The sequence below is a fragment of the Lacisediminihabitans profunda genome (assembly GCF_008040105.1).
In the GTDB taxonomy this organism is placed as follows: domain Bacteria; phylum Actinomycetota; class Actinomycetes; order Actinomycetales; family Microbacteriaceae; genus Lacisediminihabitans; species Lacisediminihabitans profunda.
The window spans coordinates 1-115343 of record NZ_VRMG01000006.1 but is presented as its reverse complement, the minus strand read 5'-3'; the positions used below and the strand labels follow the sequence as shown (position 1 = coordinate 115343).

The 115343-nt window shown below is 66.1% G+C and carries 105 protein-coding genes and 4 pseudogenes (1 of these 109 running past the window's edge); 34 read left to right on the top strand and 75 right to left on the bottom strand.

Annotated elements, in window-relative coordinates; translation table 11 throughout:
- Positions 1–750, top strand: partial view of a DUF1295 domain-containing protein gene (locus FVP33_RS09085; RefSeq protein WP_147783342.1) — the 3' portion only. 72 nt of this gene lie to the left of the window's left edge; only the last 750 of its 822 coding nucleotides appear in the window; the start codon falls outside the window, past its left edge; it ends in the stop codon at positions 748–750.
- A 3-nt stretch (positions 751–753) separates the two neighbouring features.
- Here FVP33_RS09085 and FVP33_RS09080 read toward each other — a convergent pair whose 3' ends face one another.
- Positions 754–1257 carry a hypothetical protein gene (locus FVP33_RS09080; RefSeq protein ID WP_147783341.1) on the bottom strand — a complete coding sequence of 168 codons (504 nt, stop codon included), beginning with the start codon at positions 1255–1257 and terminating at the stop codon, positions 754–756.
- A 61-nt stretch (positions 1258–1318) separates the two neighbouring features.
- Between FVP33_RS09080 and FVP33_RS09075 the strand changes: the two genes are divergently transcribed.
- Together FVP33_RS09075 and FVP33_RS09070 are read left to right on the top strand one after the other, a co-directional pair.
- The gene (locus FVP33_RS09075) at positions 1319–1762 is read left to right on the top strand and encodes a hypothetical protein (RefSeq protein WP_147783340.1); all 444 of its coding nucleotides are present in this window, start codon (positions 1319–1321) and stop codon (positions 1760–1762) included.
- A gap of 36 nt (positions 1763–1798) precedes the next feature.
- Entirely contained in the window at positions 1799–2170 is a 372-nt protein-coding gene (locus FVP33_RS09070; protein ID WP_147783339.1) for an RNA-binding S4 domain-containing protein, read from the top strand.
- A gap of 24 nt (positions 2171–2194) precedes the next feature.
- Here the strand turns inward: FVP33_RS09070 and FVP33_RS09065 are convergent, their stop codons facing one another.
- Complete coding sequence (locus FVP33_RS09065; RefSeq protein ID WP_147783338.1) at positions 2195–2743, bottom strand: MOSC domain-containing protein; 549 nt, start codon at positions 2741–2743, stop codon at positions 2195–2197.
- Between the two features lie 122 nt (positions 2744–2865).
- On the opposite strand from FVP33_RS09065, the gene FVP33_RS09060 reads away from it, so the two are divergent.
- The 3 genes from FVP33_RS09060 to FVP33_RS09050 all read left to right on the top strand — a co-directional run bounded on the left by FVP33_RS09060 (position 2866) and on the right by FVP33_RS09050 (position 5265).
- Positions 2866–4305: a purine-cytosine permease family protein gene (locus FVP33_RS09060; RefSeq protein ID WP_147783337.1), complete on the top strand. Its 1440-nt coding sequence runs from the start codon at positions 2866–2868 to the stop codon at positions 4303–4305.
- A complete protein-coding gene (locus FVP33_RS09055) occupies positions 4302–4766 on the top strand; it encodes a nucleoside deaminase (RefSeq protein WP_147783336.1) in 465 nt (154 codons plus the stop codon). The genes FVP33_RS09060 and FVP33_RS09055 overlap by 4 nt, the downstream gene beginning before the upstream one ends.
- Positions 4767–4944: 178 nt before the next feature.
- Complete coding sequence (locus FVP33_RS09050) at positions 4945–5265, top strand: hypothetical protein (RefSeq protein ID WP_147783335.1); 321 nt, start codon at positions 4945–4947, stop codon at positions 5263–5265.
- On the opposite strand, the gene FVP33_RS09045 is transcribed toward FVP33_RS09050, so the two are convergent.
- From FVP33_RS09045 to FVP33_RS09020, 7 genes are all read right to left on the bottom strand, one after another.
- Positions 5262–6587: a nucleotide disphospho-sugar-binding domain-containing protein gene (locus FVP33_RS09045; RefSeq protein ID WP_147783401.1), complete on the bottom strand. Its 1326-nt coding sequence runs from the start codon at positions 6585–6587 to the stop codon at positions 5262–5264. The genes FVP33_RS09050 and FVP33_RS09045 overlap by 4 nt on opposite strands.
- Complete coding sequence (locus FVP33_RS09040; RefSeq protein WP_147783334.1) at positions 6584–8797, bottom strand: glycosyltransferase; 2214 nt, start codon at positions 8795–8797, stop codon at positions 6584–6586. Before FVP33_RS09040 ends, FVP33_RS09045 begins: the two co-directional genes overlap by 4 nt.
- Before the next feature lie 242 nt (positions 8798–9039).
- A complete protein-coding gene (locus tag FVP33_RS09035; RefSeq protein WP_246142269.1) occupies positions 9040–9993 on the bottom strand; it encodes a hypothetical protein in 954 nt (317 codons plus the stop codon).
- On the bottom strand, positions 9990–10727 hold the full coding sequence (locus FVP33_RS09030) for a cytochrome b N-terminal domain-containing protein (protein WP_147783333.1): 738 nt from the start codon (positions 10725–10727) through the stop codon (positions 9990–9992). Before FVP33_RS09030 ends, FVP33_RS09035 begins: the two co-directional genes overlap by 4 nt.
- Positions 10724–10888, bottom strand: coding sequence for a hypothetical protein (locus FVP33_RS19480; RefSeq protein WP_187270647.1), 165 nt, complete (start codon positions 10886–10888; stop codon positions 10724–10726). Before FVP33_RS19480 ends, FVP33_RS09030 begins: the two co-directional genes overlap by 4 nt.
- A 769-nt stretch (positions 10889–11657) precedes the next feature.
- Positions 11658–12182: a mycothiol transferase gene (locus FVP33_RS09025; protein ID WP_147783332.1), complete on the bottom strand. Its 525-nt coding sequence runs from the start codon at positions 12180–12182 to the stop codon at positions 11658–11660.
- A gap of 72 nt (positions 12183–12254) precedes the next feature.
- Positions 12255–12767 carry a nitroreductase/quinone reductase family protein gene (locus tag FVP33_RS09020; protein ID WP_147783331.1) on the bottom strand — a complete coding sequence of 171 codons (513 nt, stop codon included), beginning with the start codon at positions 12765–12767 and terminating at the stop codon, positions 12255–12257.
- 78 nt (positions 12768–12845) lie between these two features.
- Between FVP33_RS09020 and FVP33_RS09015 the strand changes: the two genes are divergently transcribed.
- The 6 genes from FVP33_RS09015 to FVP33_RS08990 all read left to right on the top strand — a co-directional run bounded on the left by FVP33_RS09015 (position 12846) and on the right by FVP33_RS08990 (position 21184).
- Positions 12846–13874 (top strand): LLM class flavin-dependent oxidoreductase, encoded by a 1029-nt coding sequence (locus tag FVP33_RS09015; protein WP_147783330.1) that lies wholly within the window; start codon positions 12846–12848, stop codon positions 13872–13874.
- A 204-nt stretch (positions 13875–14078) separates the two neighbouring features.
- Positions 14079–15737, top strand: a complete 1659-nt coding sequence (locus FVP33_RS09010) for an ABC transporter substrate-binding protein (RefSeq protein WP_147783329.1) — start codon at positions 14079–14081, stop codon at positions 15735–15737.
- Positions 15734–17476 carry a dipeptide ABC transporter ATP-binding protein gene (locus FVP33_RS09005; protein WP_147783328.1) on the top strand — a complete coding sequence of 581 codons (1743 nt, stop codon included), beginning with the start codon at positions 15734–15736 and terminating at the stop codon, positions 17474–17476. Before FVP33_RS09010 ends, FVP33_RS09005 begins: the two co-directional genes overlap by 4 nt.
- On the top strand, positions 17473–18402 hold the full coding sequence (locus FVP33_RS09000; protein WP_246142268.1) for an ABC transporter permease: 930 nt from the start codon (positions 17473–17475) through the stop codon (positions 18400–18402). The genes FVP33_RS09005 and FVP33_RS09000 overlap by 4 nt, the downstream gene beginning before the upstream one ends.
- Positions 18399–19397, top strand: a complete 999-nt coding sequence (locus tag FVP33_RS08995; protein WP_147783327.1) for an ABC transporter permease — start codon at positions 18399–18401, stop codon at positions 19395–19397. Before FVP33_RS09000 ends, FVP33_RS08995 begins: the two co-directional genes overlap by 4 nt.
- A 62-nt stretch (positions 19398–19459) precedes the next feature.
- Positions 19460–21184 carry an NAD(P)/FAD-dependent oxidoreductase gene (locus tag FVP33_RS08990; RefSeq protein WP_147783326.1) on the top strand — a complete coding sequence of 575 codons (1725 nt, stop codon included), beginning with the start codon at positions 19460–19462 and terminating at the stop codon, positions 21182–21184.
- Here the strand turns inward: FVP33_RS08990 and FVP33_RS08985 are convergent.
- Complete coding sequence (locus tag FVP33_RS08985) at positions 21150–22055, bottom strand: S1C family serine protease (protein WP_187270650.1); 906 nt, start codon at positions 22053–22055, stop codon at positions 21150–21152. The genes FVP33_RS08990 and FVP33_RS08985 overlap by 35 nt on opposite strands.
- A 138-nt stretch (positions 22056–22193) precedes the next feature.
- On the opposite strand from FVP33_RS08985, the gene FVP33_RS08980 reads away from it, so the two are divergent.
- A complete protein-coding gene (locus FVP33_RS08980; protein WP_147783324.1) occupies positions 22194–23246 on the top strand; it encodes an ATP-dependent DNA ligase in 1053 nt (350 codons plus the stop codon).
- Here the strand turns inward: FVP33_RS08980 and ligD are convergent.
- Both ligD and FVP33_RS08970 read right to left on the bottom strand, forming a co-directional pair.
- Positions 23243–24265 carry a non-homologous end-joining DNA ligase gene (gene ligD, locus FVP33_RS08975; protein ID WP_147783323.1) on the bottom strand — a complete coding sequence of 341 codons (1023 nt, stop codon included), beginning with the start codon at positions 24263–24265 and terminating at the stop codon, positions 23243–23245. The two genes, FVP33_RS08980 and ligD, sit on opposite strands and share 4 nt — an antisense overlap.
- Positions 24266–24278: 13 nt before the next feature.
- The gene (locus FVP33_RS08970; RefSeq protein ID WP_147783322.1) at positions 24279–25055 is read right to left on the bottom strand and encodes a hypothetical protein; all 777 of its coding nucleotides are present in this window, start codon (positions 25053–25055) and stop codon (positions 24279–24281) included.
- Positions 25056–25257: 202 nt separating this feature from the next.
- On the opposite strand from FVP33_RS08970, the gene FVP33_RS08965 reads away from it, so the two are divergent.
- Both FVP33_RS08965 and FVP33_RS08960 read left to right on the top strand, forming a co-directional pair.
- On the top strand, positions 25258–25542 hold the full coding sequence (locus FVP33_RS08965; RefSeq protein ID WP_147783321.1) for a hypothetical protein: 285 nt from the start codon (positions 25258–25260) through the stop codon (positions 25540–25542).
- A gap of 127 nt (positions 25543–25669) precedes the next feature.
- On the top strand, positions 25670–25867 hold the full coding sequence (locus tag FVP33_RS08960) for a hypothetical protein (protein ID WP_147783320.1): 198 nt from the start codon (positions 25670–25672) through the stop codon (positions 25865–25867).
- Between the two features lie 1148 nt (positions 25868–27015).
- Here FVP33_RS08960 and FVP33_RS20220 read toward each other — a convergent pair.
- The 6 genes and pseudogenes from FVP33_RS20220 to FVP33_RS08930 all read right to left on the bottom strand — a co-directional run.
- Positions 27016–27174 (bottom strand): annotated as a pseudogene (locus FVP33_RS20220) (DapH/DapD/GlmU-related protein); the annotation flags it as partial.
- A 413-nt stretch (positions 27175–27587) separates the two neighbouring features.
- The gene (locus tag FVP33_RS08950; protein ID WP_147783318.1) at positions 27588–28451 is read right to left on the bottom strand and encodes a sugar phosphate isomerase/epimerase family protein; all 864 of its coding nucleotides are present in this window, start codon (positions 28449–28451) and stop codon (positions 27588–27590) included.
- A 63-nt stretch (positions 28452–28514) separates the two neighbouring features.
- Positions 28515–29498, bottom strand: a complete 984-nt coding sequence (locus FVP33_RS08945; protein WP_147783317.1) for a hydroxyacid dehydrogenase — start codon at positions 29496–29498, stop codon at positions 28515–28517.
- A gap of 42 nt (positions 29499–29540) precedes the next feature.
- Positions 29541–30467 carry a carbohydrate ABC transporter permease gene (locus FVP33_RS08940; RefSeq protein WP_147783316.1) on the bottom strand — a complete coding sequence of 309 codons (927 nt, stop codon included), beginning with the start codon at positions 30465–30467 and terminating at the stop codon, positions 29541–29543.
- Complete coding sequence (locus FVP33_RS08935; RefSeq protein ID WP_147783315.1) at positions 30460–31419, bottom strand: carbohydrate ABC transporter permease; 960 nt, start codon at positions 31417–31419, stop codon at positions 30460–30462. Before FVP33_RS08935 ends, FVP33_RS08940 begins: the two co-directional genes overlap by 8 nt.
- Positions 31416–32699: an extracellular solute-binding protein gene (locus FVP33_RS08930; protein ID WP_147783314.1), complete on the bottom strand. Its 1284-nt coding sequence runs from the start codon at positions 32697–32699 to the stop codon at positions 31416–31418. Before FVP33_RS08930 ends, FVP33_RS08935 begins: the two co-directional genes overlap by 4 nt.
- Before the next feature lie 195 nt (positions 32700–32894).
- Here FVP33_RS08930 and FVP33_RS08925 point away from each other — a divergent pair, with 195 nt between their 5' ends.
- Positions 32895–33527, top strand: coding sequence for a hypothetical protein (locus FVP33_RS08925; RefSeq protein ID WP_147783313.1), 633 nt, complete (start codon positions 32895–32897; stop codon positions 33525–33527).
- Positions 33528–33552: 25 nt separating this feature from the next.
- On the opposite strand, the gene FVP33_RS08920 is transcribed toward FVP33_RS08925, so the two are convergent.
- The 3 genes from FVP33_RS08920 to FVP33_RS08910 form a co-directional block, all read right to left on the bottom strand.
- Positions 33553–34044, bottom strand: coding sequence for an FBP domain-containing protein (locus FVP33_RS08920; RefSeq protein ID WP_147783312.1), 492 nt, complete (start codon positions 34042–34044; stop codon positions 33553–33555).
- Between the two features lie 338 nt (positions 34045–34382).
- Positions 34383–36929: an ATP-dependent Clp protease ATP-binding subunit gene (locus FVP33_RS08915; protein WP_147783311.1), complete on the bottom strand. Its 2547-nt coding sequence runs from the start codon at positions 36927–36929 to the stop codon at positions 34383–34385.
- 91 nt (positions 36930–37020) lie between these two features.
- Positions 37021–39282, bottom strand: coding sequence for an MMPL family transporter (locus tag FVP33_RS08910; RefSeq protein WP_147783310.1), 2262 nt, complete (start codon positions 39280–39282; stop codon positions 37021–37023).
- Between the two features lie 170 nt (positions 39283–39452).
- On the opposite strand from FVP33_RS08910, the gene FVP33_RS08905 reads away from it, so the two are divergent.
- Entirely contained in the window at positions 39453–39806 is a 354-nt protein-coding gene (locus FVP33_RS08905) for a hypothetical protein (protein ID WP_147783309.1), read from the top strand.
- Positions 39807–40036: 230 nt separating this feature from the next.
- Here the strand turns inward: FVP33_RS08905 and FVP33_RS08900 are convergent, their stop codons facing one another.
- The 4 genes from FVP33_RS08900 to FVP33_RS08885 form a co-directional block, all read right to left on the bottom strand.
- A complete protein-coding gene (locus FVP33_RS08900) occupies positions 40037–41458 on the bottom strand; it encodes an MFS transporter (RefSeq protein WP_147783308.1) in 1422 nt (473 codons plus the stop codon).
- A gap of 41 nt (positions 41459–41499) precedes the next feature.
- A complete protein-coding gene (locus FVP33_RS08895) occupies positions 41500–42522 on the bottom strand; it encodes an alpha/beta fold hydrolase (protein ID WP_246142267.1) in 1023 nt (340 codons plus the stop codon).
- 130 nt (positions 42523–42652) lie between these two features.
- Positions 42653–43237: a TetR/AcrR family transcriptional regulator gene (locus FVP33_RS08890; RefSeq protein WP_147783307.1), complete on the bottom strand. Its 585-nt coding sequence runs from the start codon at positions 43235–43237 to the stop codon at positions 42653–42655.
- Positions 43238–43349: 112 nt separating this feature from the next.
- Entirely contained in the window at positions 43350–44330 is a 981-nt protein-coding gene (locus tag FVP33_RS08885) for a squalene cyclase (protein WP_147783306.1), read from the bottom strand.
- A gap of 117 nt (positions 44331–44447) precedes the next feature.
- Here FVP33_RS08885 and FVP33_RS08880 point away from each other — a divergent pair, with 117 nt between their 5' ends.
- Both FVP33_RS08880 and FVP33_RS08875 read left to right on the top strand, forming a co-directional pair.
- A complete protein-coding gene (locus FVP33_RS08880; RefSeq protein ID WP_147783305.1) occupies positions 44448–45869 on the top strand; it encodes an MFS transporter in 1422 nt (473 codons plus the stop codon).
- A gap of 77 nt (positions 45870–45946) precedes the next feature.
- On the top strand, positions 45947–46570 hold the full coding sequence (locus tag FVP33_RS08875; RefSeq protein ID WP_246142266.1) for a cyclase family protein: 624 nt from the start codon (positions 45947–45949) through the stop codon (positions 46568–46570).
- A gap of 127 nt (positions 46571–46697) precedes the next feature.
- On the opposite strand, the gene FVP33_RS08870 is transcribed toward FVP33_RS08875, so the two are convergent.
- Positions 46698–47471: a hypothetical protein gene (locus tag FVP33_RS08870; protein ID WP_147783304.1), complete on the bottom strand. Its 774-nt coding sequence runs from the start codon at positions 47469–47471 to the stop codon at positions 46698–46700.
- Positions 47472–47595: 124 nt separating this feature from the next.
- On the opposite strand from FVP33_RS08870, the gene FVP33_RS08865 reads away from it, so the two are divergent.
- On the top strand, positions 47596–49635 hold the full coding sequence (locus FVP33_RS08865) for a DUF262 domain-containing protein (protein ID WP_147783303.1): 2040 nt from the start codon (positions 47596–47598) through the stop codon (positions 49633–49635).
- Between the two features lie 30 nt (positions 49636–49665).
- On the opposite strand, the gene FVP33_RS08860 is transcribed toward FVP33_RS08865, so the two are convergent.
- The 3 genes from FVP33_RS08860 to FVP33_RS08850 are packed head-to-tail and all read right to left on the bottom strand — an operon-like array spanning position 49666 to position 52959.
- A complete protein-coding gene (locus FVP33_RS08860; protein ID WP_147783302.1) occupies positions 49666–51021 on the bottom strand; it encodes an ABC transporter substrate-binding protein in 1356 nt (451 codons plus the stop codon).
- Entirely contained in the window at positions 51021–51950 is a 930-nt protein-coding gene (locus tag FVP33_RS08855) for a carbohydrate ABC transporter permease (RefSeq protein ID WP_246142265.1), read from the bottom strand. The genes FVP33_RS08860 and FVP33_RS08855 overlap by 1 nt, the downstream gene beginning before the upstream one ends.
- A gap of 16 nt (positions 51951–51966) precedes the next feature.
- The gene (locus FVP33_RS08850; protein ID WP_147783300.1) at positions 51967–52959 is read right to left on the bottom strand and encodes a carbohydrate ABC transporter permease; all 993 of its coding nucleotides are present in this window, start codon (positions 52957–52959) and stop codon (positions 51967–51969) included.
- Between the two features lie 193 nt (positions 52960–53152).
- Here FVP33_RS08850 and FVP33_RS08845 point away from each other — a divergent pair, with 193 nt between their 5' ends.
- Entirely contained in the window at positions 53153–54139 is a 987-nt protein-coding gene (locus tag FVP33_RS08845; RefSeq protein ID WP_147783299.1) for a Gfo/Idh/MocA family protein, read from the top strand.
- Positions 54140–54183: 44 nt separating this feature from the next.
- The gene (locus FVP33_RS08840; RefSeq protein WP_147783298.1) at positions 54184–55188 is read left to right on the top strand and encodes a Gfo/Idh/MocA family protein; all 1005 of its coding nucleotides are present in this window, start codon (positions 54184–54186) and stop codon (positions 55186–55188) included.
- 271 nt (positions 55189–55459) lie between these two features.
- Here FVP33_RS08840 and FVP33_RS08835 read toward each other — a convergent pair whose 3' ends face one another.
- From FVP33_RS08835 to FVP33_RS08810, 6 genes are all read right to left on the bottom strand, one after another.
- Positions 55460–56749 carry an MFS transporter gene (locus FVP33_RS08835; protein ID WP_187270646.1) on the bottom strand — a complete coding sequence of 430 codons (1290 nt, stop codon included), beginning with the start codon at positions 56747–56749 and terminating at the stop codon, positions 55460–55462.
- Between the two features lie 214 nt (positions 56750–56963).
- A complete protein-coding gene (locus tag FVP33_RS08830; RefSeq protein ID WP_147783296.1) occupies positions 56964–57779 on the bottom strand; it encodes a ThuA domain-containing protein in 816 nt (271 codons plus the stop codon).
- Positions 57776–58939, bottom strand: a complete 1164-nt coding sequence (locus FVP33_RS08825; RefSeq protein WP_187270645.1) for a Gfo/Idh/MocA family protein — start codon at positions 58937–58939, stop codon at positions 57776–57778. Before FVP33_RS08825 ends, FVP33_RS08830 begins: the two co-directional genes overlap by 4 nt.
- An 8-nt stretch (positions 58940–58947) precedes the next feature.
- Positions 58948–59817: a carbohydrate ABC transporter permease gene (locus FVP33_RS08820; protein WP_222706671.1), complete on the bottom strand. Its 870-nt coding sequence runs from the start codon at positions 59815–59817 to the stop codon at positions 58948–58950.
- 13 nt (positions 59818–59830) lie between these two features.
- A complete protein-coding gene (locus tag FVP33_RS08815) occupies positions 59831–60775 on the bottom strand; it encodes a carbohydrate ABC transporter permease (RefSeq protein ID WP_222706670.1) in 945 nt (314 codons plus the stop codon).
- Positions 60775–62118: an ABC transporter substrate-binding protein gene (locus FVP33_RS08810; RefSeq protein WP_147783293.1), complete on the bottom strand. Its 1344-nt coding sequence runs from the start codon at positions 62116–62118 to the stop codon at positions 60775–60777. The genes FVP33_RS08815 and FVP33_RS08810 overlap by 1 nt, the downstream gene beginning before the upstream one ends.
- A 243-nt stretch (positions 62119–62361) precedes the next feature.
- Here FVP33_RS08810 and FVP33_RS08805 point away from each other — a divergent pair, with 243 nt between their 5' ends.
- A complete protein-coding gene (locus FVP33_RS08805; protein ID WP_147783292.1) occupies positions 62362–63573 on the top strand; it encodes an ROK family transcriptional regulator in 1212 nt (403 codons plus the stop codon).
- 54 nt (positions 63574–63627) lie between these two features.
- Here the strand turns inward: FVP33_RS08805 and FVP33_RS08800 are convergent, their stop codons facing one another.
- From FVP33_RS08800 to FVP33_RS08765, 8 genes are all read right to left on the bottom strand, one after another.
- Positions 63628–63972: a TfoX/Sxy family protein gene (locus FVP33_RS08800; RefSeq protein ID WP_246142264.1), complete on the bottom strand. Its 345-nt coding sequence runs from the start codon at positions 63970–63972 to the stop codon at positions 63628–63630.
- Positions 63969–64355, bottom strand: coding sequence for a nuclear transport factor 2-like protein (locus FVP33_RS08795; RefSeq protein ID WP_147783291.1), 387 nt, complete (start codon positions 64353–64355; stop codon positions 63969–63971). Before FVP33_RS08795 ends, FVP33_RS08800 begins: the two co-directional genes overlap by 4 nt.
- 82 nt (positions 64356–64437) lie before the next feature.
- Positions 64438–65079, bottom strand: coding sequence for a dihydrofolate reductase family protein (locus FVP33_RS08790; RefSeq protein WP_147783290.1), 642 nt, complete (start codon positions 65077–65079; stop codon positions 64438–64440).
- A gap of 149 nt (positions 65080–65228) precedes the next feature.
- A complete protein-coding gene (gene narI, locus FVP33_RS08785; protein ID WP_147783289.1) occupies positions 65229–65993 on the bottom strand; it encodes a respiratory nitrate reductase subunit gamma in 765 nt (254 codons plus the stop codon).
- Positions 65990–66601, bottom strand: a complete 612-nt coding sequence (gene narJ / locus FVP33_RS08780) for a nitrate reductase molybdenum cofactor assembly chaperone (RefSeq protein WP_246142263.1) — start codon at positions 66599–66601, stop codon at positions 65990–65992. Before narJ ends, narI begins: the two co-directional genes overlap by 4 nt.
- 71 nt (positions 66602–66672) lie before the next feature.
- Positions 66673–68331, bottom strand: coding sequence for a nitrate reductase subunit beta (gene narH, locus FVP33_RS08775; RefSeq protein ID WP_147783287.1), 1659 nt, complete (start codon positions 68329–68331; stop codon positions 66673–66675).
- Positions 68331–72092, bottom strand: coding sequence for a nitrate reductase subunit alpha (locus tag FVP33_RS08770; RefSeq protein WP_147783286.1), 3762 nt, complete (start codon positions 72090–72092; stop codon positions 68331–68333). The genes narH and FVP33_RS08770 overlap by 1 nt, the downstream gene beginning before the upstream one ends.
- 82 nt (positions 72093–72174) lie before the next feature.
- Complete coding sequence (locus FVP33_RS08765) at positions 72175–72846, bottom strand: helix-turn-helix transcriptional regulator (RefSeq protein ID WP_147783285.1); 672 nt, start codon at positions 72844–72846, stop codon at positions 72175–72177.
- Between the two features lie 227 nt (positions 72847–73073).
- Here FVP33_RS08765 and FVP33_RS08760 point away from each other — a divergent pair, with 227 nt between their 5' ends.
- Positions 73074–74399 (top strand): MFS transporter, encoded by a 1326-nt coding sequence (locus FVP33_RS08760; RefSeq protein ID WP_147783284.1) that lies wholly within the window; start codon positions 73074–73076, stop codon positions 74397–74399.
- Between the two features lie 56 nt (positions 74400–74455).
- Here FVP33_RS08760 and FVP33_RS08755 read toward each other — a convergent pair whose 3' ends face one another.
- From FVP33_RS08755 to FVP33_RS20085, 5 genes and pseudogenes are all read right to left on the bottom strand, one after another.
- Complete coding sequence (locus FVP33_RS08755) at positions 74456–75685, bottom strand: cytochrome P450 (RefSeq protein WP_147783283.1); 1230 nt, start codon at positions 75683–75685, stop codon at positions 74456–74458.
- 106 nt (positions 75686–75791) lie between these two features.
- Positions 75792–76724 (bottom strand): alpha/beta hydrolase, encoded by a 933-nt coding sequence (locus FVP33_RS08750; protein WP_147783282.1) that lies wholly within the window; start codon positions 76722–76724, stop codon positions 75792–75794.
- A gap of 311 nt (positions 76725–77035) precedes the next feature.
- The gene (locus tag FVP33_RS08745; RefSeq protein WP_147783281.1) at positions 77036–79663 is read right to left on the bottom strand and encodes an ATP-binding protein; all 2628 of its coding nucleotides are present in this window, start codon (positions 79661–79663) and stop codon (positions 77036–77038) included.
- Positions 79664–79890: 227 nt separating this feature from the next.
- A complete protein-coding gene (locus tag FVP33_RS08740; RefSeq protein WP_246142276.1) occupies positions 79891–80337 on the bottom strand; it encodes a hypothetical protein in 447 nt (148 codons plus the stop codon).
- Positions 80338–80529: pseudogene (locus tag FVP33_RS20085) on the bottom strand (helix-turn-helix domain-containing protein); the annotation flags it as partial.
- Between the two features lie 119 nt (positions 80530–80648).
- Here FVP33_RS20085 and FVP33_RS08735 point away from each other — a divergent pair.
- The 4 genes from FVP33_RS08735 to FVP33_RS08720 all read left to right on the top strand — a co-directional run bounded on the left by FVP33_RS08735 (position 80649) and on the right by FVP33_RS08720 (position 84862).
- Positions 80649–81215: an NAD(P)H-dependent oxidoreductase gene (locus FVP33_RS08735; protein ID WP_147783279.1), complete on the top strand. Its 567-nt coding sequence runs from the start codon at positions 80649–80651 to the stop codon at positions 81213–81215.
- A gap of 1110 nt (positions 81216–82325) precedes the next feature.
- On the top strand, positions 82326–82802 hold the full coding sequence (locus tag FVP33_RS08730; RefSeq protein WP_147783278.1) for a MarR family winged helix-turn-helix transcriptional regulator: 477 nt from the start codon (positions 82326–82328) through the stop codon (positions 82800–82802).
- A complete protein-coding gene (locus FVP33_RS08725; RefSeq protein ID WP_147783277.1) occupies positions 82799–83566 on the top strand; it encodes an SDR family oxidoreductase in 768 nt (255 codons plus the stop codon). Before FVP33_RS08730 ends, FVP33_RS08725 begins: the two co-directional genes overlap by 4 nt.
- 12 nt (positions 83567–83578) lie before the next feature.
- Positions 83579–84862: an FAD-binding oxidoreductase gene (locus FVP33_RS08720; protein WP_147783276.1), complete on the top strand. Its 1284-nt coding sequence runs from the start codon at positions 83579–83581 to the stop codon at positions 84860–84862.
- A 255-nt stretch (positions 84863–85117) separates the two neighbouring features.
- Here FVP33_RS08720 and FVP33_RS08715 read toward each other — a convergent pair whose 3' ends face one another.
- Genes FVP33_RS08715 through FVP33_RS08705 form a run of 3 tightly spaced genes read right to left on the bottom strand, consistent with a single transcriptional unit; the run spans position 85118 to position 87065 of the window.
- Positions 85118–85882 carry an ABC transporter permease gene (locus FVP33_RS08715; RefSeq protein ID WP_187270644.1) on the bottom strand — a complete coding sequence of 255 codons (765 nt, stop codon included), beginning with the start codon at positions 85880–85882 and terminating at the stop codon, positions 85118–85120.
- Positions 85879–86805, bottom strand: coding sequence for an ABC transporter ATP-binding protein (locus FVP33_RS08710; RefSeq protein WP_147783274.1), 927 nt, complete (start codon positions 86803–86805; stop codon positions 85879–85881). The genes FVP33_RS08715 and FVP33_RS08710 overlap by 4 nt, the downstream gene beginning before the upstream one ends.
- A complete protein-coding gene (locus FVP33_RS08705) occupies positions 86802–87065 on the bottom strand; it encodes a PLD nuclease N-terminal domain-containing protein (protein ID WP_222706669.1) in 264 nt (87 codons plus the stop codon). Before FVP33_RS08705 ends, FVP33_RS08710 begins: the two co-directional genes overlap by 4 nt.
- 104 nt (positions 87066–87169) lie before the next feature.
- Between FVP33_RS08705 and FVP33_RS08700 the strand changes: the two genes are divergently transcribed.
- Positions 87170–87712 (top strand): helix-turn-helix domain-containing protein, encoded by a 543-nt coding sequence (locus tag FVP33_RS08700; RefSeq protein WP_147783272.1) that lies wholly within the window; start codon positions 87170–87172, stop codon positions 87710–87712.
- Between the two features lie 139 nt (positions 87713–87851).
- Here the strand turns inward: FVP33_RS08700 and FVP33_RS08695 are convergent, their stop codons facing one another.
- A complete protein-coding gene (locus FVP33_RS08695) occupies positions 87852–88313 on the bottom strand; it encodes a winged helix-turn-helix transcriptional regulator (RefSeq protein WP_147783271.1) in 462 nt (153 codons plus the stop codon).
- Positions 88314–88366: 53 nt separating this feature from the next.
- Between FVP33_RS08695 and FVP33_RS08690 the strand changes: the two genes are divergently transcribed.
- The gene (locus FVP33_RS08690) at positions 88367–89206 is read left to right on the top strand and encodes an alpha/beta fold hydrolase (RefSeq protein ID WP_147783270.1); all 840 of its coding nucleotides are present in this window, start codon (positions 88367–88369) and stop codon (positions 89204–89206) included.
- A gap of 506 nt (positions 89207–89712) precedes the next feature.
- On the opposite strand, the pseudogene FVP33_RS08685 reads toward FVP33_RS08690, so the two are convergent.
- A pseudogene (locus FVP33_RS08685) lies at positions 89713–90320 on the bottom strand (SDR family NAD(P)-dependent oxidoreductase).
- A gap of 35 nt (positions 90321–90355) precedes the next feature.
- Positions 90356–91549 carry an MFS transporter gene (locus FVP33_RS08680; RefSeq protein ID WP_147783269.1) on the bottom strand — a complete coding sequence of 398 codons (1194 nt, stop codon included), beginning with the start codon at positions 91547–91549 and terminating at the stop codon, positions 90356–90358.
- Between the two features lie 102 nt (positions 91550–91651).
- On the opposite strand from FVP33_RS08680, the gene FVP33_RS08675 reads away from it, so the two are divergent.
- Entirely contained in the window at positions 91652–92125 is a 474-nt protein-coding gene (locus tag FVP33_RS08675) for a winged helix-turn-helix transcriptional regulator (RefSeq protein WP_147783268.1), read from the top strand.
- 121 nt (positions 92126–92246) lie between these two features.
- Here FVP33_RS08675 and FVP33_RS08670 read toward each other — a convergent pair whose 3' ends face one another.
- Positions 92247–93062 carry an alpha/beta fold hydrolase gene (locus tag FVP33_RS08670; RefSeq protein ID WP_147783267.1) on the bottom strand — a complete coding sequence of 272 codons (816 nt, stop codon included), beginning with the start codon at positions 93060–93062 and terminating at the stop codon, positions 92247–92249.
- A 48-nt stretch (positions 93063–93110) separates the two neighbouring features.
- On the opposite strand from FVP33_RS08670, the gene FVP33_RS08665 reads away from it, so the two are divergent.
- Entirely contained in the window at positions 93111–93563 is a 453-nt protein-coding gene (locus FVP33_RS08665; protein ID WP_147783266.1) for a MarR family winged helix-turn-helix transcriptional regulator, read from the top strand.
- On the opposite strand, the gene FVP33_RS08660 is transcribed toward FVP33_RS08665, so the two are convergent.
- From FVP33_RS08660 to FVP33_RS08565, 20 genes are all read right to left on the bottom strand, one after another.
- Entirely contained in the window at positions 93560–94531 is a 972-nt protein-coding gene (locus FVP33_RS08660) for an SLAC1 family transporter (protein WP_187270643.1), read from the bottom strand. The two genes, FVP33_RS08665 and FVP33_RS08660, sit on opposite strands and share 4 nt — an antisense overlap.
- A 230-nt stretch (positions 94532–94761) precedes the next feature.
- Complete coding sequence (locus tag FVP33_RS08655; protein ID WP_147783264.1) at positions 94762–95016, bottom strand: hypothetical protein; 255 nt, start codon at positions 95014–95016, stop codon at positions 94762–94764.
- Between the two features lie 21 nt (positions 95017–95037).
- Positions 95038–95580 (bottom strand): NADPH-dependent F420 reductase, encoded by a 543-nt coding sequence (locus FVP33_RS08650; RefSeq protein ID WP_147783263.1) that lies wholly within the window; start codon positions 95578–95580, stop codon positions 95038–95040.
- Between the two features lie 89 nt (positions 95581–95669).
- A complete protein-coding gene (locus FVP33_RS08645) occupies positions 95670–96140 on the bottom strand; it encodes a heme-binding protein (protein ID WP_147783262.1) in 471 nt (156 codons plus the stop codon).
- Between the two features lie 82 nt (positions 96141–96222).
- Positions 96223–97443 carry an MFS transporter gene (locus FVP33_RS08640; protein ID WP_147783261.1) on the bottom strand — a complete coding sequence of 407 codons (1221 nt, stop codon included), beginning with the start codon at positions 97441–97443 and terminating at the stop codon, positions 96223–96225.
- Positions 97444–97741: 298 nt separating this feature from the next.
- Complete coding sequence (locus FVP33_RS08635) at positions 97742–98674, bottom strand: NAD-dependent epimerase/dehydratase family protein (RefSeq protein ID WP_147783260.1); 933 nt, start codon at positions 98672–98674, stop codon at positions 97742–97744.
- A 132-nt stretch (positions 98675–98806) separates the two neighbouring features.
- On the bottom strand, positions 98807–99745 hold the full coding sequence (locus tag FVP33_RS08630) for an ABC transporter permease (protein WP_187270642.1): 939 nt from the start codon (positions 99743–99745) through the stop codon (positions 98807–98809).
- Between the two features lie 191 nt (positions 99746–99936).
- Positions 99937–101058 (bottom strand): sugar ABC transporter substrate-binding protein, encoded by a 1122-nt coding sequence (locus FVP33_RS08625; RefSeq protein WP_147783258.1) that lies wholly within the window; start codon positions 101056–101058, stop codon positions 99937–99939.
- Positions 101059–101131: 73 nt separating this feature from the next.
- Entirely contained in the window at positions 101132–102679 is a 1548-nt protein-coding gene (locus tag FVP33_RS08620; protein ID WP_147783257.1) for a sugar ABC transporter ATP-binding protein, read from the bottom strand.
- Positions 102680–102765: 86 nt separating this feature from the next.
- Positions 102766–103275: a VOC family protein gene (locus FVP33_RS08615; protein ID WP_187270641.1), complete on the bottom strand. Its 510-nt coding sequence runs from the start codon at positions 103273–103275 to the stop codon at positions 102766–102768.
- The gene (locus FVP33_RS08610) at positions 103272–104849 is read right to left on the bottom strand and encodes an FAD-dependent oxidoreductase (protein WP_147783255.1); all 1578 of its coding nucleotides are present in this window, start codon (positions 104847–104849) and stop codon (positions 103272–103274) included. Before FVP33_RS08610 ends, FVP33_RS08615 begins: the two co-directional genes overlap by 4 nt.
- An 89-nt stretch (positions 104850–104938) precedes the next feature.
- On the bottom strand, positions 104939–105502 hold the full coding sequence (locus FVP33_RS08605; RefSeq protein WP_147783254.1) for a VOC family protein: 564 nt from the start codon (positions 105500–105502) through the stop codon (positions 104939–104941).
- A gap of 580 nt (positions 105503–106082) precedes the next feature.
- The gene (locus FVP33_RS19475; RefSeq protein WP_187270653.1) at positions 106083–106400 is read right to left on the bottom strand and encodes a hypothetical protein; all 318 of its coding nucleotides are present in this window, start codon (positions 106398–106400) and stop codon (positions 106083–106085) included.
- A gap of 333 nt (positions 106401–106733) precedes the next feature.
- A complete protein-coding gene (locus tag FVP33_RS08595) occupies positions 106734–108248 on the bottom strand; it encodes an AMP-binding protein (protein WP_246142261.1) in 1515 nt (504 codons plus the stop codon).
- A 28-nt stretch (positions 108249–108276) separates the two neighbouring features.
- Positions 108277–109017 carry an RraA family protein gene (locus tag FVP33_RS08590; RefSeq protein ID WP_147783252.1) on the bottom strand — a complete coding sequence of 247 codons (741 nt, stop codon included), beginning with the start codon at positions 109015–109017 and terminating at the stop codon, positions 108277–108279.
- Between the two features lie 140 nt (positions 109018–109157).
- Positions 109158–110282, bottom strand: a complete 1125-nt coding sequence (locus FVP33_RS08585) for a DUF3500 domain-containing protein (protein ID WP_222706668.1) — start codon at positions 110280–110282, stop codon at positions 109158–109160.
- A gap of 44 nt (positions 110283–110326) precedes the next feature.
- The gene (locus tag FVP33_RS08580; protein ID WP_147783251.1) at positions 110327–111121 is read right to left on the bottom strand and encodes an SDR family NAD(P)-dependent oxidoreductase; all 795 of its coding nucleotides are present in this window, start codon (positions 111119–111121) and stop codon (positions 110327–110329) included.
- Positions 111122–111211: 90 nt separating this feature from the next.
- A complete protein-coding gene (locus FVP33_RS08575) occupies positions 111212–111610 on the bottom strand; it encodes a nuclear transport factor 2 family protein (RefSeq protein WP_147783250.1) in 399 nt (132 codons plus the stop codon).
- A gap of 70 nt (positions 111611–111680) precedes the next feature.
- Entirely contained in the window at positions 111681–112625 is a 945-nt protein-coding gene (locus FVP33_RS08570) for a fumarylacetoacetate hydrolase family protein (RefSeq protein WP_187270640.1), read from the bottom strand.
- A gap of 64 nt (positions 112626–112689) precedes the next feature.
- Positions 112690–113652 carry a LysR family transcriptional regulator gene (locus FVP33_RS08565; RefSeq protein ID WP_147783248.1) on the bottom strand — a complete coding sequence of 321 codons (963 nt, stop codon included), beginning with the start codon at positions 113650–113652 and terminating at the stop codon, positions 112690–112692.
- 802 nt (positions 113653–114454) lie between these two features.
- On the opposite strand from FVP33_RS08565, the gene FVP33_RS08560 reads away from it, so the two are divergent.
- On the top strand, positions 114455–115042 hold the full coding sequence (locus tag FVP33_RS08560) for a TetR/AcrR family transcriptional regulator (RefSeq protein WP_187270639.1): 588 nt from the start codon (positions 114455–114457) through the stop codon (positions 115040–115042).
- Between the two features lie 108 nt (positions 115043–115150).
- A pseudogene (locus FVP33_RS08555) lies at positions 115151–115343 on the top strand (IS3-like element ISMyma3 family transposase); the annotation flags it as partial.

The following is a 115343-nucleotide window of genomic DNA, read 5'->3' as shown; positions in this document are numbered from 1 at the left end:
ACGCGGGACACCTCCTGGGTGGACCGGATCTGGTCCATCGTGCCGGTCGGCTACCTCTGGGTGTTCGCGGGATTCGCGGGGCTCGCGGACGCCCGACTCACCGTGATGGCCGTGCTCGTGACCCTGTGGGGCGCGAGGCTCACCTTCAATTTCGCCCGCAAGGGCGGCTACAGCGGAGTGGAGGACTATCGCTGGGCCGTGTTGCGGCAGCGGATGCGCCCCTGGCAGTTCCAGGTCTTCAACCTCTTCTTCATCGTGCTCTACCAGAACGTGCTCCTCGCCCTCATCACACTGCCCGCCCTCACGGCCTTCGAGCACCGCGGAACCCCGTTCGGCATCCTCGACGGGCTCGTCGCCGCGGTGTTCCTGGCCCTTCTGGCCGGGGAGACCGTCGCCGACCAGCAGCAGTGGCGCTTTCAGGCCTGGAAGAAGGCGGAGCTCGCCGCCGGCCGGGTTCCGGACCCGCGGTTCCTGCAGTCCGGGCTGTTCCGCTACTCCCGCCACCCCAACTTCTTCTTCGAGCAGGCCCAGTGGTGGGCGCTCTTCCTCTTCGGCGCGATCGCCGCCGGCTCCCTCGCGCAGTGGACCGTGCTCGGCGCGCTGCTCCTCACCGTGCTGTTCATCGGATCGACCGCGTTCACCGAACGGATCACGCTCGGCCGCTATCCCGAATACGCGGACTACCAGGCGCGCACCTCGGCGGTCGTGCCGTGGCCGCCTCGACCGGCGCCGAAGGCGGCGCGGGCCTGAGCCCTAGCTCGGCTTGGGGAACGCCGCCCTCATGTGATCCGACGAGAGATAGTCGGAGACGCCGATCAGGATGAGGCTGAACACGATCTGCTCGGTGACCATCCACAGCGGGTAGAGCCCGGGGATCGCCGCGATCACGAGCGTGACCACGGGGAAGATCTTGCTGAACAGCTTGAGCCTGCTGTAGGCCCAGTAGTAGCCGCGCTGGGCCCGCCAGGCGAAGTAGAACAGGGTGACGGTGATCGCGAGCACGACCCCCGACCGCATCCAGACCGCCCACGGCACCGTGGAACCACGCGCGGTGAGCACGATCACTACGACCACAGCGCCGACGCCGAGCAGCACCTCCACGGCGAGCAGCCAGGCGATGGCCACGAAGGCGCGGCGGGTGGAGGGGTGCTCCCGCATCTCCTCGGGAATCGTGTACGCGGCTGTGCGACCGCCCGCGATGCGGTCGAGTCTGCGGAAGAGCGGTTCGAGCCGGTCGCCAAGGCCTCGTCGTGTCACCCTCCGAGCGTAGTCGGAGCGCCATCACCCCGCTGTCGGGGTGAGCGGGTAGCGTCGAGGCATGTCGTGCATCCGTTTCAACACCCCGGCCCAGCGTCAGGCCATGCGTGATCACCGCCCGGTGATGCTCACGAGTGACCAGGTCGCCTCCCTGCACCCGGCTCCCCCCGTGACCGAGAGCAAGATCTCCCGCCTGCGCACGCTCGCCGTGCACGCGAACCCCAAGATCCGGGAGAGCGTGGCGAGCAGTCCGCACGCCCCGGATGACCTGCTCGCGACCCTCGCGAAGGACGCGGACGAGGGCGTGCGCTCGTGCGTCGCCCGCAACGAGGGCACGCCCTGCGATGTGTTGCGCGGCCTCGCCGCGGACCCGTCCGAACGGGTCCGCGGCTTTCTGGCGCTCAACTTCTTCGTGCCCGCGGACGTGATGCACGCGCTCGCCGCTGACGACAGCGACGTGGTGCGCGGACTCGTCGACTGGAAGAGCAGCCTCGCCCGAGCCTGACGGGCGGAATGGGGCGCCGGTGGCTAGAGTCTGAGCATGGAACCGGGCGGCACGACGCGAGTCGACAGCTGGATCTGGGCCGTGCGGGTCGCAAAGACCCGGTCGGCCGCGACCGCCCTGTGCCGCGCCGGCCACGTGCAGGTCAATGGAGAACGAGCCAAGGCGGCCCAGCCGGTGAGGATCGGCGACGAAGTTCGAGTGCGCGGTCCGGAGACGGAGCGCACCCTGCGGGTGGCCAGACTCGTGGCCAAGCGCGTGGGCGCGGTGGTCGCCGCCGAGTGCTTCGAGGACCTCACCCCTCCCCCGCCGCCGCGCGAGGAGGTCGCCGCGACCGCCCACCGCGACCGCGGTGCCGGGCGTCCGACGAAGCGCGAGCGGCGCGACCTCGAGAAGCTCCGCGGCCGCTGACTGGCCGCGGCCGGCTGCGCGGGTTCAGCTGGCGAAGACCTCGGTGATGGTCGGTGCGCCGGCCGGCCCGGCCAGGACCTCGATGGCGTCGCCGGCCTCGATCACACCGGGCGTCACGACCCGGAGGTAGGCCCCCAGGCGTCTCTCGGCGGCGAAGCGCTTGACCCAGCCGGGCTCGTCCGGTCCGCCCACCCATCTCGCGAAGGTGGCGCAGGGAGAGCGGGGCATCGTCACCTCGACGACGACCGTCGAGCCGATGCGCCAGCGCTCGCCGATCCTCGCCGCCGAGACGTCGATTCCTTCGACCCGAAGGTTCTCGCCGAACCAGCCGGCCGGCAGTGGCCGTCCGAGCTCCTCCGCCCAGAAGTCCGCGTCATCCTGCGCGTAGGCATAGAGTGCCTTGTCCGCTCCCCCGTGATGCTTGCGGCTCGCCTGCACGTCGCCGTACAGGCCGAGGGTGCGTACCCGCACCGGACCGCCCACCGGACGCTTGTCGATCGCTGTGACGCCCACAGATCCGGCGTCCGCCAGCAGGGCGTGCACGACACAGGCGGCGATCAGACGAGGTGACATGCCTCATTCCTACCCGACTCTCGGCGCCATCGCCGCCGCGCCGGAGGTCGTATCGTGTAAACAGCATGTTTCCGATGCTATTTCGGCCCGTCTGGGCCGCCCAATCTCCCTAGGATGCCGGAATGACCGAAGCGACAGCGACCATCGCGCCCTCCAAGCCCACCATTGTCGAGCCAGGCGGAATCGAGGCGATTCCCGCCGACCGACGACACGGCTCGCCGTGGCAGTTGTTCGCCACCTGGACCGCTCCCAACCTCGAGTTCGCGACGATCTTCGTCGGTGTGATCGCCGTCGCGTTCTTCGGACTCGGCTTCTGGCAGGCCATCCTCGCCCTCGCCCTGGGCACGGCGGCCGGCGCGATCAGCCAGGGGCTTCTCTCCACCTGGGGTCCGCGCGAGGGCCTGGCCCAGATGGTGATCAGCCGAACCGCGTTCGGCTATCGGGGCAACATCCTGCCGGCCGCCCTGAACACGGCGATGGCCGGTCTGGGCTGGTTCGCGGTCAACTCGGTGAGCGGCGCGTTCGCCCTCACCACGCTCACCGGCATCCCGACAGTGCTGTCGCTGCTCATCGTCGTCGTGATCGAGGTGGCCGTCGCCTTCGTCGGCCACGACCTCGTGCAACTCTTCGAGCGCTACTCGAGCTACATCCTCGGCGCGATCTTCCTCGTCGCCACGATCACGATCTTCCTGCACGCGGACCTCGGCTTCGTGCAGAAGGGCGGCAGCAACTTCAGCGTGGCGGGGTTCACCCTCGCGGCCGGGGCCGCGTTCGGCTATGCGGCCGGCTGGAACCCCTACGCCTCCGACTACAGCCGTTATCTCAGGGCGGCCACGAGCAGGCGCACCATCGCCTGGGCCGCCGGGCTCGGCAACTTCGTCTCCTGCATCGTGCTGATGGCGGCGGGAGCCGCCGCCGCCACGATCGCCGGGTTCAACCCGGACGACCCGACCACCTCGTTCACCGCGACCATGCCGGTCATCCTGCGCGACCTCACCCTCGTCGCCATCACCGTCGGCGCCATCGCCGCCAACGCGCTCAACATCTACTCCGGGGCGATGTCATTCCTCGCTGCTGGCATCAAGATCCCGTTCGCCTGGCGCCGCGCGATCATCGCCCTCGGCTTCGGCGTGGTCGGCTTCTTCATCGCCTGGAGCGCCCTGCCCGACGCCGGCCACACCTACGAGAACTTCCTGCTGGTGATCGCCTACTGGATCGCCCCCTGGCTCGGCGTCGTGCTCGTCGACAGGTACCTGCGGCGCGGCACCGAGATCGGCACGATCGTGGCCGACAAGGCCAGGTATCGCAACGCCGCGGGGATCGTCGCGTTCCTGTTCGGACTCGTCGTGTCGGTCGTGCTCTTCTCCAACCAGCAGTTCTATGTGGGTGTCGTGCCCAAGGCGTGGGCCGCGGTCGGCGACCTCACCGCGATAGTCGGTCTCGTGCTCGCCGCCGCCGCCTATTACGTCCTCTTCCTCGCCATCCGGCCCCGCCTCGGCGGCCCGCTGGGCGATGCTCCCGACGTGCCCATCGGAATCGATGCAGCGGATGACGTCGCATGACCAGAGGTGAGATCTACGCGACCGACGCCGAGAAGCTCGCCGTCGCGGCGGCGGAGGCCAGGGCCGGGGCGGACGAGGGGGGAATCCCGATCGGCGCCGCGCTGTTCGCGTCCGATGGCACGCTGCTGGGCAGCGGTCACAACCGTCGAGTGCAGGATGGCGATGCGGCGATGCACGCCGAGACCAACGCGTTCCACAATGCCGGTCGCCAGCGCAGCTACCGGGACACGGTGATGGTGACCACGCTCTCGCCGTGCTGGTACTGCTCCGGCCTCGTGCGGCAGTTCGGCATCGGCCGGGTCGTGGTCGGCGACGACCGCAGCTTTCTCGGCGGCCAGGACTGGCTCGCCGAGAACGGGGTCGAGGTCACCGTCGTCAACGACCCGGTGCTCATCGCGATGATGGGTGAGTTCATCCACGAGCATCCCGCCCTCTGGAACGAGGACATCGGCGAGGACTGAATCGGCGGGTTCCGAGTCCCTGCGGTTCGTGCAGCTCAGCCCTCCCGGCTCGGCGTGAACCGCCCATACGGGGGTTACCGCGCCTGTCGGATTGGCTGAATGGGGAGTATCGTTAACGACGGTTGCCCCAGACCTCGGTCGCCGAGTCGCAGGTTGGATTTCTCTGGGAGGGCACCAAATGACCGAGGGTAATCGGTTTCGGGTTGGCAAAGCCCTCGACATGGCCGTCATCGATGTACTGAACCGCAGTGGGCTTGACCACGGCTTGGTCCCCCTTGTCTGGGTGATCGTGTCGTACCCCGAGGGAACCGTCATCGAGGGTCATCCACCCCTCGACTCGAGCGACCCAGACTTTCTCTGCGAGCTGTGGGCGAGTGCCCTCAACATGACGGAGTACGCCTACGACACCGGCGAGGGCGAGCGCGTCTGGTACCTCACCGACGGCCTGTGGCGGGTCGAGTTGTCGAGCCGCGCGAATTCGGTGCGCTCCGTCGCCTAGGGCTGCAACCGCTCCCCGGCGGTCGACAGCGCAAGGGCGTCGAACGCCCGACGCGCCCCCGGGTACCCGGTGAGCGACGTCCCCAGGCGATCGAGCGCATCCCGCCCGGCTTCCGCAAGTGCGAGCAGGCGGCCGGCCGCGTCGGCGAGTTCGTCCGCGGTGACGGTATTGGGGTCCAGCGCGATGCCGAACCCGGCGTCCTCCACCGCCGCGGCGCCGGCGAACTGATCGGTCGAGAACGGCAGGAGCAGCATCGGCACCCCCGCGGTCATCGACTCGGTGACGCTGTTGTTGCCGCCGTGGGAGACGGCGAGGGCCGAGTGCCCGAGCAGGGTGACCTGGGGCAGGAATCCGCGAACCAGCCAGTCGCGCGGAATCTCGCCGAGCTCGGCCGGATCGCTCGAGCCGGTCGCGATCGCCGCCCGCACCTCGAGACCGCGCAGCGCCTCGGCGACCCGGGCGAGCACGTCCCCGCGCACCGACAGGAAGCTCCCGAAACTCACGTAGACCACCGGGGTCTGCGATTCGGCGAGCCAGGTCTGCACCTCCGCGTCCGGCGCCTCCTCCCGCACCGCCGAGCCGATGAAGGCGTGCGGCGGGAGCAGGGCGGTGCGCGACCCGTCGTGGAGCTCGGCGGGGTAGTTGAGAAAAAGCAGGTCGCCGGTCTCGGCGAACGCGTCGGTGCTCGGCTCCGCCCGCGGATCGAGCTGAGCGAGCGCCGCGTTCCACTGCTCGGTGAACGAATCGCGAACCGTCTCGCAGAGGGTGCGCAACTCCTCCATCTGTCGCCGGTCCGGGTGGAAGGCGGTCGGCCACCGCGGCGGGAATCCATAGACCTCACCGGCCACCGGCAGGGCCGACGGATGCCCGAGCACGACATCCGCGTGCCGGTGCCGGCCGCTCACCAGGCCGAGTCGTGCGGAAAATGCGAGATGGTCGACGATGATCTGCTGCGGGTCGACCTCGCGCACGATCCGCTGCACCGCGCGGGCGGTCTCCACCGGGTTCCACAGCAGGTCGGCGCTGCGCGCCTGAGCCTGGAAAGACAGGGTCTCGATCATGCCGATTCGGGTGGCGTCGAAGAAGCCGCGAAGCGCGTCATCCTCTCCCGTCGGCTGGTCCTCGGCGCGTATCACCCCGGGGTTCGAGCCACGCCCGAGTTGCAGGTTCACGCGCTCGAAGCCGAACGAGGCGACGATGTCTGCGGTCGCCGGACCGCTCGCCACCACGACCCGCTCCCTCGCATCCCGCCACGCCGTGGCGAGGGTCGCGAGCGGGAAGAGGTGTGAGGCGTAGTCGGGGCTGATCACGAGCAGGGTCACGAGACGCTCAACTCCCACTCGAGCGTCTCGTTGGCCGCGGCGACGTCGCGATACACCCCGGACAGTGTGCTCGCCATCGCCTGGATGGTGAACAAGCGCTCCACCATGTCGGCGGCACGGGTGGCGAAGTCCATGCCGCTGGGGCCAGACGCCACATCGAGGGCATCCACCACCCCCTGGGCGAGCGCTGCGCCGTCCGTAGTATCGACGAGGAAGCCCGTCACTCGGTTCTCCACGTAGGTGGCCGGACCTCCGACGGCGGGGACCACGACCGGCAGACCGGCGGCCATCGCCTCGAGGATCGCCAGGCCGAACTCCTCCTTGAGGCTCGCGCAGACGTAGACGCCTCCCGCAGCGGCGAGCCCGGGCCGACCGTAACGCGCAGCGGCCAGCCAGCGGGCCACGGTGTCGTTGGAGCGGTGACCGGCCAGGATGAGCCCGCTCTCGAGCGCCTCGCCCCGGGGAATAGCCGCGTCCATGATGTCCAGCTCGCCCTGTTCATCACCGGACGGCCGGGCAAGATTGCCGCCGACCACGAGGAGATTGCACCGCTCCCGGAGCCGCGAGTCCGCCGCCCACGCCGAGACGAGCGTGCCCATGCCCTTCACCCGGTGGAGCCGTCCGACCGAAATGGCGAGCGGGAGACCGCGCCGGTGCTCGGGCAGAGACTGAAGCAGGGCATCCAGTTCCTCGAACGCCCTGGCACTCGACGCCTCGAGAAGAGTGGGTTCCTCCCTCGATTCCGACCACTGCGCCTCGGCGCAGGACTGTTGGATCACCGAGAGGTCGATGCCCTCAGGAATCACCGAATGGCGCTCCGGATGGGCCGTGATGTCGATGCCCACGAGCTCGCGCATGTCCCGGCCGAGCTCCGGCCGTGGGAACAGGACGGTGTGCGCGGCGTCCGCGGCGAGCCGCTGTACGAGACGCGCGCGGAACCAGAAGTGCTCCTTCTCGTCGACGGTGCCGAAGTTGGCCCTGGTCAGCGTGCCGGACTTCTGCAGCGACCGGATGACGCTGTGCGGGTCGGGCGCCACGGTGAAGACGACGGGGATGTCGAGTTCGCGGGCGACCGTCGAGGCCGCCAGAGTGCCGACGTCCGCCATCCGGAGGTGCACGGCATCGACGGTGCAGGCGGTGCGGAGGATGCGGCGGATGCCGCGCTGGGCGGCGATGCGCCGCGGCCACGCGTCGACGGAGGCCACGTCTCCACCGAGGAACGGCACCGCGGCGAAGGCGTGCCCGTCGAGCGTGGAGCCGACCTCGGGCAGGCTCGCGAGGGCGTCGTTGAAGTCGCCCCGCGACAGGGTGAGCACGCGCGCGACCGTCTCGGCGGACTCCGCGTGCGCCGCGCCTCGGCCGGAATGGCCATGGGCGACGAGCGAGTCGCCGAGTCGCACCAGGAGGGTGGCGATCCCGCCGTTGTCCCCGGCTCCCACCTGGGACAACTCGCGGTCGATGTCGGCGTGCAGAAACAGCTGGGCGACCGTGAGACCTCGGCTCCACGGCGCACGCGGCTCGGCGGTGGCGGTGAGGTCGAGCAGGGCGAGACGGGCCATGCCGGCGAGACCATCGTGCCCGCGGGACAGGTCGCTCACGATCGCGAGGACCGCCTCGTTCGGTTCGCGGTCGCCGAGCGCGGCGATCGCGGCGGCACGGACGTTGTCCCGCTCGTCGGTGTCGACGGCGACGGAGCGCAACACCCGTTCGGGGATGCGCCCGGAGACGAGGCCGATCGTCTCGACGAGACGCGCCCTGGCCTCGAAGTTCACCACGCCGAGCAGCGCCCCCTCGATGACGAGCGCCGCGTGCTCGGGGGCGGCCGAGGCCCACTGCTCGATCGTGCGCTGCGCGATCATCCCCGAGAAGCCGCCGGCGACGACCATCGAGACCAGACCGGACATCGCGTCGAACCGCGGCAGGCGCGACCCGAGCGCCCACGCCGCGTGCTCGCGCAGGAAGGTCGCCCCATGGCCGAGCAGCGACACGAGCGCGTCGTCGGCCGACTCGTCGAAGACCTGGCCGAGCGAGTGCACTGCGGCGATCGCCGTGACCTGGTCGAGCGGGTCGAGGGCGGCCTGGGTGAGCAGTCGAACCGCTCTCGTGCCGCCGTCCCGGCTGGCGGCGACCGTCAGGTCATCCGCGTAACGAATTCCCTCGACGATCGATGCGGCCTGCCGGATAAGGTCAAGGCTGGTTTGGGTTCCCACGTCGTTCCACCTCTCTCGGGCCCCCTGGGTCGTGCCTGTCGACCCGGGTGGGCATCGGTGTCGTGCGCTCGCACTGCACCGCACGGTACTCCCGTCAGGCGTTCGTAGCGGGAGCCCCAGCAGATTGTCAGCTAGCTGATCTTTACCGGCGAACCTGAGGAAACGCTGCTGATCGGCGGGCGTCGCGAAAACGCGAACGACCGCGACGTGGGCGTCGCGGTCGTTCGGTCGTGCGGAGGCGGTCAGCGCTTCTTGTAGTAGTCCTTCCAGACCAGCCGGTGGAGCGGAATCCACCGGGGGATGGTGCGCAGGCCCGGAATGAACGGCACGATCGCCAGCAGCAGGGTGAGCACCCCCATGATCACCACCACGAGGATGTCGGCGTTCGCCGCCGACTTCACCGGCTCGATCTGGTAGAAGAACGAGAAGAGCCACAGCCAGGACTGCCCGGGGTAGTTGCCGGTCTCGTTCATCATTCCCCACTGGTCCCCGGTGAGATGCTGGGAAGTGGCCAGGTCCGGGAAGTAGGTTCCGTCACCCAGGAACAGGATGGTCGGGGTGTAGTCGGTGTTGTAGAAGGATCCCCGGGACTGCAGCACACCGTCGAGGGAACCCTCCTGGGCCATCGCGAGGAGGCTGCCGGTCAACGCCGGAACCGGACCGTACGATCCGTCGGCGACCTTCGCCGGGTCATTGTCCGGCGCCTTGTCGAGGGCCTTCGAGTAGGCCGCCGTCCAGTCGGTGCGCTGCTTGTCGCTCGCGGTGGTCCAGGTGGCGATCTCCTTGGGCGGGTTCGGAAGGGTCGACAGCGGGTGGATCACCAGATCCTTGGCCGTGTCGATCGGGATGCGCACTCCGGAGAAGCTCTGCAGGTCGATCGGGCCCAGGGTCTGGGTGGCGTCGGGAGTCGAGTTGTACGGCGGTCCGTATCCCGCCGTCTCGCTGGTTCCGCCGAGCTCGGCCGTCGCGGTCGCCACGAAGTCTGCCGGCTTCGCGTTGGCCCACGTCTTGAGGGTGATGCTCGGGTCGTCCGGCGAACTCAGGATGAGGGAGACGCCCACCACGAGCACGGTCACGACGATCACTCCGATCGTGAGCTCCTTGAACAGGTCGTATTCGCGCACCTGGCCCTTCCACGGGCGGCCGGCGATGCCAGTGCCCTTACGCCAGGACATGGGGCTGAGGGGCTTGCTCATCGCGCGACCTCCGTCGGTTCCTCGGTCGGCTGTTGAAGAGTCTGCGCCTGCGGCACCGGCTGCGGCGCAGGCTGAAGCTGCGCGTCCGTGTCCGCCGCGTCGAGCGGAGGCACCACCCCGTGCACGCGCACGAGGATCACGTGGAACGCCACGATCGCGGCGACGGCGAGTGGCAGCAGCACGATGTGCCACATGAAGATCTGGCCGAGGTTGGCCACGTTGAACCAGGCGCCGATGCCCACGGCGTTGAGTGCATCCTTGCCTTCGAACGCGATCCACTGCGAGTCGAAGTTGGTCTGCAGAAGGTAGCCGGTGAAGGCGGCGACGATCGACACCGCGAACGAGACGACCCCGGTGATCCAGGTGAGAACGCGTCCACCGCGCCACGCCGCCATCCAGTACTTGCCCCAGAGGTGCACGACCATGAAGAGGAAGAAGAACTCGACGCTCCACAGGTGGGTGCTGTTGATAAAGTGGCCGAATCCGGAGACGTGCCACCACAGCGGCCCGTTGAGGCTCAGGATCAGCCCGGAGACGATGATGATCACGAGCGAGGCGATTGCCCCCATCCCGAACACATAGATCCACGAAGCGACGTAGCTCGGCTGGTCCTGGGGCAGGAGCTTGTCTGGGGGCAGTTTCTTCAGCACCCAGCGACGCGTCTTCCCCGTCCAGGTGTAGAACTCCTCTTCGGGCTCGGCGTGCTGACCGGTCGATCCGGTCGGCGCGCTCACTTGCGCCTCTTGGCTGCGGGGAACGGCAAGACCAGGGCGAGGGCGAACAGCACGAGCATGACGATGATGACGACGAAATTGCCGAGCTGGATGACGAAATCACCCCAGCCCAGATAGATTGCCGGGCTTTCACCAGCGGCTAGTGCGAGCAGACTGTTCATGCGGACCTCCGGATGCGAACCATTTGATTCGAACCGTATTGCCGCGGCGTGCATCCGCGCGGGACCTTGGTCCCGACAGGCCGTCCGTGCTAGTTGTGCTGCTCTGGCAGGATGGTTGATTGGGTGTGACGACTCGCTTCAGTCGGTGAACGTGAGCGAGGTCCTCGTGTCCCACGCTGATGCTGCTTTGACTCCGAAACACCGTTAAGGACGTTCGCGTGTGGCCGTCGGCGGCCCTCTGGCGGGGCCGCCCGCGACGGTCGGGCCCTGTTCTGCAGGACGGGCCCTGTTCTGCAGAACGGACCCTGTTCTGCAGGACGGGCCCCGGTGGTGTCGGTGCCTACCCCGCAGACTCTGGTTGTGCAGGACAGCTTGTGCAGGACACTGCAGGGGTGCTGCGACCCGAACGGTCCCGGTCTGCAGGACGCTCCCGTGGATTCTGCACCGATCGTCCTCGCCATCCGCCCGAGGCGTCCTGCACAACCCGTCCTGCCGTCCTGCACAAGCCGTCCTGCACAACTGGAGTCTGTGGGGTGGGCACCCGTGGACGGCGGAGCCGTCCTGCACCACCCGTCCTGCACAACTGGAGTCTGCAGGGCGGACACCCGTGGACGGTGGCACCGTCCTGCACAACGCGTGCCAGGGGCAAGGGAGTGCCGCACACTGGCGGGGACAGGCGGGCCGGAAACGCCCTCCTGGCCTGGCCTCACACCGCGATCGGAGCGCGCCCACCCATCAGCTGGTCAACGAACGTCCCTGGGCAGTACACCTAGTCGCGCAGGGCGCGCCTCTCCAGCACGCCGCGCACGAAGGCCGCCTGGCCCACGTGCTGGAGGTCATCACTGATCACGCTGACGAGACGCGTCGCGAGCGTCACCGGGGGGACCCAGTGCTGGTCGACGATTCGGTCGAGGTCGGTGTCCGAGAGGGTCGTGAGATAGCGGACTGTGCGGTCGTGCACGTCGTCGTGGTACCCGATGAACCTGTCCCGGCTGATGTCGCACACCCTCGCGACGTCGGACGAGGTGTGCCCGTAGCCGGTCGACCTCAACTCGAACGGGAGCGCGAACCGCTCGGCCCAGCCATCGGCGGTCCAGGCCTGTTCGGTGCCGGCGACCGCCGCGACGTGATCGTCCTGCACGCGACTGAGATGCCACAGAAGCCAGCCGATGGAGTTGGCGCCGTCATCGACGCGTGCCGAGAGTTGTTCGGGGCTCAGCCCCTTGGCGGCGTGGTGCACGGAGTCCCTGACTCGGTCGAAGGCGTCGATGAGAAGCGCGGCGGTGGTGGTCATGGTTCGACCGTACGCGCGCCACAATCGGCGGGTAGGGTCCTTCTACCCAGAGCCCGACACGAGTCGACCGGCTCACGCCTCCCGCGGCGTCGGAGCGCCGGACGCCACCGGCTCGAGCCGGAAGATGCGCAGGGTGCGGCCGGACTGACGCTCATACTCGCGATAGTTCGGCCATTGGGCCTCGATCAGCCTCCAGACCCGTTCACGCTCCTCATCGCCCACGATGGTCGCCAGCACCGGGATGCTCCTGCCCCGCACGATCGCCGTCGCCCGGGGTTCGGCGAGCAGGTTCGCGGTCCACGCCGGGTGGTCTTCGCGGGCGAAGTTGCTGCCGACCACGAGCATCCGACCCCGCCCCTCCGGGCAGTACATGAGGGTCGTCTCGTGCTCGAGTCCCGACTTGGCCCCCGTCGTGCGCAGCACGAGGGACGGCACGAGCAGCCCGCTCAGCGGCACCGTGCCGCGGGTCAGAACGGTCATCGCCCGCTCGAGGGGAGGCATGACAACCGGGCCGAACCGACGGAAGAGTGCCGTGCGGGTGAACGCCGCCACGGCCACTCGAACGCCGCGCACCAGGGATGCCATTGCTGCATTCTGTTCGAAAAATCTCGTTCGCGCTGCATCAGCGGGAATACTCACGGCGGCGCGAGCGCTGTTGTCCCCGTGAAACGTATCGGATTCCTGTCCTTCGGCCACTGGCAACCCGTGCCGGGATCCGAGACCAGAACGGCGCGGGACGCCCTGCTGCAGACCGTGGAGCTGGCCGTAGCCGCCGAGGAGATCGGAATCGACGGGGCCTACGTGCGCGTGCACCACTTCGCCCCCCAGCTCGCCTCCCCCTTCCCCCTGCTCGCCGCCATGGCGGCGCGCACGAGCCGCATCGAGGTAGGCACCGGCGTCATCGACATGCGCTACGAGAACCCCCTCTACATGGCAGAAGAGGCGGCAGTCACCGACCTCCTGAGCGGCGGGCGACTGCAGCTCGGAGTCAGCCGCGGGTCACCCGAGACGGCCCTGCGCGGCTCGGAGGCCTTCGGTTACGTGCCAGCCGACGGCAGAACGGATTCCGACGACGCGCGCACACACACCGCGCTGTTTCGCGCGGCAATCGACGGCGCCGGCGTCGCGATGGCCAACCCGCAGGTCACCGGCACCTCGGGGGCGCTCGCGATCCAGCCTCAGTCCCCCGGCCTGGCGGACCGCATCTGGTGGGGATCCGGCACGCGCCAGACCGCCAGATGGACCGCGGAGCAGGGCATGAATCTGATGAGTTCGACTCTTCTCACCGAGGACACCGGCGTGCCGTTCGACGAACTGCAGGCCGAGCAGATCGCCATCTTCCGGGCGGCCTGGGCCGAAGCCGGCTGGCAGCGTGAGCCCAGAGTGTCGGTGAGCCGAAGCGTCCTGCCGATCGTGACGGACCTGGACCGTCGATATTTCGGAGGCCGGTCCGCCGAGAACACCGACCAGGTCGGCTACCTCGATGGCGGGGTCGCCCGATTCGGCAAGAGCTACGTGGGCGAGCCGGACGCGATCGCCGATGAACTGAGCAGGGATGCGGCCGTTCGGGAGGCAGACACCGTGCTGCTCACCGTGCCGAACCAGCTCGGAGTCGACTACAACGCCCACCTCCTCGAGACGATCGCCCGGCACGTGGCTCCGGCTCTCGGCTGGCGGCCGAACCTCGACTGACGTCGGGACGGCAGCCGACCGACTGACCGCCACGAATCGTCATACGATTTGGCGCGCCCGCACCGGGAGACAAGCATGGCTCACGGGTTCGGGGATCACGTCGGCGCAGACGCCGGTCTGACAGACCGTGGATTCCTCATGGGCGGCGTGCCCGCGCCAGCCGATGAGAACGAACAGCACGAAACAACAGACAGAGGTCAGGAAATGAAGAATCTCACTCGCGCGGGCATAATCGCGATCGCCGCGACCCTACTCATCACCGGCTGCTCGTCCACCACGGGCGCGGCGGGCACGGCGGTCACGAACAAGGGCGGCACGCTCACGATCCTGACCCCGAGCACCAAGATCGACCTCGATCCGGCCAAGAGCCAGAACCTCGCGATCACCACGCTGGGGCTGATCGAGCGTCGCCTGACCACCTGGGACATCCGCGCCGGCAGGCCGGCTACCGTCGTGCCCGACCTCGCGACCACCACCGGAACCCCGAGCGACGGCGGAAAGACCTGGACCTTCACCCTCAAGGACGGGTTGAAGTTCGCCGACGGCTCCGCCATCACCTCGGCCGACATCAAGTACGGCGTCGAGCGGTCGTTCTCCGACGAGTTGTCCGGCGGACTCAGCTATCACAAGTCTCTGCTGGTCGGCGGAGCGGACTATCACGGACCGTACTCGGGATCGGCACTCGCGTCCATCGAGACCCCGAGCCCCAAGTCGATAGTCTTCCATCTCACCGGCGCCTACGGCGACTGGCCGTGGATCGCCTCGATGCCGGCCTTCTCCCCGGTACCTCAGGCCAAGGACAACCCGGCCACCTACGGCCAGGATCCGGTCGCCTCCGGGCCGTACAAGGTGGCGTCGAACAAGCAGGGAACCGCGCTCACGCTCACCAGAAACACGTACTGGAGCGCGAAGTCCGACACCGTGCGGGTCGCCGGGCCCGACTCGGTGGTCTTCCGGATGAGCCAGGATCCGAGCACGGCCGCGCAGAGCCTCATCTCCGACGCCGGCGACACCAAGGCCGCCTTCGGAGCGGCGTTCCTCGGTGCGGCCCAGCTGGCCCAGGTGAACCGCGACCCGGCCGCGAAGGCGCGCCTCGCGACCTCCCAGGCCGGTCCGCTCTCCTACCTCGCCCTGAACACGCAGCGCGGAGCCCTCAAGAACCTCGACGTGCGCAAGGCACTCGAATACGCCGTCGACAAGAAGGCCTACCTCATCGCCTCGGGCGGCGCGGCGGCCGGAGAGACCGCCACGACGCTGATCACCCCCGGGATCGCCGGTCGCCAGGCCTACGATCTCTACCCGGCTGGCGCGGACGGCGACGTCAAGAAGGCGAAGTCGCTGCTGGCGAAGGCCGGCCAGTCGAGCGGGCTGTCGCTCACGCTCCTCGTGTTGAACGACGCCACCTCCCTCGCCAAGGCGCAGGCGATCCAGCAGGGGGTCCAACGGGCTGGAATCACCGTCACCATCGCCCCCGAAGACGAGAACTCGTTCTACTCCGACGCCACGGCCACCGACGCGAACTACGACCTCGCCCTGTACAGCTGGCAGCCCGACTTCCCGAGCGCGAACAGCAACATCCAGCCCCTGTTCGCGTCGAGCGAGATCGGCGACGGTCGCAACAACGTCGCCCGGTACTCCAACCCTGAGGTCGACGCCCTCATCGCGATGGCGACCGCCGAGGTGGATCAGAAGGCCGCCCAGGCGCTGTGGGCGAAGGCCGACAAGAGGATCATGCAGGATGCCCCGGTGGTGCCGCTGAGCTACGCGAAGCAGTCCTTCCTTCGCGGATCGAAGGTGAAGAACTTCTTCGTCGCGTCGTTCCCGGCCTACCCGAACTACCTCACCCTCTCGCTCGCGAAGTGAGCGACCGTTCGGCACCGGTCGTGCTGTCGGTGGACGGGGTCTCGATCTCGTTCCCCGGCGGCGCCCCCGAGGCCGGCCGCCCCGTGGTCGATCGCGTGAGTTTCGAGTTGCGGCGCGGTCGGGTGCTGGCCCTGGTCGGCGAATCCGGGTCGGGCAAGAGCGTCACCGCCATGTCGACGCTCGGGCTGCTCCCCCGCAACGCCCGCGTCACGGGCAGCATCCGTCTGGGCAACGAGGAGTTGATCGGCGCCGACCCCGCCCGGCTGCGGGAGATCCGCGGAGGCCGCATCGGAACGATCTTCCAGGAGCCGATGAGCGCCTTCAACCCCGTGCTGTCCATCGGCGCCCAGATTGGCGAGGCGCTCCGGGCGCACTCGAAGGGACTCGGCCGAGCCTCCGTCCATGCGGCGCTCGTCGATCTGCTCGCGTCGGTCGGGATCGACGACGCGCGCCGGGTGCTCCGGGCGTTTCCGCACGAGCTCTCCGGTGGACAACTCCAGCGGGCGATGATCGCCATGGCCATCTCTGGCGACCCTGCAGTGCTCATCGCCGACGAGCCGACCACGGCCCTCGATGTGACGGTTCAGGCCGGGATCCTGGACCTGATCCGGCAGTTGCGGGACCGCTCCGGCCTGGCGGTGCTGCTGATCACCCACGACATGGGCGTCGTCGCCGACCTCGCGGATGACGTCGTCGTGATGCGCGCCGGCGCCGTCGTCGAGCGCGCGGACGTCGGTACCCTCTTCTCCCGACCCACCGAGGAGTACACCGCGGCGTTGCTCGCCGCCGTGCCCCGACTCGATTCCCTCGGCACTGCCGGTCCTGGCTCTGATCGCGTCGTCATCGAGGATCGCGCGGCCGAACCTCCTGCGCTCGCGACTGCGGCGAGCGGCCACGCCGCCGTCACACTCACGAACGTGGACGTCGTCTACGACCGGCGTGGCTGGCGGCGCACCGGCACCAAGGCCGTCGACGGGGTGTCGCTCGAGATCCAGGCCGGGCGGATCCTCGGCCTCGTCGGTGAATCGGGTTCGGGAAAGTCCACCGTGGGTCGCGCCATCGCCGGGCTCGTGCCCCTCGCGGCCGGGTCCATCGACGTCGCCGGGATCGACCTCGGCGCGGCATCCGCCCGGGCGCTTCGGACGGCCCGGGCACGCATCGGGTATGTCTTCCAGGACCCCGCCTCGTCCCTCAACCCGCGATTCACGATCGAGCAGAGCATCGGCGAGCCTCTCCGGCTGCACTCGAGCCTCGACCGGGCCGGGCAGCGAACCCGCGTGGCCGACCTGCTCGACGCCGTGCAGTTGCCGGCGGACACCGCCGGCCGGTACCAGCACGAACTGTCCGGCGGGCAGCGACAACGGGTGGCGATCGCCAGGGCAATCGCGCTCGGGCCGGCGCTGCTCATCGCCGACGAGCCGACGAGCGCGCTCGACGTGTCGGTACAGGCCCTCGTGCTCGACCTGCTGCGGGAGCTGCAGGGCCGGCTCGGTTTCGCCTGCCTGTTCATCAGCCACGACCTCGCCGTGGTGCACGAACTCGTCGACGAGGTCGCGGTGATGCATCGCGGACGGATCGTGGAGAGCGGGGCGGCGGCGCTCGTGCTGCGCTCCCCGGCCGATGACTACACCCGGCGCCTGCTGGCGGCGGCTCCCGTGGCCGACCCCGTCGACCAGCGCGCGCGACGTGAGGCGTGGCGGGCACTCTCGCTCGCGCCGATCACATCCGGCGTCTCGTGACCGCCATCGGATCCGCACGCTCCGACGCGCCGACGGGGCTGCGCCGGGTCGCGGGCAGACTCCGCGCCGACCGCTGGGCAACCACCGGGCTCGTCGTGATCGGGCTGTTCGTGCTCGCCGCCGTCTTCGCCGGGCCGCTCACCGCGATCAGCGGGCAGAACCCGTACACCTACCACCTCGACAGGCTCGACGACTCGGGCTCCCCGCTTGGTTTCGGCGGCGGCATCAGTCCCACCCACTGGTTCGGCGTCGAGCCTCTCACCGGCCGAGACCTCTTCGCCATCGTGGTCTTCGGCTCGCGCACGTCCCTGCTCGTGAGTGTGAGCGCGACGGTGCTCGCCGTGGTGGTCGGCGTGCTCGTCGGCATCACGACGGGCTTCTTCGGGGGCTGGTACGACCGCACCTTGAGCCGGGTGATCGACGTGCTCTTCGGCTTTCCGAGTCTCGTCTTCATGATCTCGCTCACCGCGATCGTGCCCACGAGCTTTCCCAAGCCGCTGCTGATCATCCTCGTGATCGGCTTCTTCGGCTGGCCGTCCATCGCCAGGGTGGTGCGCGGCCAGACACTCTCGCTGCGCGAACGCAATTTCGTCGTGGCCTCGAACGCGATGGGTGGCGGACCGTGGCACATCATCGCGCACCAGGTGCTGCCGAACGTCAGCGCGACCATCATCGTGTTCGCGACCATCTCCATCCCGAGCATGATCGGAGTGGAAGCCGCGCTCTCGTTCCTCGGCGTCGGCGTTCCTCCGCCGACCCCGTCCTGGGGCCGAACCATCGGCGATGCGGTCACCTGGGTGCAGACCGATCCCAGCTACCTCGTCTTTCCCGGTGCCGCGCTGTTCCTGGTAACCCTCGCCTTCAACGTGGTCGGAGACGGCCTGCGGGATGCGCTCGATCCTCGACGAGGGGTGGTGTCGCGATGAGGACCGCCGGATTCGTCGCCTACCGGATCGCCGGGATGCTCGTGGTGCTGCTGGCGATCGCCGCGATCACCTACGCGATCTTCTACCTGCTGCCCACCAACCCCGCCCAGCTGAGTTGCGGCAAGCCGTGCACCCCGGAGAACCTCGCCAGGGTGGAACGGTTCATGGGCTACGACCTGCCGTGGTACCAGCAGTTCTGGGACTTCCTGCGCGGGATCGTCGCCGGCCGCACCTACGGCAGTGGGGCGGGGGCCGTGACGTGCGCAACCCCCTGCTTCGGCTACTCGTTCCAGCTCAACACCACGGTGACCGACCTCATCGTCTCCCGCTTCCCGGTCACCGCCTCCATCGCCGTCGGAGCCGCCGCGGTCTGGCTCGTCGTGGGCGTCGGCAGCGGTGTCGCGTCGGCGCTCACCCGAGGAAGCGCGATCGACCGGGGAATCATGACCATCGCCATCGCCGGGGTGTCGGCTCCGAGCTATCTCGTGGGGCTCCTCGCGATCCTGTTCTTCTCCTTCACACTCCACCTGCTCCCCTCGGGCGGTTACGTCGCATTCGGCGACGACCCGCTCCAGTGGCTCGGCCACCTGGCGTTGCCGTGGTTCACCCTCGCGTTCATCAGCGGTGCCGTCTACGCCAGGCTCACCCGGGGGCAGATGCTCGAGGTGATGGGCGAGGACTACATCCGCACCGCCCGGGCGAAGGGGCTCACCGAGCGCCGGGTGGTGGTGCGCCACGGTCTGCGCAACGCGCTCATCCCCGTGGTGACCATCTTCGGGCTCGACCTCGGCGGCCTTCTCGGCGGTGCGGTCATCACCGAGAAGGTCTTCTCGATGCAGGGCCTCGGAGCCCTGCTCATCGATGCAGTGCACACCCTCGACCTGCAGGTCGTCGTGGGCTTCACCCTCTTCGCCGCGTTCCTCATCGTGCTCGCGAATTTCGCGGTCGATCTCGTCTACGGTCTCGTCGATCCGCGGGTGAAAGCGCGGGTCTGACCGGGTAAAATCGGGTCTGGGCGACCCGGTCGTCGGCGGTCGGAGCGCCCCTGGAGGCTGCAATGCCCACGCCAGCGCAACGGCGAGCCGTGCTCGTCATCTCGGCGACGTCCGGCGCCGCCCGGGAGTCGGTGCTGGGCGAAATCGGGAAGCGCTACTCCGAGGACTACGGCGTCGTCGCGACCGCCACCGCGGTCGAGGCGGTCGCGGCCCTGCGGGCGGCGGCGGATCGCGGGGACACCGTCGCGCTGATCCTCGCCGACGACCACTCCCCGTTGCCTGGCGGGGGAACCGTGTTCACCGAGGCGCGCCGGCTCTTCCCTGATGTGCGACGAGCGCTCCTGATCGAATGGGGCGCCTGGGCCGAGAGTGAGACCGCGGACGCTGTGCTGCGCCTGATGGAGGCGAATCAGATCGACTACTACGTGATCAGCCCGCGGCGGTCCCCCGACGAGTACTTCCACCACACCGTCACCGACTTCCTGCTCGAGTGGCGCCGGGCGTCAGGGGAACGCCCCAGGGACATCACGGTCGTCGGTTCCGAGTCTGCGCCTCGCACGCACGAGATCCGCCGCCTGCTCACCCGCGCGGGGCGGCGAGTGGATGTCGTGGCCCCCGACTCTGGCGAGGCCCGCGCCCTGCTTGCGGGGGTCGGCGCCACCTACGCCGGGGTGCCGTTGGTACGCCTTGCCGACGGCCGCCTGTTCACCGACCCGACGAACGCACAGCTCGCCGAGACCAACGGGCTCACGACCGACCTGCCCACCGACACCGTCGACCTCGCGGTCGTCGGCGCCGGTCCCGGCGGCCTCGCCGCAGCGGTGTACGCGGCCTCGGAGGGTCTGAACGTGGTGGTGATCGAGCATGAGGCGGCCGGGGGCCAGGCCGGATCGAGTTCGCTCATCCGCAACTACCTCGGATTCGCCCGCGGAATCTCGGGAGCCGACCTGTCCGAGCGCGCCTACCAGCAGGCCTGGGCATTCGGCGCGCGGTTCGCCCACACCCGCGAGGTCGTGGGGATGAGCGTCGAGCCCGACGGATTCCGTCTCGAGGTCGCGCCGGACGACCACCTTCTCGCGCGATCCGTCGTGCTCGCCTCCGGGGTCACCTACCGCCGCATCACGGTTCCGGAACTCGCCCCGTTCGTGGGCTCCGCTGTCTTCTACGGGGCCTCTGCCGTCGAGGCGAAGGCCCAGACGGGACGGATCGTGCACATCGTCGGGGGCGGCAACTCAGCCGGCCAGGCCGCACTGCACCTGGCCCGCTATGCGGCATCCGTCTCCCTCATCGTGCGCGGGGCGAACCTCGCCGAGAGCATGTCGCGCTACCTGGTCGACCAGCTCGAGGCGTCCGGCGTGCACATCCTCACCGAGCAGAGGGTCATCGGCGGGGGCGGCGTCGACGACGGATCCGGCGCGCGGCTCGATCATCTCGTGCTGCGTCATCGTGTCACCGGCGTGGAGACCACCGTCGCCAGTGACGCGCTGTTCATCACCATCGGCGCGGTGCCCCACACCGGATGGCTCGCCGACGGGATCCTGCGCGACCAGTGGGGCTACGTCATCACGGGCAACGACATCGTCTCCGAGGGCGGTCGTCGGGCCTGGCCGTACGAGCGCCCGCCGGCGCCGCTCGAGTCCTCGGTCGCCGGATTCTTCGCCGTGGGTGACGTCCGTCGCGGTTCGATCAAGCGGGTGGCCTCGGCGGTCGGCGAGGGGTCGGTCGTCGTCTCGTCGGTCCACGCCTTCCTGGCTAGTCTCCCGACAGCTCCCGCGGCGCGGCGATGACGTCGACGAGGGCGCCGTTGCGCCAGACGGTGATCTCGATCGGCCGGTCGATGGCGTCCTCCACCATGAGGCGCTGCACAGCCGTCGTGGTGACGACGAGCCTGCCGTCGAGTTCCACGACGATGTCGCCGGCGTGCAGACCGGCCTCCGCCGCCGGGCTGTTCGGGGAGACCCCCGCCACCTGAAGGCCGGTCGGCGAGCCGATCCTCGCGGCCAGCTGCGGCGCGAGCGGCACCTGCACCCCGGCGATGCCGAGCCAGGCGCGACGCACCCGCCCGTGGGTCATGAGGGTCTCGATGATGCCTCGGGTGGTCGCGTTGATCGGAACGGCGAGGCCCAGCCCGATGCCGGCGACGGCGGTGTTCACGCCGACCATTCGCCCGGAGCCGTCGGCGAGCACTCCCCCGCTGTTTCCCGGATTGAGAGCCGCGTCGGTCTGGATCACCTCGTCGATCACCCGGCCGGCCTGGGTGGGCAGCGATCGTCCGAGCGCGGAGACGATGCCCGCCGTGACGCTGCCCGCCAGCCCGAGGGGATTGCCGAGCGCGACCACGAGCTGGCCGACCCGCAGGCCGGCCGCGTCCCCCAGCACGAGCGCCGGCGGCACCGGGCCGTCCGCCCGCAGCACGGCGAGATCGGAGAGCGGATCCCTGCCCACGACCTCGGCCTCCCGTTGAGTGCCGTCCGCGAACGAGGCGGTGGCCGTGCGGGCGCCCACCACGACGTGGGCGCTGGTGAGCAGGATGCCGTCGTCGGTGATGACGCTCGCGCTGCCGGCACCCTGACCGCGCGGGCCGCTCACCCTCAGGCTCGCGACGCTCGGCAGAACCCGCTCAGCCACGTCCACGACCGTGCGGGAGTACGCATCCATCACCTCGTCATTGGTCACGATCTATTAATGCGCCTGCCGGGCGCTCCGCGAGCAGATGTTCGCCGTCAGCACAAGGCACACCCGCGGCCCGCACGACACCCCCTGTCGCTCGGCCCACCGCTCGGGCAGGATCGGACCATGACACTCTCGTCCGCGGCCCCGATCTCCCCCATGCTCGCGAAGGCCGTCGACGGCGTGCCGGACCCCGCGTCCGTGCCGGGCGGGCTCGGCTACGAGCCGAAGTGGGACGGCTTCCGCGCGATCGTCTACTTCGACGGCGAGACCTGCGAGATCGGCAGCCGGGGATCCAAGATGCTCACCCGCTACTTTCCGGAACTCGAGGCGGCCTTCCTCGAACAGCTCCCGGCGCCGTGCGTGCTCGACGGCGAGATCGTCGTGCGAACGGGCAAGGCCGGGCACGAGCGACTGGACTGGGAGGCGCTCTCCGCCCGCATCCATCCGGCCACGAGCCGTGTGCTCACGCTCTCCCGGCAGACGCCGGCGGCATTCGTCGCCTTCGACCTGCTCGCCCTGGGCGACCGCGAATACCTCGACGAGCCGTTCAGCGCGCGGCGGGAGGCCCTCGAGGCGCTCGCCGCCGGACTTCGCGACCCGATCCACCTCACCCGCAGCACCGACAGCGTGGACACCGCCCGGCGCTGGCTGGTGGAATTCGAGGGCGCCGGCCTCGACGGCGTCGTCGCCAAGCCGCTCGCCGCCGCCTACGCCCCGGGCAAGCGCCTCATGCTCAAGGCCAAACACCACCGCACGGCGGATGTCGTGGTGCTGGGCTATCGCCTGCATTCGAGCGGCAGCGGGGTCGGGTCGCTTCTTCTCGGCCTCTACGACGACGACGGGGTCCTGCGCAACGTGGGCGGGGCATCCGCGTTCAGCGACCTGCGGCGACTGGAACTGATCGACGAACTCGCGCCGCTCGTGGAGCGGGACGACGCCGGCGAGGTGGTGAGGGGCGAGACGGAGCGAAGCCGATTCTCCGCCGGCAAGGACGTGTCCTTCGTGCGGCTGCGGCCCACTCTCGTCGCCGAGGTGCGATACGACCAGATGGAGGGCGCGCGTTTTCGCCACACTGCGCAGTTCTTCCGCTGGCGCCCCGACCGCGACGCGAGCTCCTGCACGTTCGACCAGCTCGAGCGCCCGATCGCCTACGATCTCGCGGAAGTGCTCGCCTAGGACTGCTGGCGCGCCCGACTGGGCTGCACGCGTGGCGGCTCCCCCGGCATCTTCGGGAAGTCGGGCGGGAATGGCAGTTCGCCGAGACCGGTGGCGAGGTCCCTCGCCCACCAGCCGAGCAGTCCGTCGATCGTGCCCGGCTCGTCGTGCATCCCGGCCCAGGGGTCGCCCGTGGTTCTCAGCCGCTCCGGCACGGTGCCGATGGTGAGGCGTTTCGGGTCGGTGTTCTCCAGTTCCTCCCAGTCGAGCGGGCAGGACACCGGCGCGTGGGCCAGCGCGCGCGGGCTGTAGGCGCCGGCCATGGTTCGATCCCGGTTGGCCTGGTTGAAGTCGAGGAACACCCGTTCGCCGCGCTCCTCCTTCCACCACGCGGTCGTCACCTTCTGGGGCATCCGCCGCTCGAGTTCGCGAACGGCGGCGATCACCGCGTGGCGCACCTCGAGGAACTCGTGCACCGGCTCGATCGGGGCGAACACGTGCAGGCCGCGGTTTCCCGAGGTCTTCACGAACGCCGTGAGTCCGACCTCGGCGAGCAGCGACCTCAGCTCGATCGCGGCGGGAATCGCATCGTCGAAGTCGGTGCCGGGCTGCGGGTCGAGATCGATGCGCAGCTGATCCGGGTTGTCGGAGTTCTCGGCTCGGGAAGGCCACGGGTGGAACACCACCGTGTTCATCTGCACGGCCCAGACCGCGCCGGCCGGTTCGTCGATCACGAGTTGCGGATGGCTGCGACCGCTCGGGTAGACCACCGTCACCGCGCGCACGTACTCCGGGGCACCCTTGGGAGGGTTCTTGGAGAAGAATTGCTCGCCGTCGATGCCATCCGGGAAGCGCTGGAGGGACACCGGGCGGTCGCCGTTCGCCGCCACGAAGGCGGAGCCGACCTCGGCGATGTAGTGGGCGAGGTCGAGCTTGGTTATGCCGGGCTCGGGCCAGAGGACGCGACCCGGGCTCGAGATGCGCACCTCCCGCGCGCCGTGCGGTCCGTCGACGGTGAGGGTGACTGCTTCGCTGGCCATAGGACCAACGTACTCAGGACGCGTCGACGCCGTCGACCCCCGCCATCCGCTCGAGCACCGCGGCGAGCAGGGCGCTCTGGGCGTCGGGGATCACGTGGTGGTTGAGGTAGATCCCCTCGAGCCAGGACTGCACCTCGTCGGCGGGCAGGCCGACGGCGTCCCAGTCCACGCCGGGCAGCGCGCGGGTCACCGGGTGTTCGGTGGTCGGATCCAGCCAGGCCTCGGCTATCGGCTGGTCCGGCTCATCCGTTCCCGGGGTCCAGAGCAGCGCTATCGGATGGTTGTCGCCATCGATGTGCTCGTTGTCGACGTGTCCGGCTCCGAGCCACGGCAGGGTGAGCAACTCGCCCTCCACCTCCACCTCCAGCAGGTCGAGCTGGGCGGGCTCGGTCTCGCAGACGTAGATCGAGTACCCGGCGTCGTGCCAGGCGCCCGCCTCCTCGATCTCGTCCATGAGGTCCGGCATCAGTTCGTGAAAGCCGAGGGCGAGGGTCGTGCCCCACTCCACCAGCACGGCGGTGTCGGCGGCCGGCCACGGGCTCGTGTCGCTGGCCTCGTCCTCCCCGCGGTGAAAGTGGTACGCGACGTCCGACCCTCGGCACTCCAGGTGAAGCTGACCGTCGTCGAAGGCCACGTAGATCGCGCTGGTCGCCTCGTCGTCATCCCAGTCGGCGAACAGCTCGGGCTTGGAGAAGCGCGGGGGCAGGGCGATGGATGCCGCACGCTTTTCGCCGAGGTTGAGCACGGCGCGGAACCGCGTGCTCGGCAGGCGCAAGCTGAAATCAGTCACAGAGTCGGTTTCCCATCGGTCGGTACCCTATCGAGGGTACTGGTGCGCGGGCAGCGGAAACGATCGGGCGGCCGTCGGTGGGCGATTTCGAGCCTTCGGCGAAGGTGTGAATTGCCGCACAGTCCTCCTCAGGGCTTGCATGCCCCCGGCGAATGCGGAAGCGTGGCCCCCTTCAACCGCAGGCAACCGAGAGGGAATAACCATGCTTACACTCACGCACTCAGCCAGCACCGCCGTCAAGACCATCGCCGAGCGCAATGCAGACGCAGACGCCGCGGGCCTGCGCATCAGCACCGAACCCATCAGCGGCTCGGAGTTCTCCGTCGCGATCACGCCGGCACCGGAGCCCGACGACACCGTCGTGGAGAGCGACGGGGCCAAGGTGTTCCTCGAGCAGAACGCGGCGATCGCGCTCGACAGCAAGATCCTCGACGCCAAGACCGAGGACGACGGCTCCGTCCACTTCGCGATCAGCGACCAGGGCTGACCGGCACCACCGCCCTGATCGCACTCGGGCAGGGGGTGGGACCTTCGGCACGTCTCTGCGTGTCGCCGGCGTCCTACCCTCTACCGAGGGCCCGACCTCGGGCACCGAGGGACGGAAGGAGATCGCCATGGGATTCATCGAAGACGCCAAGGAGACCGCGGAGGCCGCCGCCAAGCGCGCAGCCCGGGCCGTGGAAGACGCCGTGGATACGGTGAAGGACAAGGCCGCCGAGCTCAAGGCGGACGCGAAGGTGAAGCAGGCCGAGGCGGAGCGCGAGTCGGTCAACCGGCGCAACGACGCCAAGGACAAGCTGCGCGGCGACTGAGCCGGCAGTCACCCGCCGAGGTCGTGGGCCGGTTCCGGACGATGCACCCCTCTGGGGCGATAGCCGAGTGATTCGGAGATCCCCAGGAGATCGGCGAGGTACCACAGGGTGGCGAGCCACATTTCGGTGCCCTGTAGGCCCGGCAGGTGATCGACCGCGTTCGGCCCGCTCGTCGGCGAGAACCGGAACCCGAAGCCGGCGCCGGGCGCCCAATGCCCGAGGATCTGGTCGATGCTCTCCGCGGCGAAGGCGTGCACCTCCTCGCGGCGATGACCCGTGTGCCGCGTGAGCCAGAGCGGATGAGCCACGTCGAGCATCGTGCAGGCGGTGGTGCGCCCCGGCCCGAAGTGGCGGTCGTCCGCGAGTTGGTCGAACACCGTGTCGATCACCCGTTCGGCGTTCGGAATCGGCAGGCCGAACTGGGCGAACGTGCCCCGCGAGGCGCGGTAGAAGCCGTTCACGGGCTGCAGGAGGCCGTCCGACGGTCGTGCGGCACTCCACATCCCGGTGTCGCGAGAGGCGTGGGTGTGCAGCCAGCCGATCAGGGTGTCCAGGTTGCGCCGCGCCGATCGATCGTCGCCGTCCCGTGCCAGGTTGCGGAAGAGGGATGTGCCGAGGCTGTCGATCGCCGCACCCGATGACCAGCCGGCCGACGCCCAGGGCTGGGTCTCGCAGAATTCGATGATGTCGGCCTGGGTCATCCGCGCGACCGCTCCGATCGGATGCTCGAGGCTCGACCCGAGCAGGTCGAGCGCGTAGCCGAGGCTGAGCACGTGGTACTGGGCCGCGCCGTCGGTGAACCCGGTCGGAGCCGTGCCGTGTCGTCCAGCGGAGTCGACCTCCGCAGTGAGACCCGTCACGGGATCCTGGTTCTGGCGGAGCCTCCTGGCGTGCTCGGCGGCCTCCAGCTGCCGGGGTGGACGCCCGCTCAGCAGCATCCCGATCTCCACGGCGTCGGCGTGCGGGCGCAGCGAGGCCCGCGCCCCCGGTGCATCCACGTAGCGGCCGGGGCTTTCGCCGTCCGCCGAGAGGGCATCGGGTTCCCAGCTCCTCTCGATGATCGCGTCCGCATCCGCTCGCGCGCGGTCGGCGAAGTCGGCGAGGCGCCTGGCGAGCCCACCGCGCGGCTCCGGAGCCTTCGGCACCCGGCGATCCCGCAGGAAGCGCGCCGGATTGCCGCCGACGATCGCCCACTCGGCGACGTCGCGCGTGACGACGGCACCCGCGGCGATCACGGCGTGCGACCCCACCGTCACCCCGTCGAGGATCAGCGCATTCGAGCCGATCCACACATCGTCACCGATCACGATGCCGCGCTCCACGATGGGCTGCCGGAAGACGGGGCGGTCGGGCTCCATCGAATGGTTGAAGCCCAGAATGGAGGTGTGGGCGCCGATCCGCACTCCGTCGCCCAGGGTGACCCTGCCGCGCACGACGCTGAAGACATTGATCGTGCAGTCGTCGCCCGCATCGATGGTGCCGGTGAGATAGGCGTGCGCTGCGACGCACGAGCGTGCCCCCAGCGCGAGCGCATCCGGTGCCACCATTGCCAACTCGGACACGAACACGGCCTCGCCGAACCGGGCGACCGCGCGCTCGGCGATCGACCGCTGGTACGACAGCTGGCGCGTCTTCTCGTCGTCACTCGCCTCGCGCCAGAAGAGCCAGCCGTTGTAGTGCAGGAGCAGGTCGTGGTGGTCGGACACCGTCGATCGCCCCCTCAGGCCGCGACGGCAGCGAAGTGGCGGTCGTACCAGGCCCTCGTCGACACGAGCGCCTCATCCAGCCTGACCGCCCTCGGATGCCACGTACGCTCCCATTCGAGACAGACGGTCCCGCGGAACCCAGCGGAGCCGAGCAGGCGGCCGAAGTCCTCCGTGGGCAGCGTCCCCGCGCCGATGGCGATCGGGGTCGCGTCGGCTGGCAGGTTCGCGTCCTTCACCTGCACGCCCCCGCGGTCGTCGTCGATCCAGGGCGCGAGCAGCTCCCAGGTGCGCTCGATCGGCTCGCCGACCCGCCACGGGTGCATGAGGTCCCAGACCGCGCCCACCGGGCCGTGCACCTGATCGAGGATGCGCCTGATGTCTTCGCCCCTCGGATGCGAATCGTGCGTCTCGAGCACCGGATGGACGCCCAGGTCGCTCGCGATCGCCGACACCGAGTCGAGCCGGCGCGCGGCGCGCTCGTCCACCACGGCTTCCGGCTCGATCAGTTCGGGCACCCGATCGTAGGCCGCCGGGCGGGTCGGCGCCCCGGGGAACACGCGCACGACGGGCGCACGGAGGTCTGCGGCGAACTGCAGCGCGTGGGCAAGCGCGCCGGTCACCATCTCGTCGTTCGCGTCCGAGGCGACGCGCACGTAGCTCGCGATGCCGGACACGACCACCCCCGCCGCGTCGAGTCGGGCCCGCAGCTCGAGCCGCTCGCGCCGGGTCATTGCCGGGTCCGCGAACTCTCCAGCGCTCAGGCGGAGTTCGATCGCCCGGACGCCCGCGTCATCCAGCCAGCCCAGCACCGTGTCCAGCGGCTCCCCCGGCGTGCCCAGTGTCGACGCGCTCAGTGTCGTTTCGTTCGGTCGTGTCATCTTCCACTCGTCCTGTTGTCTGTTGCCGGTTCTGTCCCGATGCCCGCGCCGGGCTCGAAGCGCCTACGCCATGCGCTCGAGATCCGCCAGCGTCACGGGATAGTTGAGGGGGGCACCAGCGGCGAACTGCTCGACTTCCGCCACGGCGAAGTCGCCCATGAGCGGGAGCTCATTGCCCATCGAGCCGGCGATGTGCGGCGTGAGCACGACGTTGGGCAGGCCATAGAGCGGGTCTCCGGCCGGCAACGGCTCGGGGTAGGTCACGTCGAGCACGGCGTTGATCCGACCACTCCCCGCCTCGTGGCGCAGCGCGTCGTGGTCCACGAGCACTCCCCGCGCGGTGTTGATGAACGTCGCGCCGGTCTTCATGGCGTCGAACTGGGTGCGGCCGATCATGCCGATGGTGGACGGCAGAACCGGGGCGTGCAGCGACACGACGTCGCTCTCCGCCATCAGCCGGTCCAGCGGCACGAGGGTGGCGCCGAGGGTTTCCGCCTGGGCCGGCGAGAGATCGGGCGAGGAGATCAGCCGTCGATGGTGGAACGGCGACAACAGTTCGAGCACCCGCCGGCCGATCCGCGATGCCCCGATGATGCCCACGGTGCTGCCCAGGTTTCCCACCTGCCCCGGCATCAGCGCCTTCGCCCTCATGTCCTGCAGCCGGGCGAAGTCCCGCGCCGACGACAGCGCGCCCTTGGCCGACAGCAGGATGAAGGCCAGCGTGTACTCGGCCACCGGCTCGCCGTTCGCCTGCGCCGCCGTGGTGACCGCGATTCCGCGATCCCACACCTCCCGCTCGAGGTGGCCCTTCACGGTGCCGGCCGAGTGCGCGACGAGGCGAAGTCGCGGGGCCGCATCCAGGACGCCCGCGTCGATGACCGGGCAGCCCCAGCAGGTGATCAGCACGTCGATGTCGGCCAGCACCCGTCGCGCCCGCTCGCTGCCGAACTCGGTCAGCACCCCGACCTCCACGATGTCGGCGACCCGTGCGAGGCGCTCGAGGGCGTCGGCCGTGAAGACGGTCGCGGCCAGCTCATCCGACCTCATCGCGAATGCGACGCGCGGCCGCGCTCTGCCCTGCAGCACCGCCTAGCCCTTCAGTCCCACGTTGGCCATGCCCTCGACGAACTGCTTCTGCGCGAACACGAACAGCAGCACCATGGGGAGGGTGGCCAGGGCCGTCCCCGCCATGAGATACGGCCACTGGATGCTCGCGGGGTTCTGCGAGAAGATCGCCAGGCCCAGCTGGAGGGGTCGCAAGTCGTCGGTGGTCGTGATCATGAGCGGCCAGAGAAATCCGTTCCAGGCCGCCTCGATCTGAAAGACCGCGATCGTGATGAGGGCCGGCTTGACCAGGGGGGTCATGATGCGCCAGAAGATGCCGAACTCCCCCACCCCGTCCATGCGCGCCGCATCGGCGAGCTCGGACGGAAGCGAGACGTAGAACTGGCGGGCGAGGAAGGTGAAGATCGGCGCGGCGGCGAGCGGCACGATGAGCCCCCACCAGGAGTTCAACCAGCCCGTTCCGCCCTGGCCGAAGATGTCGTTACCGCCGAACAGCGGCACAGACTTCACGATCAGGAAGAGCGGCACGAGGATGATCTGGAACGGCACCATGAGCAGCGTGATGAAGTAGTTGAGCAGGAACTTGCCGCCCCGGATCGGGATGCTCGACAGCACGTAGCCCGCCATGGTGCAGATGGCCAGGGTCACCGCCGTCTCCCCCACGGCGATGACCAGGCTGTTGCGGAAATACTGCAGGAAGGGCGCGGTCTGCATGGCTCCCACGAAGTTGTCCCAGCGCCACACGGCGGGCAGCCAGGTGAACCTCGCCACCTCCAGCTCGCTCTTGAACGCCGTGAGGATCATCCAGAGGAAGGGCGCGATCATGAGGAACGCGCCGACGGTGAGCACGAGGTAGAGCGCAACCCGGCCGATCGTGACCCTCTTCTTGCGGCGTCGAGTGGGGACGATCGCGCCCGGGATCGCCTGCACCGCGGTGGAGGGGCTAGTCATGGGTGTTCGCTCCCTGCAGTCGTCGGCCAAGGATGATGAACCCGCCGATGAGGATCATCATGATCACGGTCTCCGCGGAGGCGTAGCCGAGCCGCAGACTCCCGAAGGCGTTGTTGTACACGTCGAAGACGAGCACGTTGGTGGCGAGTCCCGGTCCGCCCTTGGTCGTCACGTAGACGAGGTCGAAGACCTGGAAGGTGCCGACGATCGAGGTGATGAGCACGAAGAACTGCGCGGGGCCGAGCGAGGGCCAGGTCACGAAGCGGAACACCTGCCAGCGATTGGCTCCGTCGAGATTCGCCGCCTCGACGAGCTGCGGCGACACCCCCTGCAGGGCCGCCAGATAGATGATCATCTTCGCGCCGAGGCCCTGCCAGATGCCGACCACCATGAGGGAGGAGAGCGCGTGATTGGGGTCGGTGAGCCAGCCGACCGGCGAGAGTCCGAAGAGCGCGAGCACCCCGTTCGCCAGGCCGGAGCCCGAGTTGAAGATCCACAGCCACACCGTGCCGACGGCGACGGTGGCCGTGACCACGGGGATGTAGTAGGCGGTGCGGAACGCGCCGAGCGCGCGGATCTTCTGGTTGAGGGCGATCGCCACGGCGAGGGCGATGGCCATCGACACCGGCACCACCACGAGCACGTACAGCACGGTGTTGACGAGGGCGGTCCTGAAGCGGATGTCGCCGAACAGTTCGACGAAGTTCGCCCCGCCGATGAAGTTCGGCGCACCCGAGAAGCTGTAGTCGGTGAAGGCGAGCAGTATCGCGGCGATCGTGGGAACGGTGATGAACACGACCGACTGCACCAGGGCGGGCGCGATCATCCACCAGCCGGCGCGCTTCTGGCGTGAGACCACGGAGCTGCGACGCCGAGGCGCCGCTCCCGACCGGCCGGGCCGGGGCGACTGCGCCACCCCGACCTCGGACGGCTTCGACAGGGTCGTCGTCATCGCGACTTTGTCGCCAGCTCGCCGAGCACCTCGGCGGCGTCCCGCTTGCCGAGGAGCACGTCGTCGACCGACGAGTTGAAGTCGGTGCGCACCTCGAGCCAGTTGGTCGCGCCCCCCTCGTAGATGGCCCTGCCGAGGTTCTTGGCCACGAACTTGCTCAGCGCATTGGACTTGACGATGGCCGAATCCGCGGCGTTCGCGGTCGCCGGAATCTGGTTGTTGAGCTTGGCCATCGCCTCGAGTGCGGCGTCCGAGCTCATCGACTTGATGAAGGCCCAGGCCAGGTCCTTGTTCTTGCTGTTGGCACCCACCGAGGCGAGGTTGCCGCCCACCATCTCCACCTCTCTCGTGTTGTTGAGAAGGAAGAATCCGAGATCGTCGCAGTTGGCCTGGCCGACTCCGGCCTCCGAGCAGTCGATGCTGCCGCCGACGAAGCCCATCGGCGCGTCGTTCGTGTAGGTCATCGGCTTGAGTGCGGCGTTCTGCTGGCCGAACGGCTGCACGTGGTTGATCATGCTCTTCATCCAGTTGAGAGTCTCGACCCCCTGCTTATTGTCGAAGTTCTGCTTGCCGTTGACGTAGAGGTCTTTGCCGTCCGCCGCGAGCAGCTGCACGAAGGCCTGACGGTAGTTTCCCGGCGACGTATTGAAGTCGAAGCCAGGCCGGGTGATGTTTCCGGCGGCGTCCCGCTCCGTGAGCTTCTCGGCCGCCGCCTTGATTCCCTTGAACGTCGTCGGCGGATTCTTCGGATCGAGCCCGGCCTTGATGAACGCGCTCTTGCGGAATCCGATGGCACGGGCATCCGCCGTCAACGGCCAGGCGTAGATCTTGTCCTTGTAGGTGGACGCCGGGATCAGCGCGGGCGTCGACTTCTCCCCGAGCGTCTTCTTCGTGACGCCGTGGTTGCCCAGGTCCTCGAACACGTTCTTGGCGGCGAAGGGCTGAACCCAGCCGACCCCGGTCACGAGAACGTCGTATCCGGCGCCACTCGCGATCGAGGTGGAGATCTTCTCGTTGAGGGTGGCGTAGGTGGCGAAGTCCGGCTCGACCTTCACGTGGGGGTACGTCTTGTTGAAGCCATCCACCACCGCCTGGAAGGCCGCCTTGCCTTCGTTGCTGGCCGGGTACGCCGGGGTGAGCACGCGGATGGTGCCGGTCGCCTTCGCCGGATCCACGCTCTTCGCCCCCTCCTTCGCGCCACCGGTCGAGGTGCAGGCGGAGAGCACGACGGCCACGGCAAGAGCCGTGCCGACCACGCCGAGAGTGGTGCTGCGTTTCATTGTTGTCTCCTTTGACGGCGTTGGGAAAGCGCTATCCCTGACCCTAGAGCGGTTTTCTCCGCCGGTCAACACCGTTGCCATGGTCTTGCCCCGATCCCGGAAAACGTCTTCCGAATGAGGCGCCATCGGAGTTCGCCCTCGCTAGCATGGTGAGTCACCGCCGCGCGTCTGTGCGGTAGAAACGGGGGCGAGGTCATGGGTAGCCGAGCACAGTCTTCTGCTGCCAGGGGCGCACGACTGCGCGCCCGCCTGTTCTCCGCCACCACGATTGTCGGAGACGTGCTCCTGCTCCATCTCTACTGGCTGACGGTTTCGGCAGCCGTCGTCACCGCCCTCCCCGCGTCCCTCGCCCTGCAGCGGGCGCTCCACGATGTGCTCGTGGACGGCCGCTCCGACACGACCCGGGTCTTCTTCTCCCGGTTCGGCAGGTCGTGGCGCAGCTACTGGCTGCCCGGCATCGTCGCGCCGATCCTCGCCGTGATGTATGTCTTCGCGCTGCTGTTCTGGGCGTCCGCCAGCGGCTGGGGTCGCACGGCAGCGCTCGCCCTCCTTCTCCCCCTCGGGGGGTTCGCCTTCTGCGCCTACCTCGCGACCCTCGCCGCCGCCCCGACGCTCCCCGACGGCGCCGGGGTGCGGCAGGCGGCACGGCAGGGCTGGACGGTCCTCGCCGGCCGGCCCCTGGCGGCCGCCGGCAGCCTCGTGGTCATGGTCACCTGGCTCTTGCTTCTCTCCCGGATCCCCACCCTCGCGCTGGTCGGCCTCGGGCTCGTTCCCGCGTTCCTCGCGCTGTGGCTCGGGAAGGCACCCAGGGCCGCCGGGCGTCCGTAGCGACGACCGCCCGGGCCGGCAGGCCTCAGGTCCCGTCACGCACGCTCCGCACGAACCGGCGCACGTGCTCCCCCAGCGTGGTGATTCGCCGCTGTCGCGCCGCCTCGACATCGAAGCCGACATACGCGACGGGTGGTCGCTTGCGCACATTCGCCGAGCACTCGAATTCGGCACACACGAAGGTTGCCATCGTGTCGCCGTTTCGGCCGGCCTGTCCGGCACGCTTGACGCTGAAGAGCACCACGTCGTTGGGCAGGTGAACGTCCTCGCACCACGAGCACTGCGCTCGCGAGCGGGGCTTGGAATCCGCACGGCGAACCATTACTCCGACGGGGACACTGTCGAGTGCGATGACCACATAACCGACGTTGGGCAGTTTGCGATCGCGCCAGCCGAGGTAGTCGAGGTTGTCCCACGCCAGGCTGGCGAATTCCGGCGGGAGGGTGAGGGCGGTTCGTTCCCTCAGGGAGGCGTTGACGAACGAGCCTCGAAGGTCTTTTTCAGTGAGCGGGAGCATGAATTAGGGCTGCCTTGTCTGTCTGTCTGTCCCTCGGTCCGGCGCGGCGCCGAGGGGTCCGGGTGCGAGAGATCCAGGCTGCGGCAGCCACTGCGGGCGCCACGTCGAGGATCGGAATGCGCCGAGGGCGCGGGAATGATCACCAGGGAAGAACAGGGCTATCTCGAGCCGGCGAAGGAATCGCCGGCGAGCTCCAAACGCCCACAGGGCTGAGTCACAGAGATGAGGAATGCCACGACAGGCAGCCTACGCCAACCGATGCGCGCCGAAACGCCGAAGCGCTCGCGCGGGGGTGGTGCGAACACCATCTCCGCGCGAGCGGCTTCGATCGTCGATCGTCAGGCGGCGAGCGGCAGCCCGGCCTCTCGGCGCACAGCAACTGCCAGACCGTCGTCGATCACCGTCACCCCGATGCTTCCGCCGTCCTCGAGCTGCGCGGTGACGAGGAGATCGGCAATCCTGTCCTCGAGTTCGCGCTGGATCACCCGACGCAGCGGGCGAGCCCCGTACTCGGGCTCGTAGCCGTGGTCGGCGATCCAGTCGACGGCCTCGTCCGACACGCTCAGGCCGATGTTGCGGGCCAGCAGCCGCGCCTCGGTGGCCTTGATCAGCAGCCGAACGATCTCATGCAACTGGGCGGTTTCGAGCTTGCGGAACAGCACGATCTCGTCGATGCGGTTGAGGAACTCGGGCCGCATGGCCTCGCGCAGCTTGCCCATGACCCGGTCCCGCAGGTCCTTGTCGGACCCGAAGCCGTTCGCGGAGTCGCTCGCCACGAAGCCGAGGGCGCCGCCGCGGCTCGCCAGGAACTCCGACCCGAGGTTGGAGGTCATGATGATCACGGTGTTGCGGAAGTCCACGGTGCGCCCCTGGCCATCGGTCAGCCGCCCGTCATCCAGCACCTGCAGCAGCAGGTTGAAGACGTCGGGGTGGGCCTTCTCGATCTCGTCGAACAGCACGACGGAGTACGGATTGCGTCGCACCCGCTCGGTGAGCTGGCCGGCCTCGTCGTAGCCGACGTATCCGGGAGGGGCGCCGACCAGCCGGCTCACAGTGTGCCGTTCGCCGAACTCGCTCATGTCGAAGCGAAGCATCGACTTGGCGTCGCCGAAGAGCGACTCGGCGAGGGACTTCGCGAGCTCCGTCTTTCCGACGCCGGTCGGACCGAGGAACAGGAAGCTGCCGACCGGTCGATTCTGGTCGCCCATGCCCGTGCGGTTGCGGCGAACGGCCTTGGCGACCACGGTCACCGCGTCATCCTGGCCGATCACGCGCTCGTGCAGGTCGGCCTCCAGCCGGCCCAGGCGTTCACGATCGACCTCCGTCAACCTAGTGACGGGGATGCCGGTGGCCCGCGAGATGACCGCGGCGATCTCTGCCTCGTTCACCACCGCCGCGACAGCCGCCCTCGTGGGCTTCGCCGCGGCCAGCTTGTCGTGGACCGCCTCGATTTCATCGCGCAACCTCGAGGCCTCCTCGTAGTGTTCGCCGGCCACCGCCGAGTTCTTCGCGGCCTCGAGGGCGGCGAGCTCCTCGAGCAGGGCGGAGACGTCCACGGGAGACCCGAGCCTGAGGCGCAGTCGAGCGCCGGCCTGGTCGATGAGGTCGATGGCCTTGTCTGGCAGGAAGCGATCGGTCACGTAGCGGGCAGACAGTTCGACCGAGGCGCGGATGGCGTCGTCGGTGTAAGTCACCCCGTGGTGCTCCTCGTAGGCCTTGCGCAGTCCGGAGAGGATCAGCACGGCATCCTCGATGCCGGGCTCACCCACCTGCACGGGCTGGAAGCGGCGTTCGAGGGCCGGGTCCTTCTCGATCGAGCGGTACTCCTTGAGCGTGGTGGCGCCGATGAGGTGCAGGTCACCGCGGGCCAGCCGGGGCTTGAGGATGTTGCCGGCATCCATGCCGCCGTCCCCGGAGCCGCCGGCGCCGACCACGGTGTGCAACTCATCGATGAACACGATGAGCTCGGACTTGTGGGCGCTGATCTCGTCCATGAGCGTGGTGAGGCGCTCCTCGAAGTCACCGCGGTACTTCGTGCCGGCCAGCATCGCCGGCAGGTCGAGGGTGACCACGCGCTTGTCGCGGAGCTGTTCGGGAACGGCGCCGTCGACGATGGCCTGGGCAAGCCCGGCCACGATCGCGGTCTTACCGACCCCCGCCTCACCGATGAGCACCGGGTTGTTCTTGGTGCGCCTCGAGAGGATCTCGATGGTCTGCTCGATTTCGTCGGCCCTGCCGATCACGGGGTCGAGCTCTCCGGCGCTGCCCATCGCCGTGAGGTCGACGCCGAACCTGTCGAGCATCGGAGTCTGGGACTCCGCCTCGACGCTCGGCTGTTCGGTCCCGCCGGAACTCACGGTCTCCCGCATGCCGGACTGCAGCGACTCCGGCGTGACGCCGGCTGCGGCGAGAACCTGGCCGGCCGGCGAGTCCTGGTTGATGACGAGGGCGAAGAACAGGTGCTCCAGGTCGATGTAGGTCGAGCCGGATGCCCGGGCGACCTGATAGGCGTGGAACAGGGCGCGCTGCCCGGACTGGGTGAGTGCGGGCGCCGCGGTGGCGCGTTCGGCGGATGTCGCCGGCAGCCGCTGCTCGGCGGCGTGCGCAACCTTCGCGGGGTCGGACCCCACGCGCCTGATCACCTCGGCGGCGGGCTCGCGTTCGGCGATCACGCGCAGGATGTGGAGCGCGTCGAGTTCGTTCTGGCCGTGCTCGAGCGCGAATCGCCCGGCCTCGGCGAGAACCTCGCGGGACCGGCGGCTGAGCAGTCGGCTGATGTCGATCGAACGCCCGGACTGTGCGGAGCGCTCGCCCTCGAGGTATCGAGCGAGGAATTCGTCGAAGGAATTTCCGCCGACGTCCTCGGGCTCGGAGTTGTTAGGCAATTGGACCTCCCGGTGAAACTTGAGTGCCTTTGACTCAACTTAACAACGAGGATCGAGTTTCATTCCCGCGTGCCGCGAAAATGCTCCGGTCTCACTCGTGGAGCCCGAAGCGGGCGTGGATGGGCCGCATCCACCGGGGCGCCCACCACAGCACTCGTTCGAGCGACGTCATCACGGACGGGACGAGGATGGTGCGCACCAGCGTGGCATCCAGCAGCACGGCCACCGCGAGGGAGATGCCGATCTGCTTCATCTGCATCAGCTGCCCGGTGGCGAATCCGATGAACACCAGCACGATGATGAGCCCAGCCGAGGTGATGATCCTCCCCGAGCTCTGCAGTCCCGTTTCGATGGCGAGCCGCGTGCCCTCGCCCTGCTCGTAGTGCTCCTTGATGCGAGCCAGCAGGAACATCTCGTAGTCCATGGCCAGGCCGAAGCCGAAGGTCAGCACGAGGGTGAGCACGAGGGCATCGACTCCCGAGACGGTCGTCGCATCGAAGTTGAGCAGGCCGGCGAGGTTTCCATCCTGAAAACCCCAGACCAGAACCCCGACGGCGGCGCCGAGGGAGATCGCGCTGATCACCAGGGCCGTGAGCGGGATGACCAGGGAGCCCGTCATGAGGAAGAGCAGCACGAAGGTGGCCACGGCGATGATGAGCGCGGCCCACGGCGCACCGCGCAGCAGCGACTCGGTGTAGTCGAGCGAGGCGGCATCCGACCCTCCCACCCAGTTGGCGAAGGCGGGGCGATTCGCCCGGATCTCTCCCACGACGGCGGTGCCCTGGTGCTTCTGCACGCTCACGCGGGACACCCAGTAGCCGTTGACCTTGGCGGGTGCCGTCGCGTCGGTCACGTGGGGCAGCGCCTTCACCCGGTCCACCCAGGCGGCGACCGAGGCCTCATCGGCGGAGGCCACCAGTTGCACCCGCGGAGCGGATGCCAGGGGAAAGTGGGCCTGGAGTGCCGTCACGAATCCGTATTGCGACGACGACTTCGGAATCGAGTCGTCGGCGTTGTTCGAGATGTTGATGGCCAGCGCCGGGCTTCCGAGCAGCAGCAGCACGGCGACGCCGGCGGCCGCGACGAGCCAGGGCAGTTTCTGCACGCCGCGCGTGAGCTTGGAGAAGACGCCCTCCTTCGGCGCCACATCGCCGAAGCGGCTCAGCAGCCGGCCCAGGCCGGGGATGCGGGTGAGCAGCCCGGGCTTGAATAGATGCTCGCCGAGATAGCCGAGCAGCGCCGGCACCAGAACGAGCGCGGTCAGCACGGCGATGAGCACGACGGTGCTCGCTCCGATGGCGATGGCCCGAATGATGGACGGCTCGAAGACGAACAGGCCCAGGGTGGCGATCGCGAAGGTCAGCCCGGAGAACAGCACGGTGCGTCCGGCCGTGTTGACCGTCACGCCGACGGCCTGAAGCATCACCTCATGGCGGTCGGAGACGCGAACGGCACGCCTCCCGTGACCCGTCGCCGGCACCCCCTCGGGCGGCATCTGCTCGACCATCGCGCGGAATTCCTCACGGAAGCGGCTCACGATCAGCAGGCTGTAGTCGATCGACAGCCCCAGCCCGATCACGGTGATCACGTTCATCACAGTGGTCTCGATGTCCATCAGGTAGCTGAATCCGTAGAGCGCGCCGAGCGCTCCCACGATCGAGGCGACCGCGCCGACGAGCGGGATGCCCGCCGCCAGGAACCCCCCGAAGATGATGAGCATCACGAAGAGGGCGATGGGGAGCGAGATCAGTTCCCCGCGCTGCAGGTCCGACTCCGCGACCGCGACCAGGGACTGCACGAGAAGGGGTGTTCCGCCCACCTCGGCCGTCGCGCCCGGCACCAGGGTGTGCACCTTCGACGCGGTGGCCTCCAGTTTGCGCTGCACCGGGCCGAGAACCGAATCACTGACCTTGCCGCCCGACTTCGACATCGAGACGGTGAAAAGCAGACCCTTGCCGTCCGAGGCCAGCAACGCGCCGGCTGCGGGCGATGGCGTGCCGTCGGGCAGGGCCGGAATGGCGAGCGGGTTCACCACCTCGGTGACTCCGGTGATCTTCGAGAGACTCCCGCTCGCATCGGCGAGGAGGGTGCCCAGTTCCGAGGACTTCAGGTCGACACCGTGGAGCAGCAGCGACAGCGACTCCGTGTTCTTGTCCTTGGTGCTCTTCAGCAGCGAGTCCGCGTGGCTCGCCTCACCGGCAACGGACGGGCCGGCACTCGAGAGTCGCTGGAAGAGGTTCTCCCCCGTCAGCCCGAAGACGGCGGTCGCGAGGCAGACCGCGAGGGCGATCGCCCAGGCGAGGGTGGCGATGAGCCGGTGCCGGGCGATGGCGACACCAAGGGCGCGCAGCATGGTTGCCGTATCCTCCGTTTTGCCGCGTCGTGCGGCTGACCACACGGTATTTCCTCGCGAGCCCGACCCGCGGGGCTAAGGTCCCCCCGGTTGCCGCCGGGCCGGCCGCCCCAGCGATAGGATCGTGTGCGGTGGGAGCGCTCGCGTCCACCAGGAAAAGGAGCGATCACATGCCAGTCTCACGCGAACTCACCAAGCCGCTTGCCGGTCTGGTCTTCGTACTCGGCTGGGCCATCGGCATCACCCTGTGGTCCGTCGCCCATCTGGCGCCGGATGCCACCACCGGGGGGTTCATCGTGGACATCGGCATCCTCGCCGTGAGCGTCGGTTTCGCCGCGCCCTTCCTGGACACCAGGAAGGGGCTTGTCGCCGCCGTGATCCTCGCCCTCGTCGGCATCGCGTTGTTCGCCGCCGGCCATTATCTGGGCGCCCCGGTGATCGTGTACCTGCTCCGCCTGCTCGCGCCGTTTCTCGCCCTCATGACGCCCGTCTACCGGCTGCTGGGCTTCCGCGTCTTCGCTTAGCGCGTGCTTTGGCCTATCCCGGTCGCGATCCTGCTCGAGCTCCCGTCGCGGCGGGAGATGCGGCCCGGCGGCGGGAGGCGAGTATCCCTCCTCGAGCACATTTCCCCGCCGGAGCATGCGGCAGCTCCCTCCGCGAGGGCGAGCGAGCTCCGCCAGGACGGATCTCTGACGAGCGGCCTCATCCGCGTCGCCACTGTTCAGCGGGCACGTCGAGTCGCCGCCGGAGGGGGTTACGGCCGAGCACGCGTCGAACGCCGAGCGATTCTCTCCGTCGCAGACACCGTGAGCGGCCGCGGTCGACCCCGCAACAACCGCAACGCCACTGCCGCCGCCACGAGGGCGGCGATCGCGGCCGCGGCGAATGAACCCTGCAGGCCGTAGGCGATCGACTCGCGTGCCGTGGCTCCGGCCGCGACCTGCTCCTGCATCCGGGCGGCGGCCACGGCGCTGAAGGCCGCGATTCCGATGGCGCCCCCGACCTGGGAGCTGGCGTTCGCCAGGCCCGAGGCCAGCCCGGATTGGCTCGCCGGGACGCCAGAGGCGATCACCATCGTCGACGGGGTGAAGCTGAGGGCGACTCCCGCCGCGGCCACCAACAGCCCGGGCAGCACATCCAGGGAATACGTCGGCCCGGCGGGGTTCCGCGCGAGCCACAGGTGCCCGGCCGCCAGTAACAGCAGGCCCAGCATCAGCGTGCGTTCCGGCCCGATGGCACGGAGGATGCGGGGCAGCAGGAGCAGCGAGACGACGAACCCGGCCACCGAGGTCGGCAGCATCGCGATCCCCGCCGAGTCGGGCGCGAGCAGCAGAACCTGCTGGAGGTAGAGGGCGCTGAGGAGGAAGGCGGAGACGCGTGCCGCTCCCCCGAGCAGTCCGATGATCACGCCGGCCGAGACCGCCCGCTGCCGGAAGAGGGCGAGGGGAACGATCGGGTCCGCCGCCGTCTTTTCGATGGAGACGAAGGCGATGAGCAGCGCGACCCCGGCCGCCGCTCCCCCGATCGACTCCACCGAGAACCAGCCTCGGTCCACGACCGAGAGGGTCGCGTAGATCAGGGCGAGGGCGGCCCCGGTGATCGTGATGGCCCCGAAGGCATCGAAGGTGCGGCGAATGCGGTCCCCCGACCCGGCGACGAAGAGAAACCGCGCGGAGACCAGGGCGAGGAGGGTGATCGGGATCGTGATGAAGAAAACCCACTGCCAGCCGAGGGCTGCGGTGACGAGCCCGCCGACGGAGACTCCGACAGCCCCGCCGGCCGCCGAGGCAGCGCCCCACGCGCTCATCGCCTTCGCCCGGGCCGCACCCGGGAATCCAACGAGGATCACGGAGAGGGCCGAGGGGCTCAACACGGCTGCGCCGAGTCCCTGCAGGGTGCGGGCGACGACAAGAACGGTCTCGTTGGGCGCGATTCCCGCCAGCAGGGTCGCCCCGGTGAAGAGCGCGGCGCCGGCCATGAACATCCGTCGGCGGCCGAAGAGGTCCGCCGCCCGCCCGGAGAGCAGAAGGAACCCGCCGAAGGCAAGGAAATAGGCGTTGACCACCCAGGCGACGCCCGTCTGCGTGAGGTGAAGGTCGTGCTGGATCGATGGCAGCGCGACGTTCACCACGGCGGTGTCGAGCATCACGACGAACTGTGCTGAGACAAGCACCACCAGCCCGACGCGCCTCCTCACCGTCGAGCCGCCCACGGAAGTCACTTGCCCCGGCCCAGGAATACGGTGATCTTCGCCGCCATCGCCGCCGACTGGGTCCAGTGCAGGTAGTGCTTGCCCCGGAGCACGACGATCTCGTGGCGGTGCACGTTCTTCACCTGGTCCTCGTGAATCTCACGCCAGTGCGGAATGGTGGCGACGCTGTCGGCGGAAAGGAAGGTGAGAACGGGCAGGCCAACGGGGTAGGTCATTCCCTGGAGCCGGCGGGCGTTGCGCCCGATCTGAGCCATCTCGTTCGCGACGGCGTCGTTGCCGAAGTTCCAGCTGGTCATCAGGTGGATCCGGCGACGTTCGTTTGCGGTGTACGCGCCGCCGTCCGGCTCGCCGAGAAGTGCGGGGGCGAGGGCGCTCAGCCCTCGGGCGAGGCCCGTCGTCGAGGCCAGCCGAGCCAGATTGACGCCACCGCTCTGGATGCTGGGGGCGTCCACCTTGTCGGCCGGCGCGGTCGGATCGATGCCGATCACCGCGGACACCTCCTTCGGATACCTGGTGGCGTAGTAGAGCGTGTAAAAGCCGGAGATCGAGTGGCCCACGAGGGTGTACGGCCGTTCGATGTCGAGCTTCGACAGTACCTCGTGGAGTTCTGCGGAGATGTTCTCCACCGTTCGAGGCCTCGCGGTCATGTCGCCGTAGCCGTATCCCAGCCCCTCGACCGCGATGACGTCGAATGCGCCGAGTCGCCTGATCCGCGGGGCGAAGTCCAGCGCGGGCGCGGCGGTGCCCAGGCCGCTGAGCAGCACGAGCGGAGGTCCGGAGTGGCCATTGCGGTAGACGTTGAGCGAGCCGCCGTCCACCGCCACGCGGTGGCCGTATGGCGCGGTGACCGACCGCTCGACGCGCTCCTGGATCAGGTTGGTGACGGTCGACCCGAAGAGCAGCCCGATCAGGGCGAGGGCGACGATGCCGAGGGTCCGGAACCCTCTCCTCCGTGGCTTCTCTTCGCCCTCGGACCTCGGGTGGTCGGATGGCGGTGAAGCGATTGTCTGCGCGGCGTCGACGGTCACATTCAGCCCCTCAGTTCGAGTAATTCAAACATGTTTGTTTGACTTACTCCACCATAACTTATACATGGCTGTTTGAGATAGTGCGGAGCGAAGAATCCCCTGGGCGGAGGCGCACTCCCCGGCCGAAGAGTCAGGCGGGCACGGACACCAGGGCCTGGATCGTGTCGGGCAGCAGGCGGTCCGCTTCGTCCTCGCCGAGCCGTCCGAGCCGGATTTCCGTGGCCGCTCCGTGCAGGATCGCAAAGAAGCACGCGGTGAGCCAGTCGGCGGACTGGTCGGAACGGAACTGGCCGCTCGCCTGGCCGCGCTCCATCAGCCGGCGCACGCGCAGCATGGTCTCGTCATGATGTTCACGAACGCGGTCGGCGCCGAGTTCCTGTTCGGCGGCACCGATGAGCCCCTGAAAGTCATCCACGAGTCGCCAGGACGTCGTGACGAGCAGCCGCAGTGCCTCGCGCGGATCCCCGTCGAGGTCGAGCGGGGCGAGCTGAACCTCCGCCCGACCGATGGCCTGCACGGACGCGGCCTCCACGAGTTCCCGGCGCGAGGAGAAGTGGCCGTACAGGGTCACCCGACCGACCCCGGCGGCCCGAGCGATCTCCGCCATGCTCGCCCGCGGATTCGCGGACAGGCAGGCCAGGGCGGCGTCGATGATCGCCGCGCGATTGCGCTGGGCATCGACTCGTTGGGTTCGGTCGGTCACATCAGTGGTCATGAATCAACCTTATCTCAAACAACCATGTTTGGGTTATGGCGCGCCGGTCGGTCGTCATCGCGGAGAGGAGCCACCTCCGCCGCGGCGTCCACACCGACGGAGGAGGGCGGGCTTACCCGCGACTCGCCTCGTCCCACCAGTCGAGCACGCGGGTGCCGTGGAACGTCAGCCACTTCGATGGCTCGCCCGCCGGCACGTCGACCTCGAACCACACCCGCCCGGGATGCCTGCGCTCCTGAAGCCAGGTGCCGTCCGGGAGACGGGCGGCTCGGATCACGTCGATCGCGTCGGCGAGCCGCGGATCGGGCCGGGTGCCGTCCAGAAGCGCAGCCGCTCGGAAGTAGTCCGCCGCGTTGAGCACACTGTAGAACCAGCGGAACGGGTAGGCGAACCGGGTCGCCCACGACGCAACGAGCTCGCCCGTGGAGAGGGAGCGCATCAGGCGGCGCTCCAGCAGGTACTCCTCCGCGGATCGACGGGCTTCACGCAGCTCGGCGCTGCCGCCGGTAGCGGCCTCGTGGTAGAGCAGCCCCTTCACGGAGTTGAGCGTGGAGTGGAACGACGAGCGGGTCGAGCCCTCGACCCACTCGCAGTTCCAGCCGCCGTCCGCCATCCGGTGCTCGAGGAACCACTGCGCGAGCCCAGAGACATCCGCGCCGAGCCACGTCCCGTTGGCGAGCGTGTACGCATTGATGCAGCAGTCGACCTCGCCGCCCCAGTACGGCAGGTCGTTGTACTCCCAGCGGCTGTTCGCGGCGAGCAGGTCCGCCGTGCCTGAGAGCAGCGCCGCGTCGACTCCCCACTCTCGGAGTGCGTTGAGCGACCAGGTCGTGGCCGTCCACGGCTGCCCGGCGCCCTCGGCCGCCTCTGGGCCCGTGAAATCGAGGTCGCCCGGGAAGTACGCCCCGCCCGCCCACTGGCCGTCGGCATCCTGAAGCGCGAGAAGGCGCTCGCCGAATCCCTCCGTGCCCACGCGGGCTCGAGTCGCCCGCCAGACCTCCGCCGGCGCGCCCGCGAGATCCCGCTCTACCTGCCAGCGCAGGGCCGGATCGGTCTCGAGCAACCAGTCGATGAGGGCGGTTTCGGTGGCCATGGTCCGCAGGGTACTCCCGACTCGACCACCTGGCGAGGGCCCCACGAATGCCCCTATCCCAAACAGTCATGTTTGAGTTATGGTATCTCATACATTCATGTTTGATTTAGGAGGACCATGTCACACCTCACGAGCGTGCACCCGACCGGCGTGAAGCCCCCGGCAACGCGCGGGCGCTGGATTGCCCTCGTGCTGCTTTGTGCAGCTCAGTTCATGCTCATCCTCGATGTCACCGTGATCAACGTGGCGCTGCCGCAACTCGGCAGGGAGCTGAACCTCGACGGCGGCTCCGCCAGCTGGGCGATCACCGCCTACGTCATCCCCTTCGGTGGCCTGCTGCTCTTCGGCGGAAGGCTCTCCGACCTGCTCGGTTCACAACGCATCTTCCTCGCCGGTCTGGCGCTCTTCACCGTCGCCTCGCTCTTCGCGGGGCTCGCCGACGGGGCACCCTGGCTCTTCGCCGCCCGCTCCGCACAGGGCATCGGGGCCGCGCTTCTCTCCCCCGCGGCATTGGCCACGGTGACCGGTCGATTCAGCGGCGCGGACCGCCACCGCGCCCTGGCGATCTGGGGCGCCGTCGGCGCCGTCGGCGCTGCCATCGGCGTGCTCATCGGCGGCATCCTCACCGAGGGCGCCGGCTGGCGCTGGATCTTCTTCATCAACATCCCGGTCGGCGTTCTCGTGGCGGTTCTTCTGCCCCTGGTCGTTCCGGCGGTCAGTGCCGTTCGGTCCGGACGACGGATGGACGTGCCGGGCGCGATTCTGGTCACGCTCGGAGCAGGCAGCCTGATCTACGGAATCACGAGCATCGGAGGCACGTCGCTGCCGGTCGTGTGGATCTCCCTGATCGGAGCCGCCGGAGTGCTGTTCGCCCTGTTCGTGATGCGCGAGCGCACGGCACGCGATCCGCTACTCGACCTGCGGATCGTTGCGCGGCGCCCGGTTCAGGCGGGCATTGTGATCATGCTCGGCGCCAGCGCGCTGCTGGTCGGCAGCTTCTTCCTGCTTTCCTTCGTTCTGCAGAATCACCACCGCCTGTCGGCGCTCGGCGCCAGACTGGCCTTCTTCCCGGTGGCCCTTGCCACGCTCGTCGGGGCCCATCTCGCCGGCAGTCTCGTGTCACGCCTCGGCGGTCGCCTGGTCGCGGCGACCGCCTTCGCCATTGCCGCAATCGGGGCGGGGGTGGCGGCCATCGAGGTCGAGACCATCCCCCTCCTTGTCGCCGGAGTCAGCGTCACCGCGCTCGGCCTCGGCTCTGCCTTCGTCGCCGCCACGACGACCGCGATGTCCCACGTGCAGCCGCAGGAGCTGGGCGTCGCCTCCGGAATCATCAACACCTTCCACGAACTCGGTGCGGCCCTCGGCGTGGCGACCCTCTCCGTGATCGCCGCCGGCAGCCTCGCCCAACCCGAGTCCACGACCGGGTTCGTCTCGGCCTACGCCACCGCCGCCGTCGTCGCCCTCGGCGTCGCCATCATTGCGGCGCTGCTGGTGCCAGCGGGGCGGCCCGCCGCCGACGCGCCGCGCTTCGCCCACTAGACCACATCCATCACGCAACCAGAAAGAACCCAATGCCTCGCATCATCGACCTGAGCCACACCATCTCCGTCTGACTCGTGACCTACCCCGGGCTGCCCGCTCCCACGATCTCGTCATTCCTCGCCCGCGAGGACTCGCCTGCCCGCTACGCGCCGGGCACCGAGTTCACGATGGACATGATCACCATGATCGGCAACACCGGCACCTACCTCGACAGCCCCTTCCACTGCTTCGCGGGAGGAATCGACCTCGCCGGGCTGGATCTCGACTCGCTGGTCGGCCTGCGCACGGAGGTCATCCACCTGCCCGACGCCTCCGAGCGGGGTGTGGGCGCCAGGGCCTTTCGCGGACGTGACCTCGCCGGATCGGCGGTTCTCCTGCACACGGGCTGGGACCGGCACTTCGGCACGCCGGGCTACGGCAACGGCGCCCCTTACCTCACCGAGGAGGGAGCGCGATTCCTCATCGACGCCGGGGTCGGACTCGTGGGAATCGACTCGCTGAACGTCGACGACAAGGACTCCAGCGGGGAGCGGCCAGTGCACGCTCTATTGCTGGGAGCCGGCATCCACATCGTCGAACACCTCACGAACCTCGGCGAGCTTCCGGCGCGGGGGGCGAGATTCACCGCGGTCGCGCCGAAGATCGCGGACTTCGGCACGTTCCCGGTGCGGGCGTTCGCGGAACTCGGGCGTCAGTGACCCCTGGTCGTGCACGGTGCGACTACCCGTGGGCCGCCGCGCCGACGCCAAAACGCCCTGAGGCCGCCGCCCAACGACAGAGGCCCCGGTCGCACGACCGGGGCCCCTGTGCGGAAAGTGCGGAGGATCAGGCCTCGCTCATCGCCGTCTTCTCGGCCTGGCCCTTGGCCGCGTAGTACGCGGCACGCGCCGCGATACGCCGGGTCTGCTCGGCCTGTCCGGCGTCGAGGATGTCCTGCGGCACCTCGACGTTGGGCACGCGGCTCTGGGCGTGGTGCTTCTCCATGTACGCGTCCAGCTCGGGGCCGGACTCCCAGGAGGTGATCAGGCAGTAGCGCGGCTCGGGGCCGACGTGGGTGGCGGCGTGCCAGAGGCGTTGGGTGTCGATGATCAGCTGGGCACCGGCCGGGAGGGCGATGCGGTATTCGACGCTCGGGTCTGTGCGGTTCTCGCGCAGCACGAAGAAGCTGTCCTTGTCATCGCTGAGGTTGAAGAATCCGCGGACGACCCAGCCGGTGCCGTCCGGGTTGAGGCGGTTGTTGTCGTCCTGGTGCAGGTTGTACAGGCAGTCCGCATAGGTGTTCGGCAGCAGTTCGATGACGCGGCAGCGACCGACGTTGGCGCCGGGCTCCTGCGCCCGACGAGTGAGGTTCGGCGCCTTCTCGACCTGGGAGGGGATCCAGACGCCGTCCTTGTCCGTGCGCGGTGGCTTGTGGTTCCAGAAGCCGTTGACCTCGATCTCGCCGAACGCACTGGCGAGCGGCGCAAAGCGGGTCTCGCCAGACGACTTCCAGTCGACGTACTCGATGTCCAGCCATTCCTTGGGGTCGAGCTCCTGGTTGTAGCGGTCGAGAACCACGTAGCCGGTCTCTTCGAGTGCGGCAGATTTGATGTAACCCATGATCGAAACCATGTCCTTTCGTCGAGGGCGAGCTAAGTTTTTACACGCCCAACTTAGGCGAGCCTAACATTCGGCACCTGAGGGCGATCGAGCCACGCGCTCAGGCGAATAAGCTGGATTCAATATGAGTTCTGCCACGAATATCGATGCGACCGCCGTCAACACGATTGGCTGGCTGTCCGCCGCGCAGACGACCATCGTCGTTCCGGTGTACCAACGTCAGTACCGCTGGGACATCGGCGCCTGCGAGCAGCTGCTCTCCGACATCCGCGAGGTCGCCGACTCCGACGAGCGGCAGATGCACTTCATCGGCTCCATCCTGTCCTCCGCCAGCGCCGAGGGCGACGGCGCCGAACTGGTGCTCATCGACGGCCAGCAGCGCATCACGACGCTGATGCTGCTGATCGCCGCGCTGCACCACAGCGTGCTGAACGATCCAGTGCTGGCCGCGGACCTCGCGCTCTCCGCCGACCTGGAGCGAGTGCTGGTGCGAGGCTCCGGGTCGCCGGACGCCGGGCCGGCGCGCACCAAGCTCCGCCCGCACCGCGCCTGGGCGCAGGTCTTCGAGAGTGTCGTGCTCGACCGACGGTTGGCGGATGACGAGGCGCGCGACTCCCGCTTCGACGACAACTACGCCTTCTTCCGGAGCCAGGTTCCGGCATCAGAGGCCCGGCGAATCTGGACGGGTCTGCAGCGTCTGGAGCACGTCGCCATCACGCTCGGCGCTGACGCGAACGCACAGCAGATCTTCGAGAGCCTCAACTCCACGGGGGAACCGCTCCAGGACCACGAGCTGATCCACAACTACGTGCTCATGGGCCTGTCGCACGCGGAGCAGAGTGAGATCGAGGACTCGTTCTGGCTGCCGATCGAACAGAACACCGGGGAATCCATCGGCACGTTCTGGCGACACTATCTCGTCATGACGACCGGGCGCGAGGTCGACACCGTGGGCGGCCGCGGCGTGTACGACGCCTTCCGGCACCGCTTCCCTCGATTGAATCTCGAGACCCTGCGCGAGCAGGCCGCCGAATGGCGGGAGTACTCGGCGATCTATCGCACGCTGCTGGAGCCGACGCAGGCGTCGGACCCGGACATCGCCCGCCAACTCACCCACGTCAACACCTTCGGCCGGGCGATGTACCCACTGGTGATGCGCGCCTACCGCGACTTCTCCCGAGGCACCGTGGACAAGGACTCCCTCGTCACGACGCTGGAGCAGGTGCAGGCACTGCTCCTGCGCCGCACCGTGGTCGGGGTGAGCACCGATCGTCTGGTGGCCCGACTGTGCCGCGCCCGGGAAGAGGGTCCAGCCAGCCTGATCGACGCGATCGCCAGGATCACCCCGTCGGATGAGCGGGTTCGGGTGGCCGTGAAATACGGGGCGCTCCCCCACGCCGCCTACGTACTGGGGCGCCTCGCGAACGTCGACAGCCTCGCCGACCTGGACGTCGACCACATCTTTCCGCTGGCACCCGGAGACACCTGGAGCGGCGACGGAACGCGGGAGTGGGTCGAATACACCGAGGACGAGCAGAACAGCCACCGGGCCCTCGCGCACACCCTCGGCAACCTCGCCCTCCTCGAGCAACCGCTGGCGGAGCGCGCGGCCAACACCTCCTTCCCCGACAAGCGCGCGGCCGTCTACGCCCGGAGTGCCATCCCGACCACCCGCGAACTCGCCGACACTCTCTCCTGGGGAACGTCCGCCATCGCCGAGCGCACCGCTCGGCTCACGGCCGACTTCCTGCGGATCTGGGCGCGTCCGGGCACGGTCGGCATCGACGACGACGGGCTCACCCCGATCCTCGACGCCCAGCGGAGGCGCGGATGGCCCCGGGGCTGGCAACGGGAGTTCGAGTACGTCGAGTACCGCGGCGAGCACTGGGAGGTCCAGGACGTCAAGTACCTGTTCGACCGCGTCTTCAAACGCCTCTGGGCGGATGAACGGCAGCACGTCGTCGAGTTCAGCGCCCGTCGCGGCGGGCCGATCTTCGAGGCTCAGGCCTGGAACGGGCAGTGGCACGCGCTCGACGACACGCACTTCCTCTACCTGGGGTGGGACTCCCAGTACATGCTCACCGCGGTTCAGGGCGCGCTCGAGGAGGCCGGCCTCGCATCCGAGGTGTTCGTGAAGTACTCCTACATCGGCGAAGTGATGTAGCGATGGCCGCCGCCGCGCTCGCATTGCGGGTCACGCGCCGGTGCCCCCGAAGCCCTTCGGCAGTGTGAACGGGCAGTAGAGGTCCATTTGCGGCGCCACCCGCGCCTGCGCCGTCTCGAGCGCCTCGATCGGGGTCTTCGTGCCGAGTTTCACGCTGTCCTGGGCCTGCGCCATCGAGTCCCACCAGATCTGACTCACCGGGAAGGGCGGCCGCGAGGTGGAGAACTTCAGCTGGTCCACGAACAGCCCGAGGGACTCGATCGCGGGGTTGGTGCTCTTCAGCACGTCCCGCTGGGTCGGCACCGTGTGCACCGCCGGCATGTAGATGTCCTGGCCCGGTTTGCCGCAGTAGAACTTCATGAAGTCCCACATCTCCTTCGTCATCGACGAGCCCTTCGGCGCCACCAGCGAGAAGCCTCCCGACCAGGTGTACGGCTTGTCGCCCTTGTGCGCCACCGGGAGGTAGGTGTAGCCGTAGTCGAGGTTGGGAACGTACTTCTCCAGGGAGCTCACGATCGGTTGGGCGATCAGGAAGCCCTGCTGTTCGCCCTGGAACGACGTCTGGGCCGGCGGATGATTCGGCGGCTCGTAGGTCGCCTTGAAGGCGTCCACCTTGCCGAAGTCCATCTCCCGGGCCTGGTCGTAGAGGAAGGTGTATGCGTCGAGGATCGGCTTCGCCGTGAGGTCGATCGAGCAGTTCGAGTCGTCGAAGAAGGTCGCCTGGTTGCCGAGAGACCAGGTGTAGGCCCAGGCCTCGCCGTCCCAGGGGATGAGCCCCAGCCGGGTGTAGTTGCCGCGCCCGTCCTTCTTGGTCATCTTCTGGCTGATTTCGAGCACCCGCTCGATGGTGGGCGGACCGTTCTTCGGATCGAACTCGTCGAGGTCGACGCCCACCGCGCGAAGGAGCCGCTTGTTGTAGTACAAGACGCGCGTGTCGGTGTCCATCGGCAGTCCGTAGACCTGACCGTTCAGGCTGAGCGAGTCGGTGGAGAACTGCAGCCACTGGTCGAGAAAGGTGCTGTCCTCGTACTTCTCGATGAGCGGCGTGATGGATTCCAGCAGCCCGAGCGACGCGTACTGCGCACAGCTGAACGCGTCCATATACCAGAGGTCGGGGGCGGTTCCCCCGCGAACCGCGGTGATGATGCTCGTCGCGTCACCGGTGCCGTTGCTCGGCACGGTGCTGTTGACCACCGAGACGTGCGGAGCCACCTTGCCGTAGGCGTCGATGATCTTCTTCTCGACGGGCCGCGAGTCGCCGCCGACGCCCCACAGCCTGATCTGGTTCGGATCCCTCTGCGCCGCGGTGCAGCCGGCGAGCATTCCGAGTCCCGCGAGAGCGCCCACGGCGGCCGCGCCGCCGAGGAAGGTGCGTCGTTGCATCATTATTTGAATCCACCTAACGTGATCCCCTTGAGGAAGTAGCGCTGAAAAACGAAGAACAGGATGATGAGCGGGGCGATCACGAGCACCGAAGCCGCCATGAGCTCGTTGAACTGGATGTCCTGCTGGTTGGTCTGCCGGAACGCCTGCAACCCGATCGAGAGGGTCTGCACGTTCACGTCCTGCAGGTAGATCAGCGGGCCCATGAAGTCGTTCCAGGCGCCCACCGCCGAGAAGATGCCGACCGCCGTGAGCGCCGGGAGCGCGGTGGGGAACACCAGCCGCCAGGCGATCGCCCACTCGCTCGCCGCATCCAGGCGGGCGGCATCCAGCATGTCCTTCGGTATCTGCAGCAGAAACTGGCGCAGCAGAAAGACGAAGAAGGCCGAGGCGAAGAGGTTGGGCACGATCAGCGGCAGCCAGGTGTTCACCCAGCCGAGATTCGCGTAGAGGTCGAACATCGGGATGAGGGTGACCGGGAACGGGATGAAGAGAGTCGCAAGCACGATGTAGAAGACGCGGTCACGGCCCTTCCATTCGAGGCAGGCGAAGCCGTACGCCACGATGAAGTTGGACACCACCGAGAAGATCACCGACAGCACCGTGATCACCGCGGTGTTGCGGAAGAAGCTCCAGAACGGCATGGCGTTGACCGCGTTGACGAAGTTCTCCCAGTGGAACTCCTGGGGGAACCACGTGGGTGGGTAGTGCGAGAGTTCCTGGCCGCTCTTGAGCGCGGAGGCGATCATCCAGTAGAGCGGAAGCAGGAAGAGCAGGCTCAGGCCGATCATGAGAATCCGGGCGATCGCGGAGCTGTACCACTTCTGGCGGCTGCCGTCTCGGGCGCGCCCCACCTCCTCCCGCTTCGGGGCATCGAGCGCGGCCTCGTCTTCCGGGCCTCGCGGCTGCGGTGTGGTTGTAGTCAATGTCACGTCTGCTTCTCCCTGTTCAACCCGCGGCAACGTCATAGTTGACGAATTTCTTGGAAATGAAGTACACGAGCCAGGCCAGCAGCATGCCCACCACGAAGAGGAGCACCGCCAGCGCGGACGCGTAGCCGAGCGAGGCGTAGCTGAAGGCGTTCTTGTAGAGATAGAGCATGTAGAACAGCGTCCCGTTGTCCGGTCCTCCCACCCCGTTCGTGAGCACGTACGCCTGCGTGAACACCTGCAACCCGCCCGAGATCCCCGTGATCAGGTTGAACAGGATCGCCGGAGTGAGAAGCGGAAGAGTGATCGAGACGAACTGCCGCACCGGGCCGGCACCGTCGACGCGCGCCGCCTCGTAGAGCGTCACCGGGATGTTGCGCAGGCCGGCGAGGAAGATGATGGCGGCGTTCCCTGCCGCCAGCTGCGCCATCAACACGATGACGATCTTGGCGGAAGTCGGCTCGCCGAGGAGGTTGGAGTTACCCGCCCCGAACAGGGTCAGAAACTGGTTGAAGACGCCGAAGCGCGGGTTGACGAACACCACGAAGATGAACGACAGCGCGAACGCGGGAACGAGGGAGGGAATGTAGAGGGCCGTGCGGTACCACGCCACCTCACGCACATTCCGGTTCATCGCCAGGGCCAGCACGACGGCCACGACGAGGCCGATCGGTACGGCGAGACCCGCGTAGAAGAGCGTGTTCCCCGCCGAGATCTTCACGAGCGGATCGGTGAAGGCCGTCACGTAGTTCTGCAGCCCGACGAAGGTCGGCTTCGCCATCCCGGAGTATCGCGTCAGGCTGATGACGAGCGAGTAGACCAGCGGATACAGCACGAAGATGACCAGACCGACAATCCACGGCGAGATGAACAAGAGCCCGAGTCCGAGGTTCTTCTTGTCGCGGACCGTGAGCCTTCTCGACACGGTTCGGGCGGCGCGAACGGCGTCTGCCGTTGCTGCCGGTGAGTGGCGCCTTGCGCCAGCACCCACCACGTCTATCGAGTTCGCCATCGAGCCTCCAACGTCTTGGCACTTCCGCGTGCCTCACTGTCGACGCCATCTCGGCGGCAACTCCGACCGACCATACAGCACGTTCTACCCCAAAAGGGGGAACTTTTCCTATTTAGTCAAAACCCTTGATAAATTGCGGGCGGTCTGCTCGGATGGGGTGAATCTGTTCCCAAAGACTGAGGTAGACATCACCGTGGCAAAGACGCTAAACGTGGCCGTACTCGGCTTCTGGCATGTTCATGCGGGCGACTACGCCCGCCAGACGCAGGAACATCCGGGCACCACCCTGATGGCCGTCTGGGACGACGACGCGGAGCGGGGACGGGAGGGCGCCGCCCGGTTCGGCGTGGAATTCGTCGGCGATCTCGACGAACTCCTGGCCCGCGCCGACATCGACGCGGTGACGGTCACGACCTCCACGAACATTCACCGAGACGTCATGGTGAGGGCGGCAAATGCCGGCAAACACCTCTTCACCGAGAAGCTCCTCGCCCCCACGGTCGCGGAGGCCGAGGAGATCCTCGCCGCGGCGGATGCGAACGGCGTCAAGGTCGTGGTGTCACTCCCCCGGCTGTACGACGGGTACACGCAGGCCATCCGCACAGTGATCGACGACGGCGGGCTCGGCCGGATCACCTACTCGCGAGTGCGGCTGTCGCACGGCGGCGCGGTCTCGGGCTGGCTGCCCGAGCGCTTCTTCGACCCCGAGACGGCCGTCGGCGGCGCACTCACCGACCTCGGCTGCCATCCCGTCTACCTCACCCAACTCTTCCTCGGCGCCGCGCCGACCACGGTGTCCGCCACCTACCGGTCGGTGACCGACCGTGCGGTCGACGACTCCGCTGTCGTGACCGTGGGGTACGACAACCAGGCGATCGGCGTCATCGAGGCGGGTTTCGTGAGCGAGAACCCCTTCACCATCGAGATCTTCGGCACGGCGGGAAGCCTCGCCTACTCCGACTGGGGCATCACCCTTAACGTGTCAGGAGCCGCCTTCGGGGGCGACGGCTGGCACCGGATCGGCGTGCCGGATGGCGTGCCGGGCGCCTTCGCCCAGTGGGTCGATCACATCGTCCAGGGCACGCGCGCCGACGACAACCTCTCCCGCGCGGTGGAACTCACCAGGCTGGTGGTCGCGGCGAACGCGTCTGCCGCGTCCGGGGCATCCGTCTCGCTCTGATCACACCCTCTCATCTTCGCTTCACAGAACGGAACATCATCACCATGTCTCTGAACCACGTACGAATCGGCCTCATCGGCGGCGGCGGAATCGCGACCGAGCACATTCGCGGCTACCTCGCCCACCCCGACACGACCACCATCACGGCCGTCGCCGACGCCGTGCCGGAGACGGCCGCGCGACGCGGCAAGGAGCTGAACGCGACGTCGTACACCGACTTCAACGAGCTCGTGCTGGACGAGAACGTCGACGCCGTCGACATCTGCCTCCCCCACCACCTGCACAAGGACGCGATCGTCGCCGCCGCGCGCGCGCGCAAGCACATCCTTTGCGAGAAGCCGTTGTGCCTCACCCCGGAGGAGGCCCGCGAGGTGAAGGCTGCCGTGACCGAGAGCGGCGTGACCCTCATGTGCGCCCACAACCAGCTCTTCATGCCGGCGGTGGCCAAGGCCAAGGAGCTCCTGGATTCCGGCGCGATCGGAACGGTCTTCGAGGTGCGCACCACGGACAGCTTTTACAACCACTTCGACCCGGCGAACATGGGCTGGCGAGCGAGCGCCAAGACCAGCGGTGGGGGCGAACTGATCGACACGGGCTACCACCCCACCTACCTGATGCTGCACCTCGCCGGCGGCGTACCGGTCGAGGCGACAGCGCTCCTGTCCACCCACCGTCTGAAGTTCATGGAGGGCGAAGACTCGGCACAGGTGCTCGTGCGCTTCGACAACGACGTCGTCGGCCACCTCGCCACGAGTTGGGCCTACGACCCCACTCCGACCACCGAGCGCTTCTCGGCCGTCGGCGACCTCGGCTCGATCTCCAGCGACGGGATCTCACTGACCCTGTCGCTGCGAGCCGGCACAGTCGAGACCTTCGAGTTCGAGGATGTCGAGACCTTCTCCGCGGAGATCGACCACTTTGCGCAGTGCCTCATCAACGGAACCCGGCCGCTGCACACCGAGAAGGAGGGCGTAGAGGTGCTCGGCATGATCCTCGCGGCCTATGAGGGCGCGCGAACCAAGACGCTCGCCCCGGTGCTGCAATTCTGATCGACACGGTGACCAGGGTGAGTTCGGGATCGCGGGCTCACCCCGCCGCGTAGACCAGCTGATGCGTAGACCAGCTGATGGTCGGCCGGCTCCGATCGCGGTGTGGGGCCCGCCTGTCCCCACTGTGCGGCGCTCCCGTGCCCCTGGCACGCGTTGTGCAGGACGGTGCCGCCGTCCACGGGGGCCCACCCCACAGACTCCAGTTGTGCAGGACGGGTTGTGCAGGACGGCTCGGGCAGTCCAGGACTGCCCATTCACCGAGGTTAGTTGGCTAACGAACACTCTTGACCGGGATGATCGCCAATGCGCCCACAAGCACGATGACGCCCGCGACGACGAACAGGCCGTGGAAGCCGAAGACCGTGCCGATCACCGCCGCCGCGAGAGCGGGCGCAACCGCCGTGGGAATGCCGGTTGCCATGTTCAGAATCCCGAGATCCTTTCCCGCGGCCGATCCACCATTGGGCAACACCTGAGTCATCAGGACAACGTCGGACGCCTGGTAGGCGCCATAGCCGAAACCAGTCATCATGCTCATCACGGTGATGCCGAGCAGCGTGGGCGAGACGATCGGCACCACCAACCCGGCGATCATCACTCCCGATCCGATCCACATGAAGATCTTGCGCCGACCCATCCTGTCGGCCAGAAATCCGGTCAGCAGCACGGCGATCACCATTCCGGGCAGCGCCGCAAGCCCGACGACTCCGACGCTGGCGTTCGCCTGCGCGAGCGACAGCCCGGCGTAGTCGGTGAGCAGGAAATAGGTGAACGTGCTCACCGAAGAGAATCCGAGCACGAAGAGAAAGCGCGCGAGGAACACCCAGCCGAACTCCGGATGCTTTCTGGGGCTCAGCCAGAACTGCCCGATGAAGACGCGCGCGGAGAATCGCTCGAGCGACAGGTCCTTCGACGAGTAGTCACGGTTGAGAACGAGGAAGAGGAGGGTGAGCACCAGAAGCGCCACGGCGAAGGCGACATACGCGACTCCCAGCTGCGCCGCCATGATGCCGGCGATGACGGAGCCGATCGTCGCGCCGAGCATCGTGCCCGCACCGATCATGGCGGAAGCTCCGCCGCGACGCCTCACGGCGTAGCGGTCGGGAAGCGTTGCGGTGAGTGGCGAGATCAGGGAGTTGATTCCCAGGCTCAACGCCGCCGCGAAGAGGCCGACCGCAACCACGCTGTGTGAGGCACTCAAAGCCCGCAGCGCCGCGGAGCCTAGCGAAGCTCCGACGAGCATCCAGAGTGCTCGACGACCAAATCTGGAGCGTGTGCGATCTGAGAATGCCCCGATGAGCGGCTGCGACAGAGTCGCGACGGCCGCGAAGACCGTCGCGATGATAGCGAAGTCGTTGATCTTGTTGGCCGGATCGATGATGCTCAGTTGATTGGGAATCAGCACCGCCGCCACGGCGCCGTACACCCCGTAGAGCGCGAACGCCTGAATCAGGAGCCAGACAGTCAGTCGTCGCGTGGCCGGCCGGGCGATGGAACGAATCTCGATGATGCGATCGGCCGCGGCGAGGCCCGTCTGGTGAGCGGCGGCGTCTTCGGTCATGGGGCTCCCGTCCTGTGCGCCCTTCGGGCTCGACTGGGGTGAGCTGGGGCCTGGCCACGGTGAAAGCTTCTGCACGAAGGACGGCCAGTGCCGCGGAGTCCGTGCGAACCGGTCCATGACGATGGTGACACATCCGGCGACTCCGGAACAGAGCGCGACAGACCCGCGGGCGTTCCCTGGCCGGTCGGCCGTGCGTGAGAATACCCGATCGCTCTCAGGGTTCGCGCGGCGTGATGGGCTCGCGGGTGTAGTAGTCCACGAGTCCATCTGGCGAGGTCAGCACGGGCCGGTCGAATTCCCCTGTCAGGTACATCGGCGTCACGAGGTACGACTCGCGGGCACGCTCCGGACGCGCCCACTGCACGCCGTTCGCGATCACGCGCTGCACGTCGGGGTGGTGATAGACCGGGTAGACCTCGTCGCCGGGGCTGAAGTAGAAGACACGCCCGTACCCGCGCCGGTAGGTGACGCCGCTGCGGAACACCTCGCCGCCGGAGAAGCTGCTGATGAACACCAGCTCATCGGGCTCCGGGATGTCGAAGAACTCGCCGTACATCTCCTGGCCGGGGATCACGATCGGCTGGGGCACGCCCTCGGTGATCGGATGCCGCGGAGCGATGGTCCAGACCAGCTCGCTGTCGCCGTCGTTGCGCCAGCGCAGGCTGCAGGTGGTGCCCATCAGCCGCCGGAAGATCTTCGAGTGATGCCCGGAGTGCAGCACGATGATGCCCATGCCCTCGAGCACGTGACGCTGGATCCGGTCGACCACCTCGTCGGAGACCTCCTCGTGGGCGGTGTGCCCCCACCACAGCAGCACGTCCGTGGCCGCGAGCGTCTCTTCCGTCATGCCGTGCTCGGGTTCGTCGAGCACGCGGGTCGACACGGTCACCTCGCCGCCGAGCAGGTCGGCGATGCCGTCGGCAATGGTGTTGTGCATTCCGTCGGGGTAGATCCCGCGGACGACGGGGTTCACCTGCTCATGCCGGTTCTCCCCCCAGACGACGACTCGGATCGGTTCTGTGCTGGTCATTGGGCGCCTCCTGACGCGATAGCGGCCGGGGCGGATCCCCAGGCCGGGGTGGCGATGCCGTCGGCCGCGCTGGTCCAGGAACGCAGCACCCCCGCGACGTCGTCACGTTGTTCATCGGTGATGGCCTGGGCGAGCGACTCCTCCAGCAGCTCGGCGACGACCACGCGCTCGCCTCCGCGTTCGCTGCTGCGGATCGCTCCCTCGACCATCGCCAGGCTGAGCACGTTCGCGCGCACCTCGTTCTGCGGCGTCGTGCCCGCGCGGAGCGAGGTCACGAACTCCTCCAGCGATGCCTCGATGCCCTCGGGCCGGGCCGGAACGTCGAACCCGATCCCCTCGGCGTCCACCCGCACGACATCGTCGCCGTCCCAGGACGCGGCGCCACGCTCGGCGTAGACGCGCCAGTCGGCGTTCCATGAGGTCTGCAGGCCGGGGGTACACCGGCTGCCCGAGTAGACGAACCGCGCTCCCGAGTCGAGCTCGAACTCGGCCGTCGCGGCGGCATCGCCCGCGAACCAGCTCCACGGCGGGTTCCACGAGCTGCAGCGCACGGCGACCGGCACGTCGTCGGTGAGGTAGCGGAGCATGTCGAAGTGGTGGATGGACATGTCCACCAGCAGAGGATGCGCCATCTGCTCACGGAACCCGGGCTCGTGATCGGCGTGGAAGAACTGCGCGTGCACCGCCGCCAACGGGCCGAGCTGCTCGACGGCGTCGCGGAACGCCGCCAGGTGGTTGAAGTAGCGCCGGGACTGGCTCACCATCAGCAGGCCGCCGGTGAGGTCCGCGATCGCGACCTGGCGGAGTGCCTCGGCCACCGTCGGCGCCAGCGGCTTCTCGCACAGCACCGGTAAGCCGGCACGCAGCGCCTGTTCGTTCACGATCCGATGGGCCTGCGGCACGGTCACATTGACCACCGCCGCCGCCCCGGCACGCTCGGCGACCTCGGCGACGGAGTCCCCCACGACCGCTCCGTCGAGACCGAGTGTCGCGACAGCGGATGCCGCGAGGTCCAGGTCCAGGTCCACCACGCCGACCGGCACCGCGTGCGGCGACGTCGCGAGCATGCGGATCCACGCGGTGCCCATCGCGCCGGCGCCCACCACGACGACCGGCAGGCGGTCTCCGGGCGCGGTCGGATGGTCGATTTTTTCGGTCATGGTCGACGTCATCCCTTAACCGCGCCGCCGAGGCTGGAGCGGAGCAAGTGCTTGCGCACGAAGGTATAGAGCACGGCTGGTGGAGCCACGTAGACGATCGCGCTAGCGGCAAGGAGGCCCCAGTCGACGTGGTTGTGATCGCTGAAGGCTCTGAACAGCCCGATCGAGAGCGGATAGAGCTCCTGGCTCTGCAGCATCACGAGCGGGGTGAGGAAGTCACCCCAGATTCCCATGAAGGTCAGCATGGCCGCGGCACCCAGCCCCGGACCGATGAGGGGGAGAACGATCCGCCGGATCGCCTGGAGCCGACTGTTGCCGTCGACCCACGCGGCCTCCTCCAGCTCCATGGGAACCGACGAGATGGTGCCCTTGAGCAGCCACAGTGTCACCGGGAGCTGAAGCACGGCCTCGACGAGGATGAGACCGAAAAGCGTGTTCGTGAGCTTCAGGTTCACCATGATCAGGTAGAGCGCGACGATGGTCGCGGGGGCGGGGATCACCCTGATCAGCAGGATGCCGAACATGAAGGCTCGACGACCCCGGAACTCGAAACGGGCGAGAGCGTAGCCGCCCGCGACTCCGAGGACGAGGTTGAGCGCCGTTCCTCCGATGCCGATGATGAGGCTGTTCACCAGCAGCATCGGGGTTCCCGCGCTGGTGAAGAACCGGACGAAGTTGTCGAACGACAGGCTCGGAAGCTGAACGTTCGGACCCGCATGGCCATCGATCGAGCTGAGGACGACCCAGGCGAACGGGACGAGGCAGAAGAGCACCATCAGCACGAGGAGCGTATAGGCCAGCACCCGCTGTACAACGCTCAGCGGGCCGAGCGGACGGCGTCGGAATGCTCGTACAGGCGCGATCGCCTGCGCTGTCACTGAAGCAGTCATCTCAGACCTCGACCTTCGAAAGCCGCACGTACACGAGACCGAGAACCAGTACCAACGCCAGGAGGATCATTGAGGCAGCGCTTCCGATTCCGATCTGGGCGAACTGCAGGGCGCGCTGGTAGATGTAGATGGCCGCGAGGCGCGTCGCGCCACCCGGGCCACCCTGGGTGAGGAAGTAGACGAGCCCGAAGACACCCACCGTGCTGATGGTGGTCAGGAGCAGGTAGAGGAACACCGGACCCCGAATCAGGGGAAGGGTGATGTGCCGGAAGATCTGCAGAGCACGGGCGCCGTCGATCCGGGCGGCCTCGATGAGTTCGACGGGCACCTCTTCGAGCGCCGCCTGGAACATGATCATGGCGAACGCGACCCCGCGCCAGATGTTGACGAGGATAATCGACACCATCGGAACCACCTGGAGCCAGGAGGTGGGGTCGGCTCCAAAGAGCCCGGTCAGCCGGTTGAGGGTGCCCGCAGAGTTGTTCGAGAGCACGCTTGCCCAGGTCAGCGAGGCGACGACCTCCGGCACGATCATGGGCATCAGAACAGCGGCACCCCAGAGACCCTTGCCGCGAACCCACGGTCTGCTCAGAAGGATGGCCGCGACCATGCCGAGCACGGTCTGGCCGATGATCGCCGAGAACAAGACGAACTGGCCGGTCTGTCCGAGGGAGGAGAGGAAGTCCGAACTCGACAACAGGTAGGTGTAGTTGTCGATGCCCACCCACTTGGGATCGCGCGCGGCAAAACCGGTGAGTTGGGTGTTGGTGAAGCTGAGGTAAGCACCGTACACGGCCGGCACGATGATGAAGACGACGATGAGCGCTGCACCGGGGCCGAGCAGGAGGAGAACGAACGGCCACGTGCGCTTCGAACGACGGCGCCCGGGCGACGACGACTGAGGAGCCGCCGCCGCCCGGATGGGTGTGCTGGTAATGGAAGTCACTACTTGACCAGGGTCGGCCCGAGCAGGTCGGTCGCATCCTTCACGAACGCGTCGTAGGCCTGCTGGCCGTTCGCCTTGCCCTGGAGAATCAACTCCGTTGCGTTGGCGACAGCCTGGGCGATCTGCTCCGAACCGTCGCCGGTGGGAACGTAGAGGCTCGACGCGAGGTCCTTACCGGCCTGGACCAGTTTGGGCTCGCCGGAGAACGGCTTCACATCGGCGATGTCATCGCGCACCGGCGCTGCGCCGGAGGCGACGAGCTGTTCGGCCAGCGGCTTGCCGGACGACAGGTACTCGGCGAGCAGCACGGCTGCTTCCTTGTGCGTCGACTTCGCCGCGACGCCATAGCTGGACCCGAGACCGCTCCAGCCGTAGGTCTTCCCGCCGGATTCCATTGCCGGGTACTGCCAGGTGTCGACCTTGGTCTCGAGGTCGGCGATCGGAGTGGCACCGGCGGGGCCCCAGTCGAACTTCCATCCCCACGTGCCCTGAGCCGAAACCTGGAGCTTGCCGGCCGGGAACTTGTCGTACTTGGTCGGCTCCCACGGGTTCGGGTTCTCCAGATCCTGCACCGGGAGGAGGCCCTTGGTGACCAGCTCGCTGTACAGGTTGAAGGTCGGCAGCCATCCGCTGCTCTTGAGGTCCCACTTACCCGTCTTCAGGCTGTAGTACTTCTGGTCGACGCCCGCGAGAATCGGCTGGAAGCCTTCGCCCCACGAGCCTCCGCCCCATGCCGTGCCTGCGGGGATGACGATGGGCGGGAGGTTGCCGTTCTTGGCCTTGACCTGCTCGAGACGCGCGATCATGTCCTCCCACGTTGCTGGCTGCGTGGTGTCGACGCCGTAACCCGTCAGGAGATCTTTGCGATAGAAGAAGTTCTGCACTCCCGTGTCGTGCACGAGAGCGTAGATCTTGCCATCCTGACGGACCATTGCCTTCTTGATCTGCGGAAAGTAGTGGCCCCAGCCGTCCCACTTGGCGAGGTCGCCGTCGAGGGGAGCCAGGTAGCCGGCGCCTGCGAAGCCCGGGACCATGCTGTCGCCGAGGTCGATGACATCCGGTGCCTCGCCAGCGATGAACTGCTGGGTGATCTTGGTGACGAATTGCGGGTCGGTCAGCACGTCGCCCACCAGCTTGACCTTGATGTTCTTGCCCTGCTTCTTCATCGCAGCCTCGAAGCCGGGGATCTGCTTCTTGACCGAGTCGATGCCGATCTGCTTTGTCTCCATGATGGAGACGGTGACCGACCCGTCACTGCTGCTGCCGGTTGCCGCGCAAGCACTGAGCCCTGCGGCGGCGACAACTGTGGTGACGAAGGCGGCGATCACACGAGTGCGCTTCATTGCGGTGCCTCTCCCCGCTTGCTCCCGTCGGCCACTTTGCCTATTCAATGGGATAAAGCGTGAGGCCCATGTTAGGACATGGATGGACGCCCGTCAACCACCGGATGACCGGCCATGTAAGTACAGGGCGCCTCCGGCCCGAAGCGCCATCACCGAGCGTGCGATAGTTTGTCGATTTGATAGGATTAGCGGTGCGCGGCAGACTACGGCGCGCATCGGACCGGCCGACCGCAGAGGGGTGACATGCTCCGGGGCAGCAACCTCCTCCGCCTGGCCGATTACAACCAGGCGGTCATCCTCGACCTGATCCGCCGGGAGCCCGGCGCGAGCAGGACGGACCTGCAGCGCACCTCCGGACTCGCGTCGCAGACCATCTCCAACATCACCCGGCGCCTCATCGACGCCGAAATGATCCGCGAGAGCGCGCCGAGCGACGCGGTTCGCGGACGGCCCAGCATTCCCCTGACCGTGAACGGCGATGGCGCCTTCGCCGTCGGCGTTCATGTCGACCCTGCCCGGCTCACGATCCTGCTGCTCGACGCCGCCGGCGAGGTGCGTCACCGTCAGCAGTTGCGCACGCCGCAGGCCACCAACCCCGACGAGATGACGGCGCTCATCGCGGTGAGCACGGGCCGTCTCATCCGCGAGTCCGGCATCGACCGTGACCGGGTGCTTGGGCTGGGCATCGCCGTCCCCGGTCCGCTCGACGTGCTCACCGGGGTCGTGCTCGACCCGCCCCAGCTGCCCATGTGGCGCGATGTACGACTCCGTGCCGACCTCCACGACGCCACCGGCATGCCGGTGCTGCTCGACAAGGACGTCACCGCGTCGGCCACCGCCGAACTGCGCAAGTCGGCCGCCTCCGACTTCCTGTTCCTCTACCTCGGGTCTGGCGTCGGCGCCTCCGTCGTCACCCAGGGGCAGGTTCTGCGCGGCGCCAGCAACAACATCGGCGAGATCGGCGACATCCTCGTCGATCCCACGGCAGAGGACCTGGGCTGGAGCGGGCGCCGGGGCGGACTCGCCGCCGCCTGCGTTCCCGAGGCCCTGGTCATCCAGGCGGTGCAGGCCGGGCTGATGCCGCTGCCCGACCTCACCGACTACCTGGCGATCGACGACGCCTGCACCGCGCTCTGCGAGCTGGCCGCCGGCGGGGATGCCGCGGCGTCCGCCATCCTGGATCGCGCCGCGCGCCGGGTGGCCGTCGGCATCGGCGTGCTCGTCAACTTCATCGACGTGCCCCGCGTCGTGCTGGGCGGCCCCACCTGGAATCGCCTCAGCGGCGCCTTCCTTCCCGTGCTCGAGGATGCGGTGCGCCACGAGCTCGTCGTCTCGCGCGAGACATTCACCGTCGTGGGCTCCGCCGTCGGCGAGCAGCTCGCCGCCCAGGGCGCCGCCGAGCTGGTGATGGACCACTTCCTCGCGCCCCGCGCGAGCGTGCTCGTGATGGACTGAGCCTCCCGGAGGCGTGCGGAGGGCCCCTTCGATCCGGCTTGCCGTCGGGGCGGCTTAACCGGAGGAGCGCCGCGAGCCGATGCCCACCTCGACCCAGTAGCCCAGTTCCACGTCGTCGCTGATCCGGGCAGACGGCACGGTGAGCCACCCCGGACCCATCGGCCGATGATCGCCCATCCGTGCGGGAACTCCCCCTCGGCGAACCAGAGCGTCGTGCTCGGTTGGATCGGTGCGCACGAGCAGGTCCCCGTCACGACCGGCGGCAACCGCCATGCGCTCGTCCACCATGAAGGATAGGCCGCCGAACATGGCCACTTCGCGCACGTTCGGGCACGAGGCCAGTAGGCCTCGGAGCCTCTGCGCGAGGGCATCCCGTGGGCTCGAGTCGAGGCCGTTCACCGACCGCCCTTGCCGAGGTAGTCCTGCCCGTTGTAGTGCAGATTGAGCGTGTCGATGACTCCGTCTCGGAAGGTGAAGAACTCGGCGAAGCGCACGGTGCCGCCCGGCATCTCGGCGTCATAAAGGACGGCGGATCCGTGCTCATCGTGGACCTCGCGCACCACAGTGATGCCTCGAACGGTCGCGATGAAGCCCGCCACGCCCTTGCGGAAGCCGTCCGTCGCATCGGAGATATGGCCCGCGAGTGATCCGGTGAAGTCGAGGTGGTCAGACAGCAATGCCCGAAGACCCTGACCGTCGCCAAACGCACTCGCTCCAGCGGTGAGAACGCGGTAGTACTGCTGCAGAACCGCTGGAGCGGACGGTGAGATCGCGTCAGTCACGGATCACTCCTTCGGCATTGGTCAAGCAGCACGGGGTTCCTCCCTCTCGTGAAAACGGATGCCGCTCGTCGCTGGTGTTCGCTCAGCGAGTGAAGGTCACGTGAATGACGCCGCTCTCCGCCAGCTCGGATGACACGTCGTAACCATCCTCAAGAAGATGCAGGTCGTCCCAGAGGCGGGAACCGCGGCCGAGGACGATGGGCGTGAGGGCGACGTGCAGGCGGTCGATGAGCCCGGCCCGGAGGAAGTCGCGCACCACGCTCGCTCCCCCACCGATGCGAATGTCGCCGTCACCGGCCAGCCGCCGTGCCTCCTCGAGCGCCTCCTCCGGAGCTGCGGTGCGGAATTCGAACCGCGTGCCGTTCGGGAACTCGATCGGGGGGCGCGCAGCATGGGTGAGGACGAGGACGGTGAAGCCGAACGGCGGCTCCTCTCCCCACCAGCCACGCCAGTCTGGATTGTCCGGGAAGGTGTGGAGTCCGAACATCCCGGCGCCCATGATCTCGGCGCCGACTCCCTCGAAGTAGCCCTGCGCGTAGCGATCATCGACCCCGGTGGTGCCCAAGCCGCTCCCCTCGTGCAGCACCCGTTCGCGAAAGGTCCGCGTGCCGACGTAGGGGGCGACCAATCGACCCCAGTCCTCGCCGAACGGATTCTCCGGCGTCTGGTCGGCGGTCACCGCCACGCCGTCGAGAGAGAGATTGAGGTCAGCGCGAACGGCCATGGGGACTCCTCGGTCAGTGAATGGCTACAGTGCCTAAATTTTCACGGCTCTCGCGCGCTGTCAACTATTGCCGGCACGCGTGAACTCGCCGATGCCCCGGGGGGCGTCCGAAGTCGCCCGCCAGGCTCACCGCGCCTGCGCCGGCTACCTCATGGTCGCCGATCGCTGCTCCGCGTCGGCAACTGGCTGCCGGCCCAACCGCGTCGAGGCTGACGCGCTCCAGTGCCACGGTGCGCGTCACGGGAGCGGTAGACGATGTATGGACGCACGAGGTAGCCCACGGGAGCGGAGAACACGTGCACAAGTCGGGTAAACGGCCACAGCAGGAAGAGCGTCGTCGCCGTGAGAATGTGCAACTGGAAGAAAAGAGGAACTCCCGCCATCAGGGACGGGTCGGGCTGGAAGAAGACGAGGCTGCGGATCCAGGGAGAGATCGACTCCCGGTAGTCGTAGCCGCCCCCGACGACCTGGTAGGCGACGGTGGCAATCGTGCCGAATCCGATTGCCCCGGTGAGCAAGACGTACATGACGACGTCCATCGGCGTCGTCGCCATCCGCACCCGGTCGACGAATCGTCGCCGGTAGAGCAGGATGCCGAGGCCCGCAACAGTCAGCGCGGCCGCGAAGCTTCCCAGCCCTGTGGCTCCGAGGTGGTAGATCTGCTCGGTCACGCCGAAGAATGCGAGCCACTGTTTGGGAACGAAGAGGCCGACGAGGTGCCCGCCGGCGACCATCAGGATGCCGTAATGGAACATCGGTGACGCCCAGCGCAGCAGGCGGTTCTCGTAGGTCTGGCTGGAGCGGGAGGTCCATCCGAACTGGTCGTAGCGGTAGCGGAGGACGTGACCGGCGATGAAGACCCCCGCCGCGGCGTACGGGTAGGCCACCCAGAGGAGGAACGTCAGCGCGCTCATCGGTGCACGCCCTCGCCGGCGGTCGCCGAGAACGGGGCGAGATTGCCCAGGAAGCTGACGCCGACGAGTTCCGTGGGCGGCCCCTCGTTGACCAGCGCGAGGTAGCGTGCGCGGGTTGCATCGTCGATCGCGGGCAGCGACAGTGCGATGGCCTCGAGCACGTGAGCGTACGGCGAGGTGACCGAGTCGAGCGCCTGGTGAAGCACCTCGATGCCGTCGCGATGGGAGGAGAGCAGTTCGCGGGCGATCGGGGAGCCGCTCACCGCAGAGAACTCGAGCACCATCGGCAGGTAGTCCGGCAGCTCCTCGGCGGCGATCTCGTACCCGGCGGCTCGGTACGCCTCGATGAAACGCACGAGCGCCATCCCCCGACGACGGGTGTCTCCCGCGGCGAAGTAACTCAGGTACAGGCAACACTTGCGTTTCATATCGAAGGTCGCGGTGAAGTGCGCCTGCAACTCCTGGTGCGACATCGAGTCGGCGGCGTCGAGGAAGGCGGTAAGAGCGAGGCGTACCGGCTCGGGAAGGCCCTGGATGGCGATTCTGACGGCATCGAACCGCGGCCGCCGTTCGTCGGTCGGATAGTCTAGGAGGATGGATGCCGCCATGTGCGCGATCGTTGACTGGTCGTCGCTCAGACGCACGGCGTCAACACGACGCGGAGCTGGCTTGGGCTGTCTCATTCCGTTGCACCCGCGGGTGCGGCCGGCGGGAACATGCCGTCGACCGCGCCCTTCCCGTTCCAGCCCAGCAGGTTCATCCGCCCCGGGCTCGACGGCGTGGTCGGGCCGCCGCGCATCTCGTTGTAGTTGTCGACCGTCGCGTTGAGTGGCATCCCTGGCGTCTTGCCGTACGGCCCCTTCGCGTTCTCTCCCGGGCCACCCATGCCGGGACCTCCGTCTGTGTCGAGCGAGCAGCCGAGTTCCTCGAGTTCCCGTGCCGTCTCGACATGCGCCTTCGGGATGACATAACGATCCTCGTACTTGGCGATCGCCAGCAACCGGTACATCTCTTGAATCGTGGTCCCGGTCATTCCGACCCTTGCGGGAATCCGCTCGTCGGGTTGCCTTCCGAGGTTGATGTCCCGCATGTAGGAGCGCATGGCGGCGAGCTTGCGCAGCGACGACTCGACCGGTGCGACGTCGCCCGCGCTGAACAGGCCAGCGAGGTATTCGACGGGGATGCGCAGCTTGTCGATGGCGGCGAAGAGCGTGCGAGCATCCTCACCGTCGCTGTTTGTCGACGAGATGACGTCGACGACGGGTGACAGCGGCGGGATGTACCAGACCATCGGCATCGTTCGGTACTCGGGATGCAGCGGTAGGGCGATCTTGTAATCGGCGATCATTTTGTAGATGGGGCTGTTCTGCGCGGCCTCGATCCAGTCGTCGGCCATGCCCTCGGCCTTCGCCGCCGCGATCACGGCGGGGTCGAACGGATCGAGGAACACCGAGCGCTGCGCCTCGAGCAGGTCGTGATCGTTCTCGATGCTCGCGGCCGCCAAAACAGCATCGGCGTCGTACAACATGAGACCGAGGTAGCGGAGCCGGCCGACGCAGGTCTCCGAGCAGATCGTGGGCTTGCCCTGTTCGATGAGCGGGTAGCACAGGGTGCACTTCTCCGCCTTGCCCGTCTTGTGGTTGAAATAGACCTTCTTGTACGGACACGCCGAGACGCACATGCGCCAGCCGCGGCAGGCATCCTGGTCGACGAGGACGATGCCATCCTCCTCGCGCTTGTACATGGCTCCCGACGGGCAGGCGGCGACGCAGGCGGGATTCAGGCAGTGCTCGCAGATTCGGGGCAGGTAGAACATGAAGGTCTCTTCGAACTCCATCTTCACGTGCTCGCTCATGGTCGCCAGGATGGGGTCTGCTGCCGCGGTCTCCTGCGATCCACCGAGGTTGTCATCCCAGTTGCCGGACCACTTGATGTCCATGTTCTTGCCGGTGAGCAGGGACTTGGGCCGCGCGACCGGACTCTGGGTGCCCTGCGGCGCCTTGGTGAGCATGTCGTAGTCGTACGTCCACGGCTCGTAGTAGTCGTCGATCTCCGGCAGGTCAGGGTTGCTGAAGATGTGCAGCAGCTTCGAGATGCGCCCGCCTGATTTCAGCTTGAGGCGCCCCCGGCTGGTTCTGGACCATCCGCCCTTCCACCGATCCTGGTCCTCGTACAGGCGCGGATAACCGATTCCCGGTCGAGTCTCCACGTTGTTGAACCAGGCGTATTCGACGCCTTCGCGATTCGTCCAGACCTGCTTGCAGGTGACGCTGCAGGTGTGGCATCCAATGCACTTGTCGAGATTCATGATCATCGACATCTGGGCCATTACTCGCATCAGTACTCCACGTCTTGGCTTCGACGACGGATCACGGTGACCTCATCGCGTTGATTCCCGGTCGGTCCGAGGTAGTTGAAGGCGAAGGACAGCTGGGCGTAGCCGCCGATGAGGTGGCTGGGCTTCAGCAGTATTCGCGTGAGTGAGTTGTTCGTTCCGCCGCGCATCGCGGACGTCTCGGCGATCGGGACATTGATGGTGCGATCATTCGCGTGATACATGTACACGGTGCCTTCGGGCATCCGGTGCGAGACGATTGCGCGTGCCACAACGACGCCGTTGCGGTTGTAGGACTCGATCCATTCGTTGTCGCGTACGTCGATCTTGTCGGCATCCTGGGGAGACATCCAGATGGTGGGTCCGCCGCGCGACAGCGACAGCATCATCAGGTTGTCCTGGTATTCCGAGTGGATGGACCACTTCGAGTGCGGCGTCAGGTACCGCACGGCGACCTCGGCCTTCCCGGCCGAGCGCGGTGCCCCGGTCGGGGCCGTGGATCCCACAATGGAATCGTCGAACAGGCGGTGCATATCGAGCGGGGGGCGGAAGATCGGCAGTTGTTCCCCCAATTCGATCATCCAGTCATGGTCGAGGTAGAAGTGCTGCCTGCCGGTCAGCGTGTGCCACGGCTTCAAGTGCTCGATATTGATGGTGAACGCGCTGTATCGGCGACCCCCGTGCTCGCTCCCCGACCACTCCGGCGAGGTGAGAACCGGGACTGGCGCTCCTTGAACGTCCTGATAGGTGAATCGACGGCCCTCGTTGTCGCTCGCGAGGTGCGCCATCGCGGTACCCGTGCGCTTCTCGAGCTGGCGGAACCCTTGCGTGCCTAGTCGCCCATTCGTGGTGCCCGAGAATGCCAACACCATTTCGCACGCATGGATGTCGCGGGTCAGCTTTGGACGCCCTGCCGCCGGCCCGGACTCGACCAGTCCGTTCTTGATGCCGAGGTAGTCGATCTCCTTGTCTGGCGTGTAAGTGACGCCCTTGATCGTCATCCCGAGCTTGGCGGTAAGAGGGCCGAGGGCGCCGAGCTGGTCGGCGAAGGCCGGGTAATCTCGCTCGACGACGGTGAGACGGGGCATGGTCACCCCCGGCACCATTTCCTGGTCGTCGAGCACAACGCCGTGGGGCGTGGCCATCGCATCGGGAGTGTCGTGCATCAAAGGAGTTGCGACCAGATCCCGGCGAACCCCGAGGTGCACCGCGGAGAACTCCGAGACCTTCTTCGCCAGCAGGTGGAAGGCGTCGAAGTCGGTCTTGGCCTCCCACGGGGGCGTGATCGCCGGGTTGAAGGAGTGGATGAACGGGTGCATGTCGGTTGTCGACAAGTCGTTCTTCTCGTACCACGTGGCCGGTGGGAGGATCACGTCGCTGAAGACCGTGGTGGAGGTCATCCGGAAGTCGCTCGTGACCATCAGGTCGAGCTTTCCCTCCGGTGCCTCCTCCCGCCACGTCATCGTGTTCGGTCTCTTGTCGGGCGGTGATTCTGGCGCGCGCACCGCGGAGTCGGTGCCGAGAAGGTGCTTGAGGAAGTACTCGTTCCCTTTGCCGGATGAGCCGATGATGTTGGCCCGCCAGACCACCAGCACACGGGGGAAATTCTCCGGCGCGTCGGGGTCTTCGCAGGCGTAGGCGAGACTTCCGTCCTTCAGCGACTCGACAACGTACTGAGCGGGATCCATTCCGGCCGCCGCAGCGTCGTCCACGAGATCGAGGGAATTCCGGTTGAATGTCGGAAAGCTGGGCATCCATCCACGTTTGGCTGATTCCACGAGGCAGTCCGCAGTCGTGCGCCCAGCGAACGTGCCGGTAGCGAGCGGGCTCGCCAGCGTGTCGGCACTCAGACCGTCATAGCGCCACTGATCGGTGGCGAGATACCAGAACGCCGTGCCGATCATCGCCCGCGGCGGCCGCACCCAGTCAAGCGCGAATGCGTACTGCGCCTGACCGGTTATCGGGCGCACCTTCTCCTGGCCGACGTAGTGCGCCCAGCCTCCACCGTTCTTCCCCTGGCAGCCGGTCATCGTGGTGAGCGCGAGGAAGGCACGGTAGATCGTGTCCGAATGGAACCAGTGGTTCGTACCCGCACCCATCAGAATCATCGAACGCCCCCCGGATTCCTCGGCGTTCTGGGCGAACTCACGCCCGATGCGTTCGGCGGCCTGCATGGGAACGGAGGTGATCTCCTCCTGCCAGGCAGGAGTGCCCGGCGACGACGCGTCGTCATAGCCCGTGGGCCATTCGCCGGGGAGGCCTTCCCTGCCCACCCCGTATTGGGCAAGCAGGAGGTCGAAGACGGTCGTGACAAGCTGCCCGGCGATCTCGGTGACGGGAACGCCACGGCGGATCACTCCGGTTCCGCCGGCGTGCTCGTCGTCCTCGGTCGTGGGCGCGACATCGAATCGGGGCATGTCGATGGCGACAGTCGCGCCGTCGTAGTGGGGCGAATCCGCGATGGACAGCAGCGGGTCGACACCCTCGAGATCCAGATTCCACTTGCCGGCGTCGGTCTCGGAGAACCGATGTCCGAGCGACCCGTTCGGGACGATTGCGACGCCGTCCTGGTTGAGCAGCACGGGCTTGAAGTGGCTGCTTGCCATGGTCGCCGGTGTGTCCGGCAACGCCTCCGCAGTGAGAAACTTGCCGGGAACCCACGCGTCTTCGCGTTTCACCAGCGAGATGAGATAGGCGGAGTCGCTGAATCTCTTCAGGTAGTCCGTGAACGCCGGCGTGCGGCGGTCGACCAGGAACTCCTTGAGGATGACGTGGCCCATCGCGATGGCAAGAGCTCCGTCGGTGCCGGGGTGCGGCGACAGCCATTCGTCGGCGAACTTCGAATTGTCCGCGTAGTCGGGCGAGACGGTGATGACCTTCTGACCACGGTACCGCGCCTCCACCATGAAATGCGCATCGGGAGTGCGCGTCACGGGCACATTCGAACCCCACATGATGAGATACGACGAGTTCCACCAGTCGGCGGACTCGGGCACGTCGGTCTGGTCGCCGAAGACCTGGGGTGATGCGACGGGCAGGTCCGCGTACCAATCGTAAAACGACAGCATCGTTCCGCCGAGCATCGTGATGTAGCGATTCCCGACTCCGTGCGAGACGATCGACATCGCGGGGATCGGCGAGAAGCCGGCGATCCGATCCGGACCGTACTTCTTGATGGTGTGCACCTGAGCCGCCGCGACGATCTCCGCCGCCTCATCCCAACTGGCGCGAACGAGGCCGCCCTTGCCTCGAGCGCTCTTGTAGGCGCGCGCCGTCTCGGGATTACCAGTAACCTCCGCCCAGGCGAGTACCGGATCGCCGGTTCGCGCCTTCGCCTCGCGGTACGCGGTCAGCAGGACGCCACGCACGTAGGGGTAACGAACTCGGGTCGGCGAATAGGTGTACCAACTGAACGCCGCTCCCCGCGGGCATCCGCGCGGCTCGTACTCGGGTGAATCCGGGCCGACCGAGGGATAGTCCGTCTGCTGCGTCTCCCAGGTGATCACGCCATCCTTGACGTACACCTTCCAGGAGCATGACCCGGTGCAGTTCACGCCATGCGTGGAACGCACCTCCTTGTCATGGGTCCAGCGGTCACGATAGAACGCATCGGCATCGCGGCCCCCCTCGAGAAAGACCGACCGCAGGTCAGTCGATGCCTCCCCCTTCCGAAGGAATCGGCCGAGACTCAGGATGGTGTCCGAGGCGGTTCCTGTCACGGCTTCCACTCGGCCGCGAGCGGCGAAGGCAGAATTCTTAGGCATCTTCACGACGGACTCCTCAGACTCCCGGACCCGCCCCGGCCGGCGACGCCCTTTTCGCGAGTCTGCACCAACGACGAATCCTCTACAACACTGAAACGCCGTGAATAATCGACGGCTCCTGGTCCAGCGTGCCGTCGTTGATCACGGGCGGGGTGTGAACGATGTCGACCGTGCAGGTGTCGAACCCGCTGAACGGGTGAAGCCGCTCGACGGCGAGGGGTCCGCCCGTCTGATTCAGCAGGCTGCGCAGGATCGTGAAATGCACGCCGCAGACCTCGGGATGCTCGCGCACCATGTCCGCGAATGGGCACTGGTGAAGATGAATATGCCCTGCCGCATCATCGATGTCCCAGTCGTATCCGCTCTGATCGAGGTGATCCTCGAGCACATCCAACTGCCGTTGCTCTCGAGTCTGAGAGATCTCTCGTATCGGCAGCATCATCCGCATTTGCTGCGCACGAAGCTCCGCCAGGGCAACCTGCGCCTCATGCTTGGTGTCGTCGAGGTGGTCGATTCCGTCGACCGCGCTGTACATCATGCGCGGCCTCCCCTTGATCTCCCTGACCTCGGGCTCGCAGGTGACGTAGTTCTCATCGATCAACCGCTGGAGGTGTTCCCTGACAGTGTTCGGATGCAGCCCAGTCACGCTCGCCAGGTCCGTGACGGTCATCGTTCCCCGCTTCTGCAGGTGGTACAGCAGGCTGATTCTGCTGAACGATGCGAGCGTCCGATACGACGACGGCTGGGTGACCATGGGGCAAGTATGGGCCGCCCGATCACAATTTGAAATGGATATCGAAAAGCCGCTCGGGCCCACGCTCGACACTCGTGTCCTCTCCGCTCCGGAAGTCGACGCATCCGGCTCGGCCGATCGCCGGTATTTTTCACGGCGTTAGGTTGTTGAGGTGATCTCGCTCTCGCGGGATGATTGCAGCGTCGCGGGCGTCCGCCGGCGAGTCTCGTCTACCGCCGAGGATGATCATGCCCGCTCTCACCCCAACCAGTGCTCATGCGGATCTCGCGCCGGACCTCTCCAACTGGGACCCGGAGAACGAGAAGACGTGGGATTCCAGGCTCGCGTGGCGCACGTTGTGGATCACCACCTACATCCTTACCCTCAGCTTCGCGACGTGGTATCTGGTAAGCGCGATCGCGCCCCGCCTGAACTCGATCGGCTACGCGCTGACCCCGGCCCAGCTCTACTGGCTGGTCGCACTGCCCGGTCTCGCCGGAGGACTGCTGCGACTCGTGTTCATGTTCCTCCCGCCGATAATGGGAACACGGGCGATGGTGGCGATGTCATCGGCCCTGCTCGTCCTCCCCATGCTCGGCTGGACGCTCGCCGCTCGAGACGCCACCACGCCGTACTGGGTGCTGCTGGTGCTCTCCTTCGCCGCGGGTATCGGGGGCGGAGCGTTCTCCGGATTCATGGCGTCGACCAGCTACTTCTTCCCCAAACGACTCGCCGGCACGGCATTGGGCCTCCAGGCCGGACTCGGCAACTTCGGAATCGGGCTCATCCAGGTATTGCTGCCCTGGGTCGTCGGATTCGGCCTGCTCGGCACGGCGGCGCTGACTCCCGAGAGCGCGACAGACGGCAGTCTGGTCTGGCTTCACAATGGAGGGTTGGTGCTCATCCCGTGGGCGATCCTCGGCTGCATCCTCGCGGCCGTCTACCTTCGCCGGGTGCCGGTCACGGCAAACTTCCGTCAGCAGATGGACATTTTCCGCATCAAGCACACCTGGATCATGACCGCGATCTACCTCATGAGCTTCGGCGCCTTCAGCGGGCTCGCCGCACAAATGGGCCTCATCATCGTCAATGTCTACGGTCACTTCGCCCACGCCCCCAACCCACTCGCCTTCGCCTTCATCGGCCCGCTACTGGGCGCTGCGGTCCGCGCAGCGTGTGGCCCCCTGTGCGACAAGTTCGGTGGCGCGATCTTCACCTTCATCGGTGGCGCCGGGATGATCGTCGGAACCGTCGTCACGACATTCTTCCTTCAGCCCACAAACGTCGGTCAGTTTTGGGGCTTCCTCACCGGCATGCTCATAATCTTCCTCTTCTCCGGTTTCGCCAATGCGGGGACCTTCAAGCAGATGCCGATGATCTTCCCCAAGCGCCAGGCCGGCGGCGCCATCGCCTGGACCTCTGCGATTGCGGCATTCGGGCCGTTTGTGGTGGGCATCTCGCTGACTGTGGTGAGCCCGTTCGCCTTCTTCGTGGGCTGCGCCATATTCTGCGTATTCTGCACTGGTCTCGCCTGGTACTTCTACGCACGCCCGGGCGCGCCTTTCCCTAGCTGACCGTCGCAGCCTCGTCCTCGGCGACTGCGCCCGGCTTACAGGTCGAAGGGTGACAGTCACGCCATTGCGGCCGCCTGCGGCGCGAGTACCGGACCAGTGGTGAACCGCACCGACACGGATCGGTAACCACCATCGGGAAAGGGGGCCGGATCCGGCGCATCCTCCGCGAGCTCAATGAGGACCATGCGTGCGAGCAGCTCCTCCGTGACGGTTCGCAGCTCCATCCGAGCCAGACCGGCGCCTGGACAGTTGTGAATTCCCCGGCCGTAAAGCAGATTGTCCGCAGCATGGCCGACGGCATCGAAGTGATTGTCCGAACCGAAGACCGACTCGTCTCGGTTCGCCGAAGCCCACAGCACGGTCACACGCTCGTGCGCGGGGATCGTGAAGCCGCCCAGATCGACGGCTCGCGTTGTGACGCGTCGATTCGAGATCAACGGCGGCACGATCCGAAGGATCTCGTCAATCGACGTCGCGATCATCGCGGGGTGTTGGCGAAGGCGATCCTGGAGGTCGGGATGAACCGCCAGGTACCGGATCACGATGCCCACGCTTGCAGCGATCGTCGCGAGCTCGCCCACCGTCCAGTTCCGCAGGATCGAGATGAGCTCGGGATCCGAAAGCGGCCGGCCGTCGATTTGCTGCTCGAGCAACTCCTGGGTCAGGTCATTCCTCCGAGGGCCCGATCCCGAACGACGGTCGGCCAGCACCGCCCTGATGACGTGGTCGAACTCTTCGGCAATGCTGCCCTGCACCACGGGGTCGCCGTCAACCATCGCGTGGTGTCGACGAACAACCCACTCGCGGAGCGCCAGCTCGGTCGACAGCGGCCAGCCCAGCCAGCGACGCTGAACGCGAAGTGCGAAGTCCAGGGCGAAACGGCCCATGATCTCGACCGGCTCGTCGCCGGGAAGGGCGGCGACCAATTCGGCGGCCGCCGTCTTGCAGTCGGGCTCGAATTCGGCGGTACGCTCCCGGGTGAAGAAGCGATCGATGAGTTCGCGATATTGCGTGTGCATTGGAGGATCGAACCCGTTCGGAACGGCGGCATGTTGCGCCGACACTGCGCTGGAGAACGTTCCTGGGTCGTCGAGAACCCGAACCGCCTCGGCATGGCCAAGGACCGCAACACCGAGCCGCCCGTCGACGGCAATGGGACAGCGGCCGCGAAGGTCGTCGAATAACCCCAGCTGGTCGGCCAACAGCGCGTCCGGATCGATCACCGGCGGACCGGCCGAGTCTGGAACAGCGGCACCGATCGCGGAGTGTGGTTCATGGACCGACATCGTATTGCCGCCTTAGAAAAGTGGACATGCCCTCTGGCCCGACGCTAGCGCGCTCAGCGGGGGAAATCTCCGCCGACCCGCCAGGACCCATCACCGTGCGGAGCGGTCACGCGCCCACCGTGAAGCCATCGAGCCACTCGCCGATGCGGGCGATGCTCCGCTGCCCTCCGGCGCTGTGGGGCCGATCGAGATGACCGTGGACTGTGCCCGGCTCGCACTCGACTCGTACGTCGACACCGGCCTCCAACGCCTGCTGGGCAAACCCTTCCCCGGAGGACCGGAGATCGTCCGACTGCGAGTTGATAATGAAGATCGGCGGCATTCCCGCGAGGTTCGCGTGGGCCGGGAACGCGTAGGGATCCCCCAACGCCGCCTCCGATCCGGCGTAGTTGAGATTCATTTCACGCACCGTTTCGGGAGGAAAGCGCGCCTCTGGGCCAAGCGAGTCCACCGCAGCACGGATTTCGGCGGATGCAGCGGGAATCACGTCGTGGAGGACCGGGTAGGCCAACACCAGAGACGACGGCACCCTCCCCGCGCCATCACGAAGTCTCACTCCGACTCCCGCCGCGAGGTTTCCGCCCGCGCTCGCGCCACCAAGGTGAACCGGACTCTCATCGAACCCCAGATGATCGTCAGCCCAGTTCCACGAATCGAGCAGATCGATGGATGGCACCGGAAAATGCACCCCCAACAGAGCCTTGGTGTATTCCACCGACAGCACGGAGTACCCCCGAGCAGCGAGCGCGAGAGCGACCCAATTCCCTTCCGGCATCTCGATGTCTCCCCCGATGAAACTTCCGCCGTGCGCCCAGACGACCGCACCCTTCGAGTCACCCGCGGGAAGATACAACCGGCCTGCCACGTCGCCATTCGACGCCGGAACGACCACGTCCTTCAGGCGCACCTCGGCGAGGTCGGAGTAGCGCGCTCGAAGGGAAGCCGTATCAACATCCGGCCGCTGGTCGACCGGAAATGTGCCTGCCTCAAGCGCCCGGAGGGCGGCCACGAATGTCGAAGGTTCCTGGTCTGCGTTCATGGCTCTGTCTGGCTCTCGGTAGCGGCGGCTAGGGATTGACCTGAACCTCGGTCAGGGGGAGTTCGCCGGGCACACGGCCGGCTGAATCGCGGCCGACTACGGTCCCCCGCGGCCTGCATCGATCTCCATTTTGAAAGCTTTCATCGACTCTACAGCGCGACTGCCCTGGACGTCATCGGTCCGTCGATCCTCGACGTCCGCGGCCAGGGTTCACTCGAATCCCGGTCCCGCGTCAGCGATGTGACTTCGCCTGCCGTCCGTGACTCCCCTGCCGGTGCAGGCGGGCCAACTGTGGCGCAATGGACTCGGTCTCACCACTCTGCGAGTGACCGTCGCAGCGTATCCATGTCGGAGTCGGGAAGTGCGAGCGCGATGGCCTCGCCGATCGTGAGGTCCGCGCCCTGGCGCTCGCCGGCCGCGACCGCTGCCGGGTCGGCCGCGCGGGCCGCGTCCAGCTGCGGGGTGTGCACCCGAAACGCCTCCGCGTCGAAGACGCCGATGCGGTGGCGGATGACGGCTGCCGCGGCCGAGAGCGCGCCGGCTCGCTCTCCGTCGCCGCGTGCCGCCGCGACGGCGCAGAGTCCCTCAAGCCCGTAGGCGATGCCCTCTTCGTGACGCAGGCGGATCGAGACCAGCAACGTTCGCACGCACGCGTCCTCGGCGGCATCCACATCTCCACGCAGCAGCAGCAGCCGCGCCTGATGATTGCCGGCCACCGATCGCGTGAAGAGGTCCCCGCTCGCCTCAGCGATCTCGGCAGCCCGGTCGAAGCGCTTCAGCGCATCGTCCGGCAAGCCGCGCAACCAGGCCAGGCGACCACGCGATACCTCGGTGATTGCCTCGGCCCACGTGTTGCCGACCGCGTGCTGGCGCTCGGCGGCGTCAGCGAGCTCGCGTTCCGCCGTCGTCACGTCGGGCGTCGGCAGCTGAAGGCGCGCCGTCGCGCGCGCCGCGAGCGCCATCGCTGCCGCATCCTCATCGCCGCTCTCGCTGAACAGGCGCACGCACTCGGCCAGGCCCGCCACCACACCCTCCGACGGCCTCTGCCACATCTCTCCCCACAGGGCGAGGAACCACGCCACCGCCCTGGTGCGCTGCGTGATCGGCAGCTCCTTGCCCAGCAACTCCAGCATCCAGGCCCGCACCTCGGCGAAGAATCCCGCGATCCACCAGTAGATGAGCAGGTTCCACGCGAAGTCGCCGGCGTCGTCGAGGCGGTCGGTGTAGATCAGGTGGCGAACCGCTGCGCGCAGGTTGGGCAGCTCGAGACCTAGCTGTGCGACGGCATCGGCCTGCTCGAGTCCGCGCAGCTGCGGAGCGGTACGGACGACGAAGCCGCGGTAGTAGTCCGCGTGCGCCGCGCGCATGGTGTCCGCGTCGCCGGCGATCTTCAGCCGGTCCAAGGCATATTCGCGCACGAGGGCGAGCAGCGAGAAGACCACGCGGCCGTCGATCTCGGTCTGCTTCACGAGCGACGCGTCGATGAGCGCCGCGAGACTGTCCAGTGCCGTCCCGTCCCACGATCGCCCGGCGCCCAGCGCCTCGACCGCCTCGAGCGTGAAGCGCGTGGCAAACACGCCGAGGTCCTCGAACAGCCCGCGGTGGGCATCGGGCAGCAGGCTCGCGCTCCAGTCGATTGTCGCGCGCATGGTGCTATGCCGCTCAGGCATGTCGCGCACCGAGGCGGTGAGCAGCGGCAGGCTTCGCTCGAGGCGCTCGGCGATGCCGCGGGGTGTCAGCATCCTGACCTTCGCCGCCGCCAATTCGATGGCCAGCGGCAGGCCCTCGAGGCGCCGGCAGATGTCGGCGATGTCCGGCGCGTTCTCCTCCGTGATCGCGAAGCCGGGCTTCACCGCCGTCGCGCGGTCGACGAAGAGCATGCAGGCCGAGGAGCGCAGCGTGCGGTCGAGGGTGGCCGCGCCGACGCCGTCCGGCGTCGGCAGCGCGCCGACCTCGTAGACCTGCTCGCCACGGATCCGCAGCACGATGCGGCTCGTGACCAGGAAGGTGGCGTGCGGTGCCGCCGCGTAGAGACGCACCAGCACCGGGGCGGCATCCACGATCTGCTCGAAGTTGTCGAGCACGATGAGCACACGGCGCCCTGCCAGCGCGTGCGCGATGCGCTCTTCGAGGGCGGCTTCGCCGTTGTCGCGGATGCCGAGGGTGTAGGCGATGGTGGGCACGAGCAGGCCCGGCTCGAGGACGCCCTCAAGCAGCGCGAAATAGATGCCGTCGGGGAAGAGATCCTCGACGGCGCGCGCCGTCTCGATGGCGAGTCTGCTCTTGCCGATCCCGCCTGGTCCGATCAAGCTGACGACCCGGCTCTCCCCCTGGCGCAGCAGGGCGCACACGCGCTCGATGTCGCCCTCGCGGCCGATCGTCGCGGTGTACGCGACGGGGATCTTCTCGATCGCCGAAGGCGTCACCGCCGACAGTTCGGTGTCGCCGGCGACCCGGGACTCGTCGAATCTCTCCGCGAGCAGCGCCGCGAGGTCGTCGGCGACCTGATCTTCGAGGTCGGCCGCGCTCTCGAACGTGAGGTACGCGGCGGTGTCGTCGGATCGGATGCGGTCGATCAGACTTTTCAAGCGTTCGTCGCGCTGCGTCGACGCCTTGATGTAGATCAGCTTCGGCATCGATTCCGCCGCGAGGTTGTACTCGTCCTCGAGGCCAGACAGCTTCTCGTCGGGAGCAACCCAGCCGTAGCTGTCGCCATAGATCCCGACGAAGACGTCGGACTGCGCCAGATAGGCGCGGTACAGGCCTCGAGGTGGGTGGGGACGCGCGCCCAATTCGAACATCACCGGCGCGAGGCGGAGTCGCTCGATCGCCGCACGCACCGCGCGCCGCTCATCCGCCAGCTCACGAAGTGTCGAGCTCACGAACACCCGGATCCGCTGATCGGGTGTGCGGATCACGGGCCTGACGTGCCCATTCATGTGCTTATCATGGCGCGATCAGCGGCTATCGCGCCACGGTTTGCGGCAATCCGTGCGGCTCGGGACTACTGCGGTATCGGCTGACAGGCCGGTCATGGCACCGAGCCCGACGAGATTCTCGCCGCAATCCGGACGCTTTCTCACCGCTGGGCCCCTCACTGGGTCCTCTGCACCAGATCATCACGGGCGGCTCCGGTTTGGCCGGCTACACCACCTCAAAGTCGCCCTCACACGGGCTCCGCGAGGGCCTCGCCCCCGGGTCGCGCGTGACCGGACGGCACCGGCGCGACCACCTGGCGAATAAGCTCCTCCCACCCGTTGGCCAGTCGATCCAAAGAGATGTTCGCTTCACGGTGTTCGTGCAAGACAAGGGCCGCGTCGAGTGCGGCCAGGAGAGTGAACGCGAGCACCTGAGTGTCGCCCTCGAAATCCGATTGCTTGAGGAGTACCCGTAGATGGAGATGCAAGGCGGCGCGAGGCGGCGAGGTATAGCGGGTCTCGGGAGGCTCCTCCGCAGCGCGGATCAAGTCGCCCTGCCGTGTGATCAGCCGGATGCGTTCCCGACCGAATGCAACGAGGCGATCGATCGGGGCTGCGCCGGGGCCCAACGGGGGTGGGCCAGAGATGAGCTGCCGCTGAAAGTCCAATTCGATCTCATTGATCAGCGCCTGCATGAGGCCGCCTCGGGAGCCGAATCGACGAAAGATGGTTCCCTTCCCGAGTCCCGCCTCGCGGGCCACGGCATCCATCGTGAGCCCGTCGACGCCGCGACGTTCGAGCAGCCGACGGGCCGTCGTGAGGAGGATCTCCCTATTGCGCGCAGCATCGGCACGCTCTGATGGAAGCGGGAGCGGCCGTGTCAGCATTCCTACCTCCAGTTGCATGTCAGGCAATTCGGAATGAAACGGACCCCGGTCCGGTTCCGTACAGCGTTCGGTGCTTCGCCCGGGCCAATCACTCCCACAGCGTAACCATAGGAGCAGTAATGTCAGACATCTCCATCCTCGTTCTCGTCGGTAGCCTGCGCGCGGGCTCTACCAATCTTCAGCTCGCCGAGGCCGCGGCTCAGGTCACGCCAGTGGGCGTCTCGCTCACGATCTATGACGGTCTCGCCGACATCCCCTTCTACAACGAAGACATAGACGTCGACGGTGCCGTCCCCGACGTTGCAACGGAATTGCGCGCCGCTATCGCGGGCTCCGACGCGATCCTTGTCATCACGCCCGAATACAACGGCACGATTCCGGCCGTGCTCAAGAACGCAATCGACTGGGCTTCGCGCCCCTATGGTGCCGGTGCAATCACGGGAAAGCCCGTCGCGGCGATCGGCAGCGCATTCGGACAGTTCGGCGGCACCTGGGCTCACGATGACGCCAGAAAGTCCTTCGGCATCGCTGGGGCGCGGGTGCTCGAGGATGTCAGGCTCTCGGTTCCTGGTTCGCTCGTGCGCTTCGCTGAACTGCACCCGAAGGATGACTCCGAGGTTATGCAGCAGCTGACGGCCGTGGTGCGCGACATCGTTGCGGGTGTTCCGGTGAAGAACGCCGCGTAGCGATCTGTTTCGCTCAGGCGCGGCCAGCCTGCGGCAGTTGCGGCAGGCAGCTCCTCGAGCAGTCGACCGGCGGGGGGGGACGATCGCTGAGTTCGCGGTCGGAAACGACGGTTCGCTCACGCGAATCGGGACGGTTACCGGATTGGCACCGAACAACGTCACCGGGGTGGATCGAATCGCCGCCACGTGACCCGATCCAGGGATGCGGGGTGAGCCACGAGCGAGTCCCGCATCCCGACCGTGCTGCGCAATATCCACCTTGAGCGCCCCTACGACGACCCGGGTTTTGCCGATGCCCCGAAGTCGTCGTGCAGACCCGCCGTGCCGGCCCGGATCGTGGCCATCAGCCGCACCGTTTCGGCTCGACGGGGAGCACCCAGCGGTGTTCTGGCCTTTCAATTCTGGTAGAACTTCTCACGGATGCAGTCGTCTTCATGCGTTAGAAACCAAGGAGACAGAGGCCTATGCCCACCGATATCGCCACTCGATCAGAGTCGCCTTCCCTTTCGGGGATGTGCTGATGATTCGGGGATGTGCTGATGACGTCCACTCGAGGGCGTGCCCTCGCTCTCACCAGCTTGGTCGCGTCCGCCGCCCTCGTATTGGCCGCTTGCGCCGGCACGACGCCGGGGACGGGCGGTTCCTCGTCGTCCGCCACCTCGGGGGGGGTGTGTACAACATCGGCCTCAGCGCGCCCGATGGAAACATCGACCCCTTGCTCACCTCGGACTACAACGCGATGTTCATCGTTGGCCTCGCCTCGGCCGGCCTCATCATCGAGACCCGAGCATCCAAGCGGTGTCACAGCTCACGCGCGGCAAGCTCGTCGTCTATTCGGATGCCGGACATGGTTTCCTCTTCCAGTACCACATCGACTACGCCCGAGAAGTGAACTCGTTCCTGAGCTGGTGAAAGCTGTGGCGCAGGCTCTACCGGTTGATCGCCTGCCCGATCAGGCCATGGAAACCTTCCCGCAGAGCCTCGCCCGGCGTCGGATGAGTGTGCACGTTGGGGGGCAAGCTCGGGCCAGGGCAGGGTCGTTCTTGAGGGGCCGTAGACGATTTGTACGACTTTTACCTGACGTGTCAGCTATCTGCTATATTTACTGACATGTCAGATAAAATGAGCTCCTTTGAGCTGGACACGTGGGAGTCCCTTCACACCGTGGTCGAGAAGCTCAAACGCGAAGTGGGACGCGACCTGTGGGCCAATGCCGAACTGTCCGATACGGAGTTCACCGTGCTGGCCCACCTGAGGCTCAACCCTGAGGGCGTACGGCCCGGCGCTTGTGCGCAGGCGATCGGCTGGGATTCCAGCCGCTTGTCACACCAGTTGCGCCGACTTGAGAAACGCGGGCTCGTCCAGCGACAAGCTGACGCTCACGACGGGCGCGCGGCCGTCCTGGTGGTCACCGACGTAGGACAAGAGGTCTATCGCAAAGCGATCGGCCCCCACCTGCGATCCGCTCGGAAGTGGTTCGCGGCCGCACTCAGTCCCGCTCAGTTGGAGGGCCTCGCCGAAGGACTCAATGCCCTCCAAGCTCACATCGACACATTGTCCAACACGACGTCAGAGGAGAAATCATGATCACCATCACGGGGCCCCAATGGGCACAGACAAACACCGACATCAGCGGTAAAACAGTTCTCGTCATTGGGGGTGGCGGCGGTGTCGGCGAAGGGGTCGTCCGTACCCTGCTGGATTCAGGCGCAACTGTCGTCGCCACAGGGCGGAACGAAGACCGGCTCAACACCTTCGCGGAACGCATCAGCAATCGCGCCCTCCACGTTGCGACCCTCGACGGCCTGGGGGCCGACCTGGACGAGAAGGCGGCAGCGCTCGCGTCCAGGTTTGGGCCGTTCGACGGAGTCGTGGTGAGCATCGCCTCATGGGGCGAGCAGGGAACCAAGCCGCTTCTTACGATCACCGATGACGAGTGGAAAGCGCTCGTCGAAGACAACCTCACGGCCGTATTCCGGGTCTATCGCGCACTTACCCCGACTCTCGCCCCCGGCGGCGTCCTCCTGCAGCTGAATGGCCTGAGCGCCGACATTCCCTTCCCCGGAAACGGAGTGGTCGCGCTAGGCGCCGCAGCCGGCAAGTCGCTAACCCGCACCCTGGCAGCCGAGCTCGACGGAACAGGCCTTCGTGTCTACGAGGTCGTTCTCGGTGTCGACCGCACCCGTGCCCGCCAGCTCGCCGGCGTCGACAACAGGAGGTGGATCGATGGCACCGAGATTGGCTCACACATTGCCGAGTTGGTCGCTGGCACCTCCCCCCTGACCGGCGAGGTCCTCCATTATTTCGTCGACAAGGCCGTTGGGCCTGTCACCACTCCCCCACAGTTCTAAGGACACACGTTCATGCTCGACATCGTTCGCGCAGCCGACCCCGACTACGCATCGCTTCAACACGTCTACGGTGCCACCGGCGCCCCCGCCGCGATTCTCCGGCCCCGCACAGCGGAAGAGGTTGTCCAAGCACTCGCCGCCGCTCAAGAAACCGGCGGTGAACTGGCCATCCGCAGTGGCGGACACGGCATCAGCAGCATCTCGACGAACGTCGGCGGCACCGTCATCGACCTCGGTCGGCTCGACGGCATCACACGTCTCAGCGACACCATGGTGCGATTGGGCCCGGGAGCTCATTGGGGTCACGTCGCCCAGGAACTCTACCCTTGGGGACTTGCCATCAGCTCGGGAGACTCCGGCGACGTCGGCGTGGGAGGACTGGGCACTACGGGAGGGATCGGTCTTATGGGCCGGTCCCATGGACTCACAATCGATAGACTCCGCTCCGCTCAGCTCGTGACCGCCGACGGCGCGCTGCATCGTGTATCCGCGTCGGAGGAGCCTGATCTTTTCTGGGCAGTGCGCGGTGCCGGCGCGAACGTCGGCATCGTGACATCGTTCGAGTTCGAAGCGGCAGCAACCCCGGTAGTTGCTCAGGCCACAATCGTCTATCAACTGAACGACGCCGCCGAGTTCCTTGAACGGTGGGGCGACCTCGTTGAGCACTCCCCCCGCGAAATTTCCGCGTTCCTTTATATTGGCGCGGGCGCCGTACCCTTTGCCCAGGCGACAGTCGTCTTCGCATCCGATGACGCCGATGCGGCGAGAGTCGCACTCGCACCCTTCACTGAGCTGCCCGGGATGACTGGCCAACGCGCGCAAATCGTGCCGTATGCAGCCGTCCCCCTCACGACAGACGCACCTCATACCGGGCAGCAGCGGGCATTCACACACACTGGTCTGGCCGATCATCTCGACAGAGATGTGTCACGCGGACTCGGACAGCTGTTGGCGGAAGGCAGCACTCAGATGGTTCAGATCCGCTCAGCTGGCGGCGCGATCAACGATGTCCCGCCGGACGCAACGGCTTACGCGCACAGGCACCAGAACTTCTCGGTGACCGCAATTGCGGCGGGTGATTCGCCACGTTTCGCCGCCGCGTGGGAACCTGTACATGCCCTCATGACAGGAATGTATCTGAGCTTCGAATCCGGTCGCGACCCCGGACGCATCGTCGAGGCTTTCCCACCTGACACCTTGAGCAGGCTCCGTGCGATCAAGGCGGAGTGGGACCCAGCCGGGGTGTTCAGCCAGAACTTCGACGTCACCCGTCCTAGTTCGGAGACAGCACTATAGCGAGCTGAGACCGTCGGCTGATACCGAGTTTGGCGAAGGTGCGGTGCAGGCGTGCTCCAACGGTGCGATGGGAAAGGTAGATCTGGTCGGCGATTTACCAGGGCCTGCAATTTGTGCGTGCGCACTTCACTCTGCAGAGTGACCCGGTAACAGCGCTTATGTCGACAATGGTTACTCCGATTGCAAAAAGTGCGATCGAAATAAAGTGGGATAAGACCTCCACCATTCCCCGACTATTTTCTCCCGAACGCGCAGCTACAACTCCTTTTGCCTGAACAGCAGTGAGGCCGCAGCAACTAGCACGGCGGCGGTCGCAAGCGACACCAGCACGGGCCACAGCAGATCCGGCACCGGCTTCCCAGCAGCCAGTGCAGCCGCCTGACCGGCGAGCCCGGCCGGCGAGTGGTCGCTGAGTGGTTTCCAAAGCGCACCGATGGTCAGAAGCACGAACGCGCCCATGCCTGCTCCTGCGGCACCAACCGCCGAGGGGATCAGGACAGAGAAGAAAGTCATCAGGGCGATGTAGAAGACGCCGAGCAGAAGCCAGATCAGGGCGCTCGACCATACAGGATCCGCGGGTGCGTGGCCGAAGACCGCCGCCGTGAGCCCCCATGTCGCCAGCGTGCCAATGACGGTGAGCACGGCCAGGAACACCGAGTGGATGATCGCTTTCACCGCGACGAACGCACCACGTGACATTGGCTTGGTGAGCACCAGTATCGCGGTGCCGCTCGACGTCTCAGTCGAGATGATGCCACCGTAGATGATGATCAGGGCGAAGAGTGTGATCTGGCTGAGGTTCTTGATCCATTGCCCATATGCGTCGAGATAGGTCCCCGGGGGAAGGCTGATCCCACCAAGTTGGTCGCCGGCGACCGCCCCTACGATTTCCGGCGTGAAGCGCGCGAGCACTGGCGCAGTGATCGCGAAGAACAGGATGATCGCCGGCAGCACCCAGATCCGCCAGGTGCGGACGATCTCGAGCGCCTCCTTGCGCGCGAACACCAGGGTGGCGTTCACCGTCCGCCCCCGACTAATTCGACGAAAACCTCTTCGAGGCCGATCTCCCCCGCCTCCAGCCGCGCAAGCCCGCTGTCTCGTGCAGCGACAATGGCGGGGATGTCGTGTTGGGCGGCGCCGAGGTCGGTGACCGTGATCTCGATCGAGCCAAGCGCTCCACGGGCTATAGCGGTCGCCCACGGGCGCTCACCGAACTCCTTCGCCAACTCGTCTGCGTTCTCCGTCACCTCCACGACGACCTTCTCTTTGCCGTATCGCGCCTTCAGCTCGTCGATCGGAGCCTGCGCCACCATGCGCCCACGGTCGAGGATCGCGACCGTGTCACAGACCCGCTCGACATCGCTAAGGATGTGCGTCGAGAAGAACACCGTGGTGCGACCGCGCAGCGACGCGATCATGTCGAGCACGCCCTTTCTGCCCATCGGGTCGAGAGCACTGGTGGGCTCGTCAAGAAGCAACAGCCGGGGCGCGTTGATGAGGGCTTGGGCGATGCCGAGGCGCTGCTTCATCCCGCGCGAGTAGCCGCCGATTTTGGTCTGCACGTCGGTGAGTCCGGCGAGGTCGAGGAGCATGCTTGTCCGGTCGTGGAGGGCCGAGCCCGACATTCCGAACAAGCCGCCGGCGAAGGACAGGAATTCTGGCGCCGTCATCCACTCGTAGAAGGCCGGGACGTCGGGCAGATACCCGATCGCTGATCGCACGGCGTTTCCAGCCGCGCGGGCGTCATGTCCCAGGACCTGGATCGACCCTTTCGTGGGCCGGGCGAGTCCCGTGGTGAGCCGAAGGGTTGTGGTCTTCCCCGCACCGTTTGGGCCCAGGAATCCGAAGATCGAACCCTCCTCGACGTCGAGGTCGAGCGAGTCGAGGACGAGCTTGCGGCCGTAGGACTTGGTCAGTCCAGCGGCGCGGATCGCTGCGCTCATTGTTGCTTTGGTTCGTCGGGGGTGCCGTAGAGCGCATCGGCAATGTCGGCGCTCGATCGCTTCGGTTCGGCCGCCGGCCGCTCGACGGTCTGTGCAGACTTGCGGCCGATCGCGAAGTACAGGATGGCACCGATCAGGTTGATGAGGACGATGACCGCCACCCAAATCCACTTGTTGCCGAAGGTGACAGTCGCGACCGGACGGCGGTACAGATCGACGAGTGCGACCGCATCGAGGGCAATCTCGAGAAGCAGCACCACTCCAAGCCCGATCAGAACGCCGACAGGAATCGTGGAGAGATCAACGTTTGTTCTCATAATTGCGAACGTTATCAGAACTGCGAACCGCGTTCTAGACTCGAAGCATGGCGAGTTCCGAGATCCTGCTGCATCCAGTGCGCCTGAGGATCGTGCAAACCTTCCTGGGCGACCGAGCGCTTACGACATCGCAGCTCGCTGCCGAGCTTGACGATGTGCCCGCCGGAAGCCTCTACCGCCACGTCGCGCTCCTGGCCGACGCCGGCATCCTGCGGGTCGCCGCCGAGCGCCGCGTCCGCGGCAGTGTCGAGCGTACTTATACCGTGGCTCACGCTGCGGCCTCGATCGCCCCGGCCGAACTCGCGGCAATGACCCCCGAGCAGCACAGCCAAGCATTCCTCGCGTTTAGTGCGGGATTGATCGCCGACTTCGACAGGTACCTTGCTTCCGGCACGCCCGACCTGGTGCGCGACGGCGTCGGTTACAACATCAACGCCATGTGGCTGACCGACACCGAATTCCTTGAGTTTGCGCGGGATCTCACAATGGTCTTCCAGCCGCGGCTCGCGAACGGACCGGGAAAGGGACGCAAACGGCGGATCGCGGCGAACGTGATCCTGCCTGCACCGGATAAGTCCAAAGCGACCTGAACCCACCCCCACGACCTAGAGCTGTCTTCCGACGGACCATTAATTTGCGGGAGCGAGACGCAATCACTGACGAACATCTGACACCGCGGATGCGCGGCCGTGCCCGTCGCCGATTGCCTCCTGTCGACGACGTTCGAAACTAAGGTTGCTCGCTCAGTAGTTGAGTGTGCGCGACGCGGTTGTCCCACGCGGATCCGGCTTGCTCTACTTCGTACATGTGCAATTCGGCCCACTCACGCAGCACCGCTAGCGGCTCGTCAAGCGAGGCCCCTAGCGTGGTGAGCCGATAGTGGACGCGAGGCGGGGAGGTGGCCTCGACCCGGCGTTCGACCAAGGAATCGCGCTCGAGGCTGCGAAGCGTTTGGGCGAGCATTTTCTGTGAGATTCCGGGCATTCGACGCTTGAGTTCCGCAAATCGAACCTCGTCAACTCCGGTGCTGCTCAACACTTTGACCACCATCGATGTCCATTTGGAGCCAACCCGGTCGAGTAGTTGGCGGGTTGGGCACGAGGGGTCGAAAAGGTCCCCCCGGAGACTCCGGGCGGGGGTAGTTACCGCGAGGTGACCAGGTGGGGCCAAAGTGCTCTCTTCCCCAGCCATTCATGCTCCCCTATCGTTACGTGGTAACCAACAGTAACCGGAGAGCGTCGAAGATGTCCACAACCATCGTTGAATCGTCCATCGCCACGAACGGCACGAACCTTAACGTCGCGATCGCGGGCTCAGGTCCCGCACTGCTGTTGATGCATGGGTTCCCTCACACCTGGCGGCTGTGGGATCGTGTGATTCCAGTGCTCGCGGAAACCCACACGGTGATTGCGCCTGATTTGCGGGGGCTCGGCGCGAGCGACCGGGAGACGAGGGGGTTTGACGCCCGCACGCTGGCCGCGGACATGCTGGGCCTCCTCGATGCTCTGGGTCATGTGAGGGCGGATGTTGCGGCGATCGACGCGGGGGCGCAGCCCGCGTTCATGCTCGCCCTCGAGCATCCGGAACGGGTGACGCGCCTGGTATTAATGGAGGCCCTGATCGGTCCGCTCCCGGGCGCGTCTGCCTTTCTTGCCGATGGTGCTCCGTGGTGGTTCGGGTTTCACGCGGTCCCGGGCCTTGCCGAGTCGATCATTGCCGGTCACGAAGGCGAATACCTCGATTTCTTCTACACCACCGGCACCCACGAGCATCAGGGCATCCCGCCCGTGGTTCGGGACAGTTTCGTTGCCGCATACCAGGGTCGGGAGTCACTGCGGTGCGGCTTCGAGTACTACCGATCCACGCGCACCAGCGGTCAGCAAATCCTGACCGCCACCAGTTCCCGCCGCCTCACCGTCCCGACGGTGACAATCGGTGCCAACACGGTCGGTGAGGCCACGTTCGGTCAACTCCAGCCCTTGACCGACCACCTGGAGGGGCGCATTATCCCCAACTGCGGCCACATCATTCCGCTGGATCAACCAGAAGAATTGACCGCGCACCTCACCGGCATTTTTGCCTAGCTAAGACGCATGTCAGGGGCTCACGATGGCGAGACCGGCCCAGACCAGGACAGGCACAAGGGACGACCGCAGTCTGCGGATCGAGTCGCTGTTCTCTGGCTGCGGCGGACTCGGCCCGGCCAAGAGAGCTGACGCCACCGCGCGGTGAGAGCAGAGCCGTCACCCATGGCGGTTACAGGGAATCGGGCGGTTCACTGGGTGCGACTCTATCCGATCGGCTGCGGTCCTTTGCGGGTGAATTGGATGGGAAAACGAGGTGAATCAGGCTCTGAGTTGAAAGTACCGCACCTGTCGGCCGCTCCGTTCGCCGTCCGTGACTTTCGGTGCTCTGGCTGAGAGAACCGTTGATGCAGCATCGACGTCTGGCCAGCTGAACCGACTGATGCGATCTAACTCGCCCGGCACCTATCCTGCTGACGGCAGCGACACCAGCAGCAAGCGCTGCCGATGTCGCGCTATGGTCGCTCAGGACTCGAAGTGGGTGCTGAATGCCGTTCACCTTGTCGTCAGGCCAGCTCGGGGTAGAGGGCGCTCAGCGGAGAGGACAACGCGTGCTTGACCTGGCGGCTCGTCTCATCGGCGAGCACTTCGTGGTCACCGGCCTCCAGGCCGTCGTAGATGGCCGCGACGATAGAGGACGGGTCTGCCTTGGGGCCAGTCAGGTTCGCTGTCATCGGCGTGTCGGTGTATCCGAGGTGGGCTCCGAGCACCTGAGTGCCCTGGGCGAGCAGCGCCAGGCGGAGGGAGTTCGATACGGACCACAGCGCCGCCTTCGTTGCGCTGTAGACGCCGCCCCGGCCGAGCCAACTGAGTACCGAGTGGACGTCCAGGATCGCCCCGCCCTCATTCCGGGCGAGCACTGGCGCAAACGCCCGGCCGCGTTGTTCACGACCACGGTCACGTCGGGGGCGGCCTCCACTGCCGCCGCGACGGACGCGGGATCGGTTACATCCAGCGTCAACGGCACGATCCTCGGGTCAGTCCAGTCCCGCGGTGTCCGGGCCGTGGCGTAGACCCGGGAGGCGCCGCGGGCAAGCGCCTGCTGGACGAACTCGAGGCCGAGGCCGCCGTTCGCTCCCGTCACAAGCACTACGGAATCCTTGAGAGTGGTCATTGTCGTACCCCTTTTCTGAGTTGAGTGCAGGAAATCTAGGCGAAGGCCGAATCGCGACGCCGCCGGGGTGCGTTGGCCAGCAGCAGGGATGCGACTCCGAGTGCCACCAGCAGCGGTGCGCCGATCTCCAGTGCGGGGAGCAAACCTGCGCCGGTGGCCAGCGCGCCGAGTCCAAGTGCGCTGATCGCCTGAAGGAGATAGCCGATGACGTACGCCGCCGAGATCACCGCGCCCCGATGGCGGACGGGGGCACTCGCGGAGATAGTCGCGAGTCCGCCCGAGAACATCAGGCTATACCCTGCGCCGCTCAGCACCGAGGCCAGGATGAAGAGAATGAGCGAGTGGGTCACGCCCGACCCGATGAGCGCCCCGAGACCCGCTGCCAAGGCGATCGGGCCAGCCGTCAGCGAGATCCGCACGGCGAGCCGGCGGGAGAGGATCGCGACCACGCCGATCACGACGGCTGAGATCGAGAGGATCGCGCCATTGACGAGGGCGTTGTCCGAACGGATGAGTTGCCGTGCGATCTGCGCCCCGAGCGCGAGGAATACGCCCCCCATCGAGAAGGCGGCGGAGATGCCCAGAGTTCCGGCGGCGAACTCGCGTCGGGAGCCCGCGGGGATTGCCAGCGTGCGGGGACGCCAGTGCCCGACCGCCTCATCCCGGGTGTGCCGAGGGAAGAACCAGGCCAGCGCGCCGGTGATGACCGTCGCGAGCACCAGCACCCAAAAGGTCAGATGCAGCGGCTGAGGAGCGTACTGCACGAGCGCTCCACCGACTGTCGTGGCCAGCGCGAGCCCAGTGGCCGTGGCAGCCGTCGTGGTCGAGCTTGCCCGGTGCGCGCGGCTCGGCCCGCCGAATTCGATCATTGCGGCGGTCGCCGGGCTGAGCGAGAGGCCCACACCAACACCCATGAGCGCACGACCGACGAACACCCAGCCAAGGTCCGGCGCGAGGCCGAAGACCGCGCTCCCCAGCGCGAGCGCCGTCAGCCCGATCAGGATCGTCGCGCGTCGCCCGATGAAGTCCGACAGGTTGCCGAAGACGATCAGCACCGGGATGAGCACGATGGGATAGGCCGCGAAGATCGCTGTCGTGACCGTGGGGGTGAGATTCCATTCCGCGGCGTAGAGCGGATAGACCACGGTGGGGGCGCCGCTTGCCCAGAGGGCGAGTCCGGCGACGACGGCCGCGCTCCAGAAACTGGCCCGAGCGGAGAGAGTCAACATTGCGATTAGAGTCCGATCTGAATTGGTTTTACCAAGCTAGCGCATCTGAGTAGGATAAACTAATTCAGGTTCGGACGAGTTCCGAGCGCAAAGGAGAAGCCCATGGTCACCGCCATTACCGCCCGAAATCCACGCTGCTCGATCGCGCGCAGCCTGGAAGTGATTGGCGACAAGTGGACCCTCCTCGTCGTGCGCGAGGCATTCTGGGGACGCACCCGCTTCGCCGATTTCCGCGAGAGCTTGGGCGTCGCCCCCGATGTGTTAACCGACCGTCTGACCAAGCTCGTCGCCGCCGGCGTCTTCGAGCGCCGGGCCTATCGGGCCATCGGCGAGCGTGCGCGTGAGGAGTACCTCCTCACCGAGACGGGACGCGCGCTGCTCCCGGTGCTTGCCGCCCTGACCCAATGGGGCGACGACAACCGCCCGACCGGTTTCGGCCCGGCCGCCGAATTCGCCGACGCCCGCACCGAAGAGGTCCTGCGTCTGGCGTTCATCAACGGAAGCGGAGAAGAAGTCGACGTGGATCACGTAGCCCTGGCGCGCGGGCCCGGGGCTTCGGTTCGCGACCCGACATAGCCGAATCCCTTGGGCTGGCACTGGATGTCGTCGACGGGTCTATCGCCCGCCTCGCCCCTGCGCGAAACCTCGTGCTCGACCCCATCCATGACCTCTTGGGCGTCTCGCGAGCAGGCGAGGCTTAATACCCCGCGGGGAGGGCAGTCCCTCGAACGGTCTGGACGAATCCGTCAAGGACGGGCCAGAGTTCTTCTGGTCGTTCGATCTGGGGCAGATGGCCCGCTCTCGAGAGGAGGGCAAAAACCGCACCCGGAACGGCTGCAGCCAGGGCGCGACCGTAGGCGGGAGTCACCACGCCATCCCCCTCACCCCAGAGGACCGCGGTCGGCACGGCGATAAATTGGAGTCGGCTCGCGAGTGTCGGGTCGTGCATGTAGGGATCGCCAGCGATGGCACGCATGGTGTCCTGGTTTGCGCGCTGGGCGGCGAGCTGCCCGGGGGTGAACGCGGATGGGTCCCGGTAGCCTCGGTCCGGTTCGAACCAGGCGACCTCGGCAAGGCCGCGAGCGTCGAGCGAGAACACGTCGGCGATGGTCTCGCCCGCTACGGTGATTCCGGTGGCGTCGATGACCGCGACACCGGCGATCACGTTGGCGTAGTGCTCGTCCGCCCCGGCGAGCGCGGCCATCTCCAACGCCATCCAGCCACCCATCGACGACCCGATCACGAGCACGTCCTGCAGGCCATCGGCGAGGAGCGCATCAAGGTAACCGCGGGCGAGGGCCGGGACTGAGTCCGCCGTTTCTGGACGGGCCGTTCCGTTCCAGCCGGGAAGAGTCGGGGCGAACACCGGATGCGACGACAAGTACCTGGCGACGATGGGCGCGACGGTGAATGGGCCGCCCCCGCCATGGAGGACCAGTATCGGTCTGCCGACATCGGTTCCCACACGGTTGAGGGTGGCAGCGGCAACCCGCGCTACTTCGGACTCAGTCATGGTGCTCCAATCAACATAGTTATATAAATATGTTGATACAGTAACACCATGACGGATGACCTCGAGCGGCTCGGCCGAGCCATCAAGCAAGTGCAGGAGCGCGACCACCGCGCCCTCGACCTGGCGCTTCGTGAGGCTGGCGTCTCACTCGTACAGTGGGACGCGCTGCGAGCCATCGACCGGATGCCGGACGCGTCGAGTCACGAGTTGGCGCAGGCGACATTCCAAAGCGATCAGTCATTCGGAACTCTCGCCACCCGACTGGTGAACCGCGGGCTCGTCGAAAAACGGCCCGGCGCGGGACGGCGCATCGGGTTCGCGCTCACCACCCAGGGCGGCCTCGCCCTCCTCGCGGGGCGAGAAGTCGCCGCTAGGGTGTGGGCGCACTTGTTCGGCGGGCTGACCGAGGAGCAACGTCGGGCTCTCCTCGAGCTACTCCAGGTCGTCGGGGCCGAGCCGAAGGCCGAGGGCGGAGCGGCGGCGCTTGGGGTTGTCAGCTAAATCGGATTGCCGCCACTCTGCCGTAGCGCATAAACGATCGACGCCACCGAAATCGCTGCGACGACGAGAGTAAGCACTCCAAGGGATGCCCAGGTGGCGACGTTCGCGATGGCCGAATCGCCGAGCTGAATCCAGCGAATCGCGTAGCTCGCTGCGGAGGCGAGCGGAAACAAAAAGGCCCAGTAGGCGAGTCCAAACGGTATACGGCGGTAGTACGGGATCAGCATCACCTGCGCGAGGAACATCGCAACGACCACACCCGCTGAGCAAAGTTGTAGGCGACTCTGCCCGCTGTCACTATTCGCGAAGAGGGCGAGCCCTCCTGTCGAGGGGGCCGCCAACAGGATCGCCACCGTTGATCGAAGTGACGACGGAAGGGGCGGGCCCGCGATGAGCCTCCCGATGATGATCGGTCCCAACACGACGAAGAAAAACACCCCCACTCCAAACGCCGCGACAGATGGACCAGGCATCCCGGCCGCGCTGAGTCCGATACTGGAGACGAATGAGCCCGTGACTACTGGTAGGAGGTATCCGACGTGCAACGCCTCACGCCCAACGCCACCTGTCAACCACTGGGCGATAAGCGACGCGTCGACGAGTGCGAGCAGCCCAACCAACGCGACACACACCCATGCCGACGCTGCCGAGTACAAACTCCCGTAGTGCTGGTTGAGCACCATGCCTATCACCGGGATGAAGGCGATGAACGGGCCATGCGCAGGATGCCGCAAATCGCTGCCAAGAATCTCGCGATGCCTAAGGACGCTAATGCCGTATGCCGTTGTGAACCAGAGCCATAATACGCAGGCAATCCCAAACCACACCTCCTCAGGCCATCGCGGTATAACGCCGCCGCTGCTCGCGACAGACCATGCGCCACCAACTCCCGCAAGGCCGAGCGGGATCCCGAACGCCCCCAATGGGATAGCGCGGAGGTGGAGTTGCCGCGTCCGCTCCGCGGCCACGACTCCTATGACTTGTTTGATTGTGTCCGTGATGCGGTCCTCATCCTCAACGAAGGCATTCGATTGCGGTGTAATGGAATGGCCTCGAGGTTGGAGCGTCGAAGTGGTCGCGTCTGCCAGACGTCCTGAACGGTGGTTGCGAAGAGGACCTCTTGCCGGAACGGGCTCTCAGGATCGGGCTGCACCGAATACCGAATACCGCATGCCGCCGACCAGCGCCATCAGCGTGGTCAGTTCGTTGCCGACGGCCATCGTGGCCAGCGGCGCGTCGGCGCGAATGATCGGCTCATCGATGGGCTGTCAGTGCGGCTCGCCATCCGACGCGTGCCGAGCTGGTAGCCGGCGTATCGGGCCTCGTCCAGCATGTTCGGGTCAAAGAACGGTCCATGTACCGCGACGATCGTCGGCGCGTCCGGGTCGCTGAATTCATAAGTCGCGAGTTCGACCTCATCTGAACTGACAATCTTGCGCGCCTTCAGCTTCACGGTAGGACCCGACCTCGGTGGTTAAAGTTCGCCGGGTTTGGCGAACCGGTAGAAGAGTCCGCCTGGCGGGGTGGAAGCCACTAACAGCCAGACCGCGTCTTCGAAGGCGCGCGCACGGCTGAGGTCCCCGACGCGTATCGGATCGAATCCGGCATCCCTGATTAGCTGCTCGGTGACCTCGCGGGCTCCTTCGTCGGAGACGTAGAGGTTGCTAGGGCGCACCCGCTGCTCGCTGATCGCGGCGTAGTTGCCCGCGTAGTTCCAGTTGAAGCTCTTAGCCACCGGTCCCCCAGTGAAGGACTTCACCTCCTCGACGTACGAGGGCGCGTTTCCTACACGAGCTGGCAACGGGTTCGATGTGTCGATCGCGATCTTTCCCGCCAGACCAGTTACCTTAGCCAGCGCTTCCGAGATCTTTGGTCCCGGCACTGCGACCAGGACCACGTCGGCCTCAGAGACGTCACCGCCATCGCGGCCCAGCTCCTCGACCTGGTGACCGGCCGCACGCCAGAACTGCGCGAGTCCGCCTCCGATATGTCCTCGACCAATCGTGATAATTCTCATCTTGCTCCCTTCTTGCTGCCGGGCCTCCTGCCCGTCCAGTTTGCATCTGTGGGTCTGCGCCGAGCGAACTCCGACGCTCGTGGTTGCTCTCAGCGCGCTAGGTACCGTCGAACTGCTTCCGCAGCGACCTCGTGGTCGACGGTATCCGCTTCCCCAGACAGCGTGATCGTTCCAACGACGGCTCCGGCAACCTTCAGGGGAATCGACCCGCCGTAGGCTTTCAGCGCGTCGTGATCGACGTCGTCACGTTCTTCGAACGGCGTTCCCGCTTCAATGTGCCGGGTCTTGACCAGAATCGATGCTTCGCTGAATCGCAGCGCCGTCGCGGCTTTGCCCGCGAGCCACTCGTCGTTTCCTGGGCCAGTCGTTTTCAGTTTGGCGCGGAAGACCAAGTCGTCGGCAAGCACCACGTCGACGGCGAGGTTCAGGTCCCAGTCGGTGATCACCCCTACGGCAATGAGGCCAAGGTCGACGGCATCGTTATTGTCGAAACTGTCGAAGCTGATGTCATTCAGGTATTCGAGTTCGGCGACGGTGTAGGTCGGGATTGTGTGGGTCATGCTCGCTCCTTAGTTCGTTGTCGGCGCATCGGCGGTCGCCGTTGCGCGTGTCCTGCGATTGCGCTGGTTATGTGGGGAACCCTCACAACCGCGAAGATGCGGTCGACTGCTGGACGGCTCCGGCCTCTCCTGCAGGTCCGACCGCATTGACACGTGAACGGTGTCGCACCGCGCCGGCGGCCGAGAGCGTTGTCACTAGCGCCAGTAATGTGACACCCGCGCCGGTCCACAGCGGTGAGGTAAAGCCCAGCCCTGCGGTGATGGCCAATCCCCCGATCCAGGCGCCTACCGCGTTGCCCACGTTCGCGGCCGCGATGTTTGCGCCAGACGCGAGTGTGCCTGCTTCCCCGGCGAAGTGGATTACCCGAGTCTGGAAGGCAGGGACACTTCCGAATCCGAAGGCGCCCATCAGCACGAGTGAGGCCACCGTGACGACCGGGTTTGCGGCAGTGAGGGCGAAGAAGACCATGACGACAATGAGTCCAGCGAGTGCCCAGACGAGTGTGCGGTCGACCGATTTGTTAGCCAGTTTGCCGCCGAAGTGATTGCCCGCCGCGAGACCAACGCCGAAGACCACGAGCAGCAACGGAACGGCACCGGCCGGATAGCCCGACACCTTCGTGAGTGTGAATGCAATGTAGCTGAAAGCTCCGAACATCCCGCCGAAACCCAGCAAGGTTATGGTCAGTGACATCCAAACTTGCCCCGAGCGGAAGGCCCGCAGATCATGGCGCAACAGTCCGGGCGCGTCACCGTCGTGGTTGGTGGGCACCAGGGCGACGATTCCTACCAAGGCGATGACGCCGATGAGTGAGATAAGCCAGAACGTGGTGCGCCATCCGAACTGCTCGCCCACCAGCGTGCCAAGCGGAACGCCAAGCACGTTTGCGGCGGTTAGGCCCGTGAACATGAGAGCGACCGCGCCGGCTTTCTTTGACTGCTCAACAAGACTCGCGGCGACCATCGACCCGATGCCGAAAAAGGCGCCGTGTGACAGCGCGGCAATGATGCGGCCCGCGAGCAACATGTTGAAGGAGGGAGCGACGGCAGACAGCACGTTTCCCGCGATAAAGATCACCATCAGAACGATCAGGACCTTCTTGCGGGAGAAGCGAGTCGCGATGGCCGTGAAGACCAATGCTCCGACTGCCACGCTCAACGCGTAACCGGAGATCAGCCAACCCGCGGATGCCGCGCTCACCGAGAATTCGGCCGCAACTTCGGGTAACAGTCCGGCGATAACGAACTCGGTGAGACCGATGCCAAAACCACCGGCCGCGAGTGCTATTAGTGCTAATGGCATGACGCCACCTTCCCTTGAATTGTATTTCTTAGTGATCACTACAATACATGAGCTGACGTCCGCTGGTCGACTATGCGCGGTCCGCGACCAATCCGACGCCGACGTCAATGAACTCAAACGGGCTGAGGTGACAACGAATCGCGTCCGGTTCACGACGGTGTTGGTCGGATCGTTCGACACGAACTGACACGCCGCGCGAGTCCGGCCAATCCGCAGGCCCCGCTCGACGCAAAGTCTGACCGCCTCGCGGAGAATATCGCCGGTGGAGACTCCTAGGGCGATCGCAGGGGAGCCCTCTTTACCGGTTTCGTCCCGCCATCGCGTGCCGCACTGCTGTGAGACCCTCGTCCTGCGCGACGACCGGCTTGTACCCAAGCTCGGCGACGGCCTTGTCCGTCCGCAGCGTGCACTGCTGGCCCAAGAACCACCGAATGGGGACCGGGATAACTTGCGCCGCTGTGCCGGCATCGAGTTCAGGGATGGGCACATCAACGCCGTAGATCTCGAATTGGGTCTCCAGGAATTCACGCAGGATCACCCGGCGTTGGTCGGTAACGAAATACGCCTCACCCGGACGTCCGTGCTGCCAGGCGAGAAATAGGCCCTCGACTGCATTGTCGACAAACGTGACATCCGTCACCGAGTGGCCACCGTCTATCCATGCAAATTGTCCAGAAAGGGCAGCCGAAACCAGGCCCTCGATGAGGATGCTCTCTGGACCCCAGACGAACCTAGGGCGAATGGAGACTGTAGCGAACCCAGGGGCGTTGGCATCGATGACGATTCGTTCCGCCTTCGCCTTCGCCGCACAGTAGGCGGCCTCCGAGTCCGGCCTCAAGGGCACGGACTCATCCACCTCGACTAGAGGGTCGCCGGCCAAGACCGCCGCCTCGCTGCTACAAAGGACGAAACGCGAAACGTTCGCGTGTCGTGCAATGTCCACGGCCGCCTGGGTACCGCGAACAGTTACCAGTTCGTGGCGAGCACGGTCGGCGGTGACGTCCGTCTCGGCCGCTAGGTGAAAGAAGACTTCGCTGCCGGCAGCGGTATTTCGCCACGCGGCGGGTTGAGTCAGGTCACCCGCTACCGGCTCGGCGCCCAATGCGGCGACTAGGTCGGCCGATTCTTGGCTTCGAACCAAGACACGCACCGAGTGCTTCTCGGCGATAAGCCGCCGCACGAGAGCACGGCCGATAAATCCTGAGCCTCCGGTAACGAACGCATTTGTCATCGAACTTTCCTTAGTAATCGGCTCTTCTGGCCGTATCTCGAACTTTTCGAATCCCGCGCGACCGATTAGTCGACGGCAAGCTAGTGTTTTCGGCCCGCCACTCCGACCGGCCCCCTGAACGTATGCGCACGTCTATTCCATGGGGTTGCTGCCGCCGATCTCGGCGGAAATCGCCTGGCGCTTTGACCGTCTCTGTGTGCGCCGCTGAAGGATCACGGCCAGTCCAACGGCGAGAATCAGCGCGACCCCGTTGAACAGGTCGGGGATCCACACAGCCCCAGTGACCAGCGAGAGCCCTTTCACGCCGATTCCGAGCAGGAACAGCGCGACAAGGAGACCGCCGACGTTGTAGCGGCCCGGTTTGATTTGGGTTGCTGCCAGGAAGCAGGCGGCGAACGGGGCCAGTAGATAACTGTTGCCGACCTGAGCAGAAACGCTGCCAATCTCGGCGCTCAACAGCACCGCCGCCACCCCGACCCCGAGCCCGGTCAGGATGAGGGCGCCCACGACGTACCTTTTGGTCGCGATGCCGGCCAGTCGCGCGGCGTCGGCATTCGCTCCAGTAGCGTACAGTCGTCGACCCACCGGGGTGTGTTCCAGCACATACCATGCGGCCAGGGCCAGAACCAGCGCGTAAATAATCAACACGGGTATGCCAAGTGGCTGCCATTCCGCGAAGATCTGGAAGCTCGCCGGCGTAGGACCAACGAATTGGTCGTTGGTAAGGAATTCGGCGGCCGCCAGCAAAGCAGAACCGACTCCAAGCGTTGCGATGAAACTGTCGATTCCCACGACCACGATAAGCAACGCGTTGAGCCCACCGATTGCCCCGCACATCAGAATGGTTGCAACGCAGGCAGCCACCGGATTCCAGTGATATGTGGACACGAGACTGATGCAGACCACAGCGCCAAGACCGACGTTCTGTCCGATGGACAGGTCGAAGACTCCGGCGGCGAGGGCGGCCATGAGGCTCAACGAAACGATGATGGTGATCGCTTCGTTCTGGGCGATTGCCTGAACGGTTGTCGCCGTGAGGAAGGTTTGAGGTATCCAGGAACCGAAGATCACGACTAGAGCGACGATCAGAAAGATACCGCTATATCTGCCAAGTCGAAGTCGTCCGAGGTTGGCGGTCAGCGAAGTCGGCTTCGCCCCAGACCGCATGCTCTCTCCCGCAGGACGCGACTCTGCGATTGCCGCGACGGCCCCGTCCGGGGCGACTCTCGGCGCCGCCCCGGAAGATACTGATGTCCTAGCCATTAGCCTACGCGCCAAGCTTTCTTGAAGAGTGAGTCGAGGTGTGGCCACTGACTCGCGTCACCTATGGCGCTGATGTTGTTCGGTTCCACTACGGAGACCGGACCTGCTGGATTCGGGTCGCCGACCTTGTCGCCGACCATCTGGCGAACGGCTGCGTCAATCATGAACCAGGCATTCTGCCCAGTCGGGTGAACGATGCTGCGGTAGATCAAGCCGGTCTGGAGATCCTTTTCCGACGTGGCGTTTGCCGCGGTTCCGATCACTTTGATCGAACTGAGCCCGGCGCTCTTCAGCGCTCCCGGCAGTCCGGAAATCCAGTCATCCCACGGAAGCGCCACATACTTGACTGCCGGATGTGCTTGCAGAAAGCTCACGACTTCTGCCGGCGCTTTGGTGCCGATGTCCGCGGTGTTCACGTTGAGCGAGTTGAACGTCCCGCCCGCCGCTTCTACAACCTTCTTCAAAGCCGCTCCAGTAGGCGCTGCTGACGGGGTGTCCGGTACGGCGAGGAACATGACGTTCGGGCCAGCCTTCGCATCAGCTACCGCGATGAGACCCTGCACCATTCCTTGCTGGCTCTGCTCGGCGCTGTTGGCCTTGCTGTACGTGTAGGGGGTTCCGGCTCCTGCGGGTGCGTCACCGGCATAAGTGAGAACGATAGCGCCAGCAGAATGCAGGGCGTCGACCTGGGACTTAACCAGGGCCGACGGGAGCACGGCTGCAGCGAAAACAACGTCCGGCTTGTCCTGGACCACAGAGGTCCACGTTGCTGTGTAGGACTCGGGCGTAAATTGTGTTGTCACGACCTTCGTCTTCCACCCCAAAGCCGCAGCCGCCTGCTGGGCATCCTTGGTGTAGAGCGCGCATACCGGGACAGCGCAGTTGATAATGTCCATCGTCTTGCCAGCGGGCGGCTTCTTGTTCAGGGCCACAACATCGACTGATGGCTTCGCATTCGAATATTGCGCGAGCTTGGCGATGTCCGCCTTTACTATGGCGGATTCGGCCCCACCGCGTGGTGTCGAGCCGTCGGAGGGCGTGCCAGTGCCGCTGCACGCGGCGAGCGTGAGCAGCGCCGCGGTCGACGCAGCGATCACCCCCATGTTTCGTAGCTTTTTCATCTCTTACACTCCTTTATGTAATGTGCTGACTTGGTGTTGGGTTGAAGGCGTTCACTTCATGTGCGGGCTGACGTCAGCCCGCTCGTTCGTTGTAGTTGAGGCTGATGCGTGCGATATCGACTGGTGACTGCCGCCCGACCAGTTCACGGATTGGGCTTCCCTCAGCCACCACTAGGACTCGGTCGCATAGCTCCGCTAACTCTTCGACGTCGGACGAGGAGACAATGACCGTTGCGCCGTCGGATGCGGCGTCACGCAGCTCGCTGTAGATGGCTGACTTCGCACCGGCGTCGACTCCAACGGTGGGCTCGTCTAGCAGCAGTGCAGCGGGCTGGCAACGAAGCATTCGCGCAATAACGACCTTTTGCTGGTTACCGCCGCTGAGGTCCGATAACACCGCTTCCGCACGATTCGGTCTGATGTCGAGCCGGGCTATCCAGTCCCTGGCCTCGGCGGACTCCGCCCGCTGGGACAGTCGCTGAGTTATGCGCGCGTAATTCAACTTCGGAATTGTGAGATTCTCGCGCACGCTCCAGCCGAGAAAGGCACCGAGTCGGCGGCGATCGGCAGGCGAATAGCTGATGCCTGACCGGATTGCGAGGCGCGGCGATCCAGCAGCTATTTGCTTGCCGAGAATCGTGACGTTTCCCGAGTCACGCATCAGGGAGCCGTAGACGAGACCCAGTATCGATTCGTATCCGGAACCCACGAGGCCCGTTATGCCGAGGATCTCTCCCGAATGGCCCGTGAAGCTGAAGTCGACGACGTTTTCGCCGCTCACCCGATCGGCAACAAGCACTGGGTTCCAGGTGTCCGATCGAGAGGACTCCTCTCGCTTTTCGAGCTTTTTGCCGAGGATTAGTTCCACCAGTCCATCAGCATCGACCGCGCCAATAGCTTCTGTCGCCACGCGCTGACCGTCGCGAAGCACCGTGACCCGGTCGGCGATCGTGAAGACTTCCGCCAACCGATGCGTGACGTAAAGAATGGTGACGCCCTGTGCTTTCAGCGCCTTGAGGAGGTCCATCAGTTGATGTACTTCTTCAGGCGGCAACGACGCTGTCGGCTCGTCGAGGACCAACACGCCCTCGTTCGCGAGTCCATCCTCCACAGCTCGGATGATCGCGATCATCGACTTCTGCGCCGCACTGAGCGCAGCGACCGGCATTCCCGGATCGATCTCCAGCCCATATTTGCGGAGCATGGCACGAGCCTCCGTTCGCTCTTTGCGATGGGAAAGCCACCATGTTTGTCCATAGCTTCCGCCTAGCTTGAGGTTCTCGGTGACGTCGAGCGTGTCGATGAGGCCCAGGTCCTGGTGAATGAAGCGAAGGCCGGCAAGATGCGATGAACGAGCCGAGCCGAATGCCAAGGGCTCGCCGGCTATGGTCACCTCGGCGCCTGGTTCAGGATTGTGATAGCCGGCCAGGACCTTGATCAGCGTCGATTTCCCAGACCCGTTCGCCCCCAGCAGAGCATGCACCTCACCGCGGCGTAGCGTGAGGTCGACTTGGTCGAGTGCGCGTTGTCCGGCAAAATACATGGATACGTCTCTCGCCAGCAGTTGCTCGATCACCATCTCACCGCCGGAGTCAACGAAGTCAATTCGTTCGCCACTCAATGGTGCCGCCCCCCTAACAGGATCCGTCGCAGAGTTCACCGCTCGGGGGATCGTGCCCGCTCGCTCGGCCCTGCCCAGCCGGGTGTTCACAGCAGGGATTCGGTCACGGCCAGAAGCGGCGCACCGGTCAGTGACGACGACTCGCTACGCTTCACCCGGTCGGGGAACTGGATCAGCTCGACGATGTTGCCGTCCGGATCAAATCCGTACGCGACGTGAAGCATTCCCATCGCGTCGATCGGGGCATCGTTCTGGAATCGCATGCCCGCAGCGGCGAGGCGCACGTACTCCCCGTAGATATCGGTCACCTCGAAACAAATATGGGTTATGCCGTAGTCGTTTACCCGCCAATGTGGGTCTCTCGGGTTGGGAGTGGGGTGCGTGTACTGGAAGAGCTCAATGAACGCGTTACTACTGCGCAGATAGACGAACTTAGCCTCAGAGTTGTCGAGGCCGACGATGCTGTCGGTGAGCTCGTTGCCCTGCTCCCATCCAAACCGGGTCACCTCTTCGAGTCCGAATAGTTCGCAATAGAACGCCTTGAGCCGATCAAGATCTGGGGTGGAGATGCAGGCATGGTGGATTCCGATGATCATACGAACTCCTTTTGATCGGCTACCAGCGTCGGGGTGGAGGGACTCGAAATCGAGTCGGCGGTGTGCAGGGCATAGGAGATCGTCGTCAGAGTGGGGTTCGACGCCGTTCGCTCGCCGAGCACCGCGTTCCCGGCGACGTAGCAGTTCTCGTAGCCCCATAGCCGTCCTTCTGACGAGACCACAGAGCTTTGAGATTCGACCGCGTCCATTCGGCACGAACCCGAGAGATGGTGAGAACCCGCGCGCTGGGGCATTCGCATGCCCCATCCGTCGACGAGGTCGCCCAGGTCACTCGACAGCAGGAACAGCTCGCGCAGTGCGTCGCTCGTCACCTCGAAGTCGCGCTCACTCAGCTCGAGTTGTCCGCTCGCCGTCGGAAGACCGAACTTGTCGACGGTTCCGGCGTCGAACTGGAGTCGATTGCCTGCGTTTGGCGCTACGGGGCAGAATGAAATTAGGTCGATGGTGTTGCCGAACGGCGCTTCGGCCGGGATCGCTGGGTTGAAATTCCATTGAGTAGCGTTGATCGTTGTGGACCATTCGTGGGCTTCCGACGCGGGGATCCATACGCTCGGCGGGAAGTGGTTCGACTCTGTGCGCTGCTTGAGCGCTTCCTTGAGGTAGACCCGGGTTGCGACGATGGTGTGTTCGGTCAGGTATGCGCCGAGGGCCGGTCCAGCGTCGAGCCCGGATGCGGCGATCAGTTGTGCGCTACCGAGAGTTCCTGCTGCGATGACGACAGCGCCTGCCTTGATGCGGACGGGACCGCCTCCAGAGACGGGATAGGCGAGTACGCCGTCCACTGCTCCAGACCTGCCAATTACGGAGCGCACCACGTGATCGGTCACGATTCGAATGTTCGCTTGGGCGCCGCGAAGCAGATCATCTGCTCCGCTAAACCTCCATCTGCCGGTCTTCCTCCGTTCCGCGGCAATGGGTGCGGGCTGGACTTGCCGACCTGTCGGCAACGGACCGACGCGCCGCGCGACGATGTCCTCGAATTCGTTGTAACGCTCGTCTTCGGTGCTGATTCCACTGCCAACGTGCATCAGCTCCGATGCACGCGAGACAAGCTTGTCCCAGCCGTCGTAATCGATCCAACTGGGCAGCTCCCATCGGTCGGGAGTGGGCGCGTTATGGGTCCATGCGACCAGCATTCCCCCGACGCCGTGCCGTCCGACCAGGCCGGGAAGCCCCGCTGGGGAGGCGGAAGCTTGGTTGAGCGGCGAAAGGACGCCCGCAAGGAAGTCGCCGAATCCGCGGGTGCCCGCCGGGGTGCTGTCGAGATTGCGACCATGTGCGCCGGTTCCGCCGGGGCCGGCCTCGATCACGATGACGCTGTGACCCTTGCGGGAGAGTTCTCCCGCAACCGCGGCGCCGCCGGCGCCACTTCCGACGACAACGACGTCGACGCTGCGCGGCAGTTCCTCTGAAATGTTGATCACTTTTCGTCCTTTCGAGCGCCCAGTGGCGTTCTTTGAGTCGTTTGGGGCGCGTGAATGCCCACGGGTTGACTTGGATGCCGCATCGATCCATCGGCGATTCGTGATGCTGCTGCCCGAAACAGCGCACACGAACTGAACTATGCCCGCGCATTGGGCGGGCTGTGCAAGGAGTGGGTGCTAGGCGGACGATCTTCGGGGCCTGGCGAGGCACCGGTCAGTCATTCGTTGCGCCATTCCTTTGCCTTGGGAAGCAGTCGGACTGCGGTCGTCGCCTCATATGGCAGTTCGTGGTCGGGGTATGAGAACAGTTCAAGCCACAGTCCGATAGGCGTTTGGACCTGAAGTATGGTGACGCCCGCCTGCGGCACGCTCTCCAAAAGCACAGGGTCACCGTAAGCGACGCACCCATGTGCCTCGAGGTAGTCCATAGCCGCCACGACATCGCCCACATGAATTGCCAGATGGGTGGCGCCTAGGTTGCTAGGCCGCGGCCAGTCGCCTAGACCATCTGGGGACTCCCATGCCAGCAGTTCCACAACCTGCGTCGACCCCAGGCGGATCATGACGACGTTCGTTGACGCCCGGGGGTGGACCGCGAAGTGAGTGGTCATCCACTCGCCGGAAGGATCTGCGAACGGGCCCGCCCGGAAGATCTCCTCCCCGCCGAGGACGTTAACGAGGAAAGCAACGCCTTGCTCAAGATCGGGTACTGTCCAACCGACATGGTCAACGTTGGTTGCCGTCGGGATTCCCCGAGTTGTGGTTCGCGGCTTCGTTTGCATTCCATATCTCCTTTGATACGTCTGTGGTGCAGTCACGCGATTCGACTTAGCGAGAAATCAGACATCGACTTGCACACCGTCAAACGACGCAGGTCATTTCTTCTCTTCGATGACGACAGGGTCTCTGCCCTATCGATTCCCGGAAGGGGCCCGCTGTAGCGTGGTTTCATAGTAGGAGCGTCGAAGTCCGACGGTCCAATACTTGTTCGTCGCCCAATCGATATGCCCGAGGTATGGGCGATCCGCACGTCCTGCGGAACAAACTGGTTGATGAATAGTTGATTCCCGGCCGGGCCCGAGGCGGACAGGCGCCAGGGCAGCCCGTCCGCATTGCGGAACGGAACAGACTCAACGGAGTCGCGCGGACGACGACCCAGCCGCCACAATCCAGACCGGTGAGGCCGCCAGGGTCGTGGTGCAGCACATTTCGAGGTGCTGGTGGGCCCGGTGGAGACGTGGACTTGGCGTATTTCCCGCGCCAATTGGTCCCGACTGTGCTGACGTGGTTCGATTCTTGGACCCAATTGCTGCAGACTCGTCGCGGCCTCGCCGGTGCCGCTTGATTCCCTCAGCGCCTGATTCATCGCCGGTCTACATCAGCCAGGAGTGCGCGTGCCGGCTGACGTTCGTGCCTGGTTGACAGCGCCCCCAGCAGCGATCGTCGAGAGCGCGTCACATGTATGGCGTTGGCGGCACCGTGGGCACGGCGCGGCGTAGACCATCGTTCCTTGGTTCTGCCGAACTTCCAGATCGCGACGGCGACGCCCCAAACCGCGATGAATAGGGCGCCGATGAGGTAGCCCGCGTTGCCCATCGGCAAATTGGCGATCGCGGCTGAGGGTCCGGTCATGATTCCGGTCTCTTTCGAGAAGTCACCGATTAGCTCGACGGGTGCCAACGAGTCATCCTCGACCTGCCCAGCAACGGCGCGAACGCCGAGGGCCAACAGGACTGCGAGGGCGAAAACGATGGTGGAGTGTCCCGAGCGAAACCAGAACCCGACTGACAATGGTCTTCGGCTGGCCTCGAGCGGGAGCGGTCTTCGAGAAGCTTTCGAGTCATGTTGTCGACTACGGCAAATGAGCGTTCGGCGGTCGTTCTCGTCAAGACGGCGTATGAAGTCGCGGAAGCAGCCTCGGTCCTGCCCGAGCACGGGGCTCTCATTTCCAGTCAGGTGGCTTGCACTCCGGACTGGCCTGGTCGTCACTTCACGTCATCGCAATCGCGCGGCCTAGTTGATCTGGCGTTCGAGACCTTCCCAGTAAGGGGCTCGGAGCTTGAACTTCTGCAGCTTCCCGGTGGCCGTTCGTGAGAGCTCAACGCGGAATTCGATCGAGGTGGGTGCCTTGTATCCGGCCGCTTTCCGCTTACACCATAGGATCAGCTCCTGCTCGGTCACCTGGTTTCCTGGAATGAGCACCACCAGGGCCTTGATCGTCTCGCCCCACTTATCGTGGGGGACGCCGATTACGGCAACTTCCGAAACAGCAGGATGGGAAAAGATCACGTCCTCGATCTCGATCGACGAGACATTCTCGCCCCCGGTGATGATGACATCCTTCTTACGGTCGGTAATGGTTAGGTATCCGTCGTGACCGATTTTGCCCCCGTCGCCAGTATGGAACCATCCTCCGGCCAGTGCCTCGGCGGATTCCGCCGGTTGCCGCCAATAGCCGGCGAGCGCAGTGTTGGAACGCGCGAGCACTTCGCCATCAGGCGCGGTCATCAGCGACACGCCGAGCGCAGGAGCACCAGCGCGGATTAGATGATGTGCGCGATCCTCCGCAGACAGCGCGTCCCATTCGGCGCGGGTGCGATTAAGGGTGAGGAGGGGCGAGGTTTCGGTCAGGCCGTAAAGCTGGATGAACTCCCAGCCAAGTTCTTCCTCGACTCGCACCACCGTGCGTGTCGGCGGCGGGGCACCCGCAACGATGATGCGCACCCTGTCGCGACCGGGAATCTCGCCCTCCCAGGTCTGCGCTGCCTCGAGTATCGAAGAGACAACCGCCGGTGCCGCGCACAGAATCGTGACACCGTGCTTGTGCACCCGGCGAAGGATCTCCGCGCCGTCCACCTTGCGTAGCACGACCTGGGTCACACCGAGCCCCGTTGCAGTGAAGGGCATACCCCAACCGTTCACATGGAACATCGGAAGGGTGTGCAAATAGACATCGCGATCGCTGACGCCGGCATGCAGTCCCAAGGTCATCGCGTCGATCCAGATGTTTCGATGGGTCAGCTGCACACCTTTTGGGCGTGCCGTCGTGCCGGAGGTGTAGTTGATGCAGGCAGTTGCGTTCTCGTCAGGAACCCATTGCTTGGGCACCGCGCCCTTCTCGGCGTAGATGCGCTCGTCGTCGCCCAGGATGATCCGATGTTCCGCTCGAACCTCCGCCAGGGCGACATCTAGTTCCGGATCGATGAGAACCATGCGCGCGCCGGAATGGGCGATGATGTAGCTGATTTCGTCCGGACGCAACCTGAAGTTCACCGGCACTAGAACCCGCCCGCTTCCTGCGACGCCGAAGAACGAGGTGAGCATCCGGGCAGAGTTTTGCGACACTATGGCGACGCGTTCACCCACCCCGATCGCGAGCTCGTCCAGCTTGGCTGCTTGGCGCGCCGCGAGCTCAAGAACTTCCACGTAAGTGAGTTCGCCGAGGGAGACGGCGGGTTGGTCCTCTTCGTCCACGACCCCAACTCGGTCGCCATAAACGCTGGCGGCGCGGTTGATGAAGTCGGACACGCTAAAGGGCACAATCATTGTGACTCCTTTAATGGGCGCTGTGGATGCCGTAGAGCTGTGTGATCACTTCGGACATCGGTAGTCCGGCGGCGATGTCGTCGAACATCTTCGCTTCTCGGCTGTCGATCGCCTCACACCGTGCGATGACGTCATCGATCACCGAGTGGGGAACGATGCACACGCCGGTTTCGTCGGCAACGACCAGGTCGCCCGCCTCGACTGTCACACCGGCCAGCGCGATCGTTCCGTTGATCTCCACCGAGGTTCCGCGCCACTTACCAGTTCTTGGGGTGATGTCTCGGCTCCAGATCGGGAACCCACGCCTACGGGACTGCCCAACGTCTCGGACTGCGCCATCGACAATCGCTCCCGCAAGCTGCCCTCGTCGTGCCATCGCTGCGACGAGCCCGCCCATGTTCGACACCTCGGGAAGGCCCGAGACCACAACGACGTCGCCAGGAAGCGCAACTTCCACCGCGTGGATCTCTGCCATCAGCCAGGTGCCGTCTGTAACCGCTTTGTAGATATCGACCCTGCTTGGCGAGTTCCGGAGTGTGATCGCCCGGCCTACAATTCGTTCGCTGGGAAGAGTCGGGACGAGAGTGGACGAACCGATGCACCCGTTGATACCGAGGGCGTCGAGTGCGTCCGCCACAGTTGCTGAAAGGTCGTCGAGCGCCAGGAACCGCGCGATAATAGTGTCGTCGATGGGCTGGGGCATCGGATGCACGTTGACCCAATCGAAATTCTGCTTTGGTGCTTCAGGCATGTTTGTGTTCCTTCTAATGTGAGTGGTTTATTGCTCTTCCGGCCGCCGACCAGGGTCGGGCAAATAATCCGAGGCCTGCGCTCCCGAATCGGTTCGCCGGCCGAGGCTACGAGGATCTGGGACAGCTCTGGTCGACGGGATCAATGCCACGCATGACGATGCTCCGCCAAGACGTCGCCGCCGAAGTCCTTGGAAATGTGCCGAATGACTCCATGGGCGTGGTTCGCGTTACGAGAAGTGTTATCCCATTCGATCAACATGTCGTCGCCCTGGACTCGGTAATAATTGGGTGCCCCGACGTTGGTCGGTCCGGCCCAGGCAAAGTAGAGATTCTCGACGTCCCAACTCGGCACCAGACCGGCAGGCAACCCGTCGTGATAGGTGCGCACCAAACGATCGAGAAGGTTCTGCTGACTCCGATCCAATTCCGCTCCGCAGATACCTTTCGGCGCCGACGTCACCGCGACGTGCTCGTGGTCGGCGTGATCGTATTTCGACAGCGCGTCTCGCGCGATTCCGCCTACGCGCAGACGCTCAATGAGGTCGTCGTCGCCAGCCCTGCGCCGCATGATCTCCGGCAGGGTGAGCATGGTGGCCCCGTCAGTGAAGGCGGACCTGTTGCCCATGACGATGTCGGCGGGGGCGCGATCGAGGAGCATGGCAACAGCGCGGGCTTTCGGCGTCAGTGAATTGACGAGATCCCTGCCCGTCGACTGAAACGCTTTCAACGGGTCGAGACTCGCGCCGCCGGGCAGCGGTGAGACTGCTGGGTCCAGACCGAAGAATCTCGGTGTCGTCGATCGCACCTCCCCGCCGACGATCAGAAAGTTCAAGGAGATGTGGTGTCCTCCGAACCTCCAACCCCACGGCTCGTCCCCTTCCGGGTCTCCGAACACCCGGAGGTAGTAGCGTGACGGGTCTCGTCCTCGTCTTGTGTCGAACTCCGACGAGAACTCCTCGATGTAGTCGAGAATGTTCTCGGTACCCATGATCGTCGAGACGAGGGCGTACCCTTCTGGCGATAACCCCGACGCCACCAGCTGCATTGCGCGACGTTGTTGCCAATCGAACTGGGCGTTGAATGGAAGCCCGCCATGATCCGTCGGGGCATAGAACCACTTTCTACGTTCGGCCTCGTGTTCACCCCCGGGCTGTCCCCACCAAGCGGGACCCTGCTGCTCCTCGTCGAGGTCTGCGAGCCAGGCGGCGGCAGCGCGCGACATCGTTCGCGCCACTGCCTTTGGCGCTGTATCTGGTTCGTTCATGGCATTTATTCCTCCTGGCCTTCGTTGCCCGCGGTCTTCGTGCGTCAGTAGAAGATCGGACCCAATAGGCCGCCGCCCGCTGCGACCGCGTCGCCGTTGATCGCCACGCTCAGCGGCGAGGCTAGGAAAGTCACGACGTGCGCCACCTCGGAAGGTTGCACGAGCCGCCCGATGCTGACGTCGGCAGCGAGGCTTTTCGCGAACTCGGCTTCGGTCACCCCTCGTGCAGCGGCGCCAGCCCGGATCATGTCCTGGACGCCTTCGGTCTCGGTGATCCACGGGTGGAGCACCGTCACGTTGACTCCGCGGGGGCCGAGCTCGTCTGCCAAGTTCTTTGACATCGCGGCGACTGAGGCGTTACGGACGGAGCCGAATATTGAGCCTGTACGCCGCACGGCAAGTCCGCTTATGTTGATGATTCGGCCCCAGCCGCGCTCCGTCATTTGCGGCGCGACAGCTCGTATAACGCGTAGGTACCCAAGTACTTTGGTCTCGATCTCCATACGCAGGTCATCGTCGTTCAGGTCGAGGAACCCGGTCGGCGGACCGCCAGCGGCTTTGGCCGCCCCGTTGACCAAAATATCGATGCCCCCGAATCGCTCCGTCGCCTGGTCGACGGCGGCCTGCACTTCGCCGTCAACATTGGTGTCCGCGACGACGCCGAGCGCCTCGTGACCTTCGGCGCGAAGCCGGGCTGCCGCGGATTCAACGGCTTCGGCCCCTCGCGCCAAGAGAACTATTCGCGTTCCTTCGCTCGCGAGTTCGCTCGCTATTGCGAATCCCAGCCCCCGGCTCCCGCCGGTTACCAGGGCGGTCTTGCCATTCAATTTCAGATCCACGATGGGTGCTCCTTCTCGACTACTGGCCCCTTAGCGCGTCGACAGCTGCCGACTCGTATCCTGCGGGTGATGGGGTATAACGTTTGGTCGTCAGGCGTCGGCGTCGAGGACACGACGCCACTGCCAGGTGTCGCTGTACTGCTGGAAGTGCACGACCTTGCTGTTGTCGAAAGTCCAGACGTGAGCGTAGATCGCGTCGAGGTCTTTGCCGGTGTTAGTTGTGCCGGTGTAGCGGCCTTCCACCACGACAGTCTGTCCGCCGTCGACGATTCGCTTGACGGGCATGTGGAATTCAGCGAAGTCCTTCGCGAGTTCGTCGAACACGTACTTCTGGATGTCGCCTGGGCTGACGATGGAGTGGCCGGGTGAGTACGGGATATTCTCGGCTTCGATCCATTCCACGTCGGGCGCGAGCGCCTCGAAGATAGGCTTGAAGTCGCCCTCGGCCAGGTGGGTGTAAATGTTCTCGACGATGCTGGCGTTGCTCATTATTTTGTGTTGTCCTTCGCGGTGTTATTTGTTTGATTGTTGTGGACTAATGACGGCCGGAGCGGGCCCGTTAGGAAAGCGGTTGCGAGGTCGCGACGATGCGGTTGCGGAGCGATCCGACGCCTTCGAGTTGGACCTCGACAAGTTGTCCGGCTCGCAAGAACCTTCCGCTGGAGACTCCTACGCCGCCGGGAGTGCCGGTCAAGATCACGTCGCCCCTCTGGAGAGTCGTGTACTGGCTGATCCGCGAGACGAGTTCCGGCACGGTGAAGTGCATTTCGGCAGTATTAGACTCCTGGCGCACTTCCCCATCGACCAACGTCCGCAGAATTAGCGCCTGGCCCTCGCGCACACTGTCCCTGCTGAGGATCGCTGGGCCGAGCGGTTTGAACCCGTCGAACCCTTTCGCCAGTCCGACGTTGGGGCCCGCGACGTGAAGGTTGCTGCCATCCTGGACGTCCCTTGCGGTTATGTCATTGGCCGCCGTGATTCCGGCAACATGCGACCATGCCGCTGCGACCGTGACGTCGGTGGCCGGCTCGCCGATGATCACAGCCATTTCGCCTTCAAAGTCCACCGCCATGTCGGCGATCCGCGGAAGGGGAATATCCTCGGTCGGCCCGATCACCGCCGACGACGACGTGAGGTGCACTCTCGGTACCAACGGAAGTTCCGCTCCGATTTCGACGGCGTGGTCGTTATAGTTCAACCCGACAATGACGATCTTGCCGGGGCGCGGCATGGGCGCCACAAGCGTCACCAACTCGCGCTCCATAGTGGCGCTGACCTTCGCCCCTTCGAGCTGACTAAACTGCCCCGACGTAAGGAGATCCGAAACGGTGGCGCGTCCGACGTCTAAGACCTCGTAGCGGGTGCCGAGGACGCGGGCGATTCCCAGTGTTGTTTGCGCTACCAACAAAGTGACCCCTTCGTCTCTGTCCGGCTGTTGTTCCGGCGCATCGGCTCCGATGGCCGCCTGCGCCAATCCTGCGGGCGGGGGCACGCCAGTGTCCAATACCAATTCAGATAGGCACCGATACTCGACAACTATCGGGCAGCCTTGGAGGGCCAGTTTGAGACTATGTCGCCGTGACGACCCTGCGCTTTGGTGGGTCTTGGACCAACGGCACGACTGGGGCTCCATGATCGACTTCGACTTCGACTTCCTCGCGCACGATGTCAAGAAAGCGTTCCATGACACGTGGGATGGGTCCGACTGCCCAAGCGACTGCCACCTCGGTTGAGATGATGGGTTGAGACAGCGCGATCCATTCCACGTATTTCGATCTCCGCGACATGCCCGACGTTGGTACCAGTGATACACCCATCCCGCACGCGACGTAGCCGATCTGCGCCTGAATGGAGGTCGCTTCGATCACCGTGCGGGGAGTCACCCCCGCGTTGGCCAGGGCTGAAAGGGATTGGTCGTAGTAATACGGTGAGATATCGCGCGACGTTACGACGAATGGCTCGAACGCGAGGTCCGCGATGTCAATCGGTCCGACGCCCACGAGCCGATGACCGACCGGAACTATCGCCTCGAATCGCCCCGTCCGCATCGGGAGTATCTCCAGCCCCTCGACCGGGTCGCCGGCACGGACGAACGCGATGTCTAACGTGCCGGCGAGCAGCGAATCAATGCTCTCCTGTGTGCCAGACTCCCGGAGATCAAGCACGATGTTGGGATTTTCTCGGCGGAATCTCGGTACCACCATCGGGAGCTCCTCCAGAAACGCGTACGGGACACCTGCTACGCGTAGTCGGCCGAGGTCTCCCGCCGCGGTCTGATTCACGGCACGTCGCGCTCTGCTGACCTGATCGGTGATCTGCCGAGCCTCCAGAAGAAACACTTCACCCTCTCGGGTGAGGGTCGTCCCGCGACCGGTCCGATCGAAAAGCCTGACGCCAAGCTCTTTCTCGAGCGCCTGGATTTGCGCACTCAGCGGTGGCTGGGCCATGTGCAGCCGAGCCGCCGCGCGACCAAAGTTCAGCTCCTCGGCCACGGCGATGAAGTAGCGAACATGTCTGAGTTCCAAACTCATGCTTCTCGCTCCTTCGTGAGGCACCCGGGTGAAGGATGTGGTAGCGACCGGACCGGTGGCGGTACAGGGCACTTCGATGAAACATTACGCCCCTTGACTCATCCAAACTATTCATGTTCTGGGGAAGCCATCAATTTGCGGATGGCAACCATTCCTCGCACTGGAATCTCTTGTCGCTGTCGCGGATTCTGTATCGATCCCGCATACGCGGGAACGCAAACGATCTTGCTTCGTCGCGAATCTCGAGGAATAAAGATGACTCCGGCCCGGGAGTGGCGAAGTCGCAGACGCCCTCCGCGCGATCGAAGCTGCGGGACTACGGTGGGGTCTGCTCGGTCGGTCGGAGATGCGGCGGGAGAAACACTTCGCGCGCGTGGCGCACAAAGTCTCACTGTCACGTTGCTGGCCCCGATAATCGGCCAGTGGCATCGGGGCCCCCGAAGTAAAGATCAGTCTCCGCGAGTCACTCGAGCGATCTGTGAATTGTCGTCATCTTGGCCTCCGCGCCGCTTGCCAACCGTTCGACCCACTCCTGGTGATAGCACGAACGCTGGTAGTATAGCGATCACTATTGAAAGTTCGGCGCCGCACTTCGCCGCCGACCGGCCGAGCCAGAACGATGGATGCACGGTACTACTTCTCAGGAATCCCGCTAACGGAGTCGGTGACCAGACTGAAATGCTCCCCCGGTTGGCGACCACTGCAGCTTCCACATGATGACCACGTGGCGGGCAGACGGCCGCGCCACTTTCATCGACGGAATTCAATTCCTGTCCACGTCCATTCCGAGGGGGATAACACCATGCCGAGAACTCGTAAGTTCGATTACGACACCGCCCTGGACGCGGCAGTTTCGGTTTTCTGGCGCCAAGGTTATGACGGCACATCGCTACACGATCTGACTGAAGCAATGGGCGTGAATCCTCCAAGCCTTTACGGGGCATTCGGCAACAAGCGGCAACTCTTCCACCTCGCCGTAGAGCGTTACATGATTGGGCCGCTAAAACGTCTCGAACAAGTGAGGGCGGAAGGCGGTGCGGCCGAGGTTACGCGGTCGGTTCTGGACGGATTCTTGGAGGACAGTACTCGCCCAGACGAGGCCCCGGGCTGTTTCATGGTGCAAGGTGCCCTCGTCTGCGCTGACGACCATGCGGATGCTGCCGCCGAGCTTGCCGATCTACGGAAACTCACCCAGCAGTCGCTCGCTATCGCCTATGAGCGAGCCCTGTACGCCGGCGAGCTGCGCACGGGTACCTCGCCCGAGGTTTTGGCGCTGTACGTGTCGACAGTCGCCATGGGCATCACCGTTCAGGCGAACAACGGAATACCCGCAACAGACCTGCAGGAGGTAATTGACATCACGGTCGCGGGGCTACCCTACCGAAACTAGAGTTCACTGCTGGGTACTGTTCTCTTGGAATCCCAGTGCACCCAGGACAGGGTCGCGAGTTTGATTCGGCCTGGGTTTAGTTCCGTCTTTTGCTCAAGGATGGAACTGATGGCTAGATATACGACTGAGATGCGTGAGCGGGCTCTGAGGATGCTCGGTGAGGCGCGGGTGGATCACCCGAATCAGATGACGGCGATCCGGCATGTGGCAGGGCTGCTGGGGATGAGTCCCGAGACGTTGCGGGTGTGGCAGCGCCGTTACGAGGTCGACGCGGGCGCAAGGCCCGGCGTCACGTCGGACG

Bases quoted from the DNA above. Each gene is read 5' to 3' on its own strand.
- FVP33_RS08750 (WP_147783282.1), bottom strand. From the start codon at position 76,724: ATGAACGCAGACCAGGAACCTTCGACATTCGTGGCCGCCCTCCGGGCG.
- FVP33_RS09055 (WP_147783336.1), top strand. From the start codon at position 4,302: ATGACCAGAGGTGAGATCTACGCGACCGACGCCGAGAAGCTCGCCGTC.
- ligD (WP_147783323.1), bottom strand. From the start codon at position 24,265: ATGGCCAGCGAAGCAGTCACCCTCACCGTCGACGGACCGCACGGCGCG.
- FVP33_RS08810 (WP_147783293.1), bottom strand. From the start codon at position 62,118: ATGAAGCGCACTCGTGTGATCGCCGCCTTCGTCACCACAGTTGTCGCC.
- FVP33_RS08625 (WP_147783258.1), bottom strand. From the start codon at position 101,058: ATGAAAAAGCTACGAAACATGGGGGTGATCGCTGCGTCGACCGCGGCG.
- FVP33_RS09060 (WP_147783337.1), top strand. From the start codon at position 2,866: ATGACCGAAGCGACAGCGACCATCGCGCCCTCCAAGCCCACCATTGTC.
- FVP33_RS08990 (WP_147783326.1), top strand. From the start codon at position 19,460: ATGCCCACGCCAGCGCAACGGCGAGCCGTGCTCGTCATCTCGGCGACG.
- FVP33_RS08615 (WP_187270641.1), bottom strand. From the start codon at position 103,275: ATGATCATCGGAATCCACCATGCCTGCATCTCCACCCCAGATCTTGAT.
- FVP33_RS08575 (WP_147783250.1), bottom strand. From the start codon at position 111,610: ATGAGCAACGCCAGCATCGTCGAGAACATTTACACCCACCTGGCCGAG.
- FVP33_RS08910 (WP_147783310.1), bottom strand. From the start codon at position 39,282: ATGCTGCGCGCCCTTGGTGTCGCCATCGCCCGGCACCGGCTCATCGCC.
- FVP33_RS08695 (WP_147783271.1), bottom strand. From the start codon at position 88,313: ATGGCTGGGGAAGAGAGCACTTTGGCCCCACCTGGTCACCTCGCGGTA.
- FVP33_RS09065 (WP_147783338.1), bottom strand. From the start codon at position 2,743: ATGTCACCTCGTCTGATCGCCGCCTGTGTCGTGCACGCCCTGCTGGCG.
- FVP33_RS08925 (WP_147783313.1), top strand. From the start codon at position 32,895: ATGGGTAGCCGAGCACAGTCTTCTGCTGCCAGGGGCGCACGACTGCGC.
- FVP33_RS09075 (WP_147783340.1), top strand. From the start codon at position 1,319: ATGTCGTGCATCCGTTTCAACACCCCGGCCCAGCGTCAGGCCATGCGT.
- FVP33_RS08735 (WP_147783279.1), top strand. From the start codon at position 80,649: ATGTCAGACATCTCCATCCTCGTTCTCGTCGGTAGCCTGCGCGCGGGC.
- FVP33_RS08640 (WP_147783261.1), bottom strand. From the start codon at position 97,443: ATGCCATTAGCACTAATAGCACTCGCGGCCGGTGGTTTTGGCATCGGT.
- FVP33_RS19480 (WP_187270647.1), bottom strand. From the start codon at position 10,888: ATGAACAGTCTGCTCGCACTAGCCGCTGGTGAAAGCCCGGCAATCTAT.
- FVP33_RS08960 (WP_147783320.1), top strand. From the start codon at position 25,670: ATGGGATTCATCGAAGACGCCAAGGAGACCGCGGAGGCCGCCGCCAAG.
- FVP33_RS08905 (WP_147783309.1), top strand. From the start codon at position 39,453: ATGCCAGTCTCACGCGAACTCACCAAGCCGCTTGCCGGTCTGGTCTTC.
- FVP33_RS09010 (WP_147783329.1), top strand. From the start codon at position 14,079: ATGAAGAATCTCACTCGCGCGGGCATAATCGCGATCGCCGCGACCCTA.
- FVP33_RS08995 (WP_147783327.1), top strand. From the start codon at position 18,399: ATGAGGACCGCCGGATTCGTCGCCTACCGGATCGCCGGGATGCTCGTG.
- FVP33_RS08830 (WP_147783296.1), bottom strand. From the start codon at position 57,779: ATGACCAGCACAGAACCGATCCGAGTCGTCGTCTGGGGGGAGAACCGG.
- FVP33_RS08730 (WP_147783278.1), top strand. From the start codon at position 82,326: ATGTCAGATAAAATGAGCTCCTTTGAGCTGGACACGTGGGAGTCCCTT.
- FVP33_RS08760 (WP_147783284.1), top strand. From the start codon at position 73,074: ATGCCCGCTCTCACCCCAACCAGTGCTCATGCGGATCTCGCGCCGGAC.
- FVP33_RS09020 (WP_147783331.1), bottom strand. From the start codon at position 12,767: ATGGCATCCCTGGTGCGCGGCGTTCGAGTGGCCGTGGCGGCGTTCACC.
- FVP33_RS08690 (WP_147783270.1), top strand. From the start codon at position 88,367: ATGTCCACAACCATCGTTGAATCGTCCATCGCCACGAACGGCACGAAC.
- FVP33_RS08940 (WP_147783316.1), bottom strand. From the start codon at position 30,467: ATGACTAGCCCCTCCACCGCGGTGCAGGCGATCCCGGGCGCGATCGTC.
- FVP33_RS08645 (WP_147783262.1), bottom strand. From the start codon at position 96,140: ATGACCCACACAATCCCGACCTACACCGTCGCCGAACTCGAATACCTG.
- FVP33_RS08865 (WP_147783303.1), top strand. From the start codon at position 47,596: ATGAGTTCTGCCACGAATATCGATGCGACCGCCGTCAACACGATTGGC.
- FVP33_RS08560 (WP_187270639.1), top strand. From the start codon at position 114,455: ATGCCGAGAACTCGTAAGTTCGATTACGACACCGCCCTGGACGCGGCA.
- FVP33_RS08565 (WP_147783248.1), bottom strand. From the start codon at position 113,652: ATGAGTTTGGAACTCAGACATGTTCGCTACTTCATCGCCGTGGCCGAG.
- FVP33_RS08680 (WP_147783269.1), bottom strand. From the start codon at position 91,549: ATGTTGACTCTCTCCGCTCGGGCCAGTTTCTGGAGCGCGGCCGTCGTC.
- narI (WP_147783289.1), bottom strand. From the start codon at position 65,993: ATGAGCGCGCTGACGTTCCTCCTCTGGGTGGCCTACCCGTACGCCGCG.
- FVP33_RS09050 (WP_147783335.1), top strand. From the start codon at position 4,945: ATGACCGAGGGTAATCGGTTTCGGGTTGGCAAAGCCCTCGACATGGCC.
- FVP33_RS08860 (WP_147783302.1), bottom strand. From the start codon at position 51,021: ATGATGCAACGACGCACCTTCCTCGGCGGCGCGGCCGCCGTGGGCGCT.
- FVP33_RS08710 (WP_147783274.1), bottom strand. From the start codon at position 86,805: ATGAGCGCAGCGATCCGCGCCGCTGGACTGACCAAGTCCTACGGCCGC.
- FVP33_RS08930 (WP_147783314.1), bottom strand. From the start codon at position 32,699: ATGAAACGCAGCACCACTCTCGGCGTGGTCGGCACGGCTCTTGCCGTG.
- FVP33_RS08980 (WP_147783324.1), top strand. From the start codon at position 22,194: ATGACACTCTCGTCCGCGGCCCCGATCTCCCCCATGCTCGCGAAGGCC.
- FVP33_RS08965 (WP_147783321.1), top strand. From the start codon at position 25,258: ATGCTTACACTCACGCACTCAGCCAGCACCGCCGTCAAGACCATCGCC.
- FVP33_RS08745 (WP_147783281.1), bottom strand. From the start codon at position 79,663: ATGAATGGGCACGTCAGGCCCGTGATCCGCACACCCGATCAGCGGATC.
- FVP33_RS08870 (WP_147783304.1), bottom strand. From the start codon at position 47,471: ATGGGTTACATCAAATCTGCCGCACTCGAAGAGACCGGCTACGTGGTT.
- FVP33_RS08850 (WP_147783300.1), bottom strand. From the start codon at position 52,959: ATGGCGAACTCGATAGACGTGGTGGGTGCTGGCGCAAGGCGCCACTCA.
- FVP33_RS08725 (WP_147783277.1), top strand. From the start codon at position 82,799: ATGATCACCATCACGGGGCCCCAATGGGCACAGACAAACACCGACATC.
- FVP33_RS08945 (WP_147783317.1), bottom strand. From the start codon at position 29,498: ATGAGGTCGGATGAGCTGGCCGCGACCGTCTTCACGGCCGACGCCCTC.
- FVP33_RS08720 (WP_147783276.1), top strand. From the start codon at position 83,579: ATGCTCGACATCGTTCGCGCAGCCGACCCCGACTACGCATCGCTTCAA.
- FVP33_RS08950 (WP_147783318.1), bottom strand. From the start codon at position 28,451: ATGACACGACCGAACGAAACGACACTGAGCGCGTCGACACTGGGCACG.
- FVP33_RS08790 (WP_147783290.1), bottom strand. From the start codon at position 65,079: ATGGCCGTTCGCGCTGACCTCAATCTCTCTCTCGACGGCGTGGCGGTG.
- FVP33_RS08675 (WP_147783268.1), top strand. From the start codon at position 91,652: ATGGTCACCGCCATTACCGCCCGAAATCCACGCTGCTCGATCGCGCGC.
- FVP33_RS08755 (WP_147783283.1), bottom strand. From the start codon at position 75,685: ATGTCGGTCCATGAACCACACTCCGCGATCGGTGCCGCTGTTCCAGAC.
- narH (WP_147783287.1), bottom strand. From the start codon at position 68,331: ATGCGAGTAATGGCCCAGATGTCGATGATCATGAATCTCGACAAGTGC.
- FVP33_RS08635 (WP_147783260.1), bottom strand. From the start codon at position 98,674: ATGACAAATGCGTTCGTTACCGGAGGCTCAGGATTTATCGGCCGTGCT.
- FVP33_RS08605 (WP_147783254.1), bottom strand. From the start codon at position 105,502: ATGCAAACGAAGCCGCGAACCACAACTCGGGGAATCCCGACGGCAACC.
- FVP33_RS08840 (WP_147783298.1), top strand. From the start codon at position 54,184: ATGTCTCTGAACCACGTACGAATCGGCCTCATCGGCGGCGGCGGAATC.
- FVP33_RS08765 (WP_147783285.1), bottom strand. From the start codon at position 72,846: ATGGTCACCCAGCCGTCGTCGTATCGGACGCTCGCATCGTTCAGCAGA.
- FVP33_RS08650 (WP_147783263.1), bottom strand. From the start codon at position 95,580: ATGAGAATTATCACGATTGGTCGAGGACATATCGGAGGCGGACTCGCG.
- FVP33_RS08670 (WP_147783267.1), bottom strand. From the start codon at position 93,062: ATGACTGAGTCCGAAGTAGCGCGGGTTGCCGCTGCCACCCTCAACCGT.
- FVP33_RS08935 (WP_147783315.1), bottom strand. From the start codon at position 31,419: ATGACGACGACCCTGTCGAAGCCGTCCGAGGTCGGGGTGGCGCAGTCG.
- FVP33_RS08770 (WP_147783286.1), bottom strand. From the start codon at position 72,092: ATGCCTAAGAATTCTGCCTTCGCCGCTCGCGGCCGAGTGGAAGCCGTG.
- FVP33_RS09070 (WP_147783339.1), top strand. From the start codon at position 1,799: ATGGAACCGGGCGGCACGACGCGAGTCGACAGCTGGATCTGGGCCGTG.
- FVP33_RS09035 (WP_246142269.1), bottom strand. From the start codon at position 9,993: ATGAGCAAGCCCCTCAGCCCCATGTCCTGGCGTAAGGGCACTGGCATC.
- FVP33_RS08890 (WP_147783307.1), bottom strand. From the start codon at position 43,237: ATGACCACTGATGTGACCGACCGAACCCAACGAGTCGATGCCCAGCGC.
- FVP33_RS08585 (WP_222706668.1), bottom strand. From the start codon at position 110,282: ATGAACGAACCAGATACAGCGCCAAAGGCAGTGGCGCGAACGATGTCG.
- FVP33_RS08985 (WP_187270650.1), bottom strand. From the start codon at position 22,055: ATGGATGCGTACTCCCGCACGGTCGTGGACGTGGCTGAGCGGGTTCTG.
- FVP33_RS08805 (WP_147783292.1), top strand. From the start codon at position 62,362: ATGCTCCGGGGCAGCAACCTCCTCCGCCTGGCCGATTACAACCAGGCG.
- FVP33_RS08885 (WP_147783306.1), bottom strand. From the start codon at position 44,330: ATGGCCACCGAAACCGCCCTCATCGACTGGTTGCTCGAGACCGATCCG.
- FVP33_RS08835 (WP_187270646.1), bottom strand. From the start codon at position 56,749: ATGACCGAAGACGCCGCCGCTCACCAGACGGGCCTCGCCGCGGCCGAT.
- FVP33_RS08590 (WP_147783252.1), bottom strand. From the start codon at position 109,017: ATGCCTGAAGCACCAAAGCAGAATTTCGATTGGGTCAACGTGCATCCG.
- FVP33_RS08740 (WP_246142276.1), bottom strand. From the start codon at position 80,337: ATGCAGGCGCTGATCAATGAGATCGAATTGGACTTTCAGCGGCAGCTC.
- narJ (WP_246142263.1), bottom strand. From the start codon at position 66,601: ATGGCGGCATCCATCCTCCTAGACTATCCGACCGACGAACGGCGGCCG.
- FVP33_RS09025 (WP_147783332.1), bottom strand. From the start codon at position 12,182: ATGACCACCACCGCCGCGCTTCTCATCGACGCCTTCGACCGAGTCAGG.
- FVP33_RS08880 (WP_147783305.1), top strand. From the start codon at position 44,448: ATGTCACACCTCACGAGCGTGCACCCGACCGGCGTGAAGCCCCCGGCA.
- FVP33_RS08700 (WP_147783272.1), top strand. From the start codon at position 87,170: ATGGCGAGTTCCGAGATCCTGCTGCATCCAGTGCGCCTGAGGATCGTG.
- FVP33_RS08825 (WP_187270645.1), bottom strand. From the start codon at position 58,939: ATGACCGAAAAAATCGACCATCCGACCGCGCCCGGAGACCGCCTGCCG.
- FVP33_RS08920 (WP_147783312.1), bottom strand. From the start codon at position 34,044: ATGCTCCCGCTCACTGAAAAAGACCTTCGAGGCTCGTTCGTCAACGCC.
- FVP33_RS08665 (WP_147783266.1), top strand. From the start codon at position 93,111: ATGACGGATGACCTCGAGCGGCTCGGCCGAGCCATCAAGCAAGTGCAG.